Below are 113,448 nucleotides of genomic sequence, written 5' to 3' on the forward strand. Positions count from 1 at the left end.
AACAAAATATTACAGAAGCCGTAGGTTTACACGTCCGTGTAGCCCTACGGTTTTTTGCGTTTTACACACTCTTTCAAAGAGCCTAAGCCATGCACAACACAGCACAACTACCAGCGTCCTACTGTTCCCGGCTGTTTTATCTTGGCTGTAGCGTATAAGCCAAAATGGCTGTAAGAGACCTTGGAGGTAACTTTTTATCCACCTTACGAGGCCCCAAGTACTGTTGGGAGCTCAGTGTGGAGCGATATGCCCAGAAATTATTGCCCCGGCGTGTGCGACTGCTATATGAGTCTTGCTAAGTAGCAGTCCCTTCTACAATATGGGGCGATGTGCCGTTGAATCGATGATTGGCTACCCGGCCTTGACTATGGAAGATCTAACAGGCGCTTTGATCATGCCTGAAAAGGCTGGTTCTTCCGCAACGTGTGTGTCAGAGGATGTTCGGTTAGCAAGGTAAGGCTCCCATTGCACCTGACAGGCGCGATCTAAATTCCGGCTTTGTTCCTAGAAGCTGTAGAATAGTGCCGATATATCTGTGCTAGTTCCAACCAAGAAAGGGTAGGGCTGAATGTCGGAGCGCAATCACAATGGGCGAGGTGGACGTGACCGCAAGCCACGCAATAATAAAGGCCGTGGTTTTAAGGGTGACTCTCGCAAGAAGAAGTCTTTTTCGCCGCAACGCTCCGGTTACCGTGAGGAACGAATCAATCGTCGCATGAGCGATCCAGACATCCCGGCAGAGGTTGATGTCAACGACCTTGACCCGATGGTTCTGCAGGACTTGAAGTCTCTGTCGAAAGAAAACTCCGAGGCCGTTGCCAAGCATATGATTATGGCCGCAACGTGGATGGAAGACGATCCTAAGCTTGCCCTGCGTCATGCCCGCGCTGCTAAGGATCGAGCTGGCCGCGTGGCAATTGCTCGAGAAGTCAATGGTATTGCTGCGTATCGCGCCGGAGAGTGGAAGGAAGCATTGGCTGAGCTGCGTGCCGCGCGCCGCATTTCGGGTGGGCCTGGAATGCTTGCTGTGATGGCTGATTGCGAACGTGGCCTAGGCCGCCCGGAAAAGGCACTCGAATTGGGCCGTGCAGATGAGGCAGCTGAGCTTGATGAGGAATCTAAGATTGAGCTAGCTATTGTTCTAGCCGGCGCCCGCCTAGATATGGGCCAGGCTGAGTCCGCGGTTGTCACTATCCAACGCGCTCAGCCGGACCGCACTGCCCGCGGGGTAAGCGCCTGCCGTCTCGCTTATGCGTATGGCAATGCTCTGCTGGAAGCAGGTCGCAAGGACGAGGCTAAGGAGTGGTTTGAGCACGCCGTATCAATTGATGAGGGTGACTGGACCGATGCTGCTGAACGCTTAGAGGAGTGTAAGTAGTGACGGTACTTAGCAAGCACGATGCTCTACTTCTTGATCTAGACGGAACCGTGTGGGAAGGCGGGCACCCTCTTTCTAATGTGGTGGACGTGATTAATACGTGCGGCGTACCGGCGGTGTATGTGACCAACAATGCTTCGCGCAGCCCAGAGGCAGTGTCCAAGATGCTGGAGGATATTGGGCTCAAGGCGGGCAAGGAGCACATCGTGACCTCTGCACAAGCGGTCCTGCAGCTAGCGGCAGAGGAAGTTCCCAGCGGTTCAAAACTTCTTATAATTGGTGCTGATCCTCTCCGTGATTTGGCCCGAGACAATGGTTTTGTCGTGGTCGACAGCGCTGATGATAAGCCTGCTGCCGTTGTACAGGGCTTCGATCGCTCTGTTGGCTGGGAGCAGTTGACTGAAGGAGCACTAGCTATTAGGCAGGGAGCAAAGTTCTTTGCTTCGAACCTGGACACGTCGTTGCCCATCGAGAGAGGTCTTGCTGTAGGTAACGGCTCCTTGGTGGCTGCTATCCAGTCTGCCACTGGAGTAGAGCCGGTTTCTGCAGGCAAGCCAGAGCCCGCCATGTTCACCTTTGCGGCTAAACAGATCGGCGCAAAGAAGCCGCTTGCTGTAGGTGACCGCTTGGATACAGATATTGCTGGTGGCAATTCCGCTGCCATGGATACCTTTCATGTACTCACCGGCGTCTCAGGAGAATTGGAGCTCATTGAAACTCCTGTGGAGTCACGTCCTAATTTCGTTGGCGCCGGCATGCATGAATTGGCGCTACCAGTATCCGTCGCGCGTCCAGGAGCACAGGGCGGGTTTACAGCGCGGTGTGATGGACACGACCTTTTGCTGGAAGGCGGGGATGAAAAATCGACGTCGATTCAGGCATTGCGCACTGTCTTGGAAGTGGCGTGGGCCATGCCGTCTCCTCCGCGCTATATTCAACCGCGTAGTGAGCGTGCGGAGAAGGTAGTTGCGCAATGGCGGTAAAGCCACATGATTTTCGGGCCGTAAAGGAACCGGCAGAGATCGATGCTGAAATAGCGGAGATTCTGGGAGAAGATGCGGCGGATTTAGTCGCTGAAGTTGATCAGCTCAACCGCGCCCATAATGTGTTGCGCGATGCTTTGCAGGAGAACTAATGCCCCCACAACGTCGTAGATTAGACGCAGAGCTGGTGCGCCGAAAGATTGCTAGATCGCGTGAACAAGCCCGAGAAATGATTAAGTCGGGGCGCGTTACAGTCGGTGGCTTCAAGGCACACAAGCCGGCCTCGATTGTAGAGCCCGAAGTCTCAATCAAGGTCGAAGAGGCGGAAGAAGATAAGTGGGCTTCCCGCGGTGCACATAAGCTTTTAGGGGCCTTGGCGGCGTTTGACGTCGACATGAATGGTCGCATTCTCGATGCTGGCGCGTCTACGGGTGGCTTTACTGACGTGTGTTTGGAACACGGGGCGCAGGAAGTACTTTCTGTGGATGTAGGGTATGGGCAGTTGCTCTGGCGGCTGCAAAATGATGAACGCGTGAAGGTTTTAGATCGCACCAATATCCGTAATCTGACGCTTGAGCTTACCGACGGCCCTTGCGACGGCATGGTAGGAGACCTGTCCTTTATCTCGCTCCGGCTCGTATTGCCCGCCATTGTGCAGTGTCTAAAAGACGGGGCGTGGTTGCTGCCAATGGTAAAGCCCCAGTTTGAAGTTGGAAAGGACCGCTTGGGAAGCGGTGGCGTGGTCCGTTCGTCTGAGCTGCGCAAAGAAGTAACCAAGGAAGTAGCTAAGTTTGCCTTGTCGCTCGGGTTGAGCATGCATGGCGCGGTAGCTTCTCCTCTGCCTGGGCCGAGTGGAAATGTGGAGTACTTCCTGTGGCTGAAAAAGGACGGTCGGCCCACGGATCTGGCTAAAGTGGAAGAAATGATTGACCGCGCAGTCGAGGAAGGCCCGCAATGACACGAGAAATCCTGTTGGTTCCTCATGCCAACCGCAAGGAGAATCTGCAGGCGACGTCGCGTGCGGCGGAGCTATTGCAGGATGCGGGAATTACCGTCCGGGTGTGCGCGGACGAGAATGTGCTGCCGGGATTGAAGCATGTGTTCCACACCGAAGATGCAGCCAGAGGGTGCGAATTGGTGTTGGTACTGGGCGGCGATGGTACTTTCCTCCGTGCTGCGGATATGGCGCGTGCCGTAGATATTCCGGTACTGGGGATCAACCTCGGACACGTAGGATTTCTGGCTGAGTGGGAGGTCGAGTCTCTTGACCAGGCTTTGGTGCGGGTGATCGAAAAGAGGTACCGCATTGAGGACCGTCTTACTATTGATGTGTCAATCTTTGATGAAGAAGGAAATCTTCTCAATCGCAGCTGGGCTTTGAACGAGGCATCGGTGGAAAATCAAAACCGATCCGGCGTTTTGGACGCGATTTTGGAAATCGACCGCAGGCCGGTGTCTTCTTTTGGCTGCGATGGGGTGCTTATCTCCACTCCTACTGGGTCGACCGCTTATGCGTTTTCCGCAGGTGGTCCGGTGCTGTGGCCCTCGCTTGATGCGATTTTGGTAGTGCCGAACAATGCACATGCACTCTTTACCAAGCCCTTGGTTGTCTCGCCTAATTCCTTGGTAGCGGTTGAATCCACGATGCGTACTACCCCGGCTACCGTAATTTTGGATGGTTTCCGCGAATTCGCAATGCCACCAGGTGCTCGCGTGGAGGTCGTGCGGGGCGAGCATCCGGTGCGGTGGGTACGCTTGGATGACCAACCTTTTACTGACCGTTTAGTGTCGAAGCTGCGCCTGCCCGTAGAAGGGTGGCGCGGACCGAAGGAGAAGTAGTGCTCGTCGATATTTCCATCAATGATCTGGGCGTCATTAGCCAGAGCTCTGCGGAGCTATCCGCAGGTCTGACCGTGCTTACCGGTGAGACCGGTGCGGGTAAGACCATGGTGGTTACTGGATTGCGGCTCTTAGCAGGTGGACGCGCAGATGCTTCCCGGGTACGTGATGGTGCCAAGAAGGCCGCAGTGGAGGGCCATTTTTCCTCCTCGAGGGAATCCATCCGAGAGCTGGTGGAGTCAGTTGGCGGGGATGCTGATGAGAATGGCGAATACATCGTCTCGCGTACGGTTTCTGCCGCTGGTAGATCGAGAGCCTATTTGGGCGGCCGCGCGGTACCGGCGGCAACGTTGGGCGAGTTCGCGCGCGAGCTCATTACGGTCCACGGACAAAATGATCAGCTTCGTTTGCTTGCGCCTGAGGAGCAACTCGGCGCTGTAGACCGAGCAGATCCAAAATTGGCGGGCGTGCGCCAGCGTTATACCGAAGCTTTTAAAAAATGGCGCAGCCTGGCCAAGGACTATAAGCGGCGTACGGAACAGCGCCGCGAACTCGCCCAGGAGGTCGACCGCCTGCAATTCGCGGTGGATGAGATCGATGGTATCGCCCCGGAACCCGGTGAGGACGAGGAATTGGTGCAGCTGGTTCGCAAGCTGCAAGACGTCGATGGGCTTCGCGAATCCGCGGAGGTAGCGCTGGCTTCCATCGATGGAACTGAGGAAATGGAGGAAGCTGCCTCAGCTTTGCTGGGCCGGGCGGTTTCGGCATTGGCAGGATCGACCGATAAGGAATTGGCAGCATTAGGTGAGCGACTCAGCGAGATCACCGCGCAGCTGGGGGATATTTCCGGAGAGCTTGGGGGCTATTTGGCGGGGTTGCCGGCGGATCCGCACCTTTTGGAGAAGTCCTTGCAGCGGCAGCAAGAATTGCGCACATTGACCAGAAAATATGCTGGGGATATTGATGGCGTCGTGGCGTGGCGCAATAAGGCCGCTGCACAGCTCGAATCCATGGATACCTCCACAGAAGCTCTCGAGGAATTGAAAAAGCAGGTCAAGAATGCTGAGTCGGTAATGATCGAGCGGGCTGGGGAGCTGACAAAGGGGCGTCGGAAAGCGGCAAAGGCCCTTGGAGAGCAGGTAACGCGAGAGCTCCATGGCCTGGCCATGCCAAATTCCACCTTGACGGTGGAGCTTGCGCAGGCGAAATACTCTAAATCTGGCGCCGACGCGGCTGAGCTGCAGTTAAACGGCAAACCCATTGCGTCCGCTGCTTCAGGCGGTGAACTTTCCCGCGTCATGTTGGCCTTGGAAGTTGTGTTGGCGGAAGAAGACGGCGCCACGCTGGTATTCGATGAGGTAGACGCCGGGGTGGGCGGCCGTGCTGCGGTGGAGATCGGCCGCCGCCTGGCACGCTTGGCCGTGCACAACCAGGTTATTGTGGTGACACACCTGCCGCAGGTGGCCGCGTACGCTGATGCTCATTTACATGTCTCTAAGGAGAAATTTACCTCCGGTGTGGCAGAACTATCGCAGGAAGAACGTGTAGAGGAATTGGCCCGCATGCTGGCAGGCTTGGATGATACTGAGACCGGCCGCGCGCACGCGCAAGAGCTTTTTGACCGCGCACAGGAAGAAGCTTCCGCGCGCCTCACCCACTCGCACTCATAATCACGCCAAAATAGGGCCATGGCTCTGTTTTCCCGTAACCCCGATCAGCCTGGTGTGCTGCGTGATTGCACTCCGGGTGCCAAAGGGATGAAAAAGTTTAGTGAAGGCGATATCGCCGTAATTGATGCGGCAAATATTTCTCGCCACGAGGCTCAGACCCTCGTAGACCTTAAGCCCTCCGCAGTGATTAATGTGGCGGATTTTTCTACCGGAACGGTCCCCAACTATGGTCCGCACATCTTGCTCGACGCCGACATTGCCCTCGTAGAGGGCGTTGGCCAGTCTTTCGTTTCTGAGTTTAAGGAAGGAAAGAAGGCGCGTATCGGAGAGGACGGTACGGTCTTTAGCGGAGACAAGGCCCTAGGAACCGGACGCGTGGTTACTCGGGAACGAGCAGAGAAGAACTTCACTTCGGCGCAGGGAGCGCTCATTGACCACATGGAATCCTTCTTCGGCAATTCCATTGACTTTATTAACTCGGAGGGCCCGCTGTTTATCGACGGCCTCGGGGTCCCCGCTTCCGGCTCTGAGATTGCCGGCCGAAAGGTAATCCTGTTCTCGCCGACTGACCGGCACCGCGAGCAGCTTAAGCAGCTGCGAAACTTTATCCGCGAGTATGAGCCGCTGTTAATCACGGTAGGAGCGGCGGCAGACTCTCTGCTGGCACAGGGCTATAAGCCAGATTTCATCATCGGTGATCCCAATGGTGTGAGCGATGAGGCCCTGCGTTGCGGAGCCCGCGTGGTCGTACCCGCGGATCCGGAAGGCGAGGCAGAAGGCCTTGATCGCATCCAGGATCTCGGGATTGGCGCCATGACCTTTCCAGCTGCAACGCATTCAGGTACTGACTTGGGCCTGCTATTTGCTGACTATCACGGTGCGGACCTTATCGTGCAAGCCGGCGGTGGGGTAGACCTCGATGATATTTTTGCGGATCGTACCAATCCCTCGGCGGTACTTTCCCGGCTCAAGGCCGGCACGAAGGTAGTGGACGCGGATGCGGTGATTAATCTCTACAGTGCACCTTCATCCAACCTCGGCTGGTTGTGGGCGCTGCTAGGAATCCTGGTTGCGATTGCGGCGGTAATCCTCATCGTCGGCTTTGGCGGCAGCCAGGACTTTGCTAGCAACCTCAGCGAAACCTGGTCCAGCCTCTTTGGGGGCGCATAGAGCATGGCAAAGACTGAGCTTATAGCAGGTTTGGGCTTCGGGGCCGCAGTAGGCGTAGCGTTGGGCGCGTTGGTAATCGCACCCAACCTGACCACCAGCACGGCCGACAACGATCCGATCCGCGAGGAGCACCGAAAGGTGGTCCAAGACAATAAGATTCTCCAGACCCAGAATGAAGCTAGCGATAAGATAGTGGCCGGTTCTGGCGCAGAATTGGTTGATGGTACTTTGTCTCAACGCCCAGTGCTCATCGTCACTACCGATGATGCCAATGGCGGCGACGTGGATGCCATTAGGAAGCTGTTGGAGTCTTCCGATGCCACCGAGGCCGGTGAGATTAAGCTGACCAAAGATTTCCTGCGCCCGGAGACTAAAGATAAGCTCGTGCCCATCTTGAAGGACGCTGCGCCCAAGAAGGCGGATACTAAGGGCCCAGAATCGGCAGGCGCCCTCAGCGGTGAGGTATTGGGTACTGCACTGTCTATGGACCCTGAAAGCACGAAGCCTTTGGCCTCGGTAGAAGAACGAGCGGAGCTGCTCCACGAGCTGCGCGACGAGGGCTTTATCGACTATGAGGATGGAACCATCGTTCCCGCTCAAGCCATTATTGTGGTTTCTGGTAGCGGCCTGCGCGGCTACCCCTCCGGCGCCCTGGCGGAATTTGCTACCGGCTTAGATGATGTTAATGGATCCGTGGTGCTGAGCGGGCGCATTAAGCAGACTCAGGATGATAAAGCACTAGCCCAGGTGCGCGATCAGGATGCGAAGTTGTCTACGGTCGATAGCACAGAGCGGGCTTTGGAGCGCATCGCGGTTATCTTGGCTACCCAGGAGCAACTCGATGGCGGCCAGGGCGATTATGGTGCCGCCGAAACAGCAGATTCTGCCCTGCCGGGAAAGGAGTAACCCATGGCGCATGACTTCAAGGTGCTTGATTCGCAGCTGCTTGTCGACGCCCCCATTCTCGCCCTTCGCCGCGACGAAGTGGTAATGCCCGGCGATGTGTCCGCTTCCCGTGAGGTAGTCGAGCACCTGGGGGCGGTAGCTGTAGTAGCTATGGACCCAGACGAGCGTATTGCGATGGTGTATCAGTACCGTCATAGCGTGGGCAAGCGTTTATGGGAGCTGCCGGCAGGATTGCTCGATGTACGTGGTGAAGATGAGCTAACCGGTGCGCAACGCGAATTGCAGGAAGAAGCCGGCTTAAGCGCACAGAAGTGGTCCGTGCTGACGGACCTGGTGACTTCACCCGGATTCTGTGAAGAGGCGGTCCGCGTATTCCTAGCCTCGGGCCTTAGCAACGTCCCACGGATGGAGGTTACTGGGGATGAAGAAGCCGATATGGAAATCGCATGGGTAAAGCTAGACGATGCCGTCGATAGAGTGCTGAGAGGCGAAATCGTCAACTCCATCGCGTGCAGCGGTATCTTGGCCGCCTACGCAGTTTTGCGCGGCGGCAAGGAGACCCGCAGCGTGGAGGAGCCATTTACCCTGCGGCCGACGTCGATGAGCTCCCGCCGCACGGGCGCGGACCTAAAGAAGCTGTGAGTGCACTCGAAGACGTAGCGCAAACGTGGCTGAACCATCTCGCGGTCGAGCGCGGCGTTTCTGCGAATACGTTGAGTAATTATCGCCGCGATGTCCGCCGCTACCTGGCCTGGTTGAATGACAGCGGAGTAGAGGACCTGCGAGCGGTGACGCGCCCGATGGTGGAGGCTTATCTCAAGCACTTGCGCTCCACAATGGCGGCGTCCTCAGCCAATCGCGCGCTCATCGTTGCACGCGGCTTGCATAAATTCGCTGTGGCAGAAGGCGTTGTAGACATCGACGTTGCAGTTGAAGTAACCCCTCCGAAAACCGGGCAGCACCTGCCCGAGACGTTATCGGTGGACGAGGTCAGTGGACTTATTGAAGCAATTCCCACAGAAACCCCGGTGGATGTGCGCGACCATGCCTTACTGGAAATGCTCTATGGCACCGGTGCACGAATCTCGGAAGTAATCTCCCTAAATGTTGATGACGTTTCTGCCGCGCAGGAGGTAATCCGCCTGCGGGGTAAAGGAGACAAAGAACGAATTGTGCCCTTGGGCTCGCACGCCCGAAAAGCTATCGATGCCTACCTGGTGCGGGCACGCCCAGCGCTGAGCAAAGGCAAGACGCCGGCGCTTTTTCTCAATACCCGCGGTGGAGCGTTATCGCGTCAGAGCGCATGGGCGGTTTTAAAGACGGCTGCGCAGCGCGTCGAGCTGGACAAATCCATTTCGCCGCATACCTTACGGCATTCTTTTGCGACGCACTTGCTGGAAGGCGGCGCAGATGTGCGCACCGTGCAAGAATTGCTGGGACATTCATCGGTGACGACAACGCAAATATATACTCACGTCACTGCCGATTCCCTGCGCGAGGTGTGGCGCACTGCGCACCCTCGTGCTTAAGAAAGGACCTATATGTTTTCATCTCGTGTTGCCGGTGCGGTGCTTTCTGCCGCATTGGTTTTCCCTGCGGTGGCGCATGCCCAGCTGCCACCGGAGGTAGAAGCCGCTATTGCTGCCCCTATTTCGGTTCCGGCCGGCCAGATCACGACCGTGAGCTTGCCCGTGCCCGCCGAGGCCAGCTACTCGGGCGATGGCTGGAATGTCTCCGCCTCTGGTACCTCCGCTACTATCACCGCGCCGGCTGAAGGCGGCCAGATCTCGGTCCCCGTTTCTGCTCAAGGCATGAATGCGACTCTCACGCTCGTCGCCGATGGTTCGGTCTCGGAGGGCGACATTCAAGACGAAATCGACGGTGCAGAGGGTGCTCCAGCTCCAGCGCCTGGCCCGGGCAACGGATAAGCCGGCTGAAGGCGGCAATGCCCCAGCAGACAAGGGATCCGAAGGCGGGGTGGAAAAGCCTGCGCCGGCGAAGGGGAAGGAAAATCTCCCGGTAGTCCCAGGTGAAAAACCCGAACGTAAGCCTGCAGGGGAAGCCAACCTTGGGGGCGCAGAATACGTCAACCTTGAATCCCATATTGAAGGCAATACTATTACTGCGAAGATGGGGCTCAAGCAGGCCTATGACCTCTACCAGCAGTTCAAGGACACGGAGGAAAACGACGTTAAGCTGCGTTACCTCGATGGAGAAGGCAATATCTTCCAAGGAGCAAAGCGCGACGTCGATGCGTCATCACGCACCCTCACTCTGACGTATCTAGAGGGAGAAGCGCCTGATAATCCCTTCATTATGCAGTTGTTGCGCAATGATGGTTCTGGTGCCGCCCTGATCGTTACTTTGCAGGACCTTAATTATCAATCTGCGCCAGAAAACCTCGATAAGCGGCAACAAGAAGAACCCAAGGATGAGAATGAGGGCTCCCATCTGGGCTGGATTATTGGAGGGGCAGCTGCGGCAGTACTTATCGTACTAGTTGATCTAGTAGTCGCGCTCAAACGCCGTTCTAGTCAACGCTAAAAGCTTGATATAAACTAAGTCTCGGTACTTGCTTGCTGTAGCGGGTACGCTTTAATGACAACGTTGTAATCAACCCTAAGCCAAGTGTCATGGTCCGGAACTTGGCGTCAAGGAAGCAGGTGTGACTGTGAGCGAAGAGGGTCTCTTTTCTGCCTCTGATGTAGAGGTGGGGCTGACCGGTCGTCCTATCCGCGAGTTGCCAGAACCCGCACCCTTGGAAAAGCATGGGCCGGCCACGATCATCTCGATGTGTAACCAAAAAGGCGGCGTGGGTAAAACTACCTCCACCATTAATATGGGCGCTTGCCTTGCCGAATTTGGCCGTAAAGTCCTCTTGGTTGACCTTGACCCCCAGGGCGCGCTTTCGGCGGGTCTTGGGCTCACGCATGACGATATAGAAGACACCATCTATGATGTGATGCTCGATAGTCACACCTCCATTCACTCCGCGATTCAGCACACTGGGGTTTCGGGCTTGGATTTGGTTCCGGCCAATATTGATCTGTCCGCTGCGGAAATTCAGATGGTTAATGAGGTCGGTCGCGAGCACACACTTGCCCGTGCCTTGCGCCCGGTTCGTCGTGATTATGACTTCATCATTATTGACTGCCAGCCTTCCCTCGGTCTTTTGACCGTCAACGCCCTTGCCTGCTCACAGGGCGTTATTATTCCCATGGAGTGCGAGTTTTTCTCCCTCCGCGGCTTGGCTTTGTTGACCGATACTGTTGAAAAAGTCTCAGATCGCATCAACTTTGACCTTGAGGTCATGGGCATTTTGGTAACCATGTTTGATCGCCGCACCAAGCATGCTAGGGAGGTAATGTCCCGCGTGGTGGACTACTTTGGCGACAAGGTTTTTGACACCGTAATTACTCGTACCGTTCGCTTCCCGGAAACGTCGGTAGCCGGTGAACCAATTACTACCTGGGCACCAAACTCCCCGGCTACGCAGCAGTACCGCAACTTGGCCAAAGAGGTCATTGAGCGTTCAACCGTTTAAGGTATCGTGACCCAGCCGGAGATTACGGGCTTTCGCATTGCGCTGCGGAATTTTGAGGGCCCTTTTGACCTGCTCTTGCAGCTCATCCAGTCCAAAAAAATGGACGTGACCGACGTTGCGCTTTCAGAGGTGACCGATGAGTTCGTGGCTTATACGCGTCAGCTGGGAGAATCAGCGGACCTAGATGAGACTACGGATTTTCTCTTGGTGGCGGCCACGCTTTTGGATCTAAAAGCGGCGCGACTGCTTCCGCGAGGCGACGTGGACGATATTGAAGACTTGGAGCTATTAGAGTCGCGAGACCTTCTTTTTGCCCGCCTCTTGCAGTACAAAGCCTATAAACAAGCAGCGGATCAATTCGCCGTGTGGCAGCGCGAAGCGCAGCGCAGCTATCCGCGCGCGGTGGCAATCGAAGAGAAGTTCGCGGAGCTTTTGCCTCCCGTCGCGCTTGGCCATACGCCAGCCAGTTTTGCCGAGCTCGCCGCTGGAGTATTCCGCCCTAAGCCGCCTGAGGAGGTGGCTACCGGCCACGTTCATGCCGTGGCGGTGTCGGTGCCAGAGCAAGCCGGCAAGATCTTAGAAACACTCAAACTGCTAGGCGCCGGCCACTGGACAAGTTTTGGGGCACTGACTCGCGACTGTACGGTTTCTATGCAGGTGGTGGGCCGGTTTCTTGCTCTTTTGGAGTTGTACAAGGCTAAGGCTGTCGATGCACAACAAGAAGAAGCGCTGGGACCGCTGGACCTATCGTGGACAGGTCTGGACGTGGACCCAGCGGTAGTTGCCGCTGCCAACTGGGATTAAGGGCGCTGCTGAATGAAATTCAGTGTTTCGGGGGAGAGCTCCCGGTCAGCATAGACACGTACGTCCGGCTCTTCTGGGTTGTCTTCGGTGCCCACACGGCGCCCCTCCCACACCTGTTGCAGGCCTTGTTTTTCGATAACCCGGATGGCTGCCGGGTGGTTCGTCGTAACGCGGGCGGTGACAGGGGAGTCGGGGTCCACTTGTCGGATGCTCTTTAGCGCCGCCGACGTGACTTCTGTAGCAAATCCGGCACCCCAGTGGGCCGGGCGCAGGCGGTATTTAATGTCCCAGAAGTTTCCGCCTTCAACGTAGATAGCGCCGCCTACTCCGATGAATTCAGAAGGATTGTGGCGCATGTAGGCGGCCCATGGTCCAAAGTGGTGGGCGTCCCAAGACTGGGAGGACGCCTGTGCGAGCGCACGCGTGGTGCGAATATCGGCGAAGCGGCCATCGGGACGGTGGCTCCAAATTCGCCCGTCGCTGTAGACCTTGTGGGCCTCTTCAGTATTGGCGGCGGACAAGGGGATGAGAATGAGTCTGTCAGTGCGTGTAATAGTTTCCATGACCACATGTTAGCCGAGTCACAGTAGAGAATTAAAGTGATTTAGGAAATTGCGGGAGGTATTTTCCTCTTCAGTAGACTTGTCCCTTATGGACCTTCCCCTCATCTCACAGCTGCGTTCCCGCCTTGAGTCAATCCTGCTCGTGCTCGACTCCCCAGCCTCGGTGGAGTCCTTGGCGCGTGCTTTAGGGGCGGAAGGGGACGTCGTCAGTGATTGCCTTCGTGCCATTCAGCGAGAGTTAGATAGTCGCGGCTCTGGTATTGAATTGCGTGAGACCCAAGAAGGGTGGCGCTTTTATACGCGCACCGAGAATGCTGGCGCGGTAGAAGAATTTCTCTTGGACGGAGCCCAGACAAAGCTTTCCCGCGCGGCCCTAGAGACGTTGGCGGTGGTTGCCTATAGGCAACCTGTCACGCGCCAGCAGGTGGCAGCTGTTCGCGGTGTTAACGTCGATGGTGTTATGCGGACCCTCAACCTGCGCGGCTTGGTGAGGGAACTGCCACACGATGATTTTGAAGGCGCCGCGCACCGGTATGAAACGACGGAATTGTTCCTTGAACTATTGGGGATTGATTCTTTGGAACGCCTGCCAGACTTGGCGCCGCTTCTGCCTGATGTCGAGGCAATCGACGAAGAGTACTAGCGTGGGGTAGGATTGCCCAGGTAATTTCATATCTTCGAGAGAAAAGGACACGTACGTGACCCCTCCCGCTCGCCGTGACGGCACACCGGATAAGAAGCAGCGAGACAGTGACATCATTGTCTCTAATGCTAAGCCGGCCCGTCACCAGCATGTGTCAAAGAAAAAGCAGAAGGCTACCGCAGAATCCGTAGCCCGCGAATTGGGTGCCGATTGGCTGGTTGATGAAGAAAAGCCCAAGGGGGAGCGCCTCCAGAAAGTGCTCGCCAAAGCGGGCGTTGCTTCCCGCCGCCATGCCGAAATCCTTATCGATGCCGGCCGCGTAGAGGTCAATGGCAAGATCATCGCTAAGCAAGGCGTCAAAGTAAACCCCTCGGTGGACGTCATTCGCGTAGACGGGGTGCGCGTCAACGTTAATGAGGAGTACGAATACTTTGTGCTCAATAAGCCCCGCGGAATGCAGTCCACTATGTCGGATGACTTGGGGCGGCCGTGCGTGGGCGATGTGGTGTCAGAAAAGGTTGCTGCCGGTCAGCGCCTCTTCCACGTGGGCCGCCTAGACGCCGATACAGAAGGCCTGCTCATTCTCACCAATGACGGCGAGTTGGCTAACCGTTTGATGCACCCCAAGTATGAGGTAACCAAGACCTACCTCGCCACCGTATTGGGTGAGGCAGATAGGAAGCTCGTGCGGAAACTTAAAGAAGGCATTGAGCTAGAGGATGGCCTAGCAAAGGCCGATTTCGTGCAGGTCGTTGATACTAACCAGGGCTATTCCTTGGTGCGTCTTGAGCTTCATGAGGGGCGCAAGCACATTGTGCGTCGTATGTTGAAAGAAGCCGGCTTCCCCGTGCAGCGTCTAGTGCGTACCAAGCTACACACGGTGCAGCTAGGCGATATGAAGCCCGGTGGCTTGCGCGCTCTCAATTCCAGTGAGCTGACTAGTTTGTATAAGGCGGTGGAGATGTAATGATTTCTAATATGCCGAAGGAAGGCCTCATCCTTGCCGTGGATGGCCCTTCCGGAACTGGAAAGTCGACCACCTGCCGCGCTTTAGCTAAGCAGCTGGACGCCAAATATGTTGATACTGGCGCTATGTATCGCGTGGCAACGCTCGCGGTGCTGCGCAAGGGCGTAGACCCTGCGGATACTCCTGCGGTTATTGCGGCCACGGCCGATTTGCCATTGGAAGTATCCGATGACCCAGATTCCACCGAGGTTCTCCTTGGTGGCGAAGATGTCTCGCGCGTCATCCGAGAAGATGAAGTCACCCGCCATGTTTCTGCCGTATCCGCCATTCCAGAGGTGCGTGAAAACCTGGTAGCTCTGCAGCGCAAGCTGGCCCGCGAGGCGCACCGCGCGATTGTGGAAGGGCGCGATATTGGCACTGTTGTGCTTGCCGACGCCCCTGCAAAGGCATTCATGACGGCCTCTGCTGAGGTCCGGGCTCAGCGCCGCCAAGCACAGAATGAAAAAGCCGGAATAGCTTCGGACTATAAAACGGTTCTGGCGGATGTACAGCGCCGTGATGCGGCAGATTCGTCTCGCAAGACCTCGCCGTTGCGCCCAGCGGATGACGCAACCCTAGTTGATACCTCTGATATGAGCCCTGCGGATGTTATACAAGCCCTGATTAACGTGGTGAAGGAGTCGGCCAATGACTAAACACGATCCCCAGGAAGAGTCGGAGACTCAGTTCCATTACCCGGCCGGAAAATTCGATGATGAGGTGGTAGAAGCATCTCCCGGCTGGGCAGCTGATGATTTCAATACCGAGGAATTCGACTACGATTTCGATGACTCGGATTTTGGTGAAGCTGACTATGGGGAGGATTCGCCCGTAGAAGAGCCACTGAGCGAAGAGAAATGGGAGGAAATCTCCCGTGCCTTTGGAGTGGAATCTGATGACCATACTGAAGAAGCCTTGTGCACGGTGGCCGTCGTTGGGCGTCCTAACGTGGGTAAGTCCTCCTTGGTTAACCGTTTCCTTGGCCGCCGCGAAGCAGTAGTAGAGGACCACCCAGGCGTCACCCGCGACCGGATTTCTTATGTCGCGGACTGGAATGGCCAGCGCTTCTTGGTGCAGGACACCGGAGGCTGGGATCCCAATGTTAAGGGTATCCACGCGGCCATTGCCCGTCAGGCAGAAGTCGCTATGGAAACCGCCGATGTCATCGTTATGGTGGTGGACACCAAGGTGGGCATTACCGAGACGGACGAGGTCATGGCTCGCCGCCTGCAAAAGTCCCCCGTGCCGGTGATTTTGGTATCGAATAAGTTCGATTCCGATAATCAATATGCAGACATGGCGGAATTTTATGCATTAGGCTTGGGCGATCCGTGGCCAGTATCCGCTCAGCACGGTCGCGGCGGCGCGGATGTGTTGGATGAGATTTTGCGGGTATTCCCCGAAGAACCCCGGCAGACCGCGATTACTTCTGGTCCCCGCCGAGTTGCCCTAGTGGGCAGGCCCAATGTGGGTAAGTCTTCGCTGCTCAATAAGCTCACCAGTGAAGAACGCTCCGTGGTCGACAATGTTGCCGGTACTACGGTAGATCCGGTGGACTCCTTGGTGCAGCTGGATGAACAGCTCTGGAAGTTCATCGATACAGCGGGCCTCCGCAAGAAGGTAAAAAACGCGCAAGGACATGAGTACTATGCTTCCCTGCGCACGCGCGGCGTTATCGATGCTGCCGAGGTCTGCATCATGCTTATCGACGCCTCTGAAGAGATCTCCGAGCAAGATCAGCGCGTCCTTAACATGGTCCTTGAGGCAGGCAAAGCCCTGGTGATTGCGTTCAATAAGTGGGATCTCATGGATGAGGATCGCCGCTATTACTTGGATCGTGAAATTGATCTGCAGCTGAGCCATCTGCCGTGGGTCACCCGCGTTAATATCTCCGCAGAAACGGGTCGCGCCCTGCAGAAGCTAGAACCGGCTATGATGGAGGCCTTGGAAAGCTGGGATCAGCGTGTTTCCACGGGTCAGCTGAATAACTGGTTGCGTGAGGCCATCGCGGCTAATCCTCCGCCGATGAAAAATAATCGCCTGCCGCGCGTATTGTTCGCCACGCAGGCATCTACGCAGCCGCCGACCATCGTCTTGTTTACGACGGGCTTTTTGGATGCGGCCTATCGGCGCTACCTTGAGCGTAAGTTCCGTGAGCGTTTTGGTTTCCACGGAACGCCAATCCGCATTGCGGTACGTGTGAGGGAGCGGCGCGGTAAGAAGCGCTAGCAGTATGCCCGTTACGCTGGGATTATAGCACTCAGGCGAGCGATTTTTATACCGGACACGGTGTGAGAATTGGCTCGCCTTCCCGTTTATGTCCGTTCATGTGGGAATCGATAGGATATAACCAGTTGTTAATCCTCTCGTGATGGAAGGCTCAGCATGCTTGCCAGCATAATTGCGCCAGATTCAATTCTGGCCATCGTGCTCCAGGTCATCATCATCCTCAGTGCCTTGCTCTTGGGCACTCGGTACGGTGGCATCGGATTAGGTCTTATCTCCGGCATCGGTTTGATGCTCATGGTTTTTGTCTTCGGCCTCGCCCCGGGCGAGCCGCCGGTGTCGGTGATGCTGACCATCATTGCGGTTATCGGTTGCGCGGCCACTTTGCAACAAGCCCGTGGTCTTGAAGTGATGATGCAATTTGCTGAGAAATTTCTGCGCGCCCACCCTGAGCGCATCACCATTCTCGCGCCGCTTACCACTTGGTTTCTGACGGTGCTATGCGGCACGGGCCACGTGGTGTACACGATGTTTCCGATCATTGAGGATATTGCTCTAAAGAAGGGAATCCGCCCAGAGCGGCCGATGGCGGTCGCCTCGACGTCGGCCCAGATGGGCATTACGGCCTCGCCAGTGTCTGTGGCTACTGTGTCTTTGGCATCTATTATCGCCGAGAATGCTGGCGCTATCGATCACGCCTATTCCATTCCGCAGATTCTGATGGTAGCTATGCCTGCCTCGCTTGCGGGCGTCGTCCTAGCCTCGCTGTGGTCGCTGCGCCGCGGTAAGGACTTAGACGAGGATCCGGTATTCCAGGAGCGAATGAAGGATCCGGAGTTTGCAGAGAGCATTCACCAGTCCACCGGTTCGCTCATGGATGAGGAATTTTCGCCCGAAGCAAAGCGTGCGGTGGCTATCTTCCTCGTTGCTATCGCCAGCGTGGTCGCCCTCGGCGCCTTTGAATTCCTACGTCCGCTTGTTCCGGGTGACGATGGCGAGCTGAGCCCGCTTTCTATGAACCTGGTTATCCAGATGGTCATGCTAGTCGCCGGCGCGATCATCCTACTTACCTGCAAGGCGGACCCAAAGAAGATCGCGTCCACCCCGGTATTTAAAGCCGGTATGACCGCAGTATTCTCCGTGTTCGGCGTGGCCTGGATGGCGGATACCTTCTTCCAAGCCCATATCGATGCCCTAGAGTCCAACCTGGGTTCTGTAGTCGAGGCTGCACCTTGGGCCTACGCGGTAGTGCTGGTTATCGTCTCCAAATTGGTTAACTCGCAGGCCGCCGCCCTGGTCGCCATCGCTCCGATTGGTCTACAGCTGGGCATCGACCCTGCCATCATTGTTGGTTTCTACGGTGCGGCCTATGGCTACTTCATCCTTCCAACTTACCCCTCGGATCTTGCTTGCATCGGCTTTGACCGCACGGGTACGACACACATTGGCAAGTTCGTAATCAACCACTCTTTCTTGATTCCTGGCGCCATTTCGGTGTTCACCTCCTGCGTGGTGGGTTCGCTGCTAGCCCAGATCCTGCTTTAATCCGACTCCCGTACCAGTACGAAGGCATCCGTGCGGTACGGGATGTGCAGTTTCTGCCCAGGCCTATATCCCAGGTGCTCAAAGAGATACCAGTTAAGGTTATGGGTCATGCGCTCGTGGATGGCTTCGCCGTTGCGCAGCCAATAGGACCGGGTATGCATAAGCTGGTGAAGTTGTTCCGGAGTAAGTTCGTGATCCCAGGTCAGGCGGAGTTCTCGCTCCACAGACCACGGCGCCTTAAAATCCGGGTAGAAGCCTGGCTTGTGTACGTCGCCAGAGTGCATAATGCGAGAAAGCCGCAGGATCCAGGGATCCGCGTTGACATCGAGAGTGTTCCATACCAAAAGAATCTTCCCGCCCGGCGCGAGGACGCGGTCCAGCTCCGCGCACGCAGCTGCCACGTCGACCCAGTGCCAGGTCTGGGCGAGGCAGGCGGCGTTTAAGGAGCCGTCGGCAAGCGCGGTGTTTTCGGCCGTAGCACGCAGGACCGGCAAATCTAGACGAGAAGCCAGAACTCCCGCCATATCGGCGGAGGGCTCCAGCGCTACAACGCGATCATTGGACAAGGATTCAGTGAGCTTTCCAGTACCGGCGCCAATATCGGCGACGGTGTGCGCATCTGCAATTAGGGCCGACACCTCGTCCGGATAGCCTGGGCGTACATCGTGGTACGTGCTAGCACCGCGGCGGAAGGCCTGGGCGGAGGCGGTGCGTTGCGTGGCAGTGCGGAAGCCAGGGCCGTGCCTAGCGGAAGCCTTGCGGTAGCTAGGAAAGTGACGGGGATCTGGGTGGCGAGTCGACATAGCTCATCTAACCTACCGCGAATTAGAATGGCTGCCTATGAGGACACTTCCCGCAGCATCAGATCCCAGGTGGCTGCTGAAGACCGTCTTTTCTCGTCCCGCTCTCACCGTGCCGGCAGCACTTTGCATGGCTGTATCCTTTCTGCTCAACGCAACGACACCAGTGATAGTGGGCCATGCCATCGATGAGGCCATAGCAAAAGGATCCATTCAGCGATTGGGGCTGTGGCTGGTGGTACTGACGGCTACCTTTGGCCTTAATACCGTAGCGGGGTGGTTTGGGCGCGGCCTCAATGCCCGAGCCATGTTGGTAATTGGCCATGACGTTCGCATGGCCATTACAGACAGGATTCAAGACCCGCGCGGAATTGCGGGAAAACCCCGCAGCGCCGGAGAGCTGCTAGCCATCGCCTCTACAGACGCCCGGCGCGTGCAAAATGCCGTGATGATGACGGTATTTCCGGTCGCGGAGGTGAGCGCCATTGTATATGTGGCGATTATCGCCAGTCGCATTAATCTACCTTTGGGCATTGCCATTTTGTGTGGTGGCCCGCTAGTGGTGTGGGGGTCAGTGCGCGTGGCAAAGCCACTGCGCACGCGTTCCGGCATCCGTCAGGCAGCATTGGCTAAGGCCAGCGCCATGGCCACCGATGTGGTGCAAGGCCTGCGGATACTCAAGGGCCTGGGTGCGGTAGCCACTGTCAGTATGCGCTATGCCAAGGCCTCTGACACCGCCTATGGGCGAACGGTAGATGCCAATGCCGCCCAAGCACGGCTCAATGCCGTAACGGAGATTTTGGGTTCGGTTTATGTTATTGCGGTGGGCATTGCTGCAGGCGCGATGGCAAAGCATTCCACAATCAGCGTGGGTGAGCTTATTACGGTCATTGGTCTAACTCAGTTCGTCATCACACCGATGACGATGTTGGGTCGAAATATTGCATCGCGCTGGGCGGCCGCGCAGGCAAGTGCTGCCCGCATTACGGCCGTCCTGGCGGCTCCCGGTGTAGAAGGTAGGAAACCGCCGCTACCGGCTCTCGGCCCAGGGGTCAACGTGGTGGCCGAGCCTGCCCCAGAGGACCTGGTTTTCTTGCCGCGCGAACATTTCCTAGTTGCTCCACATGAAGTAATGCTTTTTGAAGGAACCGTCCAGGGCAATATTCATCCGGATAGCGCAATCGCGCAACGAGCGCTTTATACGGCCGCGGGGGAAGATATCCCGGGTGGTTTAGAACGCGAGGTAGGAGAAGGTGGCCGTAATCTTTCCGGGGGACAACAACAGCGGGTGGCGCTAGCACGAGCAATTGCGGCGGATCCAGCAGTTCTTGTCTTAAGCGATCCCACTACCGCTGTGGACTCGGTGACTGAGCAAGCAATTGCACAGCGAGTGGCGCACCACCGCGGTTTAAAGCCAACGCTTATCTACTCCACTTCACCGGCCTGGACAGCTGTGAGGGTGGAGCGATGATGCGTTTTCCTACGGCCTCTTGGCCCCAAGTGCGCGAGGAAATTGGCCGGCAGCTGTCCGACGTCCCCAGTGCACGGTCGCGAGGTGCCGCGGCTCTTGTTTTACTCACTGCGGGGGCTAGCGCCAATGTAGCGATCCCGATCCTACTGGGAAAGATTGTTGACGCCGTCATGGCGCACAGCGCAATCCTGCCACTTGGCATCGGGCTGGTAGTAGTAGCCGTAATCTCCGCGTTGCTTTCGGCAGCAGGGTTTTATGTCCTCTCGCGCCTAACAGAACGCGTGATCTCCGCTCTGCGCGAGGACATGGTTTCTACCGCACTCCGACTGCCTACTCACCGTGTGGAGGAGGCGGGCACCGGGGATTTGGTCTCTCGCTCTACCGATGATGTAGCAGAGCTCTCGGCAGCGGTCACCGAGACCGCTCCTGTGTTGGCCAAATCTGCTTTTGCCATCACCACCACTGCGGTGGCCCTTCTTAGCCTCAATTGGCAATACATACTGGTAGTAGTTGCAGTTACGCCGCTATATGTAGTCGCCGCTCGCAGCTACCTACACCGAGCCCCGGGCCGCTATGCCGACGAGCGTGCGGCCATGGCAGAGCGGGCACGCCGGCTCCTTGAGACAATACGGGGCCGAAAAACCGTGCGCGCGTTTGGCCTGGAAGATCAGATGCACGCTGGCATTGAACGCGCCTCCGCGCAAGTGGTAGAGGAGGGCTACGCAGCACGAAAAACCATGATGGTCTTGCAGCTGTGGATGACCGGCATAGAGCTCATCATGCTCAGCTGCGGTCTCGTCGTCAGCTATTGGGCGGTGCAGGCCGGAGCCCTCACAGTTGGAGCCGTAACCTCGGCCATGCTCCTGCTTATCCGGTTGCGGGGACCGCTCATGGGATTGATGCGGGTAATCGATACCGTACAATCCGGCTACGCTTCGCTGTCGCGCATAGTCGGGGTAGTCATTGACCCGCCCCGGGCGGTGCCTGGCTATGGAGCCCCAGCCCCACGCGGAGAAGCCGAGATGCGAAATGTGAGCTTTAGCTACGACGATGGTGGCTGGGCTGTGCAGGACGTAAGCTTCGAGATTCCTACCGGACACACGGTGGCTTTAGTAGGAGCCTCGGGCGCGGGTAAGACCACCGTTGCCGCGCTATTGGCGGGCTTGCGGGTTCCGGAGGAAGGGAAAGTCTTGGTCGATGGGGTAGAGGTATCACTACTTTCGGACACAGAGCGCGCGGCGCGACTAGCCATGATCACTCAAGAGGTTCACGTTTTCTCAGGCACCCTCCGCGAGGATCTTTCTTTGGCTGCCCCACAGGCTAGCGATGCACACATGCTTCAGGCACTTGAGCGTGTGGGGGCACGGTGGTTCGCGCACTTGGAGGAGGGCCTGGATACGGTTATCGGCTCGCAGGGTATCCAATTAGATCCGGTGGCATCCCAGCAACTCGCGCTGGCACGAATATTGCTTTTGGATCCGAAAATCGTCATTATGGATGAAGCCACTGCGGAGGCGGGTTCTGTAGGGGCCGAAGCCCTGGAACAGGCCGCGATTGAAGTCACCCGTGGGCGTGCGGCGTTGGTCGTGGCGCACCGACTCGATCAAGCAGCACGAGCAGATAGAATCATCGTGATGGATAGTGGCCGCGTGGTTGAACAAGGAAGTCACCGCGAGCTGCTAAATTATGGTGGCCGTTATAAGCACTTATGGGACGCATGGCAGAAGGGACGACAAGGATGAACGCGAGGTCACTTCGGACCGTGCTCGGTGTGGTAACTGTGTGTTTCCTTGCGGCTGCTGGCACTTCGTGTTCTAGCGAATCAAAAGAGTCCCCGCACGCTGCAGAGACCACCAACACCGTTAACCTAGGAATCCCTACCTCCGCACCCTTGAACGGCCCTGAGCCGGGCTCCTATAGGACAATCAACCTGCCCTCCGGACGTTCCTTTATCCTCAGTGTGCCCAAAGACTATTCTGGGGATAAAAAATGGCCTATCGTCCTCGCCTTTCACGGGTGGGGGCAGTCTGCCGAAAATCTCCGTGGTTATTCTCGCCTTGATGCCGCAGATGCCATCATGATTTTCCCCGAAGGCAAAAAGAAGGCTTGGAGCCCCGCTCCATATGCCAAGACCTCGACAACGGAAGATAAGAAGTTTGTGCGGGAGATAATTGATGCGGTCCGCGCTACTTACCATGTAGATGATGGTCGAATCTTTGCCACCGGTATGTCTAATGGCGGCGGATTCGCTGCCTATCTGGCCTGCCAAATGCCCGATACCTTCAAATCCGTTGCCACCGTTTCCGCTGCCTATTATGAAGACATTCTGAAAAACTGTGCGCACTCTCCCGTCGGGCGGTTGGATATGCACGGCACCGTAGACCCTGTGGTGGGCTACTACGGAGGCACTCGCCACAAGACCAAGTACTACTCCGTGGAATCCGTGCTGGAGCAGGATCGTAAACGCAATGGTTGTTCGACTAAGGTAGATACCACCCGTTTAGTCAATAATGCACTCGATATGAGGTGGAGTGGTTGTAGCGCACCGCTGGAGCATATCCGTATTGCCGGCGGCTCGCACGTATGGCCAGGCGGTACAGCCGACTCGCACAACGAGGTGGGTAAGTTCTTCGCAACCGACCGTGTCCTAGATTTCTTCGGCATTCCAGGACGACCGTCTGGAACCGCTCAGACCTAGTCCTGCCTATAGACCTCAAAGGTAGCGCCGGGAACCTTGCGCACTCTTTCAATGCAGATATCTGCAACTGTAGAAAATCCCGCTTGGCGAGCCGCGCTAGTTGGGGAGGTAGGTTCCGGAATCTGCACTAGGTGGAATGACCGGGCCCCTCCGTCTTCTTTATTGAGCTCCACCACAGCCTGGGCTGTGGTACCGGAACCAGCAAAAAAGTCTAAGATCCGAGCATTCTTTCCGCCCGCAATGGAAATGAGGTGTTTAATGAGGCGCACTGGCTTGGGAAAGTCAAAAACGCCCTCGAGGCCCATTATCTCCTCAGCATCACGCCGCCCAGTGCGAGTGACTCCAAAGCGTTCTCCATCCAAGATCGAGCGCGGGCGTGCACCCACCTTCTGGTAATTCTTGGTGTAGACAAATCCGCGACGAAAGACAAGCTTTTCGTAGTGCTCCTCAACTTTGTCTCGGCTCCAACGCCAGCGGGCGACTTTCTCCTTTCCTGCCGGCTGGTCCGGCCAATATTCCTTACCATCGGGGCCAGCGATGGGGAAGTCAAGAGAGGGAAGGTACCCAAGGGTCTTAGAATCTAGGCGTACCAAGGAGTATTTTCCCTTGTCATCCTCATGGTTATATTTAGTCGTGGTATGGCCTTGGGGGTCGACATTGAAACCGGAGTTGTCCGGTGTACGGGCGTAGCACAGAATGTATTCGTGTTCTACCACGGCGTATTTTGAATCATTCTTGCCTGTACCGGCCTTTTTCCAGATTAGTTGGCCAGCAAAGCAGCCCTCGCCAAAAACCTCATCGAGCACCTTGCGGGTATTGGCTACCTCGTCTTCACCAATGGAGACGAAGATGAACCCCTCAGGGGACAGTACTTCACGAGCCAAAATCAAGCGGGGGAGCATCATCGAAAGCCATTTCGAGTGCCATTCCGCATAGCTACCTGAACGCATCTGGCGACGTAAACGATAGTTATCGCGGTAGACGAAGTCTTTGCCCGTGTTATAAGGGGGATCGATATATATGACGTCGAAGACTTCCCGGCGGGCGGCTAGCTCTTGCAAAACTGGAAGATTATCTGCGGCAAAAATCCTATTGAGGGAGTCACCCGGTGTACTGAGAGCATAATCGGGTGGGAAATTCCGTGTTAAGGGTTTATTTGCAGCTTCTCGGGCTGCGTCTTTGCCTGGCCAAACTAAGCCAAAAAAATCCCCGCCTGTATCCGGGTGTGGTGGGTGTGGTGGGTTAGCGGTAGCCATGGTGCAATGCCTTTGTCAGGAGGGGGAAACGTCAATATCGTCTAACGCTAGCATTCGCAAGAACTAGAACAGTTGGCCTTAGCTAAAATGCCGCCGCTGCCTAGCAGTATGGGGCTTTGGAGTGCGTCCAAGCCGGTGGCCTTACATGGTCGTCAGGCTGTGGGGGCCTCCATTTATGCTTCTGAGAAGAACTCCGCTACAGAGCGGAATTGTTTTCGGTTTAGCGGAAGGAATATTTGGTCTAGTGACTCAATCGCTCGATTTGGTGGCATGGAGCTAGAAGTGTCGGTACGTTGGGATGTGTTGCCGGACACGGCAATACTTAGATAAAGCTAGAACTAGAAGAAAGGATAACCACATGGGTATCTTCGATAAGGCTAAGGATGCACTGAACTCCGACAAGGGCGAAGAGCTCACCGATAAGGGCTTGGACAAGGCAGCTGACGCAGCTAAGGGCAAGCTGGGCGAGGACAAGGCAGACCAGATCGACAAGGCTCGTGAAGCTGCTGATGGCAAGCTCGGCAACGAGTAAATAGCTTTCACCCGTTAGACGGGTGAAAAGTTAGTTTTTATTTTGGCCCCCAACCCGTCAGGGTGGGGGCCAAAATGGTATCCGAGTTTAACCTAGTGGGCTGCTAAAGGTCTATACCAACGATGTCACCTATTTGTGGGTGAAATGCACTATAGAATGGGCGAATCCGCCTGAATTTTTGCAGGAAATCGCTAGGATTATTAGTGTGAACAATCTTGAAGGCACCGTCTCCCACGCGGGCTCCGCTAAGCAACGCTTGCTGGAGCAGAGTGCTCGTATCCTGGCTAAGAGTGGGCGCGACGCTTTACAGGTTTGTGCTGTCGCGGAACAAATCGATGTGCTAGGCGATGAAGCTAAGTCCTTTTTTGAAGACGACCACGACCTTTATATTCAAACCAGCCGATTCCTGGATGAACGTATCCGAGTTGCAGTGTTTAAGGCATTAGATAAGTTGCCGGATGATGCTGCGGCTATTGAGAAACTTCGTGAAGCAGCCAAGGTTTACTTTAACTTAGCTATTGAAAACCCGACCTATTTCGCTGCTTATAATAACTGTCAGACGGCGACGAGCTTTCCCAACTTTGAAGATGGCATTGAGCAGGTGGAAAGCTTCGACGCATTTCCTCCCATCTTCCGCTGGGTGCTTGAGCACATGCGGGATGCCGCCGTTGCCGCTAGGGGCGAGTTTAAGCACCGGCTGGTAGTTATCCAGTCGCTCTCTTTCTTGTGTGAGCTGCAAGGAATTACTCACTTGGCCACTTTTGGCATTATGCGACACCTTTCGCCTACGGCGAAGAAGCAGACCTTTAATGCTTGTCTTGAGACGTTGTTTTCCGGCTTGGAAATCTGCTTGCGCGACGGGCAGATAGCTCCCTTTGAACCAAAGGCGCTTTCTGGGGAACCGCCGGTCCCGTTTACTGCTGCTGCAAAGGACATGCCAAAATCCACGGCTGAGGAAAAGCGCGCCGCCATTTTCCGAGGTACGGCAGAAGAAATCGTCTACAATGGGCTTCCTAATTTGCATCTGGGCTCAGCAGCTGCACGGGCGGGCGTAGGTCTGCCAGATGCCGAGCATCTCTTTGACGGCGATTCTCACCTGTTGCGTGCTTTGGAAGAATCCTTGGATGAAGCTAATACGCTGGCAATCATGCGCCAAAACCAGGTTCTGCCTGAAGGCTCCCACGGACTTGCTTATATCAAGGCAACCGGCTTCGGGTACTTGGAATATGCGCTTGAGGATCCCATTGGGTTTGTTGCCCTCATTGAGGTCTCTAGCCGCTCAATCGTCCCCATTTCTTTCGAAGAGACCGGCGATACTGAGCAACCATTTGATATGGGAAAGGCATTTACCTTCATCATGAATTTGGTGCGCGATGCCATTTCTGAGTCTAATGGACCACGTTCGCCGTGGATTCTTTTTACCCAGATTGCAGCTTTGTGGGCTTCCATCCACGGCCTCTCGCAGCTAAGTACCGTAGGGGCCTTGCGCTATCACTCGGCCAATTTCTACTTCAACCTGGCTTCTAAGGTGATGGATATAATCCTTCAGGGCATGGTCAATGTGCTCGAGCTAAAAAGGCCCGATTAGGCATATACAAGCAACAGGGGGATTTCAGCACCGGGGCCGCGTTTTATTAAAGCCAACCTTGTGCTTGCGCAATAGTTGCTGCCTCAAAGCGATTTTCAGCCGCGGTTTTAGCGATGAGCGAAGATACAATATTGCGTACCGTGCCATTGCTCAGGTGTACCTTGCGGGCGATCTGGTGAGTTCCGCTACCTTTCAAGACAAATTTTGCGACTTCCTGTTCGCGTGCGTTCAGTGGATTTTCCTGAATGAAAATGGTCTCTTGGGCGAGTACTGGGTCAATCACCTTGAGCCCGGAGTGCACCCGCCGAATGTCTTCGGCTAGTTTTTCTGGCGGGGTATCTTTGACTACGAACCCGGAAACTCCGGTCTCCAGCGCCCGTTTCACGTAGCCACCGCGGCCGAAGGTAGTGACTATGAGGCTGTGGCAGCCCGTTCCTTGAAGTTCAGCGGCGGCATCTAGCCCGTTCTTGCCGGGCATTTCAATATCCAGCAGAGCAACATCGACGCTATGCTTGGCGACGAGTCCCGCAACCTCCGCACCCGTTGCGCACTGTGCCACAACGCTAATGTCTGGCTCTGTTTCCAAGAGAGCAACTAGCGCCCCTCGCACCAATGATTGATCCTCAGCAATGAGAACTCGAATGGTTTCAGGCATCGCCTACACCTCCGTCGGTGCTAAGAGGAAGAAAGTCGTTGTCTCCATCCATAGTAACCAAGGCGAGCGTGCAGTCATTGCGGCGCGTAAAAAGCAGCTGCCCGCCAGCCTTTGTCACGCGTTTGTGCAGACCACTAAGCCCTCCTTGGGGGTGGAACAGGCTTTCTTCTGCACCGAATCCGCAGCCGTCGTCTGCTACCTGCAGTCGGTGGTCTGTCACTTGGACCCAGCAGTGGGTGGCACCGGAGTGCCGGACCACGTTGGTGGTCAATTCGCGCAGAGCCCAGGAAAATTCGGCGTCATAAAGACCAGCGGCCTTGGTAGCCGAAGGCAAATAGGGTGCAATACCCGCGGTTTCGAGCGCCCTCCGGGCGGCGTGGATTTCGCCTTCAAAGGTGGGCATGCGCATCCGAGTCACTGTGGAGCGGACTTCCGCCAGACCTCGGCGAGAAAGCTCACTTACCTCTTGCAATTCCTGCCTTGCCCGCTGTGGATCCGTATCTATTAGCCGGCGCGCCAGCTCGGATTTAAGATTAATCACGGTAAGAGAGTGCCCCAAGAGATCGTGAACATCGGTAGCAATATCCTCGCGCTGGCGTGCCAGTTCCAATCGGCGTTCTAGCTCTGCGCGACTATCTTGACGCTGGGAAAAGGTGCCGAGCAGCACTAAAAATATTGGCCAAGCAAAAAGGACGATGAGGACCCAGCCGATATTTTTGGGCGTAAGGTACCAAGTGGCAGCAGCCACCACAGCCCCTGTAAGAAGGGTGAACGCTAAGCTGTGGCGCAAAGGAAGGTTAAAGCCGAGCAATGCTGCCAAGTACGGCGCAAAAATGACGGCAATGCTCCCGAAGAAGACAGTCGACAATACCGCGATGGCTGCAAGTGCAAACCAATACAGCCCGATTCGCTGCTCTACCCGCCATCCGCGGGGGTAGTAGCCTCCAGCGCCGAAAGCGAAGAAATAGACAAGACCGAACACTAGAGCGCACGAAAGGGCCCCGATATGATTAGTGAGGGGCATCCCCGGCGCGGCAAAAGTGATCCCCAGTCCGGGAATGAGAAAGACTAACCACACACTGGCAAAAAGCGCACTTTTGAGGCTGAAACCGCGAAATGGCTCTCGGAGAGATGACATCAGCGCCGAGCTTTGTCGCGGGAGCGTAGCAGGAGGCACGCGGTCAGGAAGATTGTCGTCCATACCGCGAAGTTTAGCCACGCCATCCACAACGGGTGCGTAATCGTGCCTTCATCCCCGTTGAGGAACTGGCTTCCTTCTGCCAGAGGCCACTGGGCTAGTACAACTGGACCGAAAAGGGGAGTGAAGCGACCCCACTCCATTAGCGGCTTAGTCAGCGGTGTGAACACATTCGCCGCGAAAAGAAAAAGAACAACAGACGTCGAGGCGATTGCGACGGAGTTGTCGGTGGGCAACGCCATTGCCCACACCAAGCCATAAAAGCCCAAGGGAATGGAAACTAGGAGGCAGGAAATGAAGCTTAAGATCCACTGGTGTGGCTGCATTTCCGCATGTGTAGCGGCGCCAGTCAAATATACTGCCGTAATGGGCAGCAGGGCTTGAAAGCCGATGGATATGAAGTTTGCCCACAGCAGCTGGCGTGAGCGTAATGGAGTAAGCGCTAGTTGGCGTGCCCACCCAGTCTTGGCATCGGTGACGGCGGAGCCAGCGGCTGCAACGGAACCAGCGACGCCGCCGTAGAGTGCCATGCTGATCATTTCTAAGGCAGCATAATTACCTCCTTTAAAGGGGGTATCGCCAAAGTCCATCATGGCGCCAAAGAGGAGATAGAAAAACACCGGCAAAATGGTGCTGAAAAATATCGGGGTGAAGTTTCGACGCAGGCGCAGCAGGTTATGGGCAGCAAACCGCAGGGTTCGTGCAGTGGTGGTTGCAGGTTTTATCGTCATGGGAGATTCCTTGTGCAAAGGTTTACTGGAAGTGGCTGGTTAAGGTTGGGGCGCAGTCATCGTTAAAAATGCGTCCTCTAAGGAGCGGTTCCGAATTGTGATGTCGCGCGCCGAGGTGTGGTTAAGGAGGTATCTTGCAAGCGCATCAGAGTCACTGGTTACCATGCGGGCGTAGTCGCCAGACTGGGAAATCTCGGCGGAAATTGCTAATGCGTCTGTAGAGGGGACTGGCCCGGCGAACTTCGCCTCGACAATGCGCTGGGCCGACTGCTCGCGAAAATCCTGGGCGCTTGCATCCGCACGTAGTTTGCCTTCATGAAGGAGAATAATCCTTTGCGCAAAATTGTCCGCCTCCTCCAGATAGTGGGTGGCAAAGACAATAGTTCGTCCCAACTCTGCCTGGCGGCGCATGGTGGTCCAGAACTCGTGGCGAGCATTAGCATCCATTCCTGCAGTAGGTTCATCGAGCAAGAGAACGTGGGGATTGCCTAAAAGCGCGAGCGCGAATCGCACACGCTGTTGCTCGCCGCCAGAACATTTGCCCACCTTTCGGTGAAGGATCCGTGTGAGGTCGGCTTGTGTGGCTATATCCCCGACTGGCAGTGGATGTGGAAAGGTGGCGGACATCATCTGCAGGGTGTCCAGGATTGTGAGTTCGGGTAGTAGACCGCCGGTTTGCAATACGGCGCCGATCTCCGAGCCCTGTACGGCAGCTCGCGGCGTGCGGTTGAGGACTGAAATGCTGCCTGTGGTGGGGGTGGTGAGACCAAGGATGAGGTCAAAGAGGGTGGTTTTGCCGGCACCATTGGTGCCTAAAAGTCCTACGATCTCGCCTTGGCAGATACTAAATGAAACCTCGCTCAGCGCATGGACCGGCTCTGAGCCCCTCGTGGTGAAAGTTTTACTCACTCCGGAAACTTTTATGGCTGGCGTGTGTTTCGCCCTAAGGTCTGTCGTGCTCATACCTGAAAGGTATTCGGGGCCAGCCAGAATGGTGAATAGGATCTGTCATGAAATTTTCATGACAAGTGTCATAACGCGATAGGGTGGTTGAGTGCTTACTACTCTCGCAGCGGCCGTCGGTCTATTTGTGGCCACCAATATCGATGACATTATAGTTCTATCCCTCTTTTTCGCCCGCGGTGCTGGGCGCAAGGGCACAACTGCCGCGATACTGATGGGCCAGTATCTCGGTTTCCTTGGCATACTGGTGGCCTCTTCCGTCGTCGGATTGGGCTTCAACGCCGTTATACCGACCGATCTCATTCGCTACTTTGGCCTCATCCCGTTGTTATTGGGCCTGTGGGCGGCGTGGCAAGCATTCCGAGGTGAAGACGACGATGAGGATATTTCCGGCACAAAGCTAAGCACACTGGCGGTAGCCGGAGTCACTTTTGCCAATGGCGGGGACAATATCGGTGTGTACGTGCCCGTCTTTACTACCTCTACGCCGGCCGAAGTAGCGGTGTATTGTGCGGTTTTCCTTGTGCTTGTAGTCCCACTTGTTTGGGCGGCGCGTTTTGTGGCGACGAGACCAGGAATCGCCGAAGCCCTGGAGAAGTGGGAGAGTGTCCTGTTCCCAGTGGTGCTTATTTTGCTGGGAATCGCGATTTTGCTCGCAGTATAAGACTGGCAGAATAAGAAAGGCCGGCACCGTGAAGGTGCCGGCTAAAATTTTGTCGGGCTAACAGGATTTGAACCTGCGACCCCTACACCCCCAGTGTAGTGCGCTACCAAACTGCGCCATAGCCCGCCGTCGCACTGTGCGACTCATCTAGATTACATCAGTAGGATTCTACTGTGAAATTTGGGGTGTAACCTGCGTTAAAGCTCGCCGGTGGAATACACCCACGTACCGTCGATGCGGCGGAACGAGGATCGTTCGCGCTGCGAACCGATAGCTGCTCCCTTATAAAACGCTTCAAATTCCACCACGCCGGAACTATCCATCAGGCCGCCGCCTTGGGTGTCTAGGATATCGAGGCGGTAGAACCTAATGGGGGAGTCTGCCAAGTCGAGGGCCTCAGGTCGAGTGACAGGATCCCACGTGCGCAGCAAGTACTCCTCGTCGCCGGTAACAAAAGCGCTAAACCGAGAGCGCATGAGCGCTTCTGCGGTGGGCGCATTGCTACCGGCATGGTACTTGCCGCAGCACTCGCCGTAGGAAAGGCCGGTGCCACAGGGGCAGCGGCGTGAGGATTCATAAGCCACCATTAGCCTGCATCCACGATGGTGACGTTGCCGAGCATGCGCTCGAGGTCAGTATCCTTCGCCGCAGAGCGTAGCGTGGATTCTTCCGCGGCAGAGAGGCTGCCAACTAGCTCGATTCGGCGCTCGAAGCTGGTGGGTCCGGTTTGGGTGATGCTTACATGGACGTCGTCAAGCGCAAGCTTCCTACCGGCATCCTTGATTGCTTGGGTCGAAGCCGTGGCCAACGCGGACATAATAAGACCCTCAGCAGTAAAGCCCTTACCTTTGCCGCCATTTTTCTTGGTGCGGTCGGCGCTGAGGCTATGGTCATTGTGGCGCACCACTACGCCGAATTTGGTGCCGGTGGCTGGCTGCGCAACGGCGGCGTCAGTGCCTACTTCTTCCGGCTGGTAATCGGGAACGATGAACTGTTCGGCCCACGCACCGATGAGATCCGCAGCGCGGGCGGCGGTACCCTGCTTGGTAAGCAGGTGATCAGTCTTATCCAGCGAGACTAAGGACTTGGGGTAACGGGTGAGTAGGAAGATATTCTGCGCGTTATCAATGCCCACGGTCTGGTCAATGGGGGAGTGCAGAACCATCAGCGGTTTCCGGAGTTTGGGCAGGTATTCCTCGGGATTAGTATCCGCCAGGTCCTCCAGGAACTTGCGGGAGATGATAAGGCCGCGGCCGCCGAGGATAATTTCCACCTCGCCGTTGGCATCGACCTCTCCGATCTTATCCGCGTAGTGCAGCACGGAGTGCGCCGGATCAAAAGGCGCACCGATGGTGGCTACCGCCTTGAGCGATTTCATCGTGGTGGCTGCCTTCAAGGCGGCTGCGCCGCCCAGCGAGTGTCCCATCAGCAATTGTGGGGCAGAGTAATGCTCCGTTAGCCAAGCAGCGGCTGCATGGATATCGTCTACGTTTTGGCTAAATGTAGTATCGCCAAATTCGCCGGCGGACTGACCAAGGCCGGGAAAATCAAAACGCAAGGTGGCAATGCCAAACTCGGTGAGCTGTTTCGCGGTGCGGGCGGCACCGGGAGTGTGGCGGGAGCCGGCGAAGCAATGGGCAAAGATGGCGTAGGCGATCGGGGGAGAATCCGGGAAGTCGATGGTTCCGGCCATCTCAGTACCCCGGCTCGAAGGCAGCTTTACATTGACAGATTGCATGAGAACTAGAATAACGGGCCTTTTAACCGCAAGCCATACCAGGTTGACTACAGTCGTTAGGAGCAATCCAATTAAGGAGGATGAGGTATGGGCGCGTTTGATTGGTTCTGGAAAGCGATGGGCTCGCAAAGCGAGCGTAATGATAAGAAATCCAAGGCCATCGTGGGTTCAGCAGACGAAGCTGCCCGAAGCCTGAGCCAGCAGGATGACGCAGCTGTAGCCCAAGCCGCACGCGATGCCGTGCGGGGCGGCGAGGTAGCGGACAAAGCTAAGTTCCTCGCGGCCTTGGCGGTGGCGTGCGAGCGCACTTTGGGCATGGCCCCCTTCAATGTGCAGTCCCAAGCGGCCTTGCGACTGCTCACCGGAGACGTCATCCAGATGGCAACTGGTGAAGGCAAGACCCTGGTGGGTGCCATGGCTGCCACCGGCTTTGCGCTGACCGGAAAGCGGGTCCATCTAGTCACTGTTAATAACTACCTCGCCGCCCGTGACGCCGAGTGGATGCGCCCCGTAGTGGAGTTTTTTGGCCTGAGCGTTGCTTCAGTGACGGAGGACATGACACCGGATGAGCGCCGCGCAGCCTACGCGCAAGATATCATCTACGCTCCGGTCAACGAGCTGGGTTTTGATCTGTTGCGGGATAACCAGATCACCGACCGGTCCCAAACAGTACAGGCCGCCGGTGACGTCGCGTTGGTAGATGAAGCCGATTCCGTGCTGGTAGATGAGGCCCTCGTACCACTGGTGCTGGCCGGAAATCGGCCCGGTGAAGCCCCCACGGGCCATATCACCAATGTGATTTCGCGCCTGCGAGAGAAGTTGGACTACTCCATCTCAGAGGATGGCCGCACCGTGCAACTGACGGAGACCGGTGCACGCCGTGTTGAGCAAGAATTAGGCATTGATTCGCTGTATTCCGAAGAGAATATCGGCACTATTTTGGTCAAGGTCAACCTTGCTCTGCATGCGAAGGCCTTGTTGATTCGAGATATCCACTACATAGTGGTCGATGGCAAACTGCAGCTTATCGACGCCTCTCGGGGGCGCGTCGCCGACCTGCAACGCTGGCCCGATGGGCTCCAGGCGGCTGTAGAGGCCAAGGAAGGCCTAGAGGTATCCGAGGGCGGGCGCATCCTCGACACCATCACGCTGCAAGAACTCATGCGGCGCTATCCACTGGTGTGCGGTATGACGGGCACCGCGGTGGAGGCCACCGATCAGCTGCGTCAGTTCTACGATCTTCATGTATCAGTAATCGATCGCAACAAGCCGTTACAGCGCTTTGATGAGCAAGACCGCATTTACGCCACGGTCGATGACAAATCCGCAGCTATCGTGGAAGAAATTGCCACAATCCACGCTACGGGACAGCCTATCTTGGTGGGCACGCAAGATGTTGCTGAGTCGGAAGATCTGGCAGATGCTCTGCGCGAACGCGGCATTGAGGTCAATGTGCTCAACGCCAAAAATGATGAGCAGGAGGCGCAGATTGTTGCCGAGGCCGGCGATATCGGTCGCGTCACTGTCTCTACCCAGATGGCCGGACGCGGCACCGATATCAAGTTGGGAGGCGCTAGCCAGGCCGACCATGACGCAGTTGCGGAGCTTGGCGGCCTAGCGGTGATCGGTACCTCGCGGCACCGCACCGCCCGCCTGGATAATCAGCTGCGTGGCCGTGCCGGCCGGCAGGGAGATCCCGGCCTTTCCTTATTCTTTGTCTCCCTAGAAGATGACGTGGTTCAACAGGGCGGTGACGGCGAGGTCGTGCGCGCTCAACCGGCCGACGATGGGCGGATTGAATCCAAACGCGTGAGTGACTTTATCGCGCACTGTCAGCGCGTTACCGAAGGGCAATTGCTCGAAATTCACGCCCAAACGTGGAAATATAACCAGCTACTAGCCGATCAGCGCATTATCATTGATGAGCGGCGCGCCAAGTTATTAGATACAGATCAAGCGTGGCAGGAGCTTTCCCAACGAGCCCCTGAGCGTGCGGCAGAGCTTGCGGAAGTTCCGGAGAAAGCTCGCGTCAAGGCCGCACGCGAAATCATGCTCTACCACTTGGATCTGGCGTGGGCAGATCACCTAGAGCTTATGGACGATGTGCGCGAGTCGATCCACCTGCGCGCCATTGCCCGCGAGACGCCGATCGATGAGTACCACCGTATTGCGGTAAGGGAGTTTAAGGACCTGGCCCAGCGAGCTGTCGACAAGTCTGTGGAAACTTTCCGCGCAGTGCTTATCGACACCGCAGGGGCACACCTGGATGACGCCGGATTAGCCCGCCCGAGTGCTACGTGGACCTATATGGTTTCTGATAACCCCCTTGCGGGCAAGGGAAATTCCGTGCTGAGCGGCATCGGAAATATTTTCCGGTGAAATAATTCCCCGCGAAAAGGTCACAGACTCAAATGAGTCGCTAGTATTGTTATAAGTAACTCGTAACTAATCCTCGGAGGTAACAATGAGCGAGAACACCGGAACCCCGGAACCACAGGTGGAGACCACATCTGTATTCCGCGCAGACCTGCTCAAGGAGATGGAAAACGGCGCAAATGGCAACGAGGCTGCCGTTGCCGGCACCGATAACCTTGCAGAGGGTCAGGCTCTTCTAGTAGTCAAGCGTGGCCCGAATGCAGGCGCCCGCTTCTTGCTGGATCAGGCGACCACGACCGCTGGCCGTCACCCCGAGGCGGACATCTTCCTCGATGACGTTACGGTATCCCGCCGTCACGCGGAGTTCCGCAAGAATGATGACGGCAAGTTTGAGGTAGTTGACGTGGGATCCCTCAACGGAACCTACGTTAATCGCGAACCGCGCAATTCTCAGGTGCTCGAGGTGGGAGATGAAATCCAAATTGGCAAGTTCCGTTTGGTTTTCATTGCTAACCAGAGTTAATCCTAGTAGTAGAACAGCCGCGCTTCCTTTCTAGGAGGGGCGGTGTAGTCTACTTATGGCACGACAAGAACTTTCATTACCCTTAAGAGATAGACACAGTGAGCGCAGCAGATTCTTCGGCAGCAGCAGTACGCCGCACCAGCCCTAAAGCTAAAAAGCCTAAGACCATGTCCATCGGCGTGGTTTTGGAGACGCTGAATCAGCAATTCCCGGACGTCACGGTGTCTAAGATCCGCTTCCTTGAATCCGAAGGGCTCATTAGTCCTCAGCGTACGGCTTCGGGCTATCGCCGTTTCACCCAAGAAGATGTGGATCGACTGCGCTACATTCTCACCACTCAGCGCGATAACTATACGCCGCTGAAGGTTATCCGTGAGCAGCTAGAAGCCATGGATTCCGGCCAAGTCACTGCCATTGTTTCTGCGGGAAATGCAGAAACGCTACTTTCTCCACAGCAGTTTAAAGCCCCTGTAGTTACGCGTTTGACCGATATAGAGGTCGCCACGCAAGCTGGCGCTAGTGAAGAAGACGTCGCATCCTTGGTCAAATACGGGCTCATTGGCCCAGATCCAGCCGGCTTTTTTAATACCGATGATGTGGCCATTGTTTCAGCCGCTGTGGCACTAAAGGCATTTGGTTTCGGTGCCCGTGAGCTAAAGTCTTTGCGCAATAATGCGCGCCGGCAGGCCGACCTGATTTCCCAAGCGGCCGCACCGGTGGCGCACTCCAAGTCTGATACCGCACATCAAAAGGCGGAAGAAATATCCCAGCAAATGACCGCTCTAGTGGTGTCTTTGCATGCGACGCTGGTGAAATCAGATCTGCGGGATGAATACCACGCCTAATACACACGAGTTCCCGTCTTTGTGGGAGAGTGGTACCTATGAGTGATGTAACCCTAGAGTTCCACGGTATCCACCAAGTCGGCCCCGAGGACGACGTGTGTGCCTTGTTGCGGTGGCCGGAAGAAAACCGCCTCGTCCCGGTGTGGATTTCCCCCATTGAGGGCATGCAATTGGCCGCCGTTTTGGATGGTCACCAACCCAACCGTCCCAACTCGCAGGATCTGATCTGCGAAGTCCTGGAGGGAACTGGCGGGGTTGAGTCAATCGAAATCGCCAACCATTACCAGGGAACGTTCATGGTAGACATCAAGGCACCAAACGGTGAGGTATATGACTCACGGTTAAGTGACGCCCTGGCTGTCTCCGAATACTTCAACGTCCCTATTTCAGCTGAAGCGGACCTTCTTGCTCAGGTATCCGTCTATGCCAGCGACGCGGACCTGAAGGAATACTTCGACCTGGAAATTTCTACCCCTTTTGAAGGTGCTTCGGAAAATAGCAGCGAAAATGGGGAGTCTTCTACGTCAGCATCGGGGAATGCGCAGGCAGATGCTGATTTCGAGGCGATGATGAGGTCTTTGGGAATGGAAGATAAGGATTTCCTTTCGGGGGGTGATGAAGAAAAAAGTTAATGACACGCGTGTGACTAATGGTGACAATGTGGTTTGAGAAGTCTAAAGTTGTACTTGAAAGTTGAGCAGGCAGCGCTTGACGGGCGTATGCGCTTGGCTTTTAATTGATCTTTAGAACTTCCAACAAACCCCATTGGAGTAATTACGTGAGCATTATCGAGGACCCTCAGTCCGCATCCACCTACGTACAGGAATCACTTTTCGACGTCGGACCTGACGAGGAAGTGGGCTACCGCGTGCCTATTGCCTGCCAGGTTGCCGGCATTACTTATCGCCAGCTGGACTATTGGGCACGCACTAACTTGGTCAATCCGTCCATTCGTACGGCACGTGGTTCTGGTTCCCAGCGCCTGTATTCCTTCAAGGATGTTTTGGTGCTCAAGATTGTGAAGCGCCTGCTGGATACCGGCATTTCCCTGCAAAATATTCGTTTGGCCGTTGAGTCTTTGCGAGACCGTGGCGTCAATGATTTGGCGGAACTTACCCTCGTGTCCGATGGCACCACCGTTTATGAGTGCCGTTCCAATGACGAGGTAATTGACCTGCTTGCCGGCGGCCAAGGCGTCTTCGGCATTGCAGTTCCGGGCATCTTGAAGGAACTGTCCGGCACGATTTCCTCTTTCCCCTCGGAGCGCATAGAAGAATTCGCCGAGGACAACGTTGTCGGGCTCGACGAGCTGGCTGCTCGTCGCAAGCGTAAGAGCTCCTAGACTCCGAACATCAGTATCCACCCTACTTCCCAGCTCACGGGGAAGTAGGGTGGATTTTTAACTGCTGAACAACGGGTAGTCTACGGTAGGTAAGCTCTAGGAAATACCTATCATTCGTGTCGCTAGGCTCACGCCCGGGGCGCTTCAATCTGGCCTTTTCCGACTGGTTTAGGTTGTTTAAGGGCCGCCTGTAGCTAATTCTCGTTACCTTAATGAAGATAAAAGCAATGGCACCGAACGAACTTGTCCGGTGCCACAGGAAAGAAGCAGTTGTCTATTAGACGCCTGCGGCCCTATTAATAGCGCCAGTAAGCTTGGCTTCGTCCGCTGAGTCAACCGTGTCGAAACTATCGGCTGCGGACCTTAGAGCCGCATCCACGTTGCCTTCACCTACGTGCACGACACTGAGGGAAACGTCCTTCGCGGCGACGTCCTTTAGCGCAGCCGTAAATTCAGCATCGTCCATGTCTTGCTCGGTACCCGTAGTTACCACGAGAACGCGCGCTTTATCGTTGCTACCTGCAGCTTGGTCGGCGGCGTTAGCTACAGCCGCAACCACAGCGCTGCGCGTTTGCGGAACACCGCCAGTACCAAAGCCGCCGAGCGTGCCGGAAACTGCATTGCCATCACCAAAGCCCAAGTTTTGACGGTAGCCAACCGTTGCAGTCTCAGAGATGGGCGAAGAATAATTCCACAAGGACACAGCGCCACCGTCCGCGGCTAGGCCAGCCGCGGTGGTGCCCAAGGCCTGAGAGACAGGACCATAGATGGGAGCCATTGAGGAAGAGGTATCCAAAAGAAGGAGGGTATTTGCAGCCATGGTTAGATCGGGCTGGGGAGTTGCAGCGGAGCTGGGAGCTGGTGCGGAACTCTGTGGAGAAGAAGAGCTGGCAGGCGCGGCGGAAGTGGGAGCACTGGAGGTCGCTTTCGTGGCCTCCTCCGGTGTAGCCTCGCTGCTGCTTTCCACAGCAGCGGGAGCAGCGCTGTTGTCTCCATCGGCGCTGTCAGAACCTCGCAAGAGGAAAGCTACCAAGGCGATGATGGCCAGAAGTGCGATAATAGCCACTGCAATAACCCATCCCGCTACTGCGAAGGTATTTTTCCCATTTGAATGCCGTGCCATGTGGTGTGTTCCTCCCAAGCAAACTGCCGTTGTTAGTGGCTTATTGTAGCGGGGCAAGTGCCTGATCTATCACAGCGACAAGCCTGGCTCGCAGCGGTTCGGCCTTGTGCGCCAGGGCTCGCTGCCTAGAGACATATTCGGCCTTGCCTTCAGAGGTTTCAATGGGCACGACCCCGAGACCCCAATCGCGGCAGTCATAAGGAGAGGCCTCCATGTCTAGGATGCGTGCTTCAATCGCCACATCCAAGCACTCAAGGAATAGTTTGCCGGGAACCAGAGGACCCAGCTTCCACGCCCATTTATACAGATCCATTGTGACGTGTACGCAGCCCGCTTGGTCGTTTGCGGGCTGGTCTTCGCGGTGAAGTACGGTGAGGTTAAGTGGCCGAGCCGGAGGGGTAAAGAAACGGAAGGCATCGTAGTGGGAACACTTAATTGAGTGTTCGTCCACAACGCGGTTTGTGCCTTCTGCACCCAGACGCAAAGGAAGCGAATGGCGCGGGGAGTCTGTGTGGTAAACCATTGCCCATTCATGCAGACCAAAGCAGTCAAAATGAGCGGGATTGGTTGCACAACGGCGAAGCAGATTCGAGATATAACGGACCGCGCCACCGCGGCGTTGCAGAAAGCCAGCCACATCAACGGTTACTCCGTCTGGGGTGGCGTGGTAGTCCCGCCAGTCGACGTGTGGAGGCGTGCCTTCTAGAGCTATTCCTACACCCGGATGCCAACGCTTCAAGTGGGAAGGTCGGACGGGGTAGTACTCAAAGAGAAAATCGAAGACAGGGTGGTAGCTGCCAGGGTGGCGGAAACGCTCCAAGCGGTCGGTGGCCTGCTTTTCGTGTTCCTGTAGCTGAGCATGCCACTCATCCGGGCTCAAAATGCGCACGAGAGCATTCCTCCTTATCTTAGCGGTCGCGGCGGCGAGTGTTTCTACCACTCGGACGGCGGCGTTGAGATGGGGACTTCTTCTTTGCGGTCTTCGCCGGATTCTGGGGAGTGGCCTGCCCAGGCGGGGGAAGGGCAGGGCCATTGGGTTTACGAGCACCCGTTACCTCCTTGAGCGCAGGTGTTCCCGCAGGATTATCACGCCCAGAAATATCGTGCTCAGTAGCGGCGACGCCAGCTTTCTTTATGAGAGTCCCTACCTCCTTGCGCTGTTCATCCATTACCAAGGTGATCACGGTGCCTGCTGCGCCGCCGCGGGCTGTACGCCCAGCACGATGGAGATAGGCCTTGTGCTCTGCGGGCGGATCGACGTGGACGACGAGGGAAACATCCGCAATATCGATTCCGCGAGCGGCGATATCGGTGGCGACCAACACTGGCACGCTGCCGTCAGCAAAGCCTTCGATAGCGCGGGTGCGCGCGCCTTGGCCTTTATCGCCATGCAGTGGATAGGCGTTGATGCCAGCGCGGCGAAGCTTCTTGACTTGCCTATCCACGCCGTGTTTGGTGCGCATGAACATGATGGTCTTGCCCTGGCGGGCTGCAATGCGCAGCACAACTTCGTTTCGGGCGGGGCGGTCGCCCACGAAAAAGAGATGGTGGGACATGGATTCCACTGCAGCTTGAACTGGAGCAGTGGAGTGGGCAACAGGGTCGTGAAGGAATTGCTCCACCAGCTTATTGACATCCCCGTCCAGGGTCGCAGAAAACAGCATCCGCTGGCCTTGCGCGGGAGTCAGCCGCAGGAGTTTTCGCACCTGGGGCAAAAAGCCCATATCGGCCATCTGGTCAGCCTCATCCAGGGCAGTGATGCGGACCTCATCCAAATGTAGCTTGCCCTGATTAGTAAGATCTTGAGCCCGACCAGGGGTTGCCACAAGGACATCGACGGGGCGTGCGAGCGAGCGGATGTGGTGATTGATATTGACTCCGCCCACCACGGCGAGCACTCGCAGACCAAGTGTTGCTGCTGGTTCATCGAGTCGCTGGTGAATCTGGGTCGCCAGCTCGCGGGTCGGGGCGAGGATAAGTGCTCGCGGGTGTGCCGGTTTGGACGCGCCAGTTCCGGCAAGGCGCACTAGCATGGGTAGGCCGAAGGTATAAGTCTTACCCGAACCGGTAGGGCCGCGGCCGAGTACATCTTTGCCCGCGAGGGCATCAGGAATCGCGGCGCGCTGAATAGGAAAGGGTTCGGTGATGCCGTGGTTGCGCAAAACGTGCACCAGGCGCTGGGGTAAGCCAAGATCGGCAAAGGTAGTCATCGCCTTCCCATCCTATCGGCAGCGCGACCAATTGCCGTATTCGAGTGGAAACGCCTGCTAGGAAACAGTAAAGGGGCCCCTAAGGGCCCCAATCGAGTAGACGCGAATCTAGTCGGTCTGAGTCAGGCTGCGGTCGCCGGACCACTCAATGTGGAAGACCCCTGGTTTATCGGTGCGCTTGAAGGTGTGCGCACCGAAGAAATCGCGTTGGCCCTGAATGAGGGCGGCGGGCAAGCGCTCGGCGCGCAGGCTGTCGTAATAGGAGAGGGAAGAGGCAAAGACTGGGGCGGGAAGACCCAGCTGAGTTGCGGCAACGACCACGCGACGCCACGGATCAATGAGATCTTCCAGCTCACCCTTGAAGTATGGATCGAGGATGAGGGCGGGGAGATCCGCATTCTTGTCGTAGGCGGCACGGATGCGGTCCAAGAACTTCGCGCGGATGATGCAGCCGCCACGCCAGATAGTGGCTAGGTCGCGCGGGTCGACGTCCCAGCCGAACTCCTCGGATCCAGCCTTAATTTCGTCGAAGCCCTGGGAGTAGGCAATTAGCTTGGCTGCATAGAGGGCACGGCGCACGTCCTCGATGAACGCTGCCTTGTCCACGTCCAGCTCCTTGATGGTACCGGCGGGCAGCTGGCCCTCTTGGGCGGCGCGGCGCTGCGCTGTGGAGGAGGACAGTGCACGCGCGAAGACGGATTCGGCGATGCCGGTAATGGGAACACCGAGCTCTAATCCATTGATGGCTGTCCAGCGGCCGGTGCCCTTCTGGCCGGCTGCATCTACGATGACGTCGACAAGCGGAGCGCCAGTCTCCGGATCCTTCTGAGCTAGGACCTCCGCGGTAATTTCAATGAGATAGGAGTCGAGGTCGCCGGAGTTCCATTCGCGGAATACCTCAGCGATCTCGGCCGGCTCCATTCCCGCGCCGTAGCGCAGCAGCTGATAAGCCTCGCCGATGACCTGCATATCGGCGTATTCGATGCCATTGTGAACCATCTTGACAAAGTGGCCGGCGCCATCGGGACCGATGTGGGTAACGCATGGAGTGCCATCAACATTAGCGGCGATGGACTCAAGAATCGGGCCGAGAGTCTCCCAGGATTCCTTCGGGCCGCCGGGCATGATGGATGGGCCATTAAGCGCGCCCTCCTCGCCGCCAGAGATACCCGCACCAACAAAGTGCTTGCCGCGGGCAGCGACGTCCTTTTCGCGGCGAATGGTGTCCGTAAACAAAGCATTGCCGCCGTCAATAATGACATCGCCTTCATCCATAGCCTCGGCCAGCTGATCGATGACCGCATCGGTGGCCTTGCCAGCCTTAACCATGATGATTGCCTTGCGCGGGCGCTCCAAAGAAGCGACGAAATCCTCAATGGTTTCCGAAGGCACAAAATTGCCTTCCTCACCGTGAGCCTCAATGAGCGCATGGGTCTTTTCAGGGCTGCGGTTGTAGACCGCTACGGTATTGCCGTTGCGGGCAAAGTTACGGGCCAAATTAGAACCCATGACCGCCAATCCCACGACGCCAATTTGAGCAAGTTCATTCTTATCAGTCATGCTGTCTATCCTACGTCACTAGGATGCGGTGCTGGCATCAATGGCTAGGCTGGTGGACTATGTCGGATACGCAAAAACTCAATGACTTACTTCACCTCGCTCATACGCGGGTGCTCACAGCAGAAGAACTGACGTCACTTAATGCCTTAAATGGCGGCCTTGCGGAATTGATAGGGCTGCGGTTTACGCACGTCGGCCCGCGCGAGGCGCGGGCAAAGCTGCAGGTAAAACCCGAGCATCACCAACCCTGGGGAGTGGCCAATGGTGGGCTGTATTGTTCCATCGCAGAAACCGTTGCCTCCATTGCCAGCGTGGTGGCTGCCGATGCCCCCGCGGTAGGAGTGCATAATTCCAGCGACTTTATCCGCTCCACGGGCGAAGGGGAGCTGGATGCTGTGGCCACGCCGGTGCAGCTAGGCGGACGCACTCACCTGTGGAGTGTTGAAATGCGCCAGGGCGGGGAGCTCATAGCCCGCACCACTTTGCGCACCATGATGTTGCATTAGCTTACCCGCGCGGCAGTAAAGGTCATCCCGTGGGAAGAAAGCCGTTCCAGATACGGCTTAGCTAGGCCGGTGGCCGGGGTAAGTACGCCGCCTGTGCGGTCAGAATCGGCGCGGGAATCAAGCAGGCAGAGTGCAGCCTGGCTCAGCATCATTGCGGTCACCTCGTAGCCTGGGTCCCCTTGTGCTGAGACGGTTGCATGCCAGCGCTCGCCGTCCTCGGTCACGCCGTGGTGACTGACTTGGAAATGCGCGCCTTCTAGCCCAGGCGTGGGCAGGGCCTTTTCCACCACGGGGCGCAAGCGTGATTGGGTGCCATCAAAAAGCAGCTTGGTGGCAAGCGCCAAACCATAGGCCCGTGCACGACCGACTAACCCGGTCCCGGCAAACCATGCTTCCTTATAAAACAAGCGCTTGCCCCACGCCCGCCCAAGGAGAGCATTGGAGCGTCGCACCACGCGGGTATTGAACATGGACATGAAAAATGGGCCCACCCACCCAATGCCATCCAACTCTTTGACCTCAAAGTCCCGCTGGAGTCCTTCCAAGCGCGGACCAGCCTTTGGATCCGGATCGAGGGAGTAAGGGTTATGCAGGTTGCGGGCTACATTCTTATCAGCGTGCGCGGCTAGCGAGACCTGCAGGGAAGATTCGATGGTGCCCGGCGAGATTCCGCCTTTCAGCTTGTCGACGACCATTTCAACCCGCGCAAATGGCTTTCCCGCGGCTTCAAAAAGGTTGAGCATCCCAATATCTGAAGGCACGGAATCAAAGCCGCAGGAATGGATGATGCGCGCACCGGTGGACTTGGCCTCAGCGTGGTAGGAATCAATGCTGCGGCGAATGAACGGAACCTCACCGCACAGATCTACATAGTCCACGCCGTGGCGCGCGCAGGCGGCAAGGACATTTTCCCCATATAGGCTGTAGGGGCCGACTACAGTAATCAGCACTTGGGTGCCCTCAATCATGCGCTCCACAGCAGCGGCATCGTCGGCGGCGGCGATGGCAATCTCCCAGTGCGGGTTCAGCTCATCCCGAAGTGCAGCCAGTACCGGCCGGTTCCGTCCCGCGAGAGTGACAGATGGCGCGTCAATCGAGGCTAGGTAGCGCGCCACCAATTGACCGACAAGCCCGGTGGCACCATAGACAGTGATATCGCTCATAGCCCACGAGCGTACCGCAAGTGTTAGAGCCAGTGATTCTTCCGGAACCAAGCCCAGAGCCCAAGAACAACCAGGACCATGATGATAATCGCCATGGGATAGCCCAAAGCCCAATGCAGCTCCGGCATGATGTCAAAGTTCATACCGTAGATACCGGCCACCAAAGTGGGCGCAGCCCACATGCCAACGACCGCGGAAATGGTGCGCATATCCGAGTTTTGCTGCATGGTCACCTTGGCCACAGAGGCATCGATAAGCGAAGTTAGCCGTTCATCGAAGCTAGCAACCTGGTCTTTGACCACAAGTTCGTGATCGTTGACGTCGCGCAGGTAAGAGCGCAATTGCTTAGAAATTAGGTCTTTGTGGTCTGAGACCATGGATTTCAAAGCCACCGAGAGAGGGTTGATGGCATGTTTCATCTCCAGCACCTCACGTTTGAACATGTAGATGCGGTCTACATCAAACTTGAGGTTAGGGGTAAAAATTTCCTCTTCTAACTCATCGACCTCGATGCTGATGAGTCGAGAAATCTCCGAGTAGCGGTCCACCATCATATCTAGGATCTTCCAAGCCATAGCAACGGGGCCAAGCTCCACCAAATCCTGTTCGTCCTCTACCGTATAAGCCAGGTTGGGCAGCTTTGCACCGTGGCGCACGGTGATGATGAAATTGGAGCCCATGATCATCTGGATTTCGCCAGTGGAGATGATCTGGCGCTTATCCGTGACCTCATCGTGGTCGCGGTAGTTCACAGAGCGCGCGACCACAAAGAGCTGATCGTCGTAGCGTTCGAGCTTGGGGCGCTGGTGGGCCATCACGGCGTCTTCTACGATGAGCTCGTGGATGCCAAACTGGGAAGCCACTTTGGTCATCTGGGACTCATAGGGTTCGTGCAGGCCTACCCAAATAAAGCCACGACCGTATTCCTCAATGGCTTCCAAGGCGGAGCTAGTGGAATACTCACCGGGAAGCGACTCGCCATCAACAAAGACGCGGCAGTGCTCGATGGCGCGTTCCGGTGGGACCGGCAGGGAAGAGGGCTTATTCGGAGGCTCGGGCTTCTTGCGGCCCCTAAAGGGTGAAGGTACGGATGGCATCTTTTCAGCCTCCTTTGCGCGGTAGTGTGGATATGTTCCCAGTAGGTAGGCGGCGATTTTACGCAGCGGGTAAATCTTACACCGAAGGCGGGTAATATAATCGAATCTATGCCTACGTGGAAAGAAGTAACCGAAGCTAACCCCGAGCACTCCCATAATTTTGCCCGCAAATGGAAGGTGCTTGCTGCACAGGGCAAAGACATCAATGGTGAGGCCCGGCTTATCGACGCCATGGTAGAACGCAACTCCACCATCCTCGACGCCGGCTGTGGCACCGGCCGTGTAGGCGGGGAGCTGCTTCGCCGCGGTCATAGCGTAGTGGGGGTCGATGTCGATCCTATCCTCATCCAGCATGCCGAGCACGACTTCCCAGACGGGCAATGGTTCGTCGGTGACTTGTGCGAGGAAGAGGTGCCGGAAGGACCTTTCGATATTGCCGTATCCGCCGGAAACGTTATGGGCTTTCTAGCGAAGGAAGGCCGCGAGCCGGCATTGCGAAATATTTTTAAGTCTCTCAAGCCGGGTGGTCGCCTTGTTACCGGTTTTGGTGAGGGCCGTGGCTGGGAGTTCTCTGACTTCCTCGACATGTCGCAGAAGGTGGGCTACCGAGTCGACTTCACCTTCTCCTCGTGGGACATGAAGCTCTTCTCGGAGCATTCCACTTTCCTTGTCGCTGTCCTCTCGCGTCCAGGATCGGACCTTTTGGCCTAAAAGCGCCTATCTGCTTGGTCGAAGAAGTCGACCTCGTGGTGGCTCGCGGTGATATAAGCGCGTTCGGCTCGCTGTCGGGTGCGTTCATCCGCTCCGCTGAGCGCCTCCTCGACAATGTCGAGGCTCGCCCGGACGCCGTTGAGGAAGTCCTCGCCCCCATACATGGATAGCCAGGAGTGATAGGGATGTTCAGGGGAATCAAATTCTGCCAAGTATAGGCCTACCTCTGCGTAGAGCCAGTAGCAGGGCAGTACTGCCGCCGCGCCTACCACGTAGTCATCCGTATGCGTCGAGCGGATGAGGAAATCCGTATAGGCGCTAGTAACTCGGGAGGCTGCGGTCGTTATGCCGCCGGCGAGCCAGCCGCGGTGCAGCTCAGCCTCTACCGCTAAGCAGTCATGCGCGCCCTCTGCCCAATGCAATTGCTGTTCCGCTTCTGGAGCTTGGCTGGCAAGGCGGGCCAGTGCCTTGGAATAGGCGTTGAGATATTGAGCATCTTGGTCGAGGTAGAAGCTGAACGCGTCTTTTTCTAAAGCTCCTGTGCCTAAAGCGCGAATGAAGGGTAGCGCCTTGATGGCCTCCCAGTGATCCCCAGCCAAGTTCCACAGGCGTTGGGTGTGGGGTCCGGCCGCAGGGACGAGGGGCTGCTCGACGTATTCTGGCTCCTTCAGGCTGCCGGACAGATATGGCTGCGGCAGGGTAGAGGCCGCCTGCATAAGACGTTGCGAGCGATGAAAGTGGTCCACGGGGCCGTGTCCCTTACCCACCTGGAGCTCATCTGCATGGGCAATGGCCTCGTGCAACCACTGGGTGGACCACGCAAGCGCTGCGGCGGGGGTATCGCCCGCTCCTAAGCGGGTCGCTAGTGCAGACGAGAGCGAGCAGCCTGTGCCGTGCGTATTCTTCGTATCCACGCGACTCGAGGCGACTCGGTGCACGGTCCCATCGGCGTTGACCACCGCATTATCGGCGATATCGGCATCTAGGTGCCCGCCCTTGACGACGACCGCCGTATCAGCGGACTTGGACCATTCTTTAGCTGTGGCAACGGCCTCCTCGAGATTCTCCGCCTCCTTCGTGTGGGTAAGTACCGCCAATTCCTTCAGGTTCGGAGTGATGAGGTCTACTTGGGAGCACAGATCACGCACGGCCTGTTCTGCTTCCTTTTCTAGTAGCCTATCTCCACTGGTTGCCACCATGACCGGATCGAGTACCACGGGAATATCCTCTGGGAGGCGGCGCAGAAAGTCCGCGACCTTGGCGGTAATGGAGGCGTCGGCAAGCATGCCGATTTTCACCGCGTCGATTTCCACATCGTCGATAACTGAGTCCAGCTGCTCTTGCAAAAACTCCACTGGCGGAACATGAACGCTGCGAACGCCCTGGGTGTTTTGGGCCACCAGGGCTGTTACCACGTTCATGCCATAACCGCCCGCAGCAGCGATGGACTTGAGATCAGCTTGGATGCCCGCTCCGCCCGTGGGATCTGTACCCGCGATGGACAGTACTCGGGGATAGATACCTTTAGACATGAAAAGCCTCCTTAAGTTGGGCGGCGGCTGCGGCAGCGTCCTCAGCTGCCATGATGTCGCTAACGACGCAAATTCCGGAGAAATCGGTGCCGGTCAGCTCGTGCGCATTATGGGCTTTGATGCCGCCGATAGCGACGGAATCGATACCTCGCTCGCGTGCGGTGCGGGCGAGTGCGGCGGCCTTAGCTGGGCCCATGCCGGCTGGGGCGTTCCTCTTCGTAGCGGTTGAATACACGGGTCCGATGCCGATGACATCTGGGCGCGTGTCATCCGAAATGGCGGCAAGTTCTGCTTGGCTGCCGATGGATAAACCGATAAGTTGGCCTTCTCCCAGCCTCTGCCGGGCTTCGCGAAAGGCCATGTCATCCTGCCCGATGTGGAGGTGGCAGCCGAGCTTCGCTGCCACCTCCACGCGGTCGTTGATAAACAGTGGGACATCGCCCAGTACAGCAAGCAGTTCGCGCGCGGTGCGCTCAATCTGCTCATCGCTAGCCTCCTTGTCCCGCAGCTGGACGACGGTGACGCCGCCGCGTAAAGCCTCCCGCACGATGGGAACCACGTTGTCACGCCCGCCTGCCAGGTCTGGATCGGTGACCAGATAGAGCGACCAGTCAATACTCATCTAGATCCCCTCTACGTCTGTGACCTTGATGAGGCCCTCGATATCCGCTGTCGGGATGTCGAATAGGGCATCCAACCAAGCAACAGCAAAGGAGCCGGGAGCCTGATGCTTTTCCGCTGCCACACTGCCTGCTGCGCCCACGTGTGCGTGGGCGGCGACGATTGCTTCGAAGGGATCTTCCCATGCAGCCAAATAAGCTGCGCAAATGGCGCCGAGTGAACATCCTGTGCCAATGACGTTTTGGAGCATTGGATGACCCGAGTGCAGGTAGACAGCGCGAATCTCGTCGTCTACGTGGACGATAAGGTCGTGCGGGCCGGAAATAGCCACGACGGCTCCGGTATCTCGGGAAAGCGCCACGGCGGAATCCAACGCGGCTTCCACACCGTCCGTCGATTCGACGCCACGGCCGCCACGGCCTGTACCTTCGAGCGCGATAATTTCTGAGGCATTACCGCGGATTGCCGCTGGATTTTGTGGCAGCACCTCGCGCATGAACTCGGTGCGGTGAGTTAGGCCACCGGCGCCAACCGGATCGAGTACCCACGGGGTCTGCGCGGAACTCGCTCCCGCGATAGCCGCGCGCATGCCGCCGTACTGCTCGGAGCTGGGCGTGCCGCAATTTATTAAAATGCCGCTGGCTACTTGTGCAAACTCACCCGATTCCTCCGGCGTATCGACCATCGCCGGGCTGGCGCCGATCGCAAGGAGGGCATTGGCAGTGACGTTGCTGACGACCTTATTGGTCAAGCATTGAATAAGCGGCGTGGACTCGCGCACAGCATCATGTGCGCGCAGAAAAGCATAATCCACAACTATCCCTTCGCTAGTTCTAACTGAGTGCAGGTTCGATGGGTATTTCTCAGCCGCATCGCGTGCGGCACCCCATGTTGCGTTTTTCAGCCTAACAAAGGTGGCGGAAACTATGTGCGAAAATCAGGGCTTAAGTATCGATTTAAGGGAGTTTCAGCACTAGCAATGGCCAGCGCTGGAGAAATAAAATCGCCGCCTGCGCCTTGCCGTAGGGCAGGCGGGCGGCGATGCGAGCGAGGAGGTTTTACTTCTCGTTCTTGTTGATGATATTGCGTGCGATACGCTGCTGGGTAGTGATTTCCAGGTTTCCGCGGTCGCGGGAGAGGATATTGGTTGCCCAGTTCACCAGCACGGCCAAGCGGCTGCGCAGGCCGACCACGTAGGTCAGGTGCAGGCCGAGCCAGGCTACCCAACCAGCAAAGCCTCCGAATTCGGTCTTGCCCAGCTTGACGACGGCGTTGAAGCGCTTGACGATGGCCATGGAGCCCTTATCGAAGTAGTCGAAGGCTTCCTTCTCGTTAGCAGTGGACTCCTCGTCTACCTTTGCCTGAATGAGCTTAGCGACGTGCGCGCCGCCCTGAATAGCAACCTGTGCTAGGCCAGGCAGGCGGTTGAGGGAAATCATGTCACCGACCATGTAGACGTTATTGTGCTCGCCCACGGTGAGGTCCTCGTTCACGGAGACGCGACCTGCGCGGTCTGCCTCTACGCCTGCCTGCTCGGCAACCATCTTGCCCAGTGGGGAAGCGGCCACACCGGCGGACCAGATCTTGGTAGCACCCGTCAGGGTGGTCTCTTCCTCGGTCTTCATGTCCTTGTAAGTGACGGTATCTGCGGTAACATCGGTAACCATGGCGTTGAGGTGGACCTGAACGCCTTCCTTTTCCAAGGTGCGCTGAGCCTTGCGGCCTAGACGCTTACCGAATGGCGGCAGTACCTGTGGAGCGCCATCAAGCAGGTAGATCTTGGCGGAGGTGGTGCCGTAGTTGGAGTAGACGTCGTTGAGGGTGCGGTTAGCTAGCTCGGCGATCTGGCCGGTTAGCTCCACACCGGTCGGGCCAGCACCAACGATGATGAAGGTGAGGAGACGCTCGCGCTCCGCTGGGTCGTCGGTAAGCTCGGCCTTCTCAAACGCGGAGATAATGCGAGAGCGCAGTTCCAATGCATCATCCAAGGTCTTCATGCCTGGGGCAAACTCGGCAAAGTGATCGTTGCCAAAGTAGGACTGCCCGGATCCAGCAGCAACTACCAGGGAGTCATAAGCGTAGGTGCGGGAGAACTCATCCTGCTCCGCGGTCACCGTCTGATCCGCCAAGTTGATATCAGTAACCTCGGCATTGACGAAGTGAACGTTATCCTGATCGCGCAGCAACTGGCGGGTGGAAGGAGCAACCTCGCCGGCAGAGATCATACCGGTGGCTACCTGGTACAACATTGGCTGGAATAGGTGGTGGTTCTTCTTATCGATGAGAGTGATTTCCACATCGGCGTTCTTCAGCTTTTGAACGGTGTTAAGACCACCGAAGCCAGCGCCCACCACGACGACGTGGTGGCGGCCACCGTTGGGGCGATAAGGGGTATCAGTCATGGAATTAATGCGACCTTCCTTAAGAAAGCTAATGTTTACTACCCATACAGTCTAAACACTTCAAACAGAACGCGCATACTTAATGACTGACAAACTTTCTCAACATCGTTGCGGTTGTTGCGGCAGGAACCGGTACCACCGTGCGGAGCGCCTAAGCCGAGGGCCGCGCAAAGCTGACTAAGGTTAATTCGGATAGTGACTTTCTCCGCCCACCAAGGAGCGCACCTGGCATTATGACTTTCACCCGCCCTGAGCATTTAAGCTCTATCGATGCAGATTCTTGGCCCAATGTCGCGACGGTTCCCGCACCGCGTTGGCCTGGCATGAAAGCCCGCCGGGCAGAAGCCGAATTTGCCAAGGCCTGCGATGACGCAGGTCTAGAACTTGATCTGGATGCCGAAGGCGGACCAGACCTTAAGGTGGGCCATGATGCCTTGTTTGAGCGCATTGCCACCAGCGGCTGGCTCGGGTTTGCGGAAAGCTTTATGGCAGGAGAGTGGACCGTCACCTCCTCCTCACAGCTAGTAAAGGTGCTCGGTCGCCTTTTGGGAGTGGGCTACCTTCCTAAGGCTAAGGCCAAGGCGCTTAGTCCCAGCGATTCAGAGCCAGGGGAGCTACCTCTGGATTTGGTCCGGCTTTATTCTGGTGATGGTTTAAGCCATGTGGGAGGCATCTTTACCAGCGGTGTACCGACTACCATTAGGGAAACTGTAGAAAGCTATAGTCCAAGAGCCGGCCGCAAGGAGCCGAAGAGCCACTTTGTCGATGTCACGACGCTCAGCGAGCCTACGAGCGTGGACAGGGATGACTTAGGCGATGCGCAGCGTCGCGCGGCTGATTGGCTACTCGACGTCACCCGCACCGGCGCCGGAACACACCTATTGGTGTATCCGGCTGCCGGAATGCAGCCAGCGATGCGAGCTACTAAGCGGCGCGCAACCGTGGATGTATTGACCAGTGATGTAGACCAGATAAGTCAGATGCGCGAGGCGCTCGTGCTTGAGGGTGCAGATGATTCGATCCATGTCGAGCGCATACCCGGTGTCGTCCCGAACCCCAAGCAATGGCACGACCATTATGACGCCATCGTCACCGTGGAAAAGGTAGAACAGCTGAGTCCTCACGAGCGCAAAGAGTATATCCGCGCAGTCGACCGGTTTTTGACGCCGAATGGGCGGGCAGGAATCCAGTCCATCGTGGCCACAGAAGCAATGACGGAGGCCGGCAAGTCCTCTATCCAGGCCTTGCGGGCCTACGTGTGGCCAGGACTGGACTATCCACTCACCACAGAGTTGCACCAGCTAGTAGATAAGAACTCTAACCTGCGAATCGTGTCCGAAACCCACGTGGGTACGCACTATCTAGAATCCCTGCGCCAGCAGCGATCCTTTTTTGATGGGCACCTGAGGGAGGCCGCGGCGGCTGGCTTCGACCCAGTATTCCGCCGCCTATGGACATTCCAATTTGCCCTCCGCGAGGCACTGATGACTCTCGGGATGATTGACGCGGTGCAGTTTGGGTTGACCCACCGCAACCGCGGGGGACGGCGTTAGGCGGACGGCAGCTCGTCGAAGTTCTTCATCAGCTCCGCGCTTGGGACAAAGAAATTGGTACCCGTAAGGGCTGTGGAAAAGTCGAGGATGCGATCGTAGTTTCCCGCCGGCTTGCCAATGAACATATTGCGCAGGCGTTCCATGACATTTTCTGGATCCTTGGCGTAGCCAATGAAGTAAGTGCCCATTTCACCAGCTGCAAAGGAACCGAAGACCATATTCTCGCGATAAATATCTTCCTCTAAGTCATTGAGGGCGACGTGAGAATTGGATGGCTTGGTATCGTCATCCAGCTCGATATCGTCAGCCTTGGTGCGGCCGATGACCTTCTCTTGTTCCTCGGTGCTCAGCTCGTTCCACTTGGCAAGGTCGTGAATATATTTCTGGACGGTGACATAGGAGCCACGGGGGTAATCGGCGTCGTCGCCAAGCAGCACAGTATCCAAAGCCTCCTCGGCGAGGGGATTGGCAGTGCCATCTACAAAGCCCAACAAGTCTCGCTGGTCAAGGTATTTAAACCCGTGGGTCTCATCGATGACCGTTGCAGCATCACCCAGTTGGTCTAAAACCTGCCGGGCCATTTCGTGGCAGAGATCGTAGCTATTAGCGCGGAAGTGGAACAGAATATCGCCTGGCGTTGCTGGGGCCTTGTGCGCTGCGTCAATTGCCTCGAATTCCTTTAGCCGATTAGGAAGGGGCGCGCTGGTCAAACGCGACCACATGGAGGCGCCAATGCCAACTACGGTATAAAGCTCACCTTCGTTGTAGCGGAAGTTCACGGACTTGAAGAGTCCTGCGAATCCCGTGAGCATGTCGCGGGTGGCTTGCTCGCCGCCGTCCTTGATTTCGAGAACTAGAAAGAGGGCTGCGCGGGAAGGCTTATCTACTACATGCTGAATCGTCATAATGCCGATTTTACGCACCCAGTGGTGATCAGGTCCGTTCGCCGACTTGGAATCGCCCCTACTAGAGACCTGCTTGGCCTTTATATGCGCTAGTGTGCATTTTAGTTGAAAACTAACCGATAGCCGGGTGAGAAGATGTGGGGCATGGATACGAAGAAGCAAAAGAAAAGCACCGCGCGGATCTTCGTATTATTTGCGCGGAAAGACGATTCATTTGATGAGTCCTTTGCAGGGGTTGCGCTGACGCGCGCCCAAGAAAAAGTCATGGGGCAATGCGTAGACCGCTCAGGGGTGACCTGTTGGACTGAAGAGACATGCCTGCGTGGGTGGAACGGTCCACTGGATGAAGAACACCATCCGGAAGTGGTTTACATCGTATTTAGAGGTGGACACGCGCAGGGATCGGATCCGTCGAGCGCAGAATTCGATCCAGAGCTTAAGGCCGCATGTGCTACGAGAGACCAAGCCGAGAAAGAAGTCGCCCGCGGCAAGAGTAATGACGAGAGCCCAATCTTCGTGAAGGAATGTCATATTTGGAAAGCTTCATTCGGGCGCGTGTTGTCAGGAGCGAACAATAGAGGCGAGGTGCAGGTATCAATGTATGGAGTCAGGAACTAAAAAAGGGAATACCACCCCTAGTTTAAATGACATAATGTACATTATCGGACATTTATCCATGGTTGGGCAGTTTCTTATTTATGCCTTGGTATACCTCGAGCCTTCTGGTCAGTCTTGTCGGGATCCCCGGTTGTTTTTTATTGCGGCGGTTCCTATCGCTCCGCCTTATGCTGTGAAGCTCTGCTTTGCGACGTCGCGCAGTTGCCGCGATACACTCCAGTGGCCACTGGGCCGCCAAGCTGGCTGACTAATCCTATTGAGGGTCGCCGGTATGCAGTCTGCCTCCTGGATACCAGGCGCCTTAACTATTAAGCACTATTGAGCCCCTCCGTGCCACGGGAGCCAGCCATCTATGGCGTGTGACTCCCGATGGGCGGTCGGACGGGTGGATTTCGGCAAAAATGCACCCTACTGGGGCATGTAACCACACCACTATATAACGTCACATTGACGTTATTCGGGGTATCTGCCCACTCCCTTTGAAGGGCCTATCTAACGATTACGGTAAGCGCTCCACAGTTGCCAGATAGTCAGTAGCGCCAGCATCGTCGAAATCGCTGCGATGACCCACATGTGTTGAACGGCTACGAAGACCGTGAAGCCGATGACTACGACAAGGCGCAACCATCTAAACGGGATAATCTGACGGGAGTTCACAGACTAGACCTCGCTAGCTTTTCTCAAAGGAAATACGGAGATTAACTTCACCAGTTTCCTCAACCTTAGCTGCCAACATTTCAGGGGTTTCTACGCCGTAATCAAGGCGATCAACTGGAACGGTGCCGCCGATGACGATCTGATCCCCATCGCGCAGCACGTCGAAGTCCTGAGAAACTTCGTGCGTTTTATCCTTAATGGTCAAGTCACCGGTGAGGTGTACGGTGCCGATGGTGCCGTTGTCTGGGACGTCGGCCAGCGAAGCCGGTTTAGTCAGTTTGAAGGAAGACTCTGGGAAAAGCTCCGTTTCAAAGAGCTTAGACTTCATGTTTTGGTCGCGGACCTTTTTATCCGTAGATAGCTCGTCCATATCGACGGTGACCGTCGCGGTTTTAAGGGTGGAATCAGAAATATCTGCCTGGCCGGTTACCTCAGTGGTCGAACCCGAGGTGGTGGTCTTCTCCGCAGGTAGAACCTCATTGAAGGTAAAGCCAACCGAGGTATGGTTATTGGCACGCCCCTTAGCAACCTGCCAGGTTCCATCCAGTTCTGTAGACGCGGCCTTAGCCCCGTCGGCGGAAATGGGTTCTGTTTTTACGCCGGCCCCTTTAAGGAGCGAATACATCATAGGGCCAATTGCCACGGCGGTCAGCAAAACGATCAGCACCACAAAGATGGTGATAACCAACTTGCGATTATAAAAAAGCTTTTTCATCTTTTATCGAAGTCCTTCTAGGCGTCGGGCCAGGGCGACAAGCTCCTCGCACAAACCGGCAAGCTCCTGCGCACTAGCGCCTTCCTCCGCGGCGGTATTGATATCTTCTGCGGAACAACGTAGTTCAAAAAGTCCGTCGCGCAAACTTTCTGCCTTTTCTGGAGTCAGGATCACGGCATTGGCGGGAATTCCCGTGCCACTGACATTATTCCTTTGCTCATAAGCGCGCTGTTTGCACGAGGCGCTGCAGAATTTACGTGGCCGTCCCCTACCGCCTTGGTCAATGTCCTTCCCACACCATTGGCAGGAGCCGACGTTGCGTTCACGACTAGCTGTACGGATCACTCGATATAGTTTAGTTCATTTTGGGCGGGCTGGGAACAAAGACGCGTGGGTGTTCGTTATAATTAATAGCTCTTAGGCGAAGTTTTGCTTCGCACTCAATCAGGGATCTCTTTGAAAAGGATGATGTTGCATGGCAGATCGCGTACTCCGTGGCAGCCGTATGGGCGCAGTCAGCTACGAAACCGACCGCGACCACGACCTCGCACCGCGCCAGATGGTGAAATACCGCACCGAAGACGGCGAGATTTATGAGGTTCCTTTTGCGGATGATGCTGAAATCCCTGAGGAATGGATGTGCAAGAACGGCAAGCTGGGCCACCTGGTAGAAGGTGAAGGCGTTGAATCTAAGCCGGCTAAACCACCACGTACCCACTGGGATATGCTGCGTGAGCGCCGCTCCATTGAGGAGCTGGATGAGCTGCTTGAAGAGCGCATTAACCACTTGCGCTCCCGTCGCCGTTCTGCAGCACGCCTCCTGAAAGAACAGCAGGAGCAGCAGCAGAAGAACTCTTAAGGTTCTGCGGCAGCTAAAAGGCCCGTACCTCCTTAGTCTTACTAAGAGACGGTACGGGCCTTTAGCGTTGAAGCATGGGCTACTTCTTCAGCTGCGCAATCTGGTGCTTTGCTAGGTGCCCAATTTCCCCAGCGAAGTCAGATACCCAGCCGGCGCCCTTGCGGGCCTGCACGCCGAAATCGTGAATGGAGCCATCCTTGACCTCACGATTGACCAGCTTGGATACGGCGCCGCTAAAATCCTGAAGCTGCTCAGCGCGGTGGGCAACGCCCCACTTGGTTACCTCCAACAGGGAATCCTTAACAAAGGAGCCGTCTAGCTTGGACTCACCATATTCGCGCTCGGTAAAAGTGATTGGAACTTCGCGGACGTCAAAGCCAGCCTTTACCGCGCGGAACGCCAGATCCACCTGGAAGATATAGCCCGCCTTGGATAGCTCGTCGAAATCAATGGATTCGAGCAGCTCGCGGCGGAAGGCGCGGTAACCGGCGGTCATATCGGAGAGGCCAGCACCCAGCGCCACGGAAATGTAGATATTGCCCAAGCGGGAAAGGTACTCGCGAGAGGCTGGCCAATTAACAGTCTCGCCACCTGGGATATAGCGGGAGCCGATAACAAGGTCGGCGCCCTTGTCTACCTCTTCGAGCAGCAAGTGGAGCTGTTCCGGCGCGTGGGAGCCATCAGCGTCCATTTCGCACAGTACCTGGTAGTCGCGCTCGAGTCCCCACTCAAAGCCGGCGATATAAGCGCCCAGCAAGCCACCCTTGCCTTCGCGGTGAAGAACGTGGATGTGGTCATCCTGCGCAGCGAACTCATCGGCCTTGTCACCGGTGCCGTCGGGCGAGTTATCGTCCACGATGAGGATATGGACCTCTGGGACCGCCGCGCGGACGCGTCCGGTAATGAGTGGAAGATTTTCAATCTCGTTATAGGTCGGGATGATGACCAAGGTCGACGATTCAAGCGTGCTCACAGTGTTTATGCTCCTACGTTTTTTCTATGCCGGAGCGGCGCGGGGTGCGTCGCAGGCGGTTTGTGCGCAAAGCTACCAGTGCGCAGACTGTTCCAATAATAACCATGAGCCATTGCAGGAGCGAACCAAACCTAACGGAAAAGGTCTCGCCGCTACGCAACGGCAACTGCTCCACGAGAGCGGCCGGCGTGAAAATTTCCGTGGACTGGCTGACGCGGCCATCGGGGTGAACAATGGCAGAGACTCCAGAGGTCGCCGCCACCACCACTGCACGGTCCGTTTCCATCGCACGCAGCCGGCTCATGGCCAACTGCTGATAGGTCATATCGGAGTAGCCAAAGGTGGCATTATTGGTAGGCGTAGTAAGCAGTTGTGCGCCATTTTTTACCGACTCCCTAAAGGCTTCATCGAAGGAAACCTCATAACACGTTGCCACGCCTACTGGCACGCCTGCCATGGAGACTACACCTGGACCATCGCCGGGTTTGAAGTCTCCAGCAAGATCCACATAGTCAGAAAACTTGGCGAAGAAATCCCGCATGGGCATAGTCTCACCGAAAGGCTGCAGGTACTTCTTAAAGTGATGGTCCCCTACCGTGTGGCCGGGAGCAAAGACCTGCATGGTATTGCGGGCGCCCACATCGTCCCGCGTAGCGGTGCCAACCAGCACGGGAGCATCAATCGCATCAACGGCACCACTGATCGCCTTGGCTGCCCTACCGTCGTGGAAAGGATTGATATCGGACGAGTTTTCGGGCCAGATGACTAGGTCGATGCCCTCATCGCGCGCGGCCAGCTTCTTTGTCTCGGCCACGTGATTGTTGAGAACCGCTTGGCGTTGTCCGGCAAAGTCTAGGCCCATGCGGGGTACGTTTCCTTGAATGGCAGCAACTTTTGCTTCACCCACAATGGAGTCACCGCGGTTGATGCCCAAGCCCGCTACCGTCGCGGTCACAAGGGGAAGAATAGCTGCCGCCAGTGCGACGACCTTGGCCTTCCGCCCGCGTTGAATCACTACGGCGGCGATGCCGCAGCCGCACAATACCGTGGCGACGGTAATAAGGGAGGTACCACCCCACGGCGCTAGGTTGGCTAGCGGTCCATCGATCTGCCCCCAAGCCAGCTTGACCCAAGAAAAGCCGCCAAAGGGTACCGAAGAACGCAGCACCTCCACCGTGAGGTAGACGAATGGGAAAGCAATAAAACCGTACTTCCACCGCGCCACCGCAGTACCGCCAAAGCCCAATAGGATGGCGTAAATCGCAAGCCACACCGCCAAAGCAATATAAGGCCCGCTTCCCACTAACTCCCCGATCCAGGGCAAGATGAGAAGATACAGCACTAGGGAATGCGTTACTGCTAGTAGCGCGCCCAGACGGGCAGAGACGTGCCTAGTTCCCCAGGGCATCAAGCTCACATAAAGCAAGCCCATGCCTACTACTGCGGCCCACCACCAGCCGCGGGGCTCAATAGCGGCATAAGTAAGCAAACCAGAAAGGCCCGCCACTAACAGGCGGGCAATGACCAGCATCACTAGCTCTTTCCGCCCTTAGTCTCCCCACCGGAAGGGCCAAAGTCATCCGGATCCAGGTTTTCGGTCCAGCGGCGAATCTCTTCCTCATCCAAGACCTCATGTGGGCCAGCGTCGTGAGTACTCGGGTGACCGCTTTGTGCGGCTTGTCCGCGCCCAAAGGAGCCAAAGTCGCCATACGTGTCATGCTGCTGCGCCATCGGCGTTGCTTCGTAAATCTTTATACCCATATTTTCGATCTTGCGGTACAAAGACGCTGCCATAATCGTGCGGAAGATAGCGCGGGTGGGCGAGAAAATGAGGAGGGCACCGAGGATAGTGGTGAGGAAACCGGGCAAAGATAGCAGCATGCCGCCCACCAAGGTAAGGCCCACATTGCTGGCGGTCCTGCCCACGTTGTCGCCGCGGACGACGTAAGTGCCGTCTCCTGTGGGTTCGATCTGCTTTCCCATCAATCGTCGCACCTCAATTCCGGCGATGGACATACCGAAGAACATGGTGACAAAGAGTGCGATAAGCGCCCAACCAACACCGATCCACTTAGAGACGGCCCAAAAGGTCAGGGTTTCTGCGACCATGTAGAGAGCAAAATACATAAACGGCATGGACTCAGTCTAACGAGGCAGCCTGATAATGTGCTGGCAACACTCGTGCACGAACCAGCAGCCGGGGCAGGTTAGACTAATGCGCATGGCTACTCCTGTGCTTTATGATGACCCCCAGCACGGCACGTGTGCCCGCATCCACGTCGCCGGCGGCAGCACCCACGCCCAAGATTGGATAACGTTGGCGAAATGTTCCAGTCTATGCGCGGATGGTTTTGTCTACATCGACCGATTTTCCGCCATCGAGCTGCGCGGCATCACAGATGTGCAGGCGCTCAATCAGCAGTTCCAAAAGCTGCAGTTGCGCGCCACCCCAGTCCCGGTGATGGCTTCGCCGCTGTCGGCGGCGGCCAAGCAAACCGCCCAGGAGCTTGCGGCTGAATTGGACGCGGTAGAAGGCGGGCCAGGTCTTGCAGTCATCGCGGAAGACGATAGTCTGCCCGCGGGCGCTGCTGGTGTGAGCTTGAGCATCGACAAGGATGGTTCTTTGTACCTTGGGCGCTCCCCGCTTGGCGACGCCCCCACTACCCCACTGACCCTGCGCACGGCTGCTCAGCATTATTTGGAGGCACGTAAGGAAGCGACACCCCTGGATCACAATGCCTCTGCCCTGGCAGAACCCGGCCCCATTGGCTGGCTGGATGAGCATCTGCCTGCGGGCATCGTTGATCTGGGCGCAGGCGTTCATAAAGGCGCCATTCCAGCCGAATTTGCCCAGCTCATTGGGCAGCTGGAGGTAGACATTACCGTTACTCCATGGGGCGGATTAGTCTTTCACAATATCGCTGAGGGCGATGCCGAGGTGGTTCTGCGCGTACTCGCCCCGCGTGGATTCATTTTCGATATCAATTCTCCACTGCTTCGCGCAGATTAGAACCCAGGCTCTAGCGCGGCATGTGGCGCCAGATAGGACGTGGCACTAGGCGCATGACCCACGCTAGGCCTTGCAAAGCGCGGGGGATCCAGATGGTACGCGAACGCGGCTTACCGCGACGAACATCGCGGGCGATGCAGCTGACCACGGCCTCGGCCACATCCGCCGGTCGCACTGAAAGCGGTGCCGGCTTCATTCCTTCTGTCATGCTCCCAATGACAAAGCCGGGGCGCGCGGTAATGAGCCCTACCTGACTGCCGTGCAGCTTATCGGCTAGGCCTTGGCAGAAGGCGTCGAGACCGGCCTTGGTAGAGCCGTAGACATAATTCGCTCGGCGGGCCCTCCACCCTGCGATCGAGGAAAACGCGACGATGTGGCCGCGCTGCATACGCTCAGAAACCAACGTGAGCAGGGAAAGCTGCGCCGCGTAATCAATCGTGGCGATGTCGACTGCGTGGGAAGCATCGCGCTCCGCTCGCTCCTGGTCACCCAAGATGCCAAAGGCTACGACCGTAAGCTCCAAAGGCCCTGCAAGCTCTATCGCGCGGTCGACAACACCAGCATGGGACGGAAAATCTGCGGCGTCGAAATCGAGCAGATGCACGCTGCGCGCTCCCGCCTCCCAGAGCTGTTTCTCCGCGTCGTTCATTCCGTGGGTGCCACGAGCAGCGAGCACGATGTCCTTACCGGGAGCAACCCGCCGAGCTATTTCGCCGCCGATATCACTGCGGCCGCCAAGTATTAGTACGCCAGCCATTTAACGGACTTCACGCGGAGCTAGGTTGAGGGACTCGTAGCCATCGCTGGTAAGGATCACGATATCTTCCAAGCGCATACCCCACTTGCCTTCCACGTAGATGCCCGGCTCAATGGAAAAGGCCATGCCCTCTTCCAGTGGGAGGTCATTGCCGTCCATTATGAACGGCTCTTCGTGAGTAGACAGGCCGATGCCATGGCCGGTGCGGTGGACAAAGTTATCACCCCAGCCGGCCGCAGCGATTGCCTCGCGGGTGATGGCATCGATCTCTGCGGCGGTGCTACCGGGGTGGGCTGCAGCGCGGGCGGCTGCTTGGGCGTCGGCAAGCACGGCATAAGCATCTTGAAAATCCTGCGGTGCCGTGGAAATGTCCCCGCCGACCACGTAGGTGCGGGTGCAATCGGAGTGGTAGCCGGAAGGCAGAGTGCCGCCGATATCGACGACTACCGGCTCTCCTTCCGCGAGCACGCGGTCCGAGAAACTATGATGCGGGTTGGCCCCGTTCGGGCCCGAGCCGACGATCACGAAATCGATAACGGAGTGCTCCCGCAAGATGAGCTCTTCCAATTCGTGAGCTACCTCGGCCTCGGTGCGGCCCGGCTGGAGGAGCTGTGGCACCTGTGCGTGGACTGCATCGATGGCGTGGCCAGCCTTGCGCAGCTCAGCAATCTCAGCTTCATCCTTGCGGGTAAAAAGCTCCGCCAGCGCGTAGGTAGCCAACTGATAATTGGCTTGTGGGATCAGATCCTGAAAACGCAGGACGTGATCTGCAGTCAGCGACTGCCCCAGGGCTACCTTGCCTAGGGTGTGGCCAGCGCCACGCAGTGCGAGCTCGTAGGGATTATCGCCGTCGTTCCAACCCCGCAGCTCTACATCCAGCTCTCCTACCGGAGCGGCCTTGATATCGATGATATCGGTATTAGGCGCTGCGATCCACGCATTGCCCTGCTGCGGCACGACTAAGACCGTCAGGCGCTCGTGGGAGGAAACCCAGGAGCCGGTGAGATAGGCAAAGTCTGGGCCCGTGCCGATCAGGAGCAGATCAATGTCCTTGTCCTTAGCGGCCTGTTGGGCGGCCTGCAGACGTTGGGCGTAGACATCAGCGGAAAAAGTCTGAGTAACAGTCATGCTCCAGAGTCTACTCGCCCAAGCCGCGGCTCTTAGGCCCCGATGGCTACCACACCGCGCTGTATCGCGTCGATGGCGCGGCGAGCATTGCGTTGAATCTCGCCATCATAACCGGTCTTGGCCACCTGTTGCAGCAGGTCAATGACTTGACGGCACCAACGAACAAAATCACCAGGGGTAAGCTCAGCGCCGGCTTCATTGGCGGCAGCCATACAATAGCCCAAAGGCGCACCTGCTGCCCACTGGTGCACCGCCAAGGCGAATCCGGCTTCTGGCTCACGGGTGGGCGGCAGTCGATGCCGCTGCTCATCAGCGGTAAGTTCGGTGTACACGCGCCACGTACCATTCATAGCATCGGCCATGCGCTCGGTGGCTGCCTCCGGCTGCCCACTGGTAGCCTTGCGGTTTTCGAAGCAGCACAAGGAGGCAACGCCAGCAAGCTCCGCGGGATCCAGGTCATCCCAAATTCCGCGTTTGAGGCATTGCGCCACGAGCAAATCGGATTCGCTGTGAATCTTGGCTAGACGCTCGCCTTCCTCAGTAATTACGGGCGTGCGTTCGGAACCTACCCCGGTGAACTCGACATAGTCCATCTCTGCCAGAAGGTCCACGATGCGCTCGAAAGTACGGCCCAAAGTATCTGTAGCCTTGTTTACCTTGGACTGGAGCTTGTCTCGGTCCCGCTCGCGCCGTGCCAGCTTTTGGGCCAGACCCGCTAGCTGCTCGCGATCAGTAGCCGGCCACTCATGAGCGGGATGGGCGCGCAGTGCATCGCGCAACTGCCCCACCCGCTTATTGGGCCGAGCACGGGTCTGCGATTTCATTCGCTTGGGCCGGTCAAAGTGTTCGCGGTGCAAGACATCTTGTACATATCTGGTATTGCGACGCGGGTTCTTGCGCACTGGCTTCGGGATCTTGATGCGACCGACCTGGATGGGGGGATTATTAATCCCAGCTGCATCGATCCGGCCAGACCACCCAGACTCAGTGGTAACCCACGGGCGGGGATCCGCAGTCTGGTTTGCCGGAGTAACAACCACTGCGAGAATAGGGCGCTTCTTGCCGGGCATGGCAATAACGTCGCCTAGCTGCAGACGTCCCAAAACCGCGATTACTTCTTGGTTGCGTTGGTTAACGCTATCGATTTTGGACTGCTTTTCTTCCGCAGTGAGTTCGCGGCGCAGGCGGACGTAGTCCATTAGGACCTCGGCGGGATCTTCCCCATCCTTCGCTGGAGGCGCGAGCGATGCCACGGCATCATCCAACTGGCTGCGCAGCTCGCGCACTCGATGTTCCGCGCGCTCAATTTCGCGGGTTTCTTGCACCACCGAGCCATCCGCTTGGAACTGGGCAAAAGACTTTTCCAGCAAACGAAGAGAATCTTCGAACCCGAGCATGCCCAGCAAGTTGATCGCCATATTATACCCCGGCGCAAAGGTGGAAATGAGAGGGTAAGTGCGCGTGGAAGCAAGGCCAGCTACTTGACGCGGATCCATCGCGGGGGCCCATTGCACGACTGCATTGCCCAAGGTATCGATGCCACGGCGTCCCGCACGGCCGGTCAGCTGCGTGTACTGGCCTGGGGTGAGATCAACGTGGGCTTCACCATTGAACTTGATGAGTTTTTCTAGCACCACGGTGCGCGCCGGCATATTGATGCCGAGAGCCAAGGTTTCCGTAGCGAAGACGGCGCGGACAAGGCCGCGTACGAATAGGTCTTCTACGATATGCCGGAAGGCCGGCAGCATTCCTGCGTGGTGGGCTGCAAAACCTCGGGAAAGGGCTTCGCGCCAGCGCTTGAAGTCTAGGACCTGCAGATCTTCTTCGGGGATACCTTCTACACCAGCATCGACGATTTCTTTGATCTGCTGTGCTTCTTCCTGGGAGGTAAGCACCATGCGGCTGCGCAGACACTGATTGAGCGCGCCATCGCAGCCGGCGCGGGAGAAAATGAAGGTAATTGCCGGCAGCATGTCTTGGGATTGGAGTACTTTTAGCACCTCTGGGCGGCCCAGTGGGCGATAGCGATCCTGTTGGCGGGAAGCGCCGGAGCGTCCCCTTCCCTTTCCGCGGAATTCGCTACGTCCACCACCCTTGTGGCGGGCTCGGGCGCGAAAGCCCTTGCCGGACTTATAGTCTGCGCGACCATTATCGGTATCGCCGGCCTCAAGGCGCTGGATTCTACGCTCCAGCTCAGCGTTGACCTGTCCGCCGGATTCGGGCTCGAAAAGCGGATAAATCTTACGTCCGAGCATCATCCACTGGTCGAGCGGAACTGGGCGGTGCTCGGAAACGATCACGGTGGTATCGCCACGCACAGTGGAAAGCCAATCGCCAAATTCTTCCGAATTGGACACTGTGGCAGATAGACCAATGATGGAGACATGGTCAGCCAGGTTAAGGATTACCTCTTCCCATACTGCGCCGCGCGAAGCATCGGCCAAAAAATGAATCTCATCCATGACCACATGGGTAAGACGATCTAGGGCAGCGGATTCTGCGTAGATCATATTACGCAGTACCTCGGTGGTCATGACGACGATCTCTGCATCAGAGTTGATTGATACATCACCGGTGAGCAGGCCAACAGCTTCCTCACCATGTTCTTCCACCAAATCGTGGTACTTCTGATTGCTCAACGCCTTAATAGGCGTTGTGTAGAAGCACTTGGTGCCGCGGCTTAATGCCAGCGAGACCGCAAACTCGCCCACAATGGTTTTGCCGGCGCCGGTCGGCGCGCACACTAGCACGCCGTGCCCGTCTTCCACGGCTTGGCAGCCCTTAACCTGGAACTCATCCAAGGGGTATGGCAGGGCTGCAGAAAAAGAATCTAGATGAGTTTCAGTCATGACTCCCCAGGCTACCCGTGCCTAGAGGACATCGTCGAAAAAGCTGGAGCTATTCGACGAAGTCCCGTTGACACCGGTGGTCCACGTCTGCGGCTGCTGGTGCTGCGCCTGCTGGACTGGTTGAGAAACCGGCTGAGAAGGTGCGGGCGAAGGGTTCACCTGGGTTGGTGCCGCAACGGGAGTGGGCCCGCCGATTGCTCCTGGTCCGGCGCCGAGTGGTGAGGAAGTCTCGTCATCAAGGTCCATCCATTCGGGGCGCTGGCGTTGTATGCGCTTGTCGTGGATCCGGCAGAACTGGAAGGCAATCTCGATAAGAAGGATGAGCGATCCAGCCAAAACCACCATCGAGAAGGGATCCTGGCCTGGGGTAACGAAGGCAGCGAAAATCATCACAACGACAATGATGATCCGCCGCTTGTCCTTGACATGTGCATATTCGAGCACGCCGATTAGGTTGAGCGACACAATTAGCAGGGGGATCTCAAAGCTGACGCCAAAGATGAGCAGCAGTGCCAAAAGGAAGTAGAAGTAACGCTCACCTGTCAACGCTGCCGTTTGATACTCGTCACCGAGGCCCATGAGAAATTCCAGACCAACGGAAAGGATGAAATACGCGAGCAGCGCGCCGGCAACAAATAGTCCCACTGCAGCAGAGACGAAACTCAAGGTGTAGCGTCGCTCGTTCTTATGGAGGCCAGGGACTACGAAGGCCCACACCTGATATAGCCACACTGGTGAGGACAATACGGTGCCCGCCAGGGCGCCTACCTTCAAGCGCAGCAGGAGCATTTCAAACGGACTGGTGGCCAAAAGACGGCATTCGCCATCCGCGCTGAAAGAGGCGCGCTTCTCTGCTGGCAGAGCACAATATGGCTCGCGAAGAATCTCCCCCAGCGGGGAGATACCGAACGGTGCTTGTTGATACCAAATAAAGCCTATAATCGCGCCAACAACCACCGCTATAACGGAGATGATGACGCGGCGGCGCAGCTCCTGCAGGTGCTCAACCAAGGTCATCTCCCCAGTGGGGTTTTTCGGCTTGCGGGAAAAGCGCAGCTTCCCCTTCACGTTCTTGTTTACCTTCGGGGCAGAAACAGGTTGTGACTGTGGCGACATCAGTGTGGCTCTTTCAACGCAAAAGAGCGAACACTTCCCTGCCGCGCGGATTACGAGGGCGTCTCCGCGCGCTGTAGAGGTGTTCGCGCAACGACGGGCTTGGGGCGTTTATTGCTGAGGATTAGTGTTGCTTCGCTGGCCCGGCTGCATGTCTGGTCGGCTCCAGAATTCCTCGTCGGACTGCTGCTTCTGGCTCAACTGTGCCTGCGCCTGGGAACGCTGGGTGTCCTCGGAATGCATCTCATTAACCTCAGACTTGAAGATGCGCATGGAACGGCCCATAGAGCGCGCCAGTTCCGGCAGCTTCTTTGCGCCGAAGAGCAAGACAATAACGAGAACAATGAGACCAATTTCCATAGGTCCTATGCTCATGGAGAAACCTCTTTCAATTAGTGCGCCAGCATGCCGGGCAGCGGTACTGCCGGAAGATTTTCCAGCGGGCGGGCGCAGTTAACGGGCAAGTAACTGGCTATTGAGTATAGCCACTCAAAGCGATGTTTCCTCGTTCCGCAATGAGGTTTACCACGGATTGAGGAGCCACTACCCGCAACCTATCAGCTTGACCCAAGGCAAAGCGAATAAGCCAATCCACCGATCCCACAGGCATCGTTGCAGCTATTTCCCCATTTCCCAGGTCTTCACCCAGCTTCATATCGTAGTACTCGGCCAGCCACGTGAATTCTTGGTGAATTGCTAGTTCCACGGTGTCCGCATTGCCCAAATTAAAGGGTGAAGCAGCATCAAAATCAAGATCTTTCAGATGCGGCTGCGACTGCTCTTCTTCCAAGTAAGCGTTCCTAATGCGGTCGATCCGGAAGGTGCGATGGGTTTGCTTTGCTTCTTCCCATGCCGCCAGGTAGGGCTCAGAATCGACGATGAAGATGCGGGCCGGATCCACCAGACGTTCGGATTCCGTATTAGACGAAGCACTCCAGTAGCGCAGCCGCACCCGCTTTCGTTCATTGACCGCTTGGGTCAAAAGCGCCTGAATATCCGTTTCTTCAGGGGCTGGAGTAGACAGCGAATCATAAATTGCTGCCGTCTTTTCATCCATGATGCCGCGCAGTTTAGCAGCGGCGGATTCGACCGCGTGGGCATCGATAAGCCCCGGCATGGCCTGCAGGGACTCCAAAGTAAGGAGCAAGGCGCCGGCCTCGGTGGGGGTAAGCCGAAGGGCCTGGCTCAAGCCTTGATCATTGTGGATGGTTACCCCGTCGCGATAGCTGAAGCTGAGATCAATGAGATCTTCAGTATTGCGGCCCGTGCCGGAACAAAAGAGCCGATCCAGGGCTTCTTTCAGCTCACCGGGTTCCATTCCCAAATCCGTGGCCGCTTCCATGGGCGTCTTATCGGGGTGATTTTTAAAGTAAGGAATCAAGTTCAAAGAACGTACGAGCGCCTGGAGCTTTTGCGATCCATCTGCCATAACTAGCGTCCTTCCTCCGGTTGCGCCGCAGTGCGCAAAAGAGAAATGACCTCTTCGCGCACTCCGGCTGGCTCCAGCACTTCTACCTCTGGCGCGTACCCGGCCGCTGTGCGCACGAGCCAATCCTTATCCACCTTGTAGAGCATTACTGTGCCATCAGGCTGTTTCTCGCCCGCATCCATCAACTCCTGTGCCTTTCCCACCGGAATGATAAGCCGCGCGTCTACCTTTTCCCCGCGCTGCAGTGCACGTTCTACCAAGGCCTGCAGGGGCTCTGGTGGGACGGTGTGTTCTGCGGGATCATGTGAGCGCTTGATATCGGAGATGCGTAGCGCGCGAAAGACACGAGGGGCGCCGCGGTCTACATCGAAGCCCACGATGTAGATGTGGCTATCGCGGTTAACTACTCCCCAGGGATCCATCACGCGGCGCGCTGGTTTAGCGGCTGGGTTCGCACGGTAGGAAAAAGTAATGCGCAGTCGATTACGCACCGCAGCCAGGACAGAGGTAATAACTTCCGGTGCGAGGCGGGTGATATCATTGACCGCCGTGTACACCGGCGCACCGGAAAGGTTGCGCGAGGCGCCGCTGGCAGCAATCTTCGTCCACCCCGACAAAGAGAAATCGCTCAAGCCTCCCGTGGTACCCATTCCTCCTGCTATGCCTAAAACCATGGCCTCTTCCGGAGAAAATTCCACCGGCGGTAGCTGGTAACTGCTCGCGTCCAGGCGGTAGCGCGCGCCGTCTTCACCACCGGAATGCACAATGGGTACCCCAGCGCGTTGGAGGGTCGCTATATCGCGTTCCAGGGATTTGGCGAAGGCCTCATCCGACTTATCGCCGTACCCAGCAACGTGGCGACGAATCCACGCGGCGCTGCGATCTGGGCTACCGCCGGAGTTTGCCGCGCCTTGCAGAGCGAAAGAGAGATTAGTGAGTCTTTCTACTGCCTCATCATGCCTTTTGGGCGTGGGGTTATGTGCTGCCACGTGCTGTATTGTCTCCCTGATATGCCTCTATGGTGGATCTAGCTGTGGTGTAGACGCATATAGTCTAGCAACGCATCGACCCGTTCATCGTGGGCAAGGAAGGGATCTAAAAGTTCCTCGGTTCGCGGTTCGGGCCGATTTACCTTCAGCCGCGTCCAATCAACCGTGATATTAGCGCCGCAGTTACGTGCAGCAGCGAGGAACTGGCCGCGCAGCGCAGCGCGAGTGGTCGCAGGCGCTGTGTCCATGGCGTGTTCGATGTCCGAATCCGTGATCCAGCGATCGATAAGACCTTTGCGCAATAGAACATGGTATAGCCCGCGTCCAGGTCGAATATCGTGATAGGTCATATCAATCTGGGCCAGCTTGGGGTGATCCCACTGCCCGCCGAGCCGCGCACGATAGCGCTCAAGCAGTGCGAGTTTAATAACCCAGTCTATTTCCCTGTCCACTTCGGAAAAGTCTTGGATCTCAATAGCGCGCAAGGTGCGCTGCCAGAGATCAACCACGCGCCGCAATTCGGCGGTGGGGGTGCCGGCGTCTTCCCTTTCTTCCAGCCATTGGCCTGCGCGGGTACAGAGTTGCTGTTGCACCTCCAGCGCGGTGACGGATCCACCACCGGCAAGCGGCAGTTCGGTCGATCCCGTCATATCGCGTGCAATGGCGCGGATATGGTGAATCGGCTTTTCGATATCATATTCCGGCAGCTCAAATCCGGCTTCCAACATTTCCAAGATGAGCAGCGTTGAGCCTACTTTCAGCGCCATGGTGGGCTCGGCCATATTGGAATCTCCCACGATGACGTGCATACGGCGGAAGCGTTTGGAATCGCCATGCGGCTCATCGCGGGTATTGATGATGGGGCGCGAACGAGTGGTGGCAGAAGAAACTCCTTCCCACACCTGGTCCGCACGCTGCGAGAGCAGGAATTGAGCGGGCTTATCGCCCTTAGCGGGTTGGACCATGCCGGCGCCGCAGATAAGCTGGCGGGTGATGAGGAACGGCAGGAGCGCACGGCCCAAGTCCTTGAGGACCATATGGCGGCTGATGAGATAGTTTTCGTGGCATCCGAAGGAATTGCCAGCCGAGTCCACGTTGTTTTTAAAAAGGTACACCGCACGCGGGTGGCCCTCAGCGGCGAAGGCTTGCTCTGCTTGCTCGCCAAGCCGGTTGACAATGGCATCGCCGGCGCATTCATAGGCCAAAAGCTGGCTTAAGCTATCGCACTCGGCGGTGGCTACCTCGGGATGAGAGCCGACATCGAGGTAGAGGCGGCTGGCATTGGTTGAAAAAATATTGGAGGAGGAATGCTCCTGGACGATGGGCCGGAAAAGCACGCGCGCTACCTCATCGGGGCTCAGAGTCCGTTCCTTCGAGCCCGCGCTGGTACTTAGGCCATATTCTGTTTCAATGCCCATGATGCGTCGGGCAAAGACAGGGCGCTGGTCACTCACCCTTACTGCCCGCCCTTTTGGACATAGGAGCGCACGAATTCCTCGGCGTTATTTTCTAGCAGCCCATCGATCTCATCGAGGAGTTCATCGGTGCCGGTGGTATTAATACTGAGCTGCGTGGAGGTAAACTCCTCTTCGCCAGCGGAGTCATCGCCGCCATTACCGCCGGCGACCTGGGACTGATGAGTCGACATAAGTAAACAATCCTTTCTGTGGATTCTTCCTTTATACGTGGTTATTAATTACGGTACTCGGGGTGGATCCCGCTGTCAGTGAGTCCTTGGAGAAGATCCTCGACGGTGTTTGCGGTTTCAATGATCTCCCCGCATTCAGCCCGGCTAAGACCCCTGGTGTGATCCATAGGAACGGTGGCCCAGGGTGCCGCGGTGCCCCTGCCCACGCGCACGGTAAGGCTTTGCCAGCTTGCGGCAATGATGTCCTCGCCGAATTTCTGCGTTACTCGGCCGCGGAAATAGGCCCGGGTGTCCTGCGGCGGACAGGTGGATGCACGCTCAATTTCGGCGGGGGTAAAAAGCTGCCGCATCTGGCCTTTGCGTACCAACGCGTGGTGAAGTGATTTGGCTGGATCGATTTCCGCATACTGCAAATCGATAAGGCGCAGCTTCGGGTCGTCTGGATCGATGCCGCGGTCGAGATAGCCCTTAATCAGGCGATACTTTGCCACCCAATCCAGCAGGTGTGCGGCCTCCATTGGGTCCTTTTCCAGTAGCGAAACTACCTCGTCCCAGGCCGCGAGGACCTTGTGATCGGATGGCGTGCGTGGGGTTAGGCGTGCGCGATATTCGGCAAGGAGCTCTAGGGCGGTGAGTTGGCGGGCGTCGGCAAGCGTGAGCCGATGCTGAAGTCTAAGATCGCGGCTCACGCGTGGGACTTCCGCCACAGCATCCTGCAGGCGGAGGTCGCTGAAGTCCACGCCCTCTTCGATGGCATCGAGCACCAGAGAGGTCATCCCCAGTTTGAGCAATGTAGACGTCTGCGACATATTCGCGTCCCCAATGATGACGTGGAGGCGGCCGAAGTCAGCATGGACTGCATGCGGCTCATCGCGGGTATTGATAATGCCGCGATTGAGGGTGGTCTCTAGCGAGATTTCTTGCTCAATATAATCAGCGCGTTGGGAGATCTGGAAACCAGGTTCCTCGCCAAACTCCCCCAGTCCCATGCGTCCAGCGCCGATGACTACCTGGCGAGCAACAAAGAAAGGGATGAGGGCCTGCGCCAGGGTGTCAAAGCCCGTTTCACGGGAGTACTGGTAGTTCTCGTGCGAACCATAAGACGCGCCCTTTCCGTCCACGTTATTTTTATAAAAACGCAAGGCTGGGCAGGGCTCGTGGTTGGCAAGGACGGACTTCCCTTGCGCGCTGAGCCCCGCTACGGCCGCGGCTGCTTGCAAAAGCGTGGCATCCCCTGCGGCGTCATAAAGCGTGGCGTCCCAGGCATTAGTGCATTCCGGCGCGGAATACTCTGGGTGCGCATGGTCGACATAAAAGCGCGCGCCATTGGCCGTGACCACATTGGCTACTCCAATGGCGTTGGGGTCGACTACAGGCACCGTCTGGTAGCGCTTGAGATCAAAGCCGCGGGAATCGCGCAGCGGGTGTTCCTCGGCAAAATCCCAGCGTGAGCGTGCCCCTGTGTGCATCGCAGCATAAGCCACCACCGCGTGAGTGGAAGAAATAATGGGCGAGTACTCCGGCAGCTCTGGGGTTGCAATTCCGTACTCGGTTTCGGTACCTACAACGCGGCTCATGCGCTCCTCCTTGTAGACAATAGCTCCACCCGTTCTACGCGGGCACCTGCATGGTCTTGGGAAATAATCTTGGTCCATTCCTCCGGGTTGGTGGAGGTAGGAACATATTCTGACTCGGCGCGCTCGGCTGCGATGGCCTCGAGCAAGTGCTGCTTGGCGATGCCCCCGTGGTCCCCGCCTGTCCCCTGCTCGCTGCCTGCGCACAACCGCAGAGCGTCCTTGATAGCCAGCTTTTTGGCCCGGGAGAGGATATTGGCAATCATCGCGCCGGAGACAAAGTCGCGGTAATGCAAAATTTCGCGTTCCCCGCTGGAAAAGTGCAGCTGCACAAAAGGCCGATCGGAATAGAGATCATCCACCGCAGCACCGATGAGTTCGTCCAGCGTGCCCTGGTGCGGCACGGATTCGGCGAAGTGGCGGGTAAAAATTTCGCGGGCGCCTTCTTTATTGGGCCGGTTGATGCGGATCTTGATATCCAGGCGGCCGGGGCGCATGATAGCGGGATCGATGAGCTCCTCGCGGTTGGTAGCGCCAATGACGATCACATTGGACAGGCTCTCAACTCCATCGAGCTCCGTGAGAAGCTGCGGTACAACCGTGGTTTCCATATCCGAGGACACGCCAGAGCCACGGGTGCGAAAGATCGATTCCATTTCATCGAAGAAGATGACCACGGGACGATCAGCACTGAGCTGGGCTAATTCACGGGCACGCTCAAAGATGAGGCGGATGCGGCGTTCCGTCTCCCCCACATACTTATTAAGCAGCTCTGGGCCCTTGATATTGAGGAAGTAGCTCGTCCCCTCACTACCCAATTGCTGTGCTAAAGAGTGGGCCACTGCCTTGGCAATAAGCGTCTTACCGCATCCTGGCGGGCCATACAGGAGGACTCCCTTAGGCGGCTGCAGCTCGTATTGGCGACAGAGGTCTGGATGAATAAACGGCAGCTCTACGGAATCGCGAATCTGGGAAATCTGCTCGTCCAGCCCACCGATATCCTCATAGCGCACATCCGGCACCTCTTCCAAAGAAAGCTGGGTGACTTCAGTCTTTTCCACCTTTTCTAGCGCAATGGCAGCTTTGGGATCCACGAGCACAACCTCGCCTGCTGGCACGCGCGTTTCCTCGCGCAGGGCATGCGACAGCAGCACCACCTTTTCTTCGCCTGAAGAATTTGCCACTACCAGGCGGTCATCGTTAAGGCGTTCCACCACCGTTGCTAGTTCGCCCGTACGCTCAGGAGGGCAGCCTTCCACCACCACGAAACCATCGCCCAAGCGAACCTGCTGGCCTGCCGAAAGGCTGTCTAGCTCCACATTGGGCGAGACCTTAAGCCGCATAATGCGGCCATTGGTATAGACCTCCGCGGTGGTTCCCACTTCGCTGTGGGCAGAAGAATAGCCGAGAAAAACACCGTAGGTTGATGCCGGCTCGGCCAGCGCATTGAGCTCGGCAAAAAGCTGTTCTAGCTTCACGCGCGATTCTTTTAATAAGCCCGCCAACTTCTGATTGCGGGCGGCAAGCTGGCTGACCTGCCGCTTATAGTCCGTGGCTTCATCCATGCCCACTACTCTAACGCGGCGCGGGCAGCGAGAGAGGGCACTTGCGTTTTAAATTCTGTGCGTTAAAGCGGTCCTACTTCCGGGCACGGCGCTGCGGGCGTGGTGGGGTGACACCATCGGCCAGGCGGCGAGTCCAGATGAGGAAGGCGGTATGCGCGTTCATACGGTGTTCTGGGCGGGTAGCTAGGCCCTCGACCTTCCATTCCCGCACCAGCGACTCCCATGCTTTTGGCTCGGTAAAGCACTTGAGCTCACGGATTCCTTCCATGACCTTCATCAGCTGCGGCACCGTTGCCACGTAGGTCATGAAGACACCGCCGGGAATGAGGAGATCGCGCACGGTCTCCAAGTGTTCCCATGGTTCGAGCATGTCGAGGATAACGCGGTCTACCGGTCCACCCAGGTCTGCAGCGCTCACGTCTGCCAGATCACCAAGGCGCGGCGACCACCATTCCGGCTGCTCGCCAAAATATTCCTTCACGTTATCCACCGCATACTCAAGGTGATCATCGCGCACCTCATAGGAATATACATGGCCTTCTGGGCCGACGGCACGCAGCAAAGACATCGATAGCGCACCGGAACCGGCACCGGCCTCGAGCACGCGCGCGCCCATAAAGATATCGCCTTCTACCAAGATCTGCGCTGCATCCTTGGGATAGATCACCGCGGCACCCCGCGGCATGGACAGCACATGATCCACCATCAAGTGGCGGAAGAGGAGGAAGGAGGAGCCAAGGGTGGACTCAATAACCGAGCCCTCATCCATGCCCACGATGTCATCGTGGTTGATGATGCCCTTGTGGGAGTGGAACTGGCCTCCTTCTTCAAGAATGACCGTGTAGTGGCGCCGCTTGGCGTCGGTAAGCTGCACGCGGTCGCCATAGGCAAAGGGGCCGGAATAAGCCATGTCTCAAGACTCCTCGAGGTTGCGATTACTATCCCACCAAGTATGCCTCAAGTGCCTGCGCGAGCCATACTTGGTCCCGCTCGCCCACCATTTCACGCGCCGAGTGCATCGACAGCATGGGCACGCCCACATCCACGGTGTCGATGCCCAAACGGGTTGCGGTGATGGGACCGATGGTCGATCCGCACGGCACGTCGTTATTGCCTACAAAGCGCTGCACCGGCACGCTCGCCTTCTCACATGCTGCCTCCCATAGCGCCACCGTGGTTGCATCGGAAGCGTAGCGCTGATTGCCGTTGATCTTGGTTACTGGGCCCTTGCCGATGATCGGGTGGTGCGTGGGATCATGCTTGCCCACGTAGTTGGGATGTACCGAATGCGCCGCATCGGCCGAAACACAGCTCGATCGGGAAAACATCTGGAAGCGTTCCTCCTCGTTAGCCCCCAGCGCCCGGGCCGTTCGAGTAAGTACGTCCGCCAAAATGGGCCCGCCCGCACCGTAGCGGGAGCTGGAGCCCACCTCTTCATGATCAAAGGCCATCATGACCAGAATATCCTTGCCCTGATAGTCCTGAGCAGCGTTTTTCATTGCCGCGAGCGACGCATATACAGAAGACAGGTTGTCCATTCGCCCGGCCGCAATAAACTGATCCCCAGCCCCAAAGACTTCACCACGGGCTGCATCGGCAGTAATTAGGTTGAAGGAAGCAATATCCTGCTTGGCGACGCCCGCCTTTTCCCCCACTACCTGCAAGATCGACGCCTCTGGATGACCGACGCTCAAAACAGGCTGCATGTTGTGCTGGCGGTCCGGTTTGAACTCATCCTTGCGGTACAGGTGGATGGCCAAAGATGGCAGGCGCAGGACAGGGCCAGTATTTACCACATGCCGCGTGCCGTCCTTAGTCACAATCTGGCCAGCCACGGTTAGCTCCCGGTCGAACCAGGTATGCAGCAGCGCCCCGCCATAGACCTCTACTGCTACTTGCTGCCAGCCTGCCGCCGAAAAGTCCGGCGTGGGCTTGAGCACCAGGCCCGGCGAGTCCGTATGTGACCCCACGACGCGAAAACCAGAATTCTTATCCGCCCCCTCTGGCACGTACCAGGCTGCTACCGCGCCGCCGCGCACCATCATGTGACCACCTGGCGCGGCCGACCATTCCTCGCTCTCATCCTGGAGATCAAATCCCACCTCGCGCAATTGGCGGGATACCTCCTCCGCAGCGTGATAAGAGGAAGGAGAAGCGGCGATGAAATCAAGGAAATCTTCGGTATAACTCATACCTCCTAGCTTGCCACGAAACGCACGGCGATAGGCTAGATACACCATGGCTACTTCATCGATACCCCGCCCGCTTGCCCTGTCGCCCTCGCGCGCTTCCGACTACAAACAGTGCCCACTGCTCTACCGCTTCCGGGCCATTGACAAGCTGCCCGAACCCAAAACCATTGCACAGGTCAAAGGCACCCTAGTACACGCAGTGCTGGAAGAAATGCACAAGCTACCCCGCGCAGAGCGGACGTACCCTGCCGCGGTGAAGATGATTAAGCCCTCCTGGGCAGACATGACCGATAAGGATAAAGAGCTGCTTGAGCTGGTGCCGGAAGAGGACACTTATGACTTCTTCGTTTCCGCCAGAGAACTGCTCAAAGGCTATTTCCAGATGGAAAACCCACAGGGCTTTGATTGCCAAGAAACCGAGATGTACGTCAATACGGTCCTTCCCAATGGCGTTCCCGTTCGTGGCTTCATCGACCGCGTAGACCGCGCGCCGACAGGCGAGGTCCGAGTCGTGGACTATAAAACAGGCAAGAAGCCCCTCCCCCGCTTTTCCCAGGACGCGCAATTCCAAATGCGTTTTTATGCGTTAGTGTATTGGCGCCTTCTAGGCACAATCCCCCACCAGTTGCGCCTGATGTACCTCAAGGTCTTAGACTCGATGTTTCTTACCCCGAATCGAGAGGAGCTCGAGTACTTCGAGCGCGATCTCGGCGAGCTATGGGCCAAAATCGAGGCCGATGGGCGCGCCGGGGACTTCCGCCCGAAGCCCTCTAAACTCTGCGGCTGGTGCGCCCACCAAGCTCTCTGCCCCGAATTCGGCGGCACTCCGCCACAGTACCCGGGGTGGCCGGGTTCCGCGGCGGATGCGAAGGACTAGCGACCCACAGGCTTAAAAGAGGCCGGAGATGGTGCCTTGCTTATCGACGTCTATATTATTGGCCGCCGGCTTCTTAGGAAGCCCAGGCATAGTCATAACATTGCCGGTAAGTACGACGATAAAGCCCGAACCGGTACGCGGCAGCAATTCGCGGACGTGCAAAGTATGGCCTTCTGGCGCTCCCAACGCGGTGGCATCATCGCTAAAGGAATACTGTGTCTTAGAAATGACCACAGGCAACTTATCCCAACCATTGTCCTGGATGTACTTTAGGTCTTTAAGCGCCTTTGCCCCATACTCCACGCGGTCGGCACGATAAATCTCGCGAGCAATGGTCTCGATGGAGGCTTCAATTCCCTGCTGCGGATCGTAGAGTTGCGTGGCACCGCCCTGCAGGTTCTCCAGCAAGGTCTCTGCCAGCTTGGTAGCACCCGCGCCACCCTCGGACCAGACGTTGGCCTCCTCCAAGGCGACTCCAAAGTCTTTGGCCCACGCCCGCATGAACTCGCGTTCCGCCTCAGTATCCGACCAAAAGAGGTTGAGCGCTACCACCGGCTTGATCCCAAACTTGCGCAAATTTTCAACATGGCGCTCCAAGTTGATAACACCCGCCTTCAGGGCATCCAGGTTCTCCTCGGTGAGCTTATCCTTGGCCACGCCGCCGTTATATTTCTGCGAGCGGATGGTGGCAACGACAACAGCACCGGCAACATCCAAATCGCCAAAGCGCGCCTTGATATCGACGAACTTCTCTCCACCTAGGTCGGAGCCGAAGCCGGCTTCGCTCAGGACAATATCGCCGAATTGCAGTGCGGTTTGAGTTGCTAATAGGGAGTTGCAACCGTGTGCAATATTGGCGAATGGTCCACCGTGCACCAAGGCCGGCACCCCGCCGAGGGTCTGTACGAGGTTCGGATTAAGGGCATCCCGCATCAGGGCCGTGAGCGCACCTTCTGCATTCAAATCACGCGCAGTGACAGGGCGCTGATCATAGGTGAAGCCGATAGTGATATCACCGAGACGCTTCTTCAGGTCTTCAAGGTTTGTGGCCAAGCACAAAATGGCCATGATTTCAGAAGCGGCAGTAATGGTGAAACCGGTTTCAGCAGGCACACCGTGGGCCGGCCCGCCCAGGCCAGTGACCACGTTGCGCAAGGCACGGTCATTAACGTCCATGCACCGCTGCCAGGTAACGCGTCGCGGGTCGATGCCCAATGCGTTGCCTTGATGAATGTGGTTATCAATGATGGCAGCCAAGGTGTTGGTCGCGGAGGTAATTGCATGAAAATCACCGGTAAAGTGCAGATTGATATCCCCCATGGGCACAATCTGTGCGTAGCCGCCGCCGGCCGCGCCGCCCTTAATACCCATCACTGGGCCTTGCGAGGGCTCTCGCAGGGCAACCATTGCCTTCTTGCCCAATTGGTCTAGGGCATCGGTCAGACCAATGAGAACGGTGGACTTACCCTCTCCTGCAGGGGTGGGTGATACGCCGGTGACCAGTACCAGTTTGCCTTGGTTCTCCTTGGAATAGTCAACCTTGGTGATATCTACCTTGGCTTTGGTTGTGCCGTAGGGAATCACTGCGTCGGCAGGAATGCCCGCCTTGGCGGCAATCTCCGAGATCGGCTGTAATTGGTGGGCTTGGGCAATTTCAACATCGGATGGCTGAGTAGTCATGCTCTTAGCCTACCGAGCGCGTGAGTTAAATAGGGCGCATTTAGGAAGGAAAGTGAACTGGATTAAATCGAACGCTGATACAACGATTAAAAAGGCGCCCATGAAGGGCGCCTTGTGGACGGTTCTAGCTTCCTTTAACTATAGGAGGACGAAACCGAAAGCATAGCCCAAAAGGACCGAGAGCACGATGCTGACCGTACCTGGGATCAGGAATGGGTGGTTGAATACGGCCTTTCCGATTCGAGTCGAGCCGGTATCGTCCATCTCCACCGCTGCCAGCAACGTCGGGTAGGTCGGCAGGATAAATAGCGCCGAGACGGCTGGGAAAGCAGCAACTGCGGTAATGGGACTGACTCCCAGTGCCAGGGCCGCTGGCATAAGGGCCTTGGTCGTAGCTGCCTGCGAGTACAGTAGCGCTGCGGCGAAGAACAAGACCACTGCAAGCAGCCACGGCGAAGACTCGATAACGCTGCCGGCCATAGACTGAATATCGTCCATATAGTGGTTGATAAGGCTGGTGCCCAACCAAGCAACGCCTAGCACACAAATACATGCGGACATACCGGATTTAAAGACCGGCGTATTCAAAACATCTCCAGCCGGGACCTTAGTCATCATGACGATGATTGCGGCTGCAGTGAGCATAACCGTCATGATGGCCTCATTGCGTGGCAGGGTTGGTTCTGCGATAAGGCCGACCTGCTCCGAGGTCAGCGTGGCCCACGCCATCACGATGACGATAGCTACCAAGAACACGAGAACAGAAGCCTTGGCGCCCTTCTGCGGCGAGAAGTTTTCTGCCCCGAGAGGTGCCTTGACCAGGCCTTGTGCCTTCCGCTCCAAGTAGACCGGATCATCTTCAAGTTCTTTGCCAAACTTATTGGCTATCCAGGCAGCCGGGAAGATAGACAAGAACGTTGCGGGGATAACGACCGCCAGTACCTGCAGATACCCCACCCCAGCTGGCTCCAGCAGGCTAGCAAGCAGCACCACAGCCGCCGAAATGGGTGAAGCACAGATCGCCATTTGAGAAGCAACTACCGCGATGGACAGGGGGCGTGATGGGCGAACCTTACCTTCTTTTGCCACCTCTACAATAACCGGCAGCGTAGAGAATGCGGTGTGACCGGTACCAGCCAGAACCGTCATCAGCCAAGTAACGATCGGTGCGTAGAACGTAATCCGCTTTGGATTTTTGCGCAAAAATTTCTCTGCAACATGCACCAGGTAGTCCATGCCGCCGGCTCGCTGCATCGCTGCGATAGCGGCAATGACGGTCATGATGATGCCAATGACGTCGAACGGGATGTCTTCCCTAGTGATGGGGACACCGGTGAGACCAAGTGCCAGCACACCAAGTCCGCCGGCCATACCGATGCCGATTGATCCGATCCTCGCGCCTAAAAAGATGGCAGCGAGAACGATGACTATATGAACAATAACCATGGACATACTCCATACGCTCTGTATGCAAACTATGGGCACACATCTCCCTATAGAGTGCATGCCGTCCTCAACATCTCCTATTTTGCACCCGCTGCGGTGATTTATTCACTCGAATTGCCTGTTTGTGTTGATTCCCACATAAATCATGGATTTCGTTATAAAACGACCGGTATTCTACGGCACATTTCCCCTGTATAAAGGCATGAAAGTCCGATTTGGATGGGGAGCCCCATCATGCACAAACCCCGCAGCTTCCGCCTACTTTTTCTCCGTGTAAAGCAAAAGAGGCGGCTACTGCGGGGTGTCTATTGCGCGGGTGCTTTGCCCTGCGGCTCCTAGAGGCCTGAGGGCTTAGTCCTCGTCAATGAAGAGCTGGCCTCGAAACTCTGGGTGCATGAGGTTTTCTACAGAGAGAACCTTATTCAAGGTTGCCTCATCCAACAGACCCCTCTCTAGGACGAGCTCCTTGACACCCTTGCCGGTCTCCAGGGACTCCTTGGCAATCAGATCGCCGTTGTGGTGACCAATGAATGGGTTTAGGTAGGTAACGATACCGATGGAGTTCTCCACGTAGGCGCGGCAGACATCCGCGTTGGCGGTAATTCCGGTGACGCACTTTTCACGCAGGGCATCAACGGCGTTGCCCATGATACGAATGGACTGGAACAATGCCTCGCCGATGACCGGCTCCATGACGTTGAGCTGCAGCTGGCCTGCCTCAGCGGCCATGGTGACAACATGGTCATTGCCGAAGATCTTGAAGCAGGTCTGGTTTACAACCTCTGGAATAACCGGGTTTACCTTGCCCGGCATGATGGAGGAGCCGGCCTGACGGGCCGGCAGATTAATCTCTGCCAGGCCGGCACGTGGGCCGGACGACAGCAGGCGCAGGTCATTACAAATCTTGGCAAGCTTCATCGCTGCGCGCTTGATGGTGGCGTGCAGGAGTACGTAAGCACCACAATCAGAAGTTGCCTCAATGAGATCGCGTGCGGTCTTCATCTCCAGGCCGGTGACCTCAGACAAAGCTGCAGTAACCTGGTGGCGGTAGCCGGCAGGAGTGTTCACCCCGGTGCCGATTGCGGTTGCGCCTAGGTTAATTTCCAGCAGACGGCGCTGAGCATCGCGTAGCAATGCCTGTTCCTCGTTCAGGTTATTGGCGAAGCCCTTGAACTCATCACCCAAGGTCATCGGCACAGCATCCTGAAGCTGGGTGCGGCCCATTTTCAGGATGTCCTGGAACTCATTACCCTTTTCCTGGAATGCGGCGCGCAGACCATCCATGCGCTCAATGAGGTGGTCAACCGCTGCGTGCAGACCCAGGCGGAAGCCGGTCGGGTAAGCATCGTTGGTCGACTGGGACATGTTCACATCATCATTCGGGTTGATGATGTCATAGGATCCCTTCTCCTCACCAAGGTACTCGAGAGCAAGGTTGGCAACGACCTCGTTGGTATTCATGTTCAGCGAGGTGCCAGCACCGCCCTGGAAAACATCCAGCGGGAACTGGTCCATGCAGCGGCCCTCCTCCAGGATCTGGTCACAAGCCCAGATGATGGCTTCGGCCTTCTTCTTAGGCAACACGTGCAGGCGGCGGTTTGCCATAGCGGCCGCCTTCTTGACCTGGACCATGCCGCGAATGAAGTGCGGGATGGTGTTGATGGTCACGTAAGAAATCTGGAAGTTTTCCATAGCACGTACGGTGTGCACACCGTAGTAAGCGTCCGCTGGAACCTCCAAAGAGCCAAGAAGGTCGGTCTCGGTACGAGTCTTCTTGCTGGAGTTCTTAGGTACCTTCTGCTCGGCCACCTTCTGCTGTGCAGCGTGAGTGGAAGTATCAGCTTCCTTCTTCTTCACGTCCTTTGCTGCAGACTTGGTGTCCTTTTCTTCTTTCTTAGAGGACTTTGCCATGATGGCTCGGCTCCTTTGCCTGTCGAGACTTATATTCGGATGAGTAACCTCAAGCGCTAATGTTAGCCACGACTGAATCTATTTGGGCCGACCCAGAAAATTCGCTCCCCCTAAAAGCGGGCGATGCGTAAATCAGAAGCCAAGATCGCCTCCGCACCGAGTTGGGAAAGCCGGTCCATGACCTGGTTGGCGTTTTTCTTGGGAACCATCGCGCGCACTGCCACCCAGCCCTCACGCGCCAAGGGCGATACCGTAGGGCCGGTCAACCCGGGAGTAGTACCAGCGGCTGCATCGAGGTTAGATTGAGCGATGTTGTAATCGATCATCAAATAGGTGCGAGCGTGCAAAATTCCCTGCATGCGGTCGAGTACCACCTGCTCTTCTTCACTAACCTCGACGCCTGGGCGCTTGATTACTACGGCCTCGGACTCGACGATCGGCTCGCCGAACGGCGCCAAACCTTGTTGGCGCAAGGTAGTACCAGTTGACACGACATCAGCAATTACATCGGCAACGCCTAACCGGATGGAGATCTCTACCGCTCCGTCTAGCCGAATAACATCGGCCTCAATCCCGTGTGCGGCGAGGTTTGCACGGACAAGATTGGGGTAAGAGGTCGCAATTCGACGCCCCTCCAGGTGAGAGATATCCCACTCCTCCCCCTGCGGGGCTGCATAGCGGAATGTAGACCCTCCAAACCCTAATGGCAGAACCTCGTCAAAGCTTGCCTTCGAATCGAGAGCTAGGTCGCGACCGGTAATGCCCAGATCCAACACTCCGCGGGCGACATAAATGGCGATATCTTTGGGCCTTAAGAAAAAGAACTCAACCCCGTTATCCGGATCCACCACATTGAGGGTTTTGGAATGTCCACGGCCCTTGTAGCCGGCCTCTGTAAGAATGTCCACCGCGGATTCTGACAATGAGCCTTTGTTCGGTACAGCAATCTTGATCATGCGGTTCCTTCCGTCCTGTGGGGCCCTGCTTAGAGGTAGTTGTAAATGTCTTCTGGGGTAAGCCCGCGCTTGAGCATCATGACCTGAGTCCAGTAGAGCAGCTGCGACATCTCTTCTGCTAGCTCAGCATCGGATTGATACTCCGCGGCGATCCACACTTCTCCGGCTTCTTCAATGATCTTTTTGCCGATGTGATGCTCGCCTTTATCCAATGCGGCCACAGTGCCGGAACCCGCGGGGCGCTGGGCGGCTTTCTCGGTCAATTCAGCAAAAAGAGTCTCAAAGTTCTTCACGCCTACCTATTGTTCCACAGGTAGTTAGAGAATGTAGTAAAACTCTGAAGTTCTACTGCTGCGCTGAAATCTTGCTAAACCACTCATAAACGTCGCAGGCCTGAGCGCCCGCGAGGTGCCGCGAATCACGGAGCCGGGAAAGCTCGGTAACCTCCGGCGGAACTTCCACCTCGTCACCTTCTGGCAGGCCGATGACCACACAGCCAGCATCAACTGCGGCGCGCATTCCGGTTGCGGAATCTTCAAAAACCAAGCATTGCGCGGGCTTTGCTCCGATGCGGCGGGCCGCTTCGAGGTACATATCCGGAGCAGGTTTCCCGGCCGGCACTTCATCCCCGCAAATGGTATCGACGAAGTATTGGCGTCCCAACGCGCTGATAGCGGCATCAGCGACGTTGCGTTCGGTATTAGTTGTCACCATCATCGGTACCCCATCCACTTTCAGCTCATCCAGCAACGCAGGAATGCCGGGAAATATCTCCAGCTTTCGAGCGAAAAGCCCCTTGACATAGTCAAACATCCGAGCTCGGTATCGATCGCTGTCACCGGGCTGCAGTGTCACCCCCGCATTATCTGCGCAGATACCCAAAGTCCTCTCAAAAGTCGCCCCTATAGTGGCAAGGCGCTGGGTGGGCGTCAGCCGCTTCCCCAAAAGCTCCGAGAGATAGAACGTTGCTTCCGCCCAGAGTGGCTCCGAATTGGTGAGTGTGCCATCCATGTCCCAGAAAATGGCGGCGGGCTTAGTCAGACTAGAAACGGCATCGGGGTGCGGCACGAGAATTAAACTATCTTTCTCTTGAAAAAGGGCGGAATGGTGGATCCGATTATGCACTAAAGGCATAGTAGTAAGCGCCAAGCTGCGAACATGCCGCGGGCCGGCGCTTAAAAGGTGGGAAGGCAGGAACTAAAAGTCTAGTTCCGGAATGTGCGATAGAGCCTCGTCGTCTGCTCCAGTTGCCGCACAAGCGTTGTAGATAAGCTCAGAAAGCTCTTCCTTTTCTTCCGGCTCAAGGACAGCATCGTGCTGCGCACGATTAAAATCGGCCAATGCGCGAACAGTTTTGGACAACACGGCTACCAGTTGCGGGCCATCCGGATCGTCCGGAAGGGCATCCAGCCCATCGAGCATATTCTCAAGGTGACCACGCAGCTCCGGAAGGACGCTGGCATCAAACGGAGCTTCCCAGAACTCCTTCTCCTCCTCCTTGAGGTAATCGCCAGTGGCGAAGGACTTCAGGTCATTTATGAACTCATCTACGGTGGGCTGGAAATCGGCGCGAATGCTCATGCTGTAGATACTGCCTTATCTTGGCTAAACCTGCACGCCGAGAAGTGATTTTAGTGCGGTGCGAACCAAATCGGCTGCCCCTTCTTCGTCTGCGCCACGGTTAGCCTGTGACCACTCATCCACAGCCGCTAGCGCCGTCGGGGTATCCAAGTCATTGGCAATCGCTGCGCGCAGCTTGGCGACGACTCCCTGAGCCCCTGCCAAGCTGCCAGGCGTAGCCACTGCCTCCCGCCATGCGGACAGACGTTGCTTTGCCTCTTCAAGCACTTCATCCGACCAGTCGCGCTCGTCGCGGTAATGCCCAGCGAAGACACCCAAGCGGATAGCGGAAGGCTCCTCGCCCGCTTCTACCAATTTGTGGACAAAGACGAGGTTGCCCAAGGACTTAGACATCTTGACCCCGTCGAGGCCGATCATGCCTGTATGCACATAGAATTTTGCCATGCGGTCCACGCCCAGGGCCGCCTCGGCATGAGCAGCGGAGAACTCGTGGTGCGGGAACTTAAGATCGCTGCCGCCACCTTGGATATCAAAAGTGGATCCCAGGCGATTGGTGGCGATAGCGGAACACTCAATATGCCAACCTGGGCGGCCAGGCCCAAATGGCGACTCCCAGGCTGGTTCGCCCTGGCGGTGAGCGCGCCAGATGAGTGCATCAAGTGGGTTCTTCTTACCCGGGCGGTCCGGATCGCCGCCACGCTCAGCAAAGAAGGTCTGCATCTCTTCGGCAGAATAGTTGGACTCGTAGCCGAATTGCTCGGTGGCCTCGATCGAGGCATAGATATCTGGGTACTCTGGGTCGTCTACGACATAGGCCGCACCGACGTCAAGAAGCTTCTGGACCATCTCCACGATTTCATCGACGGCCTCCATGGCGCCGACATAGTCCTGCGGCGGAAAGACGGAGAGCAACTCCATATCGGAGCGGAAAAGGTCAATCTGAGAAGTACCGAGCTCTCGCCAGTCCACACCGTCGCGTTCGGCGCGCTCAAAAAGAGGATCATCGACGTCAGTAATGTTTTGGACGTAGTGGACCTTCTTCCCAGCGTCCAAGAACGCACGATAGATAAGGTCAAACGTCAAATATGTGGCGGCATGGCCCAAGTGGGTGGAGTCATAGGGCGTAATGCCACACACGTAGATGGTGGCGGTATCCCCGGCGACCTCTACGGGCGCGATGGTTTGATTCGCGGAATCGTACAAGCGCAGCTGCGCCGCTTCACCGGGCACAGGGCGGAAAGAAGGTATAGGCCAAGAATGCATAGCCACCATACTAACGCGGTGTGCTTTAGAGCGGCTGCAGGACTCCCAGTACCAATAGGATCATAACGAGAACACCGACGGGGATGCGGTAAGCGGCAAACCACGAGAAGGAGTGGTTGCCCACGAACTTCAGCAACCAGGCAATGGAGGCGTAGCCCAAGGCAAAGGCAATACCGGTGCCGACCAAGAGCTGGAGACCGGTGGCGGATTGGCCGGCTTCGGGAGAAAAGGCGTCGGGAAGCGAGAAAAGCCCCGAAGCCAGCACTGCCGGAATGGCAAGCAAGAAGCTAAAGCGCGTGGCCACTTCGCGGTCCAGCCCCAGGAACAAACCACCAGAGATGGTGCCGCCGGATCGAGAAACACCCGGAATGAGCGCCAAGCACTGGCACAGCCCCATGACGATGGCATCTTTCATGGTCAACTCCTCAAAACCGCGCTCCTTTTTCCCAATCTTTTCTGCGGCGATGAACACAAAGGAGAAAAGGATCAGCATTGCGGCGGTAATCCACAAATTGCGCAGGGCACCGCGGATTGCGTCTTCGAAGGCGTAGCCGATGATTCCAATGGGAATGGAGCCCACGATGACCATCCATCCCATGCGCCAGTCTTGGTCACGAGAGGATTTATCGGTCCAGCCGCGGAACCAACCGGAAAGAATCTGCCAAATCATAGGGGCGAAATAGACCAGCACGGCCAGCTCCGTACCCAGCTGAATAACGGCGGTAAAGGAAGCGCCGGCGTCTTTGCCCCAAAACAGTTCGGAAACAATGCGCAGGTGACCGGAAGAACTGACCGGAAGAAATTCGGTCAGCCCCTGCACGATCGACAAAACGATGACCTGCGCCCAAGAAACAGCGTCAGTAGCGGTATTAGAAATCACCTGCTTTACCCTACAGCCGCGCTAAGCTTCGGGTTTTTACAACGCGCACTGTTAGGATTAGTAGCCGTGAAATCTCAATCCGGCACCGCACTTGTCTTTTCCAGTTTGCTGGCGTTAAGCGCCACCGCATTGGCCGCCTGCCAGTCCGAAGTGGGCGTGGGGGCCGATCCAGAAACCGCGGTTAAGGGCAACGCCACCCCGGCGGCCTCCCCTGTCAAGGCAGACCCGGAGGGCACCGTCGTAGACCTCAAAGAGGACATCACGGACCTTGCCGCCTTTGCTGACGTGCTCGCCGTGCGCACTAAGAACCAGCTTCTCATTGGCAGTCAGAAAGAGCTTGCTGAAAATAAGGCCACTGCTTTAGACATTTCCGCGGAGTGCGGCGATCTCAGCTCATCTTCCTCAGGCTTCGTACTGGCCTGCCCAGAAAAGGTCCTGCTCATCGATCCCTCCTCTCCCGATTCTCCCGAGGAGGTCCGTATGGAAGAAGAGACTCCCGTTACCGTTGCGACCCAGCTATCCAGCGGCGAGGTCTTCGCCACCTCAGCCGATTCCAGCACAGTAGGCATCTATAAAGATGGCAAACGCGAAGGCGACATCGAGGTCGAAGCCGGATCGGATCAGCTCCTGGCCGTGCCCAATTCCACGGGTGACGATGGGGTGGTACGCATCCTCCGCGAGGATTCCACCATTCAAAACGTGGATTGGACTAATGACCGCGCGGGCGGCCGCCTACGCGTAGGCCAGGGCGTAGGGAGCATCGCGGTGGGCGACAACGGCGTTGTCCTCGCCTCCGATACCGAGGGCGGCCGATTGGCTATCTACACTTCCGATGACGTCGTTCGCCTGCACCAATACGGCAACGTAGATGGCACCCCATGGGGCGTAGCCTGGGATAAAGAGCGCAATCTGGCGTGGGTCAGCGCCACCGACACAAATACGGCTCACGCCTATGCCATAGATAAGGGCGTTCCAAAGCTACGCGGCGATATTCCCACCGTCCCAGACGCACAAAATATCGCCGTGCTTGGCGACGGCACCTTCGTCGCCGCCTCCGCCACCGGCCACGGCCTGCAGTTTGTGGACACACCGCACCTGAAGAAGGAGTCTTAACACCATGCCCAGCACTATCGAACGACTGCGCGCGCAGGCCTACCAAGTGGCGTTGCGTGGCATGTTTCAGCTTAGCCCGGAGCGAATCCACGGAATCATCAACACTGCCCTGAGCGGACTCCAAGCGGCCGGGCCGGCCAACCGGGCCCTGGCAAAGGTACTGCCGGTCAACGATCCGGTGCTACGCCAAGAGGTCTTTGGCGTCGAGTTCCCCCGTCCGCTGGGCCTTGCCGCCGGATTCGATAAGAACGCCGCGGCGGCTGATACTTGGTCCCCGATTGGCTTTGGCTTTGCAGAGTTGGGCACCGTCACCGCCCAACCACAGCCCGGCAACCCGGCTCCGCGCCTTTTCCGCCTCAAGGCAGATAAAGCCATCCTGAACCGCATGGGCTTTAACAATGAAGGTGCAGCAGCTGCCGCAGAAAACCTGCGCAAGCGCCGCTACAGCGATGTCATAGGCATCAATATTGGCAAGACCAAAATAACCCCTGCCGAGCATGCTGTAGAAGACTACCGCCGCTCCGCGTCCGTATTAGGCGACCTAGCAGATTTCTTGGTAGTCAATGTTTCTTCGCCCAATACCCCGGGCCTGCGCGACCTGCAAGCAGTGGAGTCGCTGCGCCCCATTCTTTCTGCCGTGCAAGAATGCACCGCAGTTCCAGTGTTGGTGAAAATCGCTCCCGATCTTTCTGATGCCGACGTAGATGCAGTGGCAGACCTAGCCCTTGAACTCGGCCTCGACGGAATCGTAGCGACTAATACCACTATTTCCCGTGAGGGCCTGAAGACCCCACCCGCCGAGGTGAAAGACATGGGTGCCGGTGGCGTATCCGGCCCTCCGGTAGCTGAGCGCTCCCTAGAGGTACTGCTCCGACTCAATGAGCGAGTTGGCGGCCAGCTCACCCTCATCTCCGTCGGGGGCATCTCCACGCCGGAGCAGGCATGGGAACGCATCACTTCCGGCGCTTCCCTGTTGCAAGGCTACACCGGCCTCATCTACGGCGGTCCGGATTGGATCCGCGATATCCACCGTGGCATTGCCGCCCAAATCCGTGCCCACGGCTTGCACAATATTTCGCAGGCAGTTGGCTCAGGCCTCCCGTGGAAGCCCGTGGATTAATCCCAATCGAAGACTCTCGTTTAAGGAAGATAGTCTGCCTCCCTTCCCTGCTTTAGGCAGGTGGCGGGCGGATTTTCTTTGTCTACACGGCACTGGCTAGGCTTGTGCCATAGCGCTGCGCCGGAGAATAAGTGCACACAGCACTGCGAAACCGGCGTAGAACAGCACCCAAAATTGCGCTTGGGTAAATAAAATTCCGCCGGGTAAGAAGCGGCTCGCCGCGATGACTACGATCGCAGCCACTAATGCTGAAACCTGGGCGCGGCTTCCCGCCTGACTCTTGCTCATGGTGCTAAAGGCCCCGACGAGGAACGCAGCAGCAACAATAGCTGCCTTCGAATACGTCCATGCGAAATCGGCTCCCCAGCCATCCGTGAAGACAGAGATTAACGCGAAAAGAGCCAGCACGAATGCAACCACCATGAAGGCACCGCCAACCCGCAGGGTTGCTGGTGGGCTCGCCTGCGATGTACTAGAGCTACGTGCCATTACTTTGCCTCGTACCAGCCCCACAAAATGGCACGGCCTAGCGCGTGGAAATGCAGGTTGAAACCGAGCACAGTCGGCGTTGCATCTGGGTCGATATCGAGCTTTTCCACGTCTACTGCATGGACTGCATACAGGTAGCGGTGAGGTGCGTGACCTGCAGGAGGGTTAGCACCATAGTAAGTTCGCTCACCCGAATCATTGCGCAGGCTAATGACGCCGTCAATGCCCAGGTCTTCTGCAGCACCAGCATTGGTAGGCAACTCGCTTACCTCAGCGGGGATATTGAACGCCGCCCAGTGCCAGAAACCAGAAGCGGTGGGCGCATCTGGGTCGAAACAGGTTACGGCCAGGGACTTAGTGCCTTCCGGCAAACCGGACCATGCAAGCTGAGGGGAAACGTTTTCTGGCGCCCGGAGCTTTTCTTGCAGCTCGTCGCCTTCGACCACATCGGTGGAGGAGAGAACGAAGGAAGGAACATCGCGTAGCGCCGCATAGGGATCGGGTCCTGGAAAGCGGGAGTCATCTGCATAAGTAGTCATAGACTCCTTTGTACCCCACCTCACAAGCTACTGTCGATGTGGTGTACCCCCAAGCCGCGACGAAAAGTCCCCCACAGGTCACGCCGTCCACCCAGGCTTACAACGATGTATTTCTTCTCTACCTTAACGGGAAGATTTTCACACCGTGCGCTGGCGATTTGTAAAGCAAGCCCAGAGCAGGATACAGTATCGGAGTGCCCAGCCGAGGGGCTGATAAACACCCTGCCCGGGTGGCGGAATGGCAGACGCGCTAGCTTGAGGTGCTAGTGTCCTATTAACGGACGTGGGGGTTCAAGTCCCCCCTCGGGCACAGCGGTCCGGCGGTTATCTTCAAGGTAGCCGCCGGATTTTTCTATTCAGCACTCTCATTAGGATTACTATCGCCCCCATGACCACACTTTTGAGTTGGGCGCGCAGCTTCGGCCACTTCCTCTTTTTGCTCGCCCAGTCCGCTTGGGAGTCAATCCTCCATTGGACGGTGCGTCGCTGGATAACTGTTATCGCCGCCATCGTCACCGTCATAGTCTTGTTTCATTTCTTCGACGTACCAAATGTGGCCCAACTTCGTGAATGCTCCGCTCGCCTCGGCGTGTGGTTTCCACCTCTTTTCGCTCTGGGTTATGTCATATTTACCCAGTTCCCGTTTCCTCGGACGGTCTGGACAGTAACCGCCGGAATTCTATTCGGCCCATGGAAGGGCCTCACCTTATCCTTGTGCGCCCTGACCGTGTCAGCAGCCTTGTCGCTTCTTATTGTTCGCAAGCTCCTCGGCGACTGGATCCGCCCGCACCTAACTCACCCCGCAGTGTTCAAGATAAACGCCCATCTAGAGCGGCGTGGCTGGCTGGCCATCGCTTCCCTCCGCATGGTGGCGGGCGTTCCCTTTAGTCTCCTAAATTATGTTGCAGCTTTGACCCCTGTGAAGCCGAGCCACTTCGTTTTAGCCACCCTTCTTGGTTCCATCCCCACTACAGCCCTAGGTGTATTCTTCGGTGATGCCCTCACCGGCAGCACCTCGCCCGGCATTGTCGCCGCCATGGTCATCTTTGCGGCGATCGGCATAGGCGGGCTGTATGTGGATTCACGCCTGCCCACTCGCCCCTAAGTCAAGTACGAGCGGTAGACTATTTCGCAATTGGTTCCTAAAGGAGGATTTCTGTGCTTGCTGTCCACGCCCGCTACCGCGGCCGCTCTGTGCGCCGCGCAGAGTTAGTCCAGCGATCCGCATCGGCATTATCCACCCTCAACGGCGTAGGCGAGTTCCATGTCCTTGGAGTGGAAGATATCTGCGCCGTAGTTGACTCAGCAACGGCCGTATGCGACGTGGTCATGGCCCTGCTTGCCGACGGCGACTGGGCCATCGGCATCGGGATTAGCCCAGGCAACCAAGAAGACGAGGAAGGCGCGCGCCAGGTAGCTACCGCTGCACTAAAGAAGTCCGCACGCATGGGGCAGGTCTACGCCAAGATCAATAAGCGCGGCCGTGCTTCCGAGGCAAGCGATATTGCGGCCACCTTTGCCCTGCTCGGATACGTACTCCACAAGCGCACGATCGAGGGGCGCGAGGCTACTTCTTTGGTACGCGCGGGACTTAACCAAAATGAAGCGGCCGAAGAGTTAGGCATTTCCAAACAAGCCATGTCCCAGCGCCTTCAGGCGGCCGGCTGGAGCGCAGAAATGGCGGGATGGCAGTTGGCCGTCAACCTGATTGAACGCGCCAACCTCACCTACCCCTAGAGCAAATCAGACTTGCTCAATTCAGGTGTTGTGACGAAGTCTACGAGCCGCTCCACCGCGCCAATCAGGCTGGAGTCGAGATCGCGGAAAGAATGCACGGCGTTATATACATGTCGCCACCCGTCTTTCGGGTCACTCCACCCCACGCGGCGGCAAATGCCGGTCTTCCAATCTTCGCCATACGGTACTTCTGGCCATGCGCGCAAGCCAACGCGCTGCGGTTTCACCGCTGCCCAAATATCGATGAATGGATGTCCAGTAACTAGGACATGCTCCCCCACGGCTTCCGTCAACCGGGTTTCCTTGGAACCTTGGACGAGGTGATCCGCCAAAACTCCGACCCTGCGACCAGGCCCGGGCTGAAATTCCGCCAGGCGTTCTTCCAAGTTGTCTAGGCCTTCAAGGTATTCCACCACTACGCCTTCCACGCGCAGGTCGTGGCCCCATACCTTTTCCACAATGGCGGCGTCGTGCACGCCTTCAACCCAAATGCGCGATGGCGCGGCGACCTTGGCCTCCACGTTTTCAACACGTCGCGAACCAGAGTTGGTTTTACGGGGTGCCTGCTTTTCGACGTACCGGGTAAGCGTCACCGGCTTACCCTCCACCAAGAAACCACCCTTAACCAGATTGAAGACGCGCTCCACCCCGTGGCGATCCTCAAGGCGTACCACCTCGCCGAAAACGGTTTTGTCCACCCCCATGACAGCCCCTACAAAATCATCGCCACGCACTTCTACTACCATTCCGGGCTCAGCAGGTACTTCAGGGTATTGCCGCGGCTTCGACCGCGAGTGGCCAGCAAAAATGTCTCCGCCATAAGGATCAAAACTCATGGCCCGATAGTCTATCTACTAGACTGGCTCGCCATGGATATGCGCGCCGAAGTATGGTCACCTTTACAAAACACTGCTGTCTGGCTGGGGTCATGGCTGTGGGGACACGAATCCACCGATGATTTATTGGATGCGCTCACTGAACTAGGCGGGCGTCCGGAGGGCGTGGACGAAGCTCCGTTCGCCGATGTGCTGGCGCTACTGCGCGCAGAGACCGCCGAACTTACCGCCGAGCGCGGTAGAGGCGCCGAGCCCATTGTGCGCCTTGCGCTTTCCGGGCCAGGAGAGCCTCCTTCCTTACCCGCAGGATCGGAGTCCTATCACGCAGCTGTTCAAAGTTCTGCCGGGGCAATCATAGTTCGCACCAATGATCCCTTGCGAAACTTGGCTCTCATTCCCCACATTCGCCACAGCCATACGGCCTGGCAAGTGGTCGTCGAAAAGCAGCAGCTGCCTGCGCCAGCCTGGCTTAGTCCCGGCGAAGCCGATGCCCTCCTCGCCCAAGCAACTAATGAGTCCGCGGACCTCATCGCCTCAACCGGATATAGCACTGAAGCATTGCCCAACCCTCGTCTCACCGTGGGAACACTCAGCGACTTCTATGACACGCCCGGTCTTCCCCCATCGACGCCGGCACGCGCAGCCAAACTTTTTGCCCGCGCCGACCGAGTAGCCGCAATCATCGAAACGGTTACCGACCGCATCAATGATCACAGCCTCGACCCGCAATTGCTCCGCCTCTGGCGCCACATCCGCCAGGCCCGCATGACGGGCGTGTCTTATGCCCTAGGAGAATTTGCGCGTTAACGGTTCCAAATATCGCAACACCCCGCCGCACATGGCGCGCCATTGACCGTGCATCCTTGGACGGTAACCTGACCACTAAGCTCCCAGTCGCGGCCCTCCTCCAACTCTTCCACAAGATCGACCACCATCTCCGCAAAGCGCGGGGTCGGGCCTGCGGTACGGGTGCGCAGGACCTTGACACCCATTTCATCCGCTGCCTTTCGTAGCTCCGAATCAAGGTCCCAAATAACCTCCATATGGTCGGAGATGAAACCAATTGGGCATACCACCACCGTGTCGATGCCCTCCTTGCGGTGGATATCCGTGGTGTGGTCAACAATGTCTGGTTCTAGCCACGGAGTGCGTGGATTGCCTGAGCGAGACTGCCAGACAAGATCATAATCAGAAATGCCTGCCTGCAACGCCACCAACCTAGCTGCCTCTGCCACCTGGCGGGAGTAAAGGTTCTTATCACCTTCCGCGCCGCCTACGTTATCGTGCGCAACGGGAACCGAATGGGCGGTAAATAGTAGGCGCGAAGTTTCATCCTTATCTTCCGGAACCTGATCCCAGACCTCTGTTACGGCAGCGGCCATTTCGGCCACAAATTTCGGATGATCAAAGAACTGGCGAATCTTGGTGAATTCAATCTCCGGCAGGCCCTGCTGCGCCAGATGCTCGCGCATGCGTTGAATATCCTCGTCATATTGCCGGCACGCGGAGTACCCACCCCATGCGGAAGTTGCGAAGACAGCTACCTTGCGAACCCCGTCCTGAGACATCTTCTCCACAGTCTCACTGGCAAAAGGGTGCCAATTTCGGTTACCAAAGTAGACCGGTAGATTATGTCCGCGTCTTTTCAACTCGTTATCAACATGATCGATAATTTCGCGGTTGAGCGCATTGAGCGGACTTACGCCTCCGAAGTGATAATAGTGCTCGCCCACTACTTCAAGCCGTTCGCGAGGAATGCCTCGGCCACGGGTAACGTTCTCCAAAAATGGAACGACCTCCTCGTTTCCTTCCGGGCCACCGAAAGAAAGGACGAGGAGGGCGTCAAAGTTTTGGACATTCTGTTGTGCGTCAGTCATGCCCTAAACAATACCAACCGAAAGTTGGAGATTAGAGAAGGCGCACGACGTCGGGAGTAGCGCCACCCCAGCGAACTGGAACCACTGAAACAGTCTGACCAGACTGCGGCGCTTCAATCATTTGGCCGTCGCCTAGGTAGATAGCTACGTGCTGGTTGCCACCAGGCCCGTAGAAAATAAGGTCACCACGCTTCGCGTTGTCGCGAGGGACCTTCTTGCCCTGCTGATACTGTGCACCAGTGTAGTGAGGCAGATCCAGGCCAGCTGCCGCATAGGCGTACTTCACGAGACCCGAGCAATCGAAACCCGATTGATTGAAATCACCGAAAGAGTCAGCCACTCCGCCGTCTCGAAGCCCGCCAGTAGGACCGTTATTATCGCCGCCTCCCCAAACATAAGGGACGCCCACCTGAGACTCGGCACGAGCAATAACGGCTTCAATCTGAGTATCGCGCCCAGCATCTGCACCTGTAATGGCTCCCTCGGACTCCGTTACCTCATCTACTTCAGGAGCGTCAGCGCTCGCAGCAGGTGCAGTATTCGGGCTCCCCAATCCAAGCAAGTCAGATGAGCCTTGCATCAGGGTGCGCACATCGTCCTCGTCAACTGCCGCGGCGATATCATTCGCAAGTCCGAGCGCATCATTTACAGAGGATCCAGTTGCAAAGTCGACGTTCTGGAACGTTGGGGTAGCACCCTGATTGAGGGCGTTTCCAAATTCAGCTTCAGGAGTAGTACCCCCTTGGTTGACAGCCCCTCGGTCTTCCAGATTGTTGGATGCGTCCGGGACAGAAGGAGCCTGCGGGGAGCCCTCCCCGACCACTTCATCAGTAAAGGTCTCTGACTTGTCCTGATCGGTCAAGTCCTCAGAGTTGACCAAGACGGAAGCAGAATCCCCTTGTTCGTCAAGCTCATTAACTTGATTTGGCTTGGAATCAAAGGTGTCCTGTTCAGAGAGCTGAAAGCCGCTTCCATTCGCCGCTAGAGATTCCGCCCCCTGCTGGCGAGCAAAAGTTGCCTCCGCAAACCTTTGGGTAGCGTTCAGTCGCGCTTCGTTTTGCGCCAGTTCTCGACGCTGTTGCACCACACGATTCTCGGCATCTCGCTTATCCTTGTTCGCTCGGTCCAACTCGCCTTGCAGGCTAGCAAGGTACTCCTCATTCGCCCCAGGTTCGCCGCTTACTTGTTCTATTTGGCTGTGGATCTGAGCGATTCGGTTTTCGGCTCCAGCAACATCAGCTTCCGCACGACTTAACTCTTCACGCGAGGTCTCAACAGCCCCCTGTAGAGAATCGGCGTTGGTAACCGCGCGGTCAATTGCCGCGCGCTCTGAGTCGTGCGCCTGGACTGCACCAGCGTTATACGCTGGTGATTCATCAGCGCCTGCTGGCGCAACGGTGGAAAGTGTTGATACGGCTGCGGTACCTGCTACTGCAGCAAGGAAAGCGCGAACATGTCGAATGCGCGGAAGGCGAATGGTGGCCACTGAAATACTCCTAGATTGGACCCACACAGTTCCTTTAAGAAGCGCCCATAACAGCTTCCGGACATAGGAATGCCCGGGCTCCCCGCCTGCACAATTCGCACAAACGCAGGCGTTATCGCATGCCAGAATAGAGCAACTGGAGATTGCTTCGAGATGATGAAATTAGATACACGAAGCTTTTCTCAAGCGCCCGTAGACACTAGAGCGGTAGATGATTATGGACTGCCCCAATTGGCTAAGACTTCACTCCGGGCGTGCTCTTTCGGCGGATCGCTCAACAGTCCAGGGACCTTCTTGCGGTGACTGGAAACCTGACTTCTATCGCACTCCAGCCGGCTGCCCTGAATCGCTACTGTTTCCCCACAACAGCGAAAATCAGACGACTAAAGTTCCAGCTGGATTGACTAAAGGTCTACTCGTCCAAAATCAACAAGCAAGACCAAAAGGTCTACACATATCCATTGTTCACAGCAAAAATTCCCACGACTGCGAAGTCCACTTACTCGTTCGCGATATTGGCAACATACGCTCCAGGATGCGTGTTACAACCCAAGATTCCGCATGCCCCGATCACGTCCTATTGCACTGAGCGCCGTGAGAACTGCTCTACGGGTTCTGGCATGTCTCGCCGCGGCGCCGACTGGCCTTGCTAAAAGGTCTAGCCTTTCAACAATCCTGAGCCGTCGAGGGCAAGCAGCCACAAACCATGAACAGGCCACACGAAACTGGCCCTGGCGGAGTGATTCGGCGTTCCTAGACCCAAACCCTATGGACCTATCCGTGCGCCCCTTTCGCGGTTAAGAGCTTTGCGCTCTGCCCGATTGAAAGATTCGCCCCAAAATTTCCACACGGTGGAGTTCTAATGAACCCGTCTCACCTCATAAACGGAAGGTGGGTTGATGTTTATTTTTTCGAACATTGCAATCGCTCAAGTTCTTCACCTGCGTCCCCAATCACGTTCGATTGAGCCCGGTTCATTGACTCCCAAGAACGGCCACTCGAAGTTTCCTCATTCGCTCGAGGCGTGCTTCCCCACATACCCGTGCGAGTTCTCTCGTGACAGTCAAGGCTAAGCCCATGAACCCAGGACGCAAGAAATGTCTCCTGAGTCGACAACCGAACCATACGTCACGACACGCCCGCTTCGCACAATTTTCCCGCAATTCACGTGAGTCAAGTTGGTTCACATGACTCAACATGAGCACCTAACCTGCGATGATTTTGTTACCAACCCGTTATTGTGACTTTAATCACTACTTGATTCAATTGTCCACCTTTCAAACCGGTCCCCCTTTGGTTGATATGGAAGCAGGCCGACTACTCCCCTACCCCGAGTCAACCCCTAAGAGTTTACTTTGCCCCCTCCCCTGCCCTCCTCACACTTTTCAATGACACTCCAGAGCGCGTCGCCACCAGATACGACCCCCTGTTACGTCATTCAACCTTGAGTTGATTCCACCGCTCCGATAGATCATCGAGACGGCATTTTGTTCGTCATCGCCTGGTGCCCCTTGCTCACCCCTAGAGATCATTAAGCAAGTGTCCTCCCCCGCACCCAAGGCCGGTTCGCAATGTTTTAGCTTTTACTCTGAAACTTTCTCGAACAAACCTATTTACCTACCCCCCTTGTTCAAGAGGCGATACTTGAAACTTCGAATCCTGATTTCTGCCTCGCGGCACCCCCACCTTTGATGCCCAGGGGGCTCACTTACGCCCCTTCAGGCTAGTGTCGGCTTGCCACCATGAAAGAATTAATCAAGACGAACACAGCAATCACAGCCACCGTTCCCACGACCGTGGTCACCGGAAAGCTGATTTGGTCTAGTCCCCCGTAGTACTCAGTTACTAGGTCCACCTGGTTAAGTCCAGGCGCCAGTTGCGTCTGCACCGACTCAATGTCGGCTCGACTATAAGTATCACTAACCGAAGAGACATGTTGTGGGGTCTGAACAATGACCGTGTTCAGGCCCGTTGCTTCTTGAAGCTCTTGGGCAATATCACGAACGTCGGGTGCCCGAACATCCATCACATCGACCACGGCCACGCCGTCGCCGCCCCGCAACCCGTTGCTCACATCCGCATTGAGGGAGACATCGTGACTAAGCGCCGGGGCGGTGTAGGCCACGCCATCCTCTTCGAGCTGATCCGCCAAGTCAGATATATCTACCCCTGCGGGAACCATGCGAATCCTTTCCTTATATATAGGACCCTAAACTTCTACTCCCCCAAGATACGGGCAGCTTGAGGGAACTCACTCCCTCAACTCGCCGGATTTTGCGAAAAGGTGAAAACAGAACGCTTGTACTGTTACAATGGCAGCGACCGAAGGTTTTAGCCTCTACAATATCTAGGTGAACCATCGCGTTCTTTGTCGCCTTCAACGCTGCGGGCCCCATGGTCGCGTCCCGTCACAATAGTGACCGCCGGCGCAGAGCACCGCCCCGTAGTGACGACAGACGACGAGTACCAAACAGAACACACTGTTTATCAACAAGGAATGGAGCTCCCTGTGACTGAAAGCTTGAACTCCTTCGATGCCAAGAAGACCCTTGACGTCAACGGCAAGTCTTATGACTACTTTGACATCAACACCGTCTCCGGCTTGGAGAAGTTGCCTTACTCCCTCAAGGTGCTAGCAGAGAACCTGCTGCGCAATGAGGACGGCAAGAACGTAACCAAGGACCACATCAACGCCCTGGCAAACTGGGACCCGGAAGCGGAGCCAGACACCGAAATCCAGTTCACCCCAGCACGCGTCCTCATGCAGGACTTCACCGGCGTTCCTTGCGTTGTTGACCTTGCCACCATGCGTGAGGCGGTCTCTGCCTTGGGTGGTACTCCAGATCAGGTCAACCCGCTCAACCCAGCTGAGATGGTTATTGACCACTCCGTCATCGTTGAGGCCTTCGGCTCCACCGATGCACTGGAAAAGAACGTTGAAATTGAGTACCAGCGCAACGAGGAGCGCTACCAGTTCCTTCGCTGGGGTGCTGAGAACTTCTCCAACTTCCGCGTTGTACCTCCGGGAACCGGCATCGTCCACCAGGTAAATATCGAGTACCTGTCCCGCGTTGTATTCGACAACGAGGGCCTCGCTTACCCAGATACCTGTATCGGTACCGACTCCCACACCACCATGGAAAACGGTCTGGGCATTCTGGGCTGGGGCGTCGGCGGCATCGAGGCAGAGGCTGCGATGCTCGGCCAGCCGGTATCCATGCTCATCCCGAAGGTCGTTGGCTTCAAGCTGACGGGCGAGATTCCAACCGGTGTTACCGCAACCGACGTTGTACTTACCATTACTGAGATGCTGCGCGAGCACGGCGTTGTTCAGAAGTTCGTAGAGTTCTACGGCAACGGCGTCAAGTCCGTTCCACTGGCTAACCGCGCCACCATCGGCAACATGTCTCCTGAGTTCGGTTCCACCGCGGCGATCTTCCCAATTGATGAGGAGACCACCAAGTACCTCGAGCTCACCGGCCGCCCTCAGGAGCAGATTGACCGCGTTGAGGCATACGCCAAGGCCCAGGGAATGTGGCTGGAAGAGGATGCCCCGGAGGCAAAGTACTCCGAGTACCTCGAGCTGGATCTGTCCACCGTTGTTCCTTCTATTGCTGGCCCAAAGCGCCCGCAGGATCGTATCCTGCTGACCGAAGCCAAGGAGCAGTTCCGCAAGGATTTGTCCAACTACACCACCGACGAAGTTTGCGTCGACGAAACCTCTGTTGAGGCAAAGCGCATGTCCGCAGAGGGAGGCGCTCCGGAATTGGAGGACGTCACCGGCGGTTTGAACAAAGCTCGCGAGGGCCACGGCGAGTCCTCCGCTATTGGCGCAAAGGGCCGTCATTCCAACCCAATTACCGTTGAGTCCCAAAACGGTGGCGAGTTCACCTTGGACCACGGCATGGTCGCTATCGCCTCCATCACCTCCTGCACCAATACCTCCAACCCATCCGTGATGGTGGGCGCAGGTCTTATTGCCCGCAAGGCAGCAGAAAAGGGCCTCCAGTCCAAGCCGTGGGTTAAGACCATCTGCGCACCTGGTTCCCAGGTAGTTGATGGTTACTTCCAGCGTGCAGACCTCTGGAAGGACCTCGAGGCAATGGGCTTCTACCTCTCCGGCTTCGGTTGCACCACCTGTATCGGTAACTCCGGCCCATTGCCGGATGAGGTATCTGCAGCTATCAATGAGAATGACCTTGCTGCCACCGCGGTTCTTTCCGGTAACCGCAACTTCGAGGGTCGCATCTCCCCGGACGTCAAGATGAACTACTTGGCCTCCCCAATCATGGTCATCGCCTACGCCATTGCCGGCACCATGGACTTTGACTTTGATGCACAGCCCCTGGGTCAGGATAAGGAAGGCAACGATGTCTACCTGAAGGACATCTGGCCATCCCCGCAGGAGATTGAGGACACCATTCAGTCCGCTATCTCCCGCGAGATGTACGAGGCTGACTACGCCGACGTCTTTAAGGGTGACGAGGCTTGGCGCAACCTGGACGTGCCGGAAGGTGAGACCTTCAAGTGGGATGAGGATTCCACCTACATCCGCAAGGCTCCTTACTTCGATGGCATGCCTACCGAGCCAAACCCGGTTGAGGACATCAAGGGCGCTCGCGTTCTGGCGAAGCTGGGTGACTCCGTCACCACCGACCACATCTCTCCTGCTTCCGCTATTAAGCCGGGCACCCCGGCTGCGCAGTACCTCGATGAAAACGGCGTTGCACGCAAGGACTACAACTCCCTGGGCTCTCGCCGTGGTAACCACGAGGTCATGATGCGCGGTACCTTTGCGAATATTCGCCTGGCAAACCAGCTGGTCGATGTCACCGGTGGCTACACCCGTGACTTCACTCAGGAAGGCGGCCCACAGGCCTTCATCTTCGATGCTTGCCAGAACTACAAAGAAGCCGGCATTCCACTGGTAGTCATCGCTGGTAAGGAGTACGGCACCGGTTCCTCCCGTGACTGGGCTGCAAAGGGCACCAACCTGCTCGGCGTCAAGGCTGTAATCACTGAGTCCTTCGAGCGCATTCACCGCTCCAACCTGATCGGCATGGGCGTTATCCCACTGCAGTTCCCACAGGGTGAGTCCCACGAGTCCTTGGGCTTGGACGGTACTGAAACCTTCGATATTGAGGGCATCACCGCCTTCAATGAAGGCTCCATCCCCAAGACCGTCCACGTCACCGCCACCAAGGAGTCCGGCGAGACCGTCGAGTTTGACGCTGACGTCCGCATCGACACCCCGGGTGAGGCTGACTACTTCCGCCACGGCGGCATCCTGCAGTACGTTCTGCGCCAAATGGTCAAGAGCTAGGCGCTTTTCGCACAATCCTTATGCCCACCTGAAGGAGCTAAGGACCTAGCTTCAGTCGATAACGCGGGGTTGCACCGCACTCCCCAGTGGAGGGCGCTGCGGCCCCGCGTTTCGTCGCTTATTTTTTATTCTTATTCAAAATTACTGATTTATTATTCTATAGACGTTCCCCATTAAGGAGATTTGCCTACTATGCCCATCGTCAGCGAATCTGAACTCAGCCGCCGTCGGCACGACATTCTCGTAGGCGCTCGCCGGTGTTTTGCAGAGCACGGGTACGAGGGAGCTACAGTTCGTCTACTAGAACAGGCAACGGGCAAATCTCGTGGCGCAATCTTCCACCACTTCGGTGATAAAGAGTCTCTCTTTCTTGCCTTGGCGCAAGAAGATGCCGCCCGTCAGGCAGAAGTCGTAGCTCATAATGGCTTGGTTGAAGTTATGCGTGAGATGCTCCAGCATCCTGAGCGTCACGATTGGTTAGCCACTCGCTTGGAAATCACTTCTCTCCTTCGTACCGATCCTTCCTTCGCCGCTAGATGGAAGGAAAACCAGTCGGTTCGTGGCGAGGCCGTGCGCGCCCGTTTGGCGTCCAATGCGGACAAGGGCCGCCTGCGTGATGACGTCGACATCGACACCTTGGCTATCTATCTAGAGGTGTTTATGGATGGGTTCATCAACCGGCTCGCCTTGGGCGAGACCGCAGAGCTGGAAAAAGTCCTTGACTTAGTAGAGCAATCCATCCGCGGCGGTCAAGCCAACCTGGATTAATCTCGCCCCTCCCCACCCCAATGCAGCTCCCGGTTGCTTGTTACTTGAAGCGGGCTGTAGCCGGGAGCTTTCGCCTGTGCTCAGCGGCGCGGTGGCGGCAATTTCTCCTCCGTGACATCGGCGTAGGTTGATATTTCCGCCACAAACTGAGGATCATGGCAGGTAACCACTAAGGCACTTCCGGACTGTAGGCCGTAGTGGATTAGCTGGTGCATGAGCCATCGGTCCGCGGCAGAAAGCAAGGTATCTGGCTCGTCGAGCAGTACTTTCTGGCGGTGCTGCCCAATGACGTGAGCAACTTGCGCAAGCCGCAGGCGCGACGATGATAAATCTAGGGGATGATCAGCAGGTTTTAATCCCAGCAGATTGCGCAATGTTTCATTGGGCACAAATTCCTCTACCGTGGAAAAGGCCGCCTGGTCAAACGGCGACTGCATAGCGAGAGCGGGAAGATTTCGTACAACTCCCGCGCCATCAAGCCCGGCGGCGGCGCGCAAGAGCGACGTTTTACCGCTGCCATTATCACCGCGCAACCACGTCACCCCGGCTTCCACGGTGGGGATTTCTACGGGACCGACGCTAAAGGTCGTTCCGGTGGGCTGGGAGAACTGCCACCATTTCTTCTTCTTTGGTCCTCGCCGGGCAGTTAGCGGGCCTATGCTCCCCTGCTGTCCGCGCGTATATATCCGCGGCAGCTCAAGGGGTGCTACGCGTGGTTCAGCTCCTATGATTTCTCCGCCCAGCTCCGGCCAAGTAGTGCTCGATACGGCAATAACGCAGGTATGCGGCATTGCCTGCAAAAGGTTAACCACTTGTGCGCGCGACTCTGAGTCGAGACCAGCTGCGGGTTCACAAATGATCATGATCGCGGGCTTGCAGATGGCTACACAAGCTGCGGCTAACCTGCGAGTTTGTCCTCCAGACAGCTGCGCAGGGTTATGTTCACTGTAGGAAGAAAGACCCACTGCGCGAAGCATATGCTGCCCGCGGACTTGCATCTCCTCCGCAGGCACACCCGCGTGTTCCAGGCCTAGTACTACTTCTTCAATGCAGGTCGCGCGTAGGAAACTTATTTGTGCGGAAGCATCCGTGCCGATGATTGCTGCGGTGGACAGGGATTTTGCTAGCTGCGCCGCAATATCTTCTACTGCTTTATCAGGCTCGACGACTACCTGCACTATCGTCCCAGGGGTGGGCCGAAGCTGGTCTAGATCCATCTAATAATCACCACCGCAAGGCACACTAGCGGAATAAGGAGGCGTAAGACTCGGGAGAGCCTCGAATCGGCAACGGGTCGCAACAAACTGCGTTGCCCTTCCTGGTCGAACCCGATGGCGGCCAGGGCCTGGCCGCGTTGAGTTCCTTGGATGAGGAGGCGAGCGATTACGGGAATAATGACACGAGAGATAGTACTGCGCCAGGTTATGGTGATTCCAGCTAATTGGTTGGCGTCGCGGACGCAGCGCCAGGCGTGCGCACCTTGTGGCAGGGTCTGTAGGGAGGACCCAACCACATACGCCACCTTGTGTCCGGCACGGGAGATTTGCAGCCATTTGGCGATATCCGCGATGCGCAGCGCCGCCATCGCTGCGATGAAGCAGGCCATGAGCGCACAGAAGCGGAGTGTGAGGCTGCCGGCGAGTGCCAGGCCGTCGGCAGTGAGCAAGGGCGCTACTGGGGTCTCACCGTAGGGGGCATGAATGACCAGCATGGAAAGGGCGGCTGGAGCGCTTAGCGCAACCGTAGTCAAGGCCACGGAAGCGTTGCGCGTAGACGCGGTACCACAAATAAGGGCGATGAGTAGCACGCTTGCCGACGCCGCCGGGGTATTTAGTGCCAGAGTGAGAATCCAGCCGCAGGCCGCAATGGTGACCACGGTGGCAGGATGTAGGCGGCTCATCAGCGTGGCTGCAGCGATTCACGGGTGCGTTGCGGCAATGCCTTCACCGCGGCCCAGACGATGAGGAAAACTAGCGCCTTGTCCAGGGGATCTGAGATGAACGACTGCAGGGTAACCGAGGCGATGAGGGAATTTCCCAGCTCGCGGAAGAGCGAGACAACCGCACCTGTGCCAAGGCCTGCAGTGCCGCCATAGACAAAGGCAGCCACCGGAGCGGCGAGCATGCCGGAAATGATGCCGATGATAGCGCCGCTGAGGATGACCCACCACACCTTGGTGAACGCTCCCTTTTTGATTAGAACTCCGGACAGGAACCCGGTGGCGGCAGACACCGCAGCGAAGGGCAAGGCGGCGGGGTTAAGCAGTCCCCATACGTCGGAAGACAGCGTTCCGGTAGCCAAGCCGGCAATGGGGCCGGCGAGCGCGGCTACCAAGATAGTTCCCACAGAATCAATATAAAGGGGAACACCGATACTCCCGATAATTTCGCCCACGACAATATTGAGCACTAGTGCTACCGGGATGATGGCAATGGTGCGCGCTGGCAGGGCTGGTACGGTGCCCGCGAGAAGAAGCGCGGCGCCAATCAGGTATCCGGCGAGGGTAAAAAGCGCTTCGCTGGATCCAGCTACTGATTCCCAGTCGGTAGGGCGTAAAAGTACGAGGTAGATCCAGGTTGCGGCAACGATAAGCGCACCCGCGAACACCATAGCCCTGCGGGCGGGGCTGAGAGAAAGTTGTGACACGGTAAAAGTCCAAATCCAAAGGAAGAAAAAAGGGCAGAGTAAACGCCGACCCCGGACGGTGCTGCTTTCCTATGTCACCTCGGAAAGAGAACCCGTACGGTACATGCGCCGCGGATAATAGTAAAGGTTCTGTTGGACAAAAGCCACTAGTGCGAAGCTAATAGTGCACATCCCCGCGCGAATTCTTGGTGCGCGGCCTCGATATCGGCACTTGTTACAAGGCACGCATTGTCGGCTCGGCCCCAATGGTCGCGCAGATCCGCAACGCTCGTTCCTCGCAGCAGAGGTGATTGTGCTTCCACATCCATGGTGGTCTCAGTCGCCGCGTAGTCGACCTTTCCTAGAGCAATCATGCAGGTCAAAAGGTCGTGGATTTGGGCCTGATAGCCCTCCCCTTGCGCCTTATGGAATTCGAAATAGAAACGCAGCGCCTCGGGGAGGATTTGTGTCACGGGGTGCTCACCCAAAACTTCCATGATTTCTTCCAAGCGCTGCGGAGTAATGAGAAACTGTTCCGTTACTTCGAGGGAACACAATGTGGTGAGGACATTCGCGGCAGCTGCATGAAAGTGCTGTGCAGCGGCGTGCGGGTCAACCCAGAAATTCCATTCTGCGGTCGGGGTGGTATTTCCGCGGTAATTGACCGCGCCACCCATGATGGAAATGGCGCCAAACTGAGCGGCAGCTGGGCTATGGGTTTCTTCAAATGCGGCGAGATTAGTAACCGGTCCGGTCACAATAAGTTGCAGATCGGCATGGGCTTCTAATGCTTCGACCCACATCTGCCGCCAATCACGGTCACCCGCCGCGGTGACGGCAGCGGCGGCAGTCTCGGGCGCGGTAGCGTAGCCCAATCCCGTCGGACCATGGGTCTCAGGAGTTGTGGTGAGATCTACCTTAAGTGGCCCGGGCTGGCCGGGGGCAACGGGGACGTCGGCAAGCGAGCAGAGGTCCAGAATCCAGCGAGCGTTGGCCGCAGTCTGGAACGCCTCCACGTTGCCGGCCGTGGTGGTAACGCCCACCAGCTCAATTTCCCCGGCATGATGCAACCCCGCCAAGTACACCAGGGCGAGGCAATCGTCTATGCCGGGGTCACAATCAATGAGTACAGCTGGACGCGAGACAGTCATAATGCCCGCCAGTTTAGCTTTTATTTGACGGAGCCCACCGGATTTTCGCCATCAATGAAGGCAAGCGGGGATTCCGGCAGGGTTTCGCGGCCAAGGGCTTCGACGATGACTTCCGCAACGAGTTCGCGCGAAGAAGTCAGGGACTCCTTCAGCATCGTATCTTCAATCTGCTCTAGCCCCTTAGCCGGCTCCTCGGTCAGCATCGCTGGTTTGAGGATGAGGTGCGGATAATCGGCCTGCACAAGCCGGTTATCTACTTCCTTCTTGGACTCGACGTAGGCATACCACTTCTCATCGGCAGGATCCGTGGTTGCTTCCTGGGAACCAATATAGGAAATCATGACGTAGGCGGGCAGGTTCTTGTCCTCCTGCTGGAGCTTGTCCATAGCATCGAGGGTGGCGAGGGCACCGTCGCGGTCCACAGCCCAGGTAAGGTCTGCCCCACCACGGCCGCCGTTGCCGGCACCCCAGACAACGGCATCATAAGCGGTGAGAAGCTCCGCCCACTGCTCCACGGTTTGCTCGGTAATATCCGCCACAACTGGGGTTGCACCGAGCTTTTCAATCTCGGGCTTCTGCTCAGGGTTACGGATAAGGGAATGAACCTCGTGGCCGGCGTCCACCAACTTTGGGGCGGTTAGAAGGCCGACTTTGCCGTGTCCACCGATGTACAAAATCTTCTTCTTATCAGCCATGCCTCCCCACCGTAACAATGTTGCCGCCTACGCGCAGACGGCTTCTTTGCTGAGGCGCCGGTTTTACGGCGCAGGAAAATCACCGCGGCTTGGCCACCAAGCGGTTAGAATTGCACGCATGTATGCCATTATGACCGTCACCGGCGCCGATAGCACCGGAATCATCGCCGCGGTGACCACTACCCTTGCAGAACTCGATATCAACGTCATCGACGTCTCTCAGACACTCATGGGCGGGTACTTCACCATGATCCTGCGCGTCGAATTTGATGCCGATAAGGTCTCCATCCAGACCATCAAGGAGAAAATGCGCCCCGTGGCGGAGCAAAAGCACCAGTCCATCCGCATTCAGTCCGAAGACCTCTTCACCGCCATGAATGAAATTTAATATGAGCACCCGTTTTAATACCACCAATATTTTGGACACCATCGAGATGATTGAGAACTATCGTCTCGATATTCGCACCGTAACCATGGGCATCTCGCTCCTGGGATGCACCCGCTCCACCATGGAAGCTACTTGCCAGGCCATCTATGACCGCGTCACGCAACAGGCAGGACGGCTTGTTGAGGTATGCGAAGGCATCGAGGGCGAGCTCGGCATCCCCATCGTGAATAAGCGCATTTCCGTCACCCCCATTTCCTTGGTGGTGGCCGGCGTCGAAGGAAACCCCGTTGATGCAGCAAAGGCACTGGACAAGGCAGCCAAAGAGGTTGGCGTCAACTTCGTGGGCGGCTACTCTGCCTTAGTTGAAAAGGGCGCTACCACCGCGGAGCAGAAGCTCATTAGCTCCATTCCTGAGGCGCTGGCTACAACGGATGTCGTCTGTTCCTCCGTAAATATCGCCAGCTCCCGTGCCGGCATCAATATGGATGCGGCAAAGAAGATGGGTGAGGTCATCAAGGAAGCCGCCGAGCTTAGCAAGGACGATTCCGCTATTGCCTGCGCAAAATTGGTGGTCTTTGCCAACTCCGTGGGCGATAACCCATTCATGGCTGGTGCCTTCCACGGCATTGAGGAGCCCGATTGTGTGGTCTCCGTGGGTGTTTCTGGCCCGGGAGTCGTTGACCGCGCCTTGGGTTCTCTCGAGGGCGCCAGCTTGGACCAGGTCGCAGAAGAGGTAAAGAAGGCAGCATTCAAGATCACTCGCGCCGGACAGCTGGTGGGCACCATGGCCTCTGAACGCCTTGGCGTTCCCTTCGGCATCATCGACCTCTCGCTTGCCCCTACCGCTGAATTGGGCGATTCGGTTGCCCATATCCTTGAGCACATGGGCCTAGACCAAGTGGGCACGCACGGTACTACCGCTGCATTGGCTTTGCTTAACGACGCCGTAAAGAAGGGCGGCATGATGGCTTGTTCCCGCGTCGGTGGATTGTCCGGTTCCTTCATTCCGGTCTCCGAAGACAAGGGAATGATCGATGCGGTCAGGTCCGGTTCCATTTCCATGGACAAGCTAGAGGCTATGACCGCTATCTGCTCGGTGGGTTTCGATATGATTGCACTGCCAGGCGATACCTCGGCCGCGACAATCTCGGGCATGATCGCCGATGAGGCCGCCATTGGCGTGATGAACCATAAGACCACCGCTGTGCGCGTCATCCCGGTTCCAGGCGCCCAGGTAGGCGACGAGGTTAGCTTCGGTGGCCTTCTCGGCTACGCACCCGTTATCCCAGTCAATGAAGTGGGCAACGCGCAGTTCATTAACCGCGGCGGTTTCATCCCCGCTCCGGTACACGGATTCCGCAACTAAGGCCCGTGGCAAACGCGCCGCGGCCTAGTCTGCCGCGCGCTCCTCGCCGGGTTTCTCCGACTCCGCCCTTTCGGCTAGGTTGTCCTGGAAATGCTGGTAGGAAGATTCCAGCTGCTTTAATTCCACCTCGCCGCCAACTTGGCGGCGGGCATCGGAGTAGATGGCTCGGGCGGCGTCGGCAAGCACGCTCCGGCGCTCAGCAGTGCGCAAAAGGGCCACGACCTTGGCCAGGTTATCCAGCAAGCTGAGGTAAATCTCCGCGTTATCGGCGGCGTCGCGCCGAATCTGCGTGAACATCGCCTCCACGATTTCTTCATAGCTGAACGTTTGGTAATCGAGCCGAAACTCACCGTCAACGTGCACAATGCCCTGCGGAAGCCGCTTATCCCCGATCACGGTGAGGATCTGGGTAAAGCGGTCAATGATATCGATGACCGTATACGGATCATTGACACCAGTACTCAAAGCGCGGGCAGCAATCTCCGCCAGGTGCCGGGCGGTAAAGCGAGGGTCGTGGGCTGAGGCATTCTCGCGGTGCTGTGTGAGCACGATGTGGCGCTCAACATTTTCCGGCAGGCGCGGCACGCCGTGCGCGATGACCTCGCCCTCCAGTACCAAGTCACCCGGCGCCACGCCGAGGTGCACTGCACAATTCTCCCGTGCCGCTGCCTGCGCGATGGCGTCATAGTCGACGAACTTCAGGTAGCCAGTTCCACTGCTGCGCCGCTTTTCCGCATCCACGTAAAATTCTGTCCCTGGAGCCTTGGCTGCCTTTTCCTCCTCGCCCCGCCGGATGAGCCGGCGCATGTGGTCCTCTACGTCTTGGGCCACCACGTGAACTACGTGAGACATGCTGATCGATTGGGCGATATGAACAATGAAATAAATGAGGAAGACTACACAGGCGATGGCCAGCAGCACCGTGACGGCAACGTTCAAGGAAGGAACATATTCTTCTTCCCCACTACCGCCCGTTTGCACCGCGCGCAAAGAAAGAAGGGCAAAAATGAAGGTTGCAAGATAGATCGCCAGGGTAGATTGTATAGAGCGATCCTTTAAAAACTCATGTAGCAGGCGCGGCCCCATCACTGTGACAACACCAGAAAGTGCGGTCAGCGTAATGAAGAAAACGGTGCCAGCAAGGGATAGCGACGAGGTTGCTACCGCGCTTAGAATCCCTTGGGCACTATCGGCGCTGCCATCATAAAAGGGCGTGGCTGCCACGCGGAAGTTGCTACCGATCGCGATCAGCAATTCCGCGCCGACGGCGGCAAGGGCCACCGCCACTGCAGGGATTAGCCAAAACTTCTCCCACCAGGCAGGCATCCTCTCCAGTAGCGTCTTCATATTTTCCTAAGCTATCTCCACGATCTCCATGTAGTCATCGGACCACAAGTCCTCGTCGCCATCTGGCATGATGATTACGCGTTCGGGATCCAAAGCCTTGACCGCGCCTGGATCGTGTGTGACCAGAACCACGGCGCCCGTATAGGTTTTTAGCGCATCGAGTACCTGCTCGCGCGAAATCGGATCCAGGTTATTGGTCGGCTCATCCAAAAGCAGCACGTTCGCACGGCTGGAGACTAGGGCGGCGAGTGCCAAGCGCGTCTTCTCACCGCCAGAGAGAGTGCCCGCCGGCTGTTCCAACTTTTCGCCGGAGAACATGAAGGCGCCAAGCAGGCTCCGCAATTCCTGTTGATCCGCGTCCGGACACGCGTCAATGGTGTTTTGCCACACGGACTTATCCGGGTCGATGGTGTCATGTTCCTGCGCAAAATAGCCAATACGCAGGCCGTGGCCACTGACGATGCCGCCTTCGCCATCGGTTCGCTCCACCCCGGCCAGCAACTTCAACAGCGTAGTTTTACCCGCGCCGTTATAGCCCAAAACCACTACTCTCGAACCCTTATCGATGGCCAAATCCACCCCGACGAAGACCTCTAGGGACCCGTACATTTTGGTCAGGCCCTTGGCATTCATGGGTGTCTTTCCGCAGGGCGCTGGTTCAGGGAACTTAATATTGGCTACCTTATCGGCCACACGGACCTCATCAAGCTCGCTCATCATGCGCTCAGCGCGGTGGAGCATCTGCTTAGCTGCAGCGGCCTTGGTTGCCTTCGCGCCCAACTTAGCTGCCTGCTTTTGTAACGCGGAGGCTTTCTTTTCCGCATTGGCCCGCTCTCGGCGACGCCGCGCTTCATCGGTTGCACGAGCATCGAGGTATTTCTTATACCCCATGTTGTACACATCCGCCTCGCCGCGGACCGCATCAAGGAACCACACCTTATTGCACACGGCCTCGAGCAGCTCGACGTCGTGAGAAATCATAATGAGCCCGCCCTCATGCTTGGACAGGAATTGGCGCAGCCACGTAATAGAATCTGCGTCCAGGTGGTTGGTCGGCTCATCCAGGAGCAGCGTGGTCTGGGATTTACCCGATCCTTCAGTTGCGGCAAAGAGGATTTGCGCCAACTCCACACGGCGGCGCTGGCCACCAGAGAGGGTCTTGAGCTGCTGGTCTAGTACCCGCTGCGGCAAGCCTAAGTTATCGCAGATCTGCGCGCACTCGGAATCAGCTTCATAGCCTCCCAGGGACTCAAACTGCTCCTCCAAGCGGGAATACTTGCGGATGGCTTTGTCTCGGAATTTATCATCCGTGGCCGTTTCCATGAGCTCTTGTTGCTTCGCCATGCGGCGCTTGAGATCATCCAATCCGCGTGCGGAAAGAACGCGCTCGCGCGCGGTCTGCTCGATATTTCCTTCGCGGGAATCCTGGGGCAAATAACCAATGGGGCCCGAACGAGTTACAGAGCCACCATAGGGCTCCGTCTCTCCTGCCAAAATGCGCATAGTCGTCGTCTTGCCTGCGCCGTTGCGGCCGATGAGGCCGATACGGTCGCCGGGTTGTACCCGCAGGTGCTGCCCGGGGGCGTCGAGAAGCGTACGCGCTCCTACCCTGACTTCGAAATCATTGGTTACAATCACGAAGAAACAGTCTAGCAATTGACGTTGCCGACGCTAAGACGCACTAACGCCCTCAGCAGTCGATTTCCTAATCGAGGAAAGAGGCTGCTGAGGGCGTTTAGGTTTGCGCGTTCTTAGACCGCGAAGCCGAGGGCCTGAAGCTGCTCCCGGCCCTCCTCAGTAATCATCTGCGGGCCCCATGGCGGCATCCATACCCAATTGATACGCACGGCATCAGCCAACTTATTGGCCTTGACGATATCTTCCACCTGCTCCGCAATGACATCGGTCAGCGGGCAGGCCGGCGAGGTCAGCGTCATGTTGATCATGACGATCTCCTTGCCATTGTCTTCTTCAAACCAGAGGTCATAGACAAGGCCCAAGTCCACGACGTTGATGCCGAGCTCAGGGTCAATGACATCACGCATAAACTCAGTGACGTCAAAGGCCTTAGAAATCTGCTCTTCGGTCTGCTCCGGACGCTCGCCGCTGCCGGAGAAAGAAGAATTCTCGTTCTGATAAGGATCTACGGGTTCGGTCATCTAGTTCTCCACTTCATTTAGTGCATCGGCAGAAGCAGCCTGGAAAGCCTTCCACCCGAGAAGCGCGCACTTTACGCGCGCCGGATACTGGGATACGCCGGCGAAGGCAACGCCATCACCAATAAGGTCTTCATCGCCTTCTTCTTGTCCGCGAGAGGTAATCATCTTTTCAAACTCGGCCAGCTTCTCATTGGCTTCTGCTAGCGGCAGTCCAACGATTTCTTCAGCCATAACCGAAGTAGAAGCCTGCGAAATAGAGCAGCCTTCCGCGTCATAAGAGACGTCCTCTACGGTCTTGCCGTCATCCGAAAGGCGCACGCGCAGAGTCAGCTCATCGCCGCAGGAGGGATTCACGTGGTGAACCTCAGCCTGATATGGCTCCCTGAGACCGGCATGCTGGGGGTTTTTATAGTGATCCAGGATGACGTCCTGGTACATCGAATCTAGGTTCATGAGGCAACTCCAAAGAATTCACGGGCAGCCTTGATTGCGTCCACCAGCTTATCTACTTCTTCCTCGGTGTTATAGAGGTAGAAGCTAGCACGGGCGGTAGACTGCGCGCCGCAGGCGCGATGCAATGGCCATGCGCAGTGGTGACCAACGCGGATGGACACGCCGTGGTCATCGAGGACCTGGCCCAAGTCGTGCGGGTGGACGCCCTCCACGGTAAAGGAGATGGCGCCGCCGCGATCTTCAGTGGTATCTGGGCCGATGATGCGCAGACCCGGGATGTCCCTCAGCTGGCGCAATGCGCGCTCGGTGAGATTCTTTTCGTGCGCATGGATATTGTCCATGCCCACTTCCTCCAAGAACTTCACTGCAGCGCCGAGACCAACCACCTGGCTGGTCATCTGCGTGCCCGCCTCAAAGCGCGTAGGTGGCTCGGCAAAGGTCGTCTCTTCCATCTTGACAACCTCAATCATGGAGCCACCGGTCAAGAAAGGCGGCAGCTTCTTGAGCAGCTCATCCTTGCCGTACAGCACACCAACGCCGCTGGGACCGCACATCTTGTGTCCGGAAAAGGCCGCGAAGTCCACGTCCAAAGCGTGGAAATCTACCTTCATATGCGGTACTGATTGGCAGGCGTCGAGCACCACCATGGCGTCAACCGCGCGGGCGCGCCGCACCAGTTCCTCTACGTCTGCCACAGCGCCGGTCACATTGGACTGATGGGTAAACGCAACGACCTTGACGGAATCATCGAGCTCAAGCGAATCGAGGTCGATGCGGCCGTCCTCGGTCACGGAGTACCACTTCAACGTAGCGCCGGTACGAGCACATAGCTCCTGCCACGGCACCAAGTTGGCGTGGTGTTCCAATTCGGTGATCACAACGGTATCGCCCTCGCCAACGTAGAGGTCCCCCGCGCGTTCGTCGCTAAGCACATAGGCAACTTCGTTCAGGGCCTCGGTGGCGTTTTTGGCAAAGGCGATTTCGTCGCGGTCCGCGCCTACGAATGCGGCGATAGCTTGCCGTGCAGACTCGTAGGCATCGTCGGCCTCTTCCGCCAGCTGATAGGAACCACGGTGGACAGGAGCGTTGGTGTGCAACACAAACTCCTCTTCCGCCTTCCACACCGGCAGCGGGCGCTGGGAGGTGGCACCCGAATCCAGGTACACCAGTGGCTTATCGCCACGGACGGTGCGCTGGAGAATCGGGAACTGCTCCCTAATTGCGTTTACATCAAATCCAGACATGACTCTTCTTTGGATAGTCGCGGGTGACCGGCCAGTGGTCGGTCCTTACTTGAGGAACTGGTCGTAGCCGTCAGACTCGAGCTGGTCTGCCAATTCAGCGCCGCCGGTCTTGATGACTTGGCCATCAGCAAAGACGTGGACGAAGTCCGGCTTTACGTAGTTCAAAATGCGCTTGTAGTGGGTAATCATCAAGATGCCACCATTGGTTTCCTTCTGGTAGCTGTTGATTCCTTCAGACACAATGCGCAAGGCGTCAACGTCCAGACCGGAGTCTGTCTCGTCCATCACTGCGAACTTGGGCTTGAGGATATCCAGCTGCATAACCTCGTGGCGCTTCTTTTCGCCGCCGGAGAAGCCTTCGTTTACGGAACGGGAGATGAAGGACTTATCAATCTTCAGGTTCTCGCGAGCCTGAGTAAGTTCCTTGTTCCACTCACGCAGCTTCGGTGCCTCACCGCGAATGGAGGTTACGGCGGAGCGCATGAACTGGGAGACCTTGACGCCCGGGACCTCGGTTGGGTATTGCATCGCCAGGAAAAGGCCGGCGCGAGCACGCTCATCGACAGGCATTTCCAGCAAGTTTTCACCATCGAGCAGCACCTCGCCCTCAGTAACCTCGTACTTTGGGTGGCCGGCGATGGTATAGGACAAGGTGGACTTGCCGGAGCCATTCGGGCCCATGATGGCGTGGATCTCGCCGGAGTTGATGGTCAGGTTGACGCCCTTGAGAATTTCCTTTGGCTCGCCGCCTTCTTCCGTCGGCAGCACCTGGGCATGGAGGTTCTTAATTTCCAGAGTAGACATAATGTATGTGGGTTTCCTTCTATGAAAGCTTTAGGCGGAGATCTTTTCCAGTTCTTCGGAAATGCGGTTTTCCAATTCCTCGGACAGGGACTGCACCGGAATGCGGTGGATGACCTCATTGAAGAAGCCACGGATGATGAGGCGACGGGCTTCAGCCTCTGGAATGCCGCGAGACATGAGGTAGAACAACTCGATGTCATCGAAGCGACCAACGGTAG

The 113,448-nt window shown here is 56.9% G+C and carries 112 protein-coding genes, 2 tRNA genes and 1 riboswitch (1 of these 115 only partly in view); of the genes, 47 read left to right on the forward strand and 67 right to left on the reverse strand.

The window, feature by feature from the left end; translation table 11 throughout:
- Positions 1-568: 568 nt before the first annotated feature.
- The 14 genes from L8V22_RS00005 (at position 569) to L8V22_RS00070 (ending at position 12,294) form a co-directional block, all read left to right on the forward strand.
- On the forward strand, positions 569-1,378 hold the full coding sequence (locus L8V22_RS00005; protein ID WP_238802098.1) for a tetratricopeptide repeat protein: 810 nt from the start codon (positions 569-571) through the stop codon (positions 1,376-1,378).
- The gene (locus tag L8V22_RS00010) at positions 1,378-2,361 is read left to right on the forward strand and encodes an HAD-IIA family hydrolase (RefSeq protein WP_238802099.1); all 984 of its coding nucleotides are present in this window, start codon (positions 1,378-1,380) and stop codon (positions 2,359-2,361) included. Before L8V22_RS00005 ends, L8V22_RS00010 begins: the two co-directional genes overlap by 1 nt.
- A complete protein-coding gene (locus tag L8V22_RS00015; protein WP_238802100.1) occupies positions 2,352-2,513 on the forward strand; it encodes a hypothetical protein in 162 nt (53 codons plus the stop codon). The genes L8V22_RS00010 and L8V22_RS00015 overlap by 10 nt, the downstream gene beginning before the upstream one ends.
- The gene (locus L8V22_RS00020) at positions 2,513-3,319 is read left to right on the forward strand and encodes a TlyA family RNA methyltransferase (RefSeq protein WP_238802101.1); all 807 of its coding nucleotides are present in this window, start codon (positions 2,513-2,515) and stop codon (positions 3,317-3,319) included. Before L8V22_RS00015 ends, L8V22_RS00020 begins: the two co-directional genes overlap by 1 nt.
- Positions 3,316-4,200, forward strand: coding sequence for an NAD kinase (locus L8V22_RS00025; RefSeq protein ID WP_238802102.1), 885 nt, complete (start codon positions 3,316-3,318; stop codon positions 4,198-4,200). Before L8V22_RS00020 ends, L8V22_RS00025 begins: the two co-directional genes overlap by 4 nt.
- Positions 4,200-5,870, forward strand: coding sequence for a DNA repair protein RecN (gene recN, locus L8V22_RS00030; RefSeq protein WP_238802103.1), 1,671 nt, complete (start codon positions 4,200-4,202; stop codon positions 5,868-5,870). Before L8V22_RS00025 ends, recN begins: the two co-directional genes overlap by 1 nt.
- 18 nt (positions 5,871-5,888) lie before the next feature.
- A complete protein-coding gene (gene steA, locus L8V22_RS00035; protein ID WP_238802104.1) occupies positions 5,889-7,040 on the forward strand; it encodes a putative cytokinetic ring protein SteA in 1,152 nt (383 codons plus the stop codon).
- A 3-nt stretch (positions 7,041-7,043) separates the two neighbouring features.
- Positions 7,044-7,946: a copper transporter gene (locus tag L8V22_RS00040; protein ID WP_238802105.1), complete on the forward strand. Its 903-nt coding sequence runs from the start codon at positions 7,044-7,046 to the stop codon at positions 7,944-7,946.
- 3 nt (positions 7,947-7,949) lie between these two features.
- A complete protein-coding gene (locus L8V22_RS00045; RefSeq protein ID WP_238802106.1) occupies positions 7,950-8,588 on the forward strand; it encodes an NUDIX domain-containing protein in 639 nt (212 codons plus the stop codon).
- Positions 8,585-9,475, forward strand: coding sequence for a site-specific tyrosine recombinase XerD (gene xerD / locus L8V22_RS00050; RefSeq protein WP_238802107.1), 891 nt, complete (start codon positions 8,585-8,587; stop codon positions 9,473-9,475). Before L8V22_RS00045 ends, xerD begins: the two co-directional genes overlap by 4 nt.
- 12 nt (positions 9,476-9,487) lie before the next feature.
- Complete coding sequence (locus tag L8V22_RS00055) at positions 9,488-9,874, forward strand: hypothetical protein (RefSeq protein ID WP_238802108.1); 387 nt, start codon at positions 9,488-9,490, stop codon at positions 9,872-9,874.
- Positions 9,837-10,490, forward strand: coding sequence for a hypothetical protein (locus tag L8V22_RS00060; RefSeq protein ID WP_238802109.1), 654 nt, complete (start codon positions 9,837-9,839; stop codon positions 10,488-10,490). Before L8V22_RS00055 ends, L8V22_RS00060 begins: the two co-directional genes overlap by 38 nt.
- A 127-nt stretch (positions 10,491-10,617) precedes the next feature.
- Entirely contained in the window at positions 10,618-11,490 is an 873-nt protein-coding gene (locus tag L8V22_RS00065; RefSeq protein WP_238802128.1) for a ParA family protein, read from the forward strand.
- A 6-nt stretch (positions 11,491-11,496) separates the two neighbouring features.
- Positions 11,497-12,294: a segregation and condensation protein A gene (locus L8V22_RS00070; protein WP_238802110.1), complete on the forward strand. Its 798-nt coding sequence runs from the start codon at positions 11,497-11,499 to the stop codon at positions 12,292-12,294.
- On the opposite strand, the gene L8V22_RS00075 is transcribed toward L8V22_RS00070, so the two are convergent.
- Complete coding sequence (locus tag L8V22_RS00075; RefSeq protein ID WP_238802111.1) at positions 12,291-12,857, reverse strand: GNAT family N-acetyltransferase; 567 nt, start codon at positions 12,855-12,857, stop codon at positions 12,291-12,293. The genes L8V22_RS00070 and L8V22_RS00075 overlap by 4 nt on opposite strands.
- 88 nt (positions 12,858-12,945) lie before the next feature.
- Between L8V22_RS00075 and scpB the strand changes: the two genes are divergently transcribed.
- The 5 genes from scpB (at position 12,946) to L8V22_RS00100 (ending at position 18,277) form a co-directional block, all read left to right on the forward strand.
- Positions 12,946-13,500 carry an SMC-Scp complex subunit ScpB gene (gene scpB, locus L8V22_RS00080; RefSeq protein WP_238802112.1) on the forward strand — a complete coding sequence of 185 codons (555 nt, stop codon included), beginning with the start codon at positions 12,946-12,948 and terminating at the stop codon, positions 13,498-13,500.
- Between the two features lie 55 nt (positions 13,501-13,555).
- On the forward strand, positions 13,556-14,467 hold the full coding sequence (locus L8V22_RS00085; RefSeq protein WP_269966364.1) for a pseudouridine synthase: 912 nt from the start codon (positions 13,556-13,558) through the stop codon (positions 14,465-14,467).
- Positions 14,467-15,162: a (d)CMP kinase gene (gene cmk, locus L8V22_RS00090; protein ID WP_238802114.1), complete on the forward strand. Its 696-nt coding sequence runs from the start codon at positions 14,467-14,469 to the stop codon at positions 15,160-15,162. Before L8V22_RS00085 ends, cmk begins: the two co-directional genes overlap by 1 nt.
- Positions 15,155-16,735, forward strand: a complete 1,581-nt coding sequence (gene der / locus L8V22_RS00095; protein WP_238802115.1) for a ribosome biogenesis GTPase Der — start codon at positions 15,155-15,157, stop codon at positions 16,733-16,735. The genes cmk and der overlap by 8 nt, the downstream gene beginning before the upstream one ends.
- A 156-nt stretch (positions 16,736-16,891) precedes the next feature.
- Entirely contained in the window at positions 16,892-18,277 is a 1,386-nt protein-coding gene (locus tag L8V22_RS00100) for an anaerobic C4-dicarboxylate transporter (RefSeq protein WP_238802116.1), read from the forward strand.
- On the opposite strand, the gene L8V22_RS00105 is transcribed toward L8V22_RS00100, so the two are convergent.
- Positions 18,274-19,080 (reverse strand): class I SAM-dependent methyltransferase, encoded by an 807-nt coding sequence (locus tag L8V22_RS00105; RefSeq protein WP_238802117.1) that lies wholly within the window; start codon positions 19,078-19,080, stop codon positions 18,274-18,276. The genes L8V22_RS00100 and L8V22_RS00105 overlap by 4 nt on opposite strands.
- A gap of 37 nt (positions 19,081-19,117) precedes the next feature.
- Between L8V22_RS00105 and L8V22_RS00110 the strand changes: the two genes are divergently transcribed.
- The 3 genes from L8V22_RS00110 to L8V22_RS00120 are packed head-to-tail and all read left to right on the forward strand — an operon-like array spanning position 19,118 to position 23,246.
- Positions 19,118-20,548 (forward strand): ABC transporter transmembrane domain-containing protein, encoded by a 1,431-nt coding sequence (locus L8V22_RS00110; protein ID WP_238802118.1) that lies wholly within the window; start codon positions 19,118-19,120, stop codon positions 20,546-20,548.
- On the forward strand, positions 20,548-22,290 hold the full coding sequence (locus tag L8V22_RS00115) for an ABC transporter ATP-binding protein (RefSeq protein WP_269966373.1): 1,743 nt from the start codon (positions 20,548-20,550) through the stop codon (positions 22,288-22,290). Before L8V22_RS00110 ends, L8V22_RS00115 begins: the two co-directional genes overlap by 1 nt.
- Entirely contained in the window at positions 22,287-23,246 is a 960-nt protein-coding gene (locus tag L8V22_RS00120) for a CE1 family esterase (RefSeq protein ID WP_238802119.1), read from the forward strand. The genes L8V22_RS00115 and L8V22_RS00120 overlap by 4 nt, the downstream gene beginning before the upstream one ends.
- Here L8V22_RS00120 and L8V22_RS00125 read toward each other — a convergent pair.
- A complete protein-coding gene (locus L8V22_RS00125) occupies positions 23,243-24,502 on the reverse strand; it encodes a site-specific DNA-methyltransferase (RefSeq protein WP_238802120.1) in 1,260 nt (419 codons plus the stop codon). The two genes, L8V22_RS00120 and L8V22_RS00125, sit on opposite strands and share 4 nt — an antisense overlap.
- A gap of 358 nt (positions 24,503-24,860) precedes the next feature.
- On the opposite strand from L8V22_RS00125, the gene L8V22_RS00130 reads away from it, so the two are divergent.
- Together L8V22_RS00130 and L8V22_RS00135 are read left to right on the forward strand one after the other, a co-directional pair.
- On the forward strand, positions 24,861-25,034 hold the full coding sequence (locus L8V22_RS00130) for an antitoxin (protein WP_238802121.1): 174 nt from the start codon (positions 24,861-24,863) through the stop codon (positions 25,032-25,034).
- A gap of 205 nt (positions 25,035-25,239) precedes the next feature.
- On the forward strand, positions 25,240-26,622 hold the full coding sequence (locus tag L8V22_RS00135; protein WP_269966365.1) for a hypothetical protein: 1,383 nt from the start codon (positions 25,240-25,242) through the stop codon (positions 26,620-26,622).
- A 46-nt stretch (positions 26,623-26,668) separates the two neighbouring features.
- On the opposite strand, the gene L8V22_RS00140 is transcribed toward L8V22_RS00135, so the two are convergent.
- The 4 genes from L8V22_RS00140 to L8V22_RS00155 form a co-directional block, all read right to left on the reverse strand.
- The gene (locus tag L8V22_RS00140) at positions 26,669-27,277 is read right to left on the reverse strand and encodes a response regulator transcription factor (protein ID WP_238802123.1); all 609 of its coding nucleotides are present in this window, start codon (positions 27,275-27,277) and stop codon (positions 26,669-26,671) included.
- Positions 27,270-28,259 carry a sensor histidine kinase gene (locus tag L8V22_RS00145; RefSeq protein ID WP_238802124.1) on the reverse strand — a complete coding sequence of 330 codons (990 nt, stop codon included), beginning with the start codon at positions 28,257-28,259 and terminating at the stop codon, positions 27,270-27,272. Before L8V22_RS00145 ends, L8V22_RS00140 begins: the two co-directional genes overlap by 8 nt.
- Before the next feature lie 155 nt (positions 28,260-28,414).
- Positions 28,415-29,206: an ABC transporter permease gene (locus L8V22_RS00150; RefSeq protein ID WP_238802125.1), complete on the reverse strand. Its 792-nt coding sequence runs from the start codon at positions 29,204-29,206 to the stop codon at positions 28,415-28,417.
- A gap of 39 nt (positions 29,207-29,245) precedes the next feature.
- Complete coding sequence (locus tag L8V22_RS00155; protein ID WP_238802126.1) at positions 29,246-30,169, reverse strand: ABC transporter ATP-binding protein; 924 nt, start codon at positions 30,167-30,169, stop codon at positions 29,246-29,248.
- Positions 30,170-30,260: 91 nt separating this feature from the next.
- Between L8V22_RS00155 and L8V22_RS00160 the strand changes: the two genes are divergently transcribed.
- A complete protein-coding gene (locus L8V22_RS00160) occupies positions 30,261-30,833 on the forward strand; it encodes a cadmium resistance transporter (RefSeq protein ID WP_238802127.1) in 573 nt (190 codons plus the stop codon).
- A gap of 52 nt (positions 30,834-30,885) precedes the next feature.
- Here the strand turns inward: L8V22_RS00160 and L8V22_RS00165 are convergent.
- The 3 genes from L8V22_RS00165 to L8V22_RS00175 all read right to left on the reverse strand — a co-directional run bounded on the left by L8V22_RS00165 (position 30,886) and on the right by L8V22_RS00175 (position 32,571).
- Positions 30,886-30,959, reverse strand: a tRNA-Pro gene (locus L8V22_RS00165).
- A 71-nt stretch (positions 30,960-31,030) separates the two neighbouring features.
- The gene (locus L8V22_RS00170) at positions 31,031-31,420 is read right to left on the reverse strand and encodes a YchJ family protein (RefSeq protein ID WP_238800954.1); all 390 of its coding nucleotides are present in this window, start codon (positions 31,418-31,420) and stop codon (positions 31,031-31,033) included.
- Positions 31,420-32,571, reverse strand: coding sequence for an alpha/beta hydrolase family protein (locus L8V22_RS00175; protein ID WP_269966366.1), 1,152 nt, complete (start codon positions 32,569-32,571; stop codon positions 31,420-31,422). Before L8V22_RS00175 ends, L8V22_RS00170 begins: the two co-directional genes overlap by 1 nt.
- A gap of 87 nt (positions 32,572-32,658) precedes the next feature.
- Here L8V22_RS00175 and secA2 point away from each other — a divergent pair, with 87 nt between their 5' ends.
- The 5 genes from secA2 (at position 32,659) to L8V22_RS00200 (ending at position 37,657) form a co-directional block, all read left to right on the forward strand.
- Positions 32,659-34,950 carry an accessory Sec system translocase SecA2 gene (secA2, locus tag L8V22_RS00180; RefSeq protein ID WP_238800952.1) on the forward strand — a complete coding sequence of 764 codons (2,292 nt, stop codon included), beginning with the start codon at positions 32,659-32,661 and terminating at the stop codon, positions 34,948-34,950.
- Positions 34,951-35,035: 85 nt separating this feature from the next.
- Entirely contained in the window at positions 35,036-35,470 is a 435-nt protein-coding gene (gene odhI, locus L8V22_RS00185; protein WP_238800951.1) for an oxoglutarate dehydrogenase inhibitor Odhl, read from the forward strand.
- Positions 35,471-35,568: 98 nt separating this feature from the next.
- Complete coding sequence (gene ftsR / locus L8V22_RS00190; protein WP_238800950.1) at positions 35,569-36,315, forward strand: transcriptional regulator FtsR; 747 nt, start codon at positions 35,569-35,571, stop codon at positions 36,313-36,315.
- A 38-nt stretch (positions 36,316-36,353) separates the two neighbouring features.
- Complete coding sequence (locus L8V22_RS00195; protein WP_238800949.1) at positions 36,354-36,947, forward strand: bifunctional nuclease family protein; 594 nt, start codon at positions 36,354-36,356, stop codon at positions 36,945-36,947.
- 146 nt (positions 36,948-37,093) lie between these two features.
- On the forward strand, positions 37,094-37,657 hold the full coding sequence (locus L8V22_RS00200) for a MerR family transcriptional regulator (RefSeq protein WP_269966367.1): 564 nt from the start codon (positions 37,094-37,096) through the stop codon (positions 37,655-37,657).
- 277 nt (positions 37,658-37,934) lie between these two features.
- On the opposite strand, the gene L8V22_RS00205 is transcribed toward L8V22_RS00200, so the two are convergent.
- The 4 genes from L8V22_RS00205 to gndA all read right to left on the reverse strand — a co-directional run bounded on the left by L8V22_RS00205 (position 37,935) and on the right by gndA (position 42,550).
- Positions 37,935-38,780 (reverse strand): hypothetical protein, encoded by an 846-nt coding sequence (locus L8V22_RS00205; protein WP_238800948.1) that lies wholly within the window; start codon positions 38,778-38,780, stop codon positions 37,935-37,937.
- Between the two features lie 40 nt (positions 38,781-38,820).
- Positions 38,821-39,669, reverse strand: coding sequence for a 3-methyladenine DNA glycosylase (locus tag L8V22_RS00210; protein ID WP_238800947.1), 849 nt, complete (start codon positions 39,667-39,669; stop codon positions 38,821-38,823).
- A gap of 19 nt (positions 39,670-39,688) precedes the next feature.
- A complete protein-coding gene (locus L8V22_RS00215) occupies positions 39,689-40,990 on the reverse strand; it encodes a DEAD/DEAH box helicase (RefSeq protein ID WP_238800946.1) in 1,302 nt (433 codons plus the stop codon).
- Between the two features lie 108 nt (positions 40,991-41,098).
- Positions 41,099-42,550: an NADP-dependent phosphogluconate dehydrogenase gene (gene gndA / locus L8V22_RS00220; RefSeq protein ID WP_238800945.1), complete on the reverse strand. Its 1,452-nt coding sequence runs from the start codon at positions 42,548-42,550 to the stop codon at positions 41,099-41,101.
- Between the two features lie 59 nt (positions 42,551-42,609).
- On the opposite strand from gndA, the gene L8V22_RS00225 reads away from it, so the two are divergent.
- A complete protein-coding gene (locus tag L8V22_RS00225; protein WP_238800944.1) occupies positions 42,610-43,056 on the forward strand; it encodes a PaaI family thioesterase in 447 nt (148 codons plus the stop codon).
- On the opposite strand, the gene L8V22_RS00230 is transcribed toward L8V22_RS00225, so the two are convergent.
- Positions 43,053-44,219, reverse strand: coding sequence for a saccharopine dehydrogenase family protein (locus L8V22_RS00230; RefSeq protein WP_238800943.1), 1,167 nt, complete (start codon positions 44,217-44,219; stop codon positions 43,053-43,055). The genes L8V22_RS00225 and L8V22_RS00230 overlap by 4 nt on opposite strands.
- A 23-nt stretch (positions 44,220-44,242) precedes the next feature.
- Positions 44,243-45,316, reverse strand: coding sequence for a magnesium and cobalt transport protein CorA (locus tag L8V22_RS00235; RefSeq protein WP_238800942.1), 1,074 nt, complete (start codon positions 45,314-45,316; stop codon positions 44,243-44,245).
- A 108-nt stretch (positions 45,317-45,424) separates the two neighbouring features.
- On the opposite strand from L8V22_RS00235, the gene L8V22_RS00240 reads away from it, so the two are divergent.
- Positions 45,425-46,027 carry a class I SAM-dependent methyltransferase gene (locus tag L8V22_RS00240; protein ID WP_238800941.1) on the forward strand — a complete coding sequence of 201 codons (603 nt, stop codon included), beginning with the start codon at positions 45,425-45,427 and terminating at the stop codon, positions 46,025-46,027.
- On the opposite strand, the gene L8V22_RS00245 is transcribed toward L8V22_RS00240, so the two are convergent.
- From L8V22_RS00245 to L8V22_RS00260, 4 genes are all read right to left on the reverse strand, one after another.
- Complete coding sequence (locus L8V22_RS00245) at positions 46,024-47,559, reverse strand: bifunctional hydroxymethylpyrimidine kinase/phosphomethylpyrimidine kinase (protein WP_238800940.1); 1,536 nt, start codon at positions 47,557-47,559, stop codon at positions 46,024-46,026. The genes L8V22_RS00240 and L8V22_RS00245 overlap by 4 nt on opposite strands.
- Complete coding sequence (thiE, locus tag L8V22_RS00250) at positions 47,552-48,181, reverse strand: thiamine phosphate synthase (protein WP_238800939.1); 630 nt, start codon at positions 48,179-48,181, stop codon at positions 47,552-47,554. Before thiE ends, L8V22_RS00245 begins: the two co-directional genes overlap by 8 nt.
- Positions 48,182-48,994, reverse strand: coding sequence for a hydroxyethylthiazole kinase (gene thiM, locus L8V22_RS00255; protein WP_238800938.1), 813 nt, complete (start codon positions 48,992-48,994; stop codon positions 48,182-48,184).
- A riboswitch (TPP riboswitch) is annotated at positions 48,982-49,079 on the reverse strand. (Overlaps the previous gene by 13 nt.)
- Positions 49,080-49,238: 159 nt before the next feature.
- Positions 49,239-50,582 carry an NAD(P)/FAD-dependent oxidoreductase gene (locus tag L8V22_RS00260; RefSeq protein ID WP_238800937.1) on the reverse strand — a complete coding sequence of 448 codons (1,344 nt, stop codon included), beginning with the start codon at positions 50,580-50,582 and terminating at the stop codon, positions 49,239-49,241.
- A gap of 233 nt (positions 50,583-50,815) precedes the next feature.
- Between L8V22_RS00260 and L8V22_RS00265 the strand changes: the two genes are divergently transcribed.
- Positions 50,816-52,135 (forward strand): SAM-dependent methyltransferase, encoded by a 1,320-nt coding sequence (locus L8V22_RS00265; RefSeq protein WP_238800936.1) that lies wholly within the window; start codon positions 50,816-50,818, stop codon positions 52,133-52,135.
- Here the strand turns inward: L8V22_RS00265 and L8V22_RS00270 are convergent.
- A complete protein-coding gene (locus L8V22_RS00270) occupies positions 52,132-53,040 on the reverse strand; it encodes a Dyp-type peroxidase (protein WP_238800935.1) in 909 nt (302 codons plus the stop codon). The genes L8V22_RS00265 and L8V22_RS00270 overlap by 4 nt on opposite strands.
- Before the next feature lie 144 nt (positions 53,041-53,184).
- On the opposite strand from L8V22_RS00270, the gene L8V22_RS00275 reads away from it, so the two are divergent.
- A complete protein-coding gene (locus L8V22_RS00275; RefSeq protein ID WP_238800934.1) occupies positions 53,185-53,658 on the forward strand; it encodes a hypothetical protein in 474 nt (157 codons plus the stop codon).
- A gap of 492 nt (positions 53,659-54,150) precedes the next feature.
- Here the strand turns inward: L8V22_RS00275 and L8V22_RS00280 are convergent, their stop codons facing one another.
- Genes L8V22_RS00280 through L8V22_RS00290 form a run of 3 tightly spaced genes read right to left on the reverse strand, consistent with a single transcriptional unit; the run spans position 54,151 to position 55,375 of the window.
- Positions 54,151-54,315: a hypothetical protein gene (locus L8V22_RS00280; RefSeq protein ID WP_238800933.1), complete on the reverse strand. Its 165-nt coding sequence runs from the start codon at positions 54,313-54,315 to the stop codon at positions 54,151-54,153.
- A gap of 13 nt (positions 54,316-54,328) precedes the next feature.
- Positions 54,329-55,030: a YceI family protein gene (locus L8V22_RS00285; protein WP_238800932.1), complete on the reverse strand. Its 702-nt coding sequence runs from the start codon at positions 55,028-55,030 to the stop codon at positions 54,329-54,331.
- Between the two features lie 3 nt (positions 55,031-55,033).
- Complete coding sequence (locus tag L8V22_RS00290) at positions 55,034-55,375, reverse strand: hypothetical protein (RefSeq protein ID WP_034655353.1); 342 nt, start codon at positions 55,373-55,375, stop codon at positions 55,034-55,036.
- A 130-nt stretch (positions 55,376-55,505) separates the two neighbouring features.
- Between L8V22_RS00290 and L8V22_RS00295 the strand changes: the two genes are divergently transcribed.
- Positions 55,506-55,889 (forward strand): RNA polymerase-binding protein RbpA, encoded by a 384-nt coding sequence (locus tag L8V22_RS00295; RefSeq protein WP_023021567.1) that lies wholly within the window; start codon positions 55,506-55,508, stop codon positions 55,887-55,889.
- Between the two features lie 79 nt (positions 55,890-55,968).
- On the opposite strand, the gene L8V22_RS00300 is transcribed toward L8V22_RS00295, so the two are convergent.
- Genes L8V22_RS00300 through L8V22_RS00310 form a run of 3 tightly spaced genes read right to left on the reverse strand, consistent with a single transcriptional unit; the run spans position 55,969 to position 58,998 of the window.
- Positions 55,969-56,862: a polyprenol monophosphomannose synthase gene (locus L8V22_RS00300; RefSeq protein ID WP_238800931.1), complete on the reverse strand. Its 894-nt coding sequence runs from the start codon at positions 56,860-56,862 to the stop codon at positions 55,969-55,971.
- Between the two features lie 13 nt (positions 56,863-56,875).
- Positions 56,876-58,393, reverse strand: a complete 1,518-nt coding sequence (lnt, locus tag L8V22_RS00305) for an apolipoprotein N-acyltransferase (RefSeq protein ID WP_255711756.1) — start codon at positions 58,391-58,393, stop codon at positions 56,876-56,878.
- 2 nt (positions 58,394-58,395) lie between these two features.
- Positions 58,396-58,998: an FxsA family protein gene (locus L8V22_RS00310; RefSeq protein ID WP_238800929.1), complete on the reverse strand. Its 603-nt coding sequence runs from the start codon at positions 58,996-58,998 to the stop codon at positions 58,396-58,398.
- 85 nt (positions 58,999-59,083) lie between these two features.
- Between L8V22_RS00310 and L8V22_RS00315 the strand changes: the two genes are divergently transcribed.
- A complete protein-coding gene (locus tag L8V22_RS00315) occupies positions 59,084-59,872 on the forward strand; it encodes a precorrin-3B synthase (RefSeq protein WP_238800928.1) in 789 nt (262 codons plus the stop codon).
- 10 nt (positions 59,873-59,882) lie between these two features.
- Here the strand turns inward: L8V22_RS00315 and L8V22_RS00320 are convergent, their stop codons facing one another.
- The 13 genes from L8V22_RS00320 to L8V22_RS00380 form a co-directional block, all read right to left on the reverse strand.
- The gene (locus tag L8V22_RS00320; RefSeq protein ID WP_238800927.1) at positions 59,883-60,629 is read right to left on the reverse strand and encodes an SDR family oxidoreductase; all 747 of its coding nucleotides are present in this window, start codon (positions 60,627-60,629) and stop codon (positions 59,883-59,885) included.
- Positions 60,630-61,757: a M24 family metallopeptidase gene (locus tag L8V22_RS00325; protein ID WP_238800926.1), complete on the reverse strand. Its 1,128-nt coding sequence runs from the start codon at positions 61,755-61,757 to the stop codon at positions 60,630-60,632.
- Between the two features lie 32 nt (positions 61,758-61,789).
- A complete protein-coding gene (locus L8V22_RS00330) occupies positions 61,790-64,606 on the reverse strand; it encodes a DEAD/DEAH box helicase (protein WP_238800925.1) in 2,817 nt (938 codons plus the stop codon).
- 21 nt (positions 64,607-64,627) lie between these two features.
- A complete protein-coding gene (gene tatC / locus L8V22_RS00335; protein ID WP_269966374.1) occupies positions 64,628-65,623 on the reverse strand; it encodes a twin-arginine translocase subunit TatC in 996 nt (331 codons plus the stop codon).
- Positions 65,624-65,830: 207 nt separating this feature from the next.
- Positions 65,831-66,094 carry a Sec-independent protein translocase subunit TatA gene (gene tatA, locus L8V22_RS00340; protein ID WP_238800923.1) on the reverse strand — a complete coding sequence of 88 codons (264 nt, stop codon included), beginning with the start codon at positions 66,092-66,094 and terminating at the stop codon, positions 65,831-65,833.
- 97 nt (positions 66,095-66,191) lie between these two features.
- A complete protein-coding gene (locus L8V22_RS00345; protein WP_238800922.1) occupies positions 66,192-67,148 on the reverse strand; it encodes a helix-turn-helix transcriptional regulator in 957 nt (318 codons plus the stop codon).
- A 2-nt stretch (positions 67,149-67,150) separates the two neighbouring features.
- Entirely contained in the window at positions 67,151-68,137 is a 987-nt protein-coding gene (locus L8V22_RS00350; protein WP_238800921.1) for a helix-turn-helix transcriptional regulator, read from the reverse strand.
- Between the two features lie 38 nt (positions 68,138-68,175).
- Positions 68,176-69,555: a Pup--protein ligase gene (pafA, locus tag L8V22_RS00355; protein ID WP_274707472.1), complete on the reverse strand. Its 1,380-nt coding sequence runs from the start codon at positions 69,553-69,555 to the stop codon at positions 68,176-68,178.
- A 38-nt stretch (positions 69,556-69,593) separates the two neighbouring features.
- Positions 69,594-69,785 carry a ubiquitin-like protein Pup gene (locus tag L8V22_RS00360; RefSeq protein ID WP_238800919.1) on the reverse strand — a complete coding sequence of 64 codons (192 nt, stop codon included), beginning with the start codon at positions 69,783-69,785 and terminating at the stop codon, positions 69,594-69,596.
- 44 nt (positions 69,786-69,829) lie between these two features.
- Complete coding sequence (gene dop / locus L8V22_RS00365; protein WP_238800918.1) at positions 69,830-71,362, reverse strand: depupylase/deamidase Dop; 1,533 nt, start codon at positions 71,360-71,362, stop codon at positions 69,830-69,832.
- Entirely contained in the window at positions 71,359-72,924 is a 1,566-nt protein-coding gene (arc, locus tag L8V22_RS00370; protein WP_269966369.1) for a proteasome ATPase, read from the reverse strand. Before arc ends, dop begins: the two co-directional genes overlap by 4 nt.
- A gap of 73 nt (positions 72,925-72,997) precedes the next feature.
- Positions 72,998-73,834 carry a tRNA (adenine-N1)-methyltransferase gene (locus L8V22_RS00375; RefSeq protein ID WP_049360856.1) on the reverse strand — a complete coding sequence of 279 codons (837 nt, stop codon included), beginning with the start codon at positions 73,832-73,834 and terminating at the stop codon, positions 72,998-73,000.
- 28 nt (positions 73,835-73,862) lie between these two features.
- Entirely contained in the window at positions 73,863-75,116 is a 1,254-nt protein-coding gene (locus L8V22_RS00380) for a M18 family aminopeptidase (RefSeq protein WP_238800916.1), read from the reverse strand.
- A gap of 46 nt (positions 75,117-75,162) precedes the next feature.
- Here L8V22_RS00380 and L8V22_RS00385 point away from each other — a divergent pair, with 46 nt between their 5' ends.
- On the forward strand, positions 75,163-75,993 hold the full coding sequence (locus tag L8V22_RS00385) for a RecB family exonuclease (protein ID WP_238800915.1): 831 nt from the start codon (positions 75,163-75,165) through the stop codon (positions 75,991-75,993).
- 12 nt (positions 75,994-76,005) lie between these two features.
- Here the strand turns inward: L8V22_RS00385 and L8V22_RS00390 are convergent, their stop codons facing one another.
- The 9 genes from L8V22_RS00390 to L8V22_RS00430 form a co-directional block, all read right to left on the reverse strand.
- Entirely contained in the window at positions 76,006-77,673 is a 1,668-nt protein-coding gene (locus tag L8V22_RS00390; protein ID WP_238800914.1) for a formate--tetrahydrofolate ligase, read from the reverse strand.
- Positions 77,674-77,811: 138 nt separating this feature from the next.
- Positions 77,812-79,119, reverse strand: coding sequence for an anaerobic C4-dicarboxylate transporter (locus tag L8V22_RS00395; RefSeq protein WP_238800913.1), 1,308 nt, complete (start codon positions 79,117-79,119; stop codon positions 77,812-77,814).
- Positions 79,120-79,470: 351 nt separating this feature from the next.
- The gene (gene aspA, locus L8V22_RS00400; protein WP_238800912.1) at positions 79,471-81,030 is read right to left on the reverse strand and encodes an aspartate ammonia-lyase; all 1,560 of its coding nucleotides are present in this window, start codon (positions 81,028-81,030) and stop codon (positions 79,471-79,473) included.
- 110 nt (positions 81,031-81,140) lie between these two features.
- Positions 81,141-81,986 (reverse strand): ATP phosphoribosyltransferase, encoded by an 846-nt coding sequence (gene hisG, locus L8V22_RS00405; protein WP_238800911.1) that lies wholly within the window; start codon positions 81,984-81,986, stop codon positions 81,141-81,143.
- A 29-nt stretch (positions 81,987-82,015) separates the two neighbouring features.
- On the reverse strand, positions 82,016-82,279 hold the full coding sequence (locus L8V22_RS00410; RefSeq protein WP_238800910.1) for a phosphoribosyl-ATP diphosphatase: 264 nt from the start codon (positions 82,277-82,279) through the stop codon (positions 82,016-82,018).
- A gap of 52 nt (positions 82,280-82,331) precedes the next feature.
- Entirely contained in the window at positions 82,332-83,054 is a 723-nt protein-coding gene (locus L8V22_RS00415) for an HAD family hydrolase (RefSeq protein ID WP_269966370.1), read from the reverse strand.
- Between the two features lie 129 nt (positions 83,055-83,183).
- Complete coding sequence (locus tag L8V22_RS00420; protein ID WP_238800909.1) at positions 83,184-83,567, reverse strand: hypothetical protein; 384 nt, start codon at positions 83,565-83,567, stop codon at positions 83,184-83,186.
- A 24-nt stretch (positions 83,568-83,591) separates the two neighbouring features.
- Positions 83,592-84,830: a cysteine--1-D-myo-inosityl 2-amino-2-deoxy-alpha-D-glucopyranoside ligase gene (gene mshC, locus L8V22_RS00425; RefSeq protein WP_238800908.1), complete on the reverse strand. Its 1,239-nt coding sequence runs from the start codon at positions 84,828-84,830 to the stop codon at positions 83,592-83,594.
- Between the two features lie 25 nt (positions 84,831-84,855).
- Positions 84,856-85,710, reverse strand: coding sequence for an undecaprenyl-diphosphate phosphatase (locus L8V22_RS00430; protein WP_238800907.1), 855 nt, complete (start codon positions 85,708-85,710; stop codon positions 84,856-84,858).
- 66 nt (positions 85,711-85,776) lie between these two features.
- Between L8V22_RS00430 and L8V22_RS00435 the strand changes: the two genes are divergently transcribed.
- Together L8V22_RS00435 and L8V22_RS00440 are read left to right on the forward strand one after the other, a co-directional pair.
- A complete protein-coding gene (locus L8V22_RS00435; protein ID WP_238800906.1) occupies positions 85,777-86,823 on the forward strand; it encodes a YncE family protein in 1,047 nt (348 codons plus the stop codon).
- A 4-nt stretch (positions 86,824-86,827) separates the two neighbouring features.
- A complete protein-coding gene (locus L8V22_RS00440; RefSeq protein WP_269966371.1) occupies positions 86,828-87,943 on the forward strand; it encodes a quinone-dependent dihydroorotate dehydrogenase in 1,116 nt (371 codons plus the stop codon).
- Positions 87,944-88,039: 96 nt separating this feature from the next.
- Here the strand turns inward: L8V22_RS00440 and L8V22_RS00445 are convergent, their stop codons facing one another.
- Both L8V22_RS00445 and L8V22_RS00450 read right to left on the reverse strand, forming a co-directional pair.
- Complete coding sequence (locus tag L8V22_RS00445) at positions 88,040-88,432, reverse strand: hypothetical protein (RefSeq protein WP_238800904.1); 393 nt, start codon at positions 88,430-88,432, stop codon at positions 88,040-88,042.
- On the reverse strand, positions 88,432-88,971 hold the full coding sequence (locus L8V22_RS00450) for a YbhB/YbcL family Raf kinase inhibitor-like protein (RefSeq protein ID WP_238800903.1): 540 nt from the start codon (positions 88,969-88,971) through the stop codon (positions 88,432-88,434). Before L8V22_RS00450 ends, L8V22_RS00445 begins: the two co-directional genes overlap by 1 nt.
- 224 nt (positions 88,972-89,195) lie before the next feature.
- On the opposite strand from L8V22_RS00450, the gene L8V22_RS00455 reads away from it, so the two are divergent.
- The 3 genes from L8V22_RS00455 (at position 89,196) to L8V22_RS00465 (ending at position 90,708) form a co-directional block, all read left to right on the forward strand.
- A tRNA-Leu gene (locus tag L8V22_RS00455) sits at positions 89,196-89,281 on the forward strand.
- Between the two features lie 78 nt (positions 89,282-89,359).
- Positions 89,360-90,076, forward strand: coding sequence for a TVP38/TMEM64 family protein (locus L8V22_RS00460; RefSeq protein WP_238800902.1), 717 nt, complete (start codon positions 89,360-89,362; stop codon positions 90,074-90,076).
- Between the two features lie 53 nt (positions 90,077-90,129).
- On the forward strand, positions 90,130-90,708 hold the full coding sequence (locus tag L8V22_RS00465; RefSeq protein WP_238800901.1) for a MarR family transcriptional regulator: 579 nt from the start codon (positions 90,130-90,132) through the stop codon (positions 90,706-90,708).
- Here the strand turns inward: L8V22_RS00465 and L8V22_RS00470 are convergent.
- The gene (locus L8V22_RS00470; RefSeq protein WP_238800900.1) at positions 90,705-91,544 is read right to left on the reverse strand and encodes a DUF3097 domain-containing protein; all 840 of its coding nucleotides are present in this window, start codon (positions 91,542-91,544) and stop codon (positions 90,705-90,707) included. The genes L8V22_RS00465 and L8V22_RS00470 overlap by 4 nt on opposite strands.
- A 33-nt stretch (positions 91,545-91,577) precedes the next feature.
- On the opposite strand from L8V22_RS00470, the gene L8V22_RS00475 reads away from it, so the two are divergent.
- A complete protein-coding gene (locus L8V22_RS00475; protein WP_238800899.1) occupies positions 91,578-92,351 on the forward strand; it encodes a hypothetical protein in 774 nt (257 codons plus the stop codon).
- Here L8V22_RS00475 and L8V22_RS00480 read toward each other — a convergent pair.
- The 3 genes from L8V22_RS00480 to L8V22_RS00490 form a co-directional block, all read right to left on the reverse strand.
- Positions 92,348-93,421, reverse strand: coding sequence for a ferrochelatase (locus L8V22_RS00480; protein ID WP_269966372.1), 1,074 nt, complete (start codon positions 93,419-93,421; stop codon positions 92,348-92,350). The genes L8V22_RS00475 and L8V22_RS00480 overlap by 4 nt on opposite strands.
- 31 nt (positions 93,422-93,452) lie before the next feature.
- On the reverse strand, positions 93,453-94,907 hold the full coding sequence (locus L8V22_RS11670) for an NlpC/P60 family protein (RefSeq protein ID WP_238800897.1): 1,455 nt from the start codon (positions 94,905-94,907) through the stop codon (positions 93,453-93,455).
- 1,723 nt (positions 94,908-96,630) lie between these two features.
- A complete protein-coding gene (locus L8V22_RS00490; RefSeq protein ID WP_238800896.1) occupies positions 96,631-97,089 on the reverse strand; it encodes an Rv1476 family membrane protein in 459 nt (152 codons plus the stop codon).
- Between the two features lie 327 nt (positions 97,090-97,416).
- On the opposite strand from L8V22_RS00490, the gene can reads away from it, so the two are divergent.
- Both can and L8V22_RS00500 read left to right on the forward strand, forming a co-directional pair.
- On the forward strand, positions 97,417-100,230 hold the full coding sequence (can, locus tag L8V22_RS00495; protein WP_238800895.1) for an aconitate hydratase: 2,814 nt from the start codon (positions 97,417-97,419) through the stop codon (positions 100,228-100,230).
- A gap of 192 nt (positions 100,231-100,422) precedes the next feature.
- Entirely contained in the window at positions 100,423-100,998 is a 576-nt protein-coding gene (locus tag L8V22_RS00500; protein ID WP_238800894.1) for a TetR/AcrR family transcriptional regulator, read from the forward strand.
- An 80-nt stretch (positions 100,999-101,078) separates the two neighbouring features.
- On the opposite strand, the gene L8V22_RS00505 is transcribed toward L8V22_RS00500, so the two are convergent.
- From L8V22_RS00505 to L8V22_RS00525, 5 genes are all read right to left on the reverse strand, one after another.
- The gene (locus L8V22_RS00505) at positions 101,079-102,215 is read right to left on the reverse strand and encodes an ATP-binding cassette domain-containing protein (RefSeq protein WP_238800893.1); all 1,137 of its coding nucleotides are present in this window, start codon (positions 102,213-102,215) and stop codon (positions 101,079-101,081) included.
- Positions 102,206-102,898, reverse strand: a complete 693-nt coding sequence (locus L8V22_RS00510; RefSeq protein ID WP_238800892.1) for an energy-coupling factor transporter transmembrane component T family protein — start codon at positions 102,896-102,898, stop codon at positions 102,206-102,208. The genes L8V22_RS00505 and L8V22_RS00510 overlap by 10 nt, the downstream gene beginning before the upstream one ends.
- Positions 102,898-103,608 (reverse strand): ECF transporter S component, encoded by a 711-nt coding sequence (locus L8V22_RS00515; RefSeq protein WP_269966375.1) that lies wholly within the window; start codon positions 103,606-103,608, stop codon positions 102,898-102,900. Before L8V22_RS00515 ends, L8V22_RS00510 begins: the two co-directional genes overlap by 1 nt.
- Positions 103,609-103,790: 182 nt before the next feature.
- The gene (locus L8V22_RS00520; RefSeq protein WP_238800891.1) at positions 103,791-104,774 is read right to left on the reverse strand and encodes a nucleoside hydrolase; all 984 of its coding nucleotides are present in this window, start codon (positions 104,772-104,774) and stop codon (positions 103,791-103,793) included.
- 20 nt (positions 104,775-104,794) lie between these two features.
- On the reverse strand, positions 104,795-105,469 hold the full coding sequence (locus L8V22_RS00525; protein WP_238800890.1) for an NAD(P)H-binding protein: 675 nt from the start codon (positions 105,467-105,469) through the stop codon (positions 104,795-104,797).
- Positions 105,470-105,587: 118 nt separating this feature from the next.
- Here L8V22_RS00525 and L8V22_RS00530 point away from each other — a divergent pair, with 118 nt between their 5' ends.
- Together L8V22_RS00530 and L8V22_RS00535 are read left to right on the forward strand one after the other, a co-directional pair.
- Entirely contained in the window at positions 105,588-105,857 is a 270-nt protein-coding gene (locus tag L8V22_RS00530) for an ACT domain-containing protein (RefSeq protein ID WP_238800889.1), read from the forward strand.
- A gap of 1 nt (position 105,858) precedes the next feature.
- Positions 105,859-107,223: a PFL family protein gene (locus L8V22_RS00535; RefSeq protein ID WP_238800888.1), complete on the forward strand. Its 1,365-nt coding sequence runs from the start codon at positions 105,859-105,861 to the stop codon at positions 107,221-107,223.
- 24 nt (positions 107,224-107,247) lie between these two features.
- Here the strand turns inward: L8V22_RS00535 and L8V22_RS00540 are convergent, their stop codons facing one another.
- From L8V22_RS00540 to sufD, 7 genes are all read right to left on the reverse strand, one after another.
- Positions 107,248-108,570 (reverse strand): DUF2254 domain-containing protein, encoded by a 1,323-nt coding sequence (locus L8V22_RS00540; RefSeq protein WP_238800887.1) that lies wholly within the window; start codon positions 108,568-108,570, stop codon positions 107,248-107,250.
- A 6-nt stretch (positions 108,571-108,576) separates the two neighbouring features.
- Entirely contained in the window at positions 108,577-110,208 is a 1,632-nt protein-coding gene (locus L8V22_RS00545) for an ABC-F family ATP-binding cassette domain-containing protein (RefSeq protein ID WP_238800886.1), read from the reverse strand.
- Between the two features lie 113 nt (positions 110,209-110,321).
- Positions 110,322-110,729, reverse strand: a complete 408-nt coding sequence (locus L8V22_RS00550) for a metal-sulfur cluster assembly factor (protein ID WP_005324830.1) — start codon at positions 110,727-110,729, stop codon at positions 110,322-110,324.
- Entirely contained in the window at positions 110,730-111,182 is a 453-nt protein-coding gene (gene sufU, locus L8V22_RS00555) for a Fe-S cluster assembly sulfur transfer protein SufU (protein WP_238800885.1), read from the reverse strand. It lies immediately after the preceding gene.
- Positions 111,179-112,426 (reverse strand): cysteine desulfurase, encoded by a 1,248-nt coding sequence (locus L8V22_RS00560; RefSeq protein ID WP_238800884.1) that lies wholly within the window; start codon positions 112,424-112,426, stop codon positions 111,179-111,181. Before L8V22_RS00560 ends, sufU begins: the two co-directional genes overlap by 4 nt.
- Before the next feature lie 45 nt (positions 112,427-112,471).
- On the reverse strand, positions 112,472-113,230 hold the full coding sequence (gene sufC / locus L8V22_RS00565) for a Fe-S cluster assembly ATPase SufC (protein WP_198493085.1): 759 nt from the start codon (positions 113,228-113,230) through the stop codon (positions 112,472-112,474).
- Positions 113,231-113,260: 30 nt separating this feature from the next.
- On the reverse strand, positions 113,261-113,448 hold the final stretch of the coding sequence (gene sufD, locus L8V22_RS00570; RefSeq protein ID WP_238800883.1) for a Fe-S cluster assembly protein SufD. Its footprint extends 967 nt past the window's final position; only the last 188 of its 1,155 coding nucleotides appear in the window; its start codon lies beyond the right edge, outside the window — the gene reads right to left on this strand; it ends in the stop codon at positions 113,261-113,263.

Source organism: Corynebacterium yonathiae (genome assembly GCF_027570195.1).
GTDB classification, from domain to species: Bacteria; Actinomycetota; Actinomycetes; order Mycobacteriales; family Mycobacteriaceae; genus Corynebacterium; species Corynebacterium yonathiae.

Coding starts and splice junctions, on each gene's coding strand:
- L8V22_RS00295 (WP_023021567.1), top strand. CDS start 55,506: ATGGCAGATCGCGTACTCCGTGGCAGCCGTATGGGCGCAGTCAGCTAC.
- L8V22_RS00560 (WP_238800884.1), bottom strand. CDS start 112,426: ATGTCTGGATTTGATGTAAACGCAATTAGGGAGCAGTTCCCGATTCTC.
- hisG (WP_238800911.1), bottom strand. CDS start 81,986: ATGATCAAGATTGCTGTACCGAACAAAGGCTCATTGTCAGAATCCGCG.
- L8V22_RS00115 (WP_269966373.1), top strand. CDS start 20,548: ATGCGTTTTCCTACGGCCTCTTGGCCCCAAGTGCGCGAGGAAATTGGC.
- L8V22_RS00110 (WP_238802118.1), top strand. CDS start 19,118: ATGAGGACACTTCCCGCAGCATCAGATCCCAGGTGGCTGCTGAAGACC.
- L8V22_RS00460 (WP_238800902.1), top strand. CDS start 89,360: ATGACCACACTTTTGAGTTGGGCGCGCAGCTTCGGCCACTTCCTCTTT.
- L8V22_RS00260 (WP_238800937.1), bottom strand. CDS start 50,582: ATGACTGATACCCCTTATCGCCCCAACGGTGGCCGCCACCACGTCGTC.
- tatA (WP_238800923.1), bottom strand. CDS start 66,094: ATGAGCATAGGACCTATGGAAATTGGTCTCATTGTTCTCGTTATTGTC.
- L8V22_RS00450 (WP_238800903.1), bottom strand. CDS start 88,971: ATGACTACTTATGCAGATGACTCCCGCTTTCCAGGACCCGATCCCTAT.
- L8V22_RS00380 (WP_238800916.1), bottom strand. CDS start 75,116: ATGAGTTATACCGAAGATTTCCTTGATTTCATCGCCGCTTCTCCTTCC.
- mshC (WP_238800908.1), bottom strand. CDS start 84,830: ATGCATTCTTGGCCTATACCTTCTTTCCGCCCTGTGCCCGGTGAAGCG.
- L8V22_RS00490 (WP_238800896.1), bottom strand. CDS start 97,089: ATGGTTCCCGCAGGGGTAGATATATCTGACTTGGCGGATCAGCTCGAA.
- L8V22_RS00225 (WP_238800944.1), top strand. CDS start 42,610: ATGTCGGATACGCAAAAACTCAATGACTTACTTCACCTCGCTCATACG.
- L8V22_RS00205 (WP_238800948.1), bottom strand. CDS start 38,780: ATGGCACGGCATTCAAATGGGAAAAATACCTTCGCAGTAGCGGGATGG.
- L8V22_RS00315 (WP_238800928.1), top strand. CDS start 59,084: ATGGCTACTCCTGTGCTTTATGATGACCCCCAGCACGGCACGTGTGCC.
- L8V22_RS00040 (WP_238802105.1), top strand. CDS start 7,044: ATGGCAAAGACTGAGCTTATAGCAGGTTTGGGCTTCGGGGCCGCAGTA.
- L8V22_RS00025 (WP_238802102.1), top strand. CDS start 3,316: ATGACACGAGAAATCCTGTTGGTTCCTCATGCCAACCGCAAGGAGAAT.
- arc (WP_269966369.1), bottom strand. CDS start 72,924: ATGGATGAAGCCACGGACTATAAGCGGCAGGTCAGCCAGCTTGCCGCC.
- L8V22_RS00390 (WP_238800914.1), bottom strand. CDS start 77,673: ATGACTACTCAGCCATCCGATGTTGAAATTGCCCAAGCCCACCAATTA.
- L8V22_RS00470 (WP_238800900.1), bottom strand. CDS start 91,544: ATGAGTTTTGATCCTTATGGCGGAGACATTTTTGCTGGCCACTCGCGG.
- L8V22_RS00215 (WP_238800946.1), bottom strand. CDS start 40,990: ATGACTACCTTTGCCGATCTTGGCTTACCCCAGCGCCTGGTGCACGTT.
- der (WP_238802115.1), top strand. CDS start 15,155: ATGACTAAACACGATCCCCAGGAAGAGTCGGAGACTCAGTTCCATTAC.
- L8V22_RS00120 (WP_238802119.1), top strand. CDS start 22,287: ATGAACGCGAGGTCACTTCGGACCGTGCTCGGTGTGGTAACTGTGTGT.
- steA (WP_238802104.1), top strand. CDS start 5,889: ATGGCTCTGTTTTCCCGTAACCCCGATCAGCCTGGTGTGCTGCGTGAT.
- thiE (WP_238800939.1), bottom strand. CDS start 48,181: ATGAGTATTGACTGGTCGCTCTATCTGGTCACCGATCCAGACCTGGCA.
- L8V22_RS00230 (WP_238800943.1), bottom strand. CDS start 44,219: ATGAGCGATATCACTGTCTATGGTGCCACCGGGCTTGTCGGTCAATTG.
- L8V22_RS00420 (WP_238800909.1), bottom strand. CDS start 83,567: ATGAGCATTCGCGCCGATTTCCAGCCCACCGTAGATGAGTTCATAAAT.
- L8V22_RS00475 (WP_238800899.1), top strand. CDS start 91,578: ATGGATATGCGCGCCGAAGTATGGTCACCTTTACAAAACACTGCTGTC.
- L8V22_RS00195 (WP_238800949.1), top strand. CDS start 36,354: ATGAGTGATGTAACCCTAGAGTTCCACGGTATCCACCAAGTCGGCCCC.
- sufU (WP_238800885.1), bottom strand. CDS start 111,182: ATGAACCTAGATTCGATGTACCAGGACGTCATCCTGGATCACTATAAA.
- L8V22_RS00075 (WP_238802111.1), bottom strand. CDS start 12,857: ATGGAAACTATTACACGCACTGACAGACTCATTCTCATCCCCTTGTCC.
- L8V22_RS00445 (WP_238800904.1), bottom strand. CDS start 88,432: ATGGCACGTAGCTCTAGTACATCGCAGGCGAGCCCACCAGCAACCCTG.
- tatC (WP_269966374.1), bottom strand. CDS start 65,623: ATGACCTTGGTTGAGCACCTGCAGGAGCTGCGCCGCCGCGTCATCATC.
- L8V22_RS00240 (WP_238800941.1), top strand. CDS start 45,425: ATGCCTACGTGGAAAGAAGTAACCGAAGCTAACCCCGAGCACTCCCAT.
- L8V22_RS00045 (WP_238802106.1), top strand. CDS start 7,950: ATGGCGCATGACTTCAAGGTGCTTGATTCGCAGCTGCTTGTCGACGCC.
- L8V22_RS00480 (WP_269966372.1), bottom strand. CDS start 93,421: ATGACTGACGCACAACAGAATGTCCAAAACTTTGACGCCCTCCTCGTC.
- L8V22_RS00105 (WP_238802117.1), bottom strand. CDS start 19,080: ATGTCGACTCGCCACCCAGATCCCCGTCACTTTCCTAGCTACCGCAAG.
- L8V22_RS00360 (WP_238800919.1), bottom strand. CDS start 69,785: ATGTCGACTCATCAGTCCCAGGTCGCCGGCGGTAATGGCGGCGATGAC.
- L8V22_RS00140 (WP_238802123.1), bottom strand. CDS start 27,277: ATGCCTGAAACCATTCGAGTTCTCATTGCTGAGGATCAATCATTGGTG.
- L8V22_RS00245 (WP_238800940.1), bottom strand. CDS start 47,559: ATGTCTAAAGGTATCTATCCCCGAGTACTGTCCATCGCGGGTACAGAT.
- L8V22_RS00385 (WP_238800915.1), top strand. CDS start 75,163: ATGGCTACTTCATCGATACCCCGCCCGCTTGCCCTGTCGCCCTCGCGC.
- L8V22_RS00235 (WP_238800942.1), bottom strand. CDS start 45,316: ATGCCATCCGTACCTTCACCCTTTAGGGGCCGCAAGAAGCCCGAGCCT.
- L8V22_RS00285 (WP_238800932.1), bottom strand. CDS start 55,030: ATGAAAAAGCTTTTTTATAATCGCAAGTTGGTTATCACCATCTTTGTG.
- L8V22_RS00530 (WP_238800889.1), top strand. CDS start 105,588: ATGTATGCCATTATGACCGTCACCGGCGCCGATAGCACCGGAATCATC.
- L8V22_RS00395 (WP_238800913.1), bottom strand. CDS start 79,119: ATGGTTATTGTTCATATAGTCATCGTTCTCGCTGCCATCTTTTTAGGC.
- L8V22_RS00150 (WP_238802125.1), bottom strand. CDS start 29,206: ATGACGATAAAACCTGCAACCACCACTGCACGAACCCTGCGGTTTGCT.
- L8V22_RS00265 (WP_238800936.1), top strand. CDS start 50,816: ATGACTTTCACCCGCCCTGAGCATTTAAGCTCTATCGATGCAGATTCT.
- L8V22_RS00535 (WP_238800888.1), top strand. CDS start 105,859: ATGAGCACCCGTTTTAATACCACCAATATTTTGGACACCATCGAGATG.
- L8V22_RS00550 (WP_005324830.1), bottom strand. CDS start 110,729: ATGACCGAACCCGTAGATCCTTATCAGAACGAGAATTCTTCTTTCTCC.
- L8V22_RS00125 (WP_238802120.1), bottom strand. CDS start 24,502: ATGGCTACCGCTAACCCACCACACCCACCACACCCGGATACAGGCGGG.
- L8V22_RS00275 (WP_238800934.1), top strand. CDS start 53,185: ATGGATACGAAGAAGCAAAAGAAAAGCACCGCGCGGATCTTCGTATTA.
- L8V22_RS00330 (WP_238800925.1), bottom strand. CDS start 64,606: ATGACTGAAACTCATCTAGATTCTTTTTCTGCAGCCCTGCCATACCCC.
- L8V22_RS00170 (WP_238800954.1), bottom strand. CDS start 31,420: ATGGTGGCTTATGAATCCTCACGCCGCTGCCCCTGTGGCACCGGCCTT.
- L8V22_RS00510 (WP_238800892.1), bottom strand. CDS start 102,898: ATGAGCCGCCTACATCCTGCCACCGTGGTCACCATTGCGGCCTGCGGC.
- dop (WP_238800918.1), bottom strand. CDS start 71,362: ATGAGCCGCGTTGTAGGTACCGAAACCGAGTACGGAATTGCAACCCCA.
- L8V22_RS00440 (WP_269966371.1), top strand. CDS start 86,828: ATGCCCAGCACTATCGAACGACTGCGCGCGCAGGCCTACCAAGTGGCG.
- lnt (WP_255711756.1), bottom strand. CDS start 58,393: ATGCTGGTCATTGCCCGCCTGTTAGTGGCGGGCCTTTCTGGTTTGCTT.
- L8V22_RS00175 (WP_269966366.1), bottom strand. CDS start 32,571: ATGCAATCTGTCAATGTAAAGCTGCCTTCGAGCCGGGGTACTGAGATG.
- L8V22_RS00515 (WP_269966375.1), bottom strand. CDS start 103,608: ATGGTGTTCGCGGGTGCGCTTATCGTTGCCGCAACCTGGATCTACCTC.
- L8V22_RS00155 (WP_238802126.1), bottom strand. CDS start 30,169: ATGAGCACGACAGACCTTAGGGCGAAACACACGCCAGCCATAAAAGTT.
- L8V22_RS00015 (WP_238802100.1), top strand. CDS start 2,352: ATGGCGGTAAAGCCACATGATTTTCGGGCCGTAAAGGAACCGGCAGAG.
- sufC (WP_198493085.1), bottom strand. CDS start 113,230: ATGTCTACTCTGGAAATTAAGAACCTCCATGCCCAGGTGCTGCCGACG.
- L8V22_RS00310 (WP_238800929.1), bottom strand. CDS start 58,998: ATGCCGTTTATGTATTTTGCTCTCTACATGGTCGCAGAAACCCTGACC.
- L8V22_RS00100 (WP_238802116.1), top strand. CDS start 16,892: ATGCTTGCCAGCATAATTGCGCCAGATTCAATTCTGGCCATCGTGCTC.
- L8V22_RS00320 (WP_238800927.1), bottom strand. CDS start 60,629: ATGGCTGGCGTACTAATACTTGGCGGCCGCAGTGATATCGGCGGCGAA.
- L8V22_RS00020 (WP_238802101.1), top strand. CDS start 2,513: ATGCCCCCACAACGTCGTAGATTAGACGCAGAGCTGGTGCGCCGAAAG.
- L8V22_RS00540 (WP_238800887.1), bottom strand. CDS start 108,570: ATGAAGACGCTACTGGAGAGGATGCCTGCCTGGTGGGAGAAGTTTTGG.
- odhI (WP_238800951.1), top strand. CDS start 35,036: ATGAGCGAGAACACCGGAACCCCGGAACCACAGGTGGAGACCACATCT.
- L8V22_RS00345 (WP_238800922.1), bottom strand. CDS start 67,148: ATGGCAGATGGATCGCAAAAGCTCCAGGCGCTCGTACGTTCTTTGAAC.
- scpB (WP_238802112.1), top strand. CDS start 12,946: ATGGACCTTCCCCTCATCTCACAGCTGCGTTCCCGCCTTGAGTCAATC.
- L8V22_RS00005 (WP_238802098.1), top strand. CDS start 569: ATGTCGGAGCGCAATCACAATGGGCGAGGTGGACGTGACCGCAAGCCA.
- secA2 (WP_238800952.1), top strand. CDS start 32,659: ATGGGCGCGTTTGATTGGTTCTGGAAAGCGATGGGCTCGCAAAGCGAG.
- L8V22_RS00270 (WP_238800935.1), bottom strand. CDS start 53,040: ATGACGATTCAGCATGTAGTAGATAAGCCTTCCCGCGCAGCCCTCTTT.
- L8V22_RS00055 (WP_238802108.1), top strand. CDS start 9,488: ATGTTTTCATCTCGTGTTGCCGGTGCGGTGCTTTCTGCCGCATTGGTT.
- gndA (WP_238800945.1), bottom strand. CDS start 42,550: ATGACTGATAAGAATGAACTTGCTCAAATTGGCGTCGTGGGATTGGCG.
- L8V22_RS00500 (WP_238800894.1), top strand. CDS start 100,423: ATGCCCATCGTCAGCGAATCTGAACTCAGCCGCCGTCGGCACGACATT.
- pafA (WP_274707472.1), bottom strand. CDS start 69,555: ATGGGCATTGAAACAGAATATGGCCTAAGTACCAGCGCGGGCTCGAAG.
- L8V22_RS00375 (WP_049360856.1), bottom strand. CDS start 73,834: ATGGCTTATTCCGGCCCCTTTGCCTATGGCGACCGCGTGCAGCTTACC.
- L8V22_RS00525 (WP_238800890.1), bottom strand. CDS start 105,469: ATGGCTGATAAGAAGAAGATTTTGTACATCGGTGGACACGGCAAAGTC.
- L8V22_RS00130 (WP_238802121.1), top strand. CDS start 24,861: ATGGGTATCTTCGATAAGGCTAAGGATGCACTGAACTCCGACAAGGGC.
- cmk (WP_238802114.1), top strand. CDS start 14,467: ATGATTTCTAATATGCCGAAGGAAGGCCTCATCCTTGCCGTGGATGGC.
- aspA (WP_238800912.1), bottom strand. CDS start 81,030: ATGGCAAAGTCCTCTAAGAAAGAAGAAAAGGACACCAAGTCTGCAGCA.
- L8V22_RS00520 (WP_238800891.1), bottom strand. CDS start 104,774: ATGACTGTCTCGCGTCCAGCTGTACTCATTGATTGTGACCCCGGCATA.
- L8V22_RS00505 (WP_238800893.1), bottom strand. CDS start 102,215: ATGGATCTAGACCAGCTTCGGCCCACCCCTGGGACGATAGTGCAGGTA.
- L8V22_RS00325 (WP_238800926.1), bottom strand. CDS start 61,757: ATGACTGTTACTCAGACTTTTTCCGCTGATGTCTACGCCCAACGTCTG.